Origin of the sequence: Pandoraea cepalis, from assembly GCF_902459625.1 — a bacterium.
In the GTDB taxonomy this organism is placed as follows: domain Bacteria; phylum Pseudomonadota; class Gammaproteobacteria; order Burkholderiales; family Burkholderiaceae; genus Pandoraea; species Pandoraea cepalis.
Genome location: NZ_CABPRY010000003.1, coordinates 633716 through 724415 on the forward strand (window position 1 = coordinate 633716; position 90700 = coordinate 724415).

The 90700-nt window shown below is 64.0% G+C and carries 66 protein-coding genes and 3 pseudogenes (1 of these 69 only partly in view); 25 read left to right on the forward strand and 44 right to left on the reverse strand.

Annotated elements, in window-relative coordinates:
• Both PCE31107_RS10840 and PCE31107_RS10845 read right to left on the reverse strand, forming a co-directional pair.
• Positions 1 to 2421: the 5' portion of a transglycosylase domain-containing protein gene (locus PCE31107_RS10840; protein WP_150608344.1), read on the reverse strand. Its footprint begins 663 nt before the window's first position; 2421 of the gene's 3084 nt are visible here — the first part of the coding sequence; the start codon lies at positions 2419 to 2421; the stop codon falls past the left edge of the window.
• Between the two features lie 153 nt (positions 2422 to 2574).
• Positions 2575 to 4074 carry a DUF2252 domain-containing protein gene (locus tag PCE31107_RS10845; protein WP_174966623.1) on the reverse strand — a complete coding sequence of 500 codons (1500 nt, stop codon included), beginning with the start codon at positions 4072 to 4074 and terminating at the stop codon, positions 2575 to 2577.
• Between the two features lie 519 nt (positions 4075 to 4593).
• Between PCE31107_RS10845 and PCE31107_RS10850 the strand changes: the two genes are divergently transcribed.
• Positions 4594 to 6714 (forward strand): putative bifunctional diguanylate cyclase/phosphodiesterase, encoded by a 2121-nt coding sequence (locus PCE31107_RS10850; RefSeq protein ID WP_130025887.1) that lies wholly within the window; start codon positions 4594 to 4596, stop codon positions 6712 to 6714.
• 67 nt (positions 6715 to 6781) lie between these two features.
• On the opposite strand, the gene PCE31107_RS10855 is transcribed toward PCE31107_RS10850, so the two are convergent.
• Positions 6782 to 7186 (reverse strand): cupin domain-containing protein, encoded by a 405-nt coding sequence (locus PCE31107_RS10855; RefSeq protein WP_150608346.1) that lies wholly within the window; start codon positions 7184 to 7186, stop codon positions 6782 to 6784.
• 38 nt (positions 7187 to 7224) lie between these two features.
• Complete coding sequence (locus PCE31107_RS10860; RefSeq protein WP_150608348.1) at positions 7225 to 7977, reverse strand: SDR family oxidoreductase; 753 nt, start codon at positions 7975 to 7977, stop codon at positions 7225 to 7227.
• A gap of 187 nt (positions 7978 to 8164) precedes the next feature.
• Between PCE31107_RS10860 and pdxR the strand changes: the two genes are divergently transcribed.
• Positions 8165 to 9706 (forward strand): MocR-like pyridoxine biosynthesis transcription factor PdxR, encoded by a 1542-nt coding sequence (pdxR, locus tag PCE31107_RS10865; RefSeq protein WP_150608350.1) that lies wholly within the window; start codon positions 8165 to 8167, stop codon positions 9704 to 9706.
• A gap of 61 nt (positions 9707 to 9767) precedes the next feature.
• On the opposite strand, the gene PCE31107_RS10870 is transcribed toward pdxR, so the two are convergent.
• On the reverse strand, positions 9768 to 10793 hold the full coding sequence (locus PCE31107_RS10870) for a DNA-binding protein (RefSeq protein WP_150608352.1): 1026 nt from the start codon (positions 10791 to 10793) through the stop codon (positions 9768 to 9770).
• Positions 10794 to 10970: 177 nt separating this feature from the next.
• On the opposite strand from PCE31107_RS10870, the gene PCE31107_RS10875 reads away from it, so the two are divergent.
• Both PCE31107_RS10875 and PCE31107_RS10880 read left to right on the forward strand, forming a co-directional pair.
• Positions 10971 to 12092 (forward strand): site-specific integrase, encoded by a 1122-nt coding sequence (locus tag PCE31107_RS10875; protein WP_150608501.1) that lies wholly within the window; start codon positions 10971 to 10973, stop codon positions 12090 to 12092.
• Positions 12093 to 12260: 168 nt separating this feature from the next.
• Positions 12261 to 13394, forward strand: a complete 1134-nt coding sequence (locus PCE31107_RS10880) for an NAD(P)H-dependent flavin oxidoreductase (protein ID WP_150608354.1) — start codon at positions 12261 to 12263, stop codon at positions 13392 to 13394.
• 20 nt (positions 13395 to 13414) lie between these two features.
• Here PCE31107_RS10880 and PCE31107_RS10885 read toward each other — a convergent pair whose 3' ends face one another.
• The 8 genes from PCE31107_RS10885 to PCE31107_RS10920 all read right to left on the reverse strand — a co-directional run bounded on the left by PCE31107_RS10885 (position 13415) and on the right by PCE31107_RS10920 (position 28235).
• Positions 13415 to 14137: an ABC transporter ATP-binding protein gene (locus PCE31107_RS10885; RefSeq protein ID WP_130025881.1), complete on the reverse strand. Its 723-nt coding sequence runs from the start codon at positions 14135 to 14137 to the stop codon at positions 13415 to 13417.
• Between the two features lie 73 nt (positions 14138 to 14210).
• Positions 14211 to 16091 carry a branched-chain amino acid ABC transporter ATP-binding protein/permease gene (locus tag PCE31107_RS10890; protein ID WP_150608503.1) on the reverse strand — a complete coding sequence of 627 codons (1881 nt, stop codon included), beginning with the start codon at positions 16089 to 16091 and terminating at the stop codon, positions 14211 to 14213.
• Positions 16092 to 16201: 110 nt separating this feature from the next.
• Positions 16202 to 17080 carry a branched-chain amino acid ABC transporter permease gene (locus PCE31107_RS10895; RefSeq protein WP_017234336.1) on the reverse strand — a complete coding sequence of 293 codons (879 nt, stop codon included), beginning with the start codon at positions 17078 to 17080 and terminating at the stop codon, positions 16202 to 16204.
• 228 nt (positions 17081 to 17308) lie between these two features.
• On the reverse strand, positions 17309 to 18523 hold the full coding sequence (locus tag PCE31107_RS10900) for an ABC transporter substrate-binding protein (protein WP_017234335.1): 1215 nt from the start codon (positions 18521 to 18523) through the stop codon (positions 17309 to 17311).
• Positions 18524 to 18914: 391 nt separating this feature from the next.
• Positions 18915 to 22508, reverse strand: coding sequence for a DNA translocase FtsK (locus tag PCE31107_RS10905; protein WP_150608357.1), 3594 nt, complete (start codon positions 22506 to 22508; stop codon positions 18915 to 18917).
• 119 nt (positions 22509 to 22627) lie between these two features.
• Positions 22628 to 23635, reverse strand: coding sequence for a hypothetical protein (locus tag PCE31107_RS10910; RefSeq protein WP_150608359.1), 1008 nt, complete (start codon positions 23633 to 23635; stop codon positions 22628 to 22630).
• Positions 23636 to 24126: 491 nt separating this feature from the next.
• Positions 24127 to 27144: a putative bifunctional diguanylate cyclase/phosphodiesterase gene (locus PCE31107_RS10915; protein WP_150608361.1), complete on the reverse strand. Its 3018-nt coding sequence runs from the start codon at positions 27142 to 27144 to the stop codon at positions 24127 to 24129.
• Between the two features lie 218 nt (positions 27145 to 27362).
• On the reverse strand, positions 27363 to 28235 hold the full coding sequence (locus PCE31107_RS10920; protein ID WP_150608363.1) for an N-acyl amino acid synthase FeeM domain-containing protein: 873 nt from the start codon (positions 28233 to 28235) through the stop codon (positions 27363 to 27365).
• Positions 28236 to 28598: 363 nt separating this feature from the next.
• On the opposite strand from PCE31107_RS10920, the gene PCE31107_RS10925 reads away from it, so the two are divergent.
• Together PCE31107_RS10925 and PCE31107_RS10930 are read left to right on the forward strand one after the other, a co-directional pair.
• On the forward strand, positions 28599 to 29087 hold the full coding sequence (locus PCE31107_RS10925) for a MarR family winged helix-turn-helix transcriptional regulator (RefSeq protein WP_130025876.1): 489 nt from the start codon (positions 28599 to 28601) through the stop codon (positions 29085 to 29087).
• A gap of 82 nt (positions 29088 to 29169) precedes the next feature.
• Positions 29170 to 30723: an MDR family MFS transporter gene (locus PCE31107_RS10930; protein ID WP_150608365.1), complete on the forward strand. Its 1554-nt coding sequence runs from the start codon at positions 29170 to 29172 to the stop codon at positions 30721 to 30723.
• Positions 30724 to 30730: 7 nt separating this feature from the next.
• On the opposite strand, the gene PCE31107_RS10935 is transcribed toward PCE31107_RS10930, so the two are convergent.
• The 8 genes from PCE31107_RS10935 to PCE31107_RS10970 all read right to left on the reverse strand — a co-directional run bounded on the left by PCE31107_RS10935 (position 30731) and on the right by PCE31107_RS10970 (position 39974).
• The gene (locus PCE31107_RS10935) at positions 30731 to 31537 is read right to left on the reverse strand and encodes an IclR family transcriptional regulator (protein ID WP_246181803.1); all 807 of its coding nucleotides are present in this window, start codon (positions 31535 to 31537) and stop codon (positions 30731 to 30733) included.
• A gap of 168 nt (positions 31538 to 31705) precedes the next feature.
• Complete coding sequence (locus PCE31107_RS10940; protein ID WP_150608367.1) at positions 31706 to 33340, reverse strand: AMP-binding protein; 1635 nt, start codon at positions 33338 to 33340, stop codon at positions 31706 to 31708.
• A gap of 17 nt (positions 33341 to 33357) precedes the next feature.
• The gene (locus PCE31107_RS10945) at positions 33358 to 35109 is read right to left on the reverse strand and encodes an ABC transporter permease subunit (RefSeq protein WP_150563864.1); all 1752 of its coding nucleotides are present in this window, start codon (positions 35107 to 35109) and stop codon (positions 33358 to 33360) included.
• Positions 35110 to 35155: 46 nt separating this feature from the next.
• Positions 35156 to 36229, reverse strand: a complete 1074-nt coding sequence (locus PCE31107_RS10950) for an ABC transporter ATP-binding protein (protein ID WP_150608369.1) — start codon at positions 36227 to 36229, stop codon at positions 35156 to 35158.
• A 34-nt stretch (positions 36230 to 36263) separates the two neighbouring features.
• Complete coding sequence (locus PCE31107_RS10955; protein ID WP_017234326.1) at positions 36264 to 37346, reverse strand: ABC transporter substrate-binding protein; 1083 nt, start codon at positions 37344 to 37346, stop codon at positions 36264 to 36266.
• A 118-nt stretch (positions 37347 to 37464) separates the two neighbouring features.
• Positions 37465 to 38265: an enoyl-CoA hydratase/isomerase family protein gene (locus PCE31107_RS10960; protein ID WP_130025871.1), complete on the reverse strand. Its 801-nt coding sequence runs from the start codon at positions 38263 to 38265 to the stop codon at positions 37465 to 37467.
• 275 nt (positions 38266 to 38540) lie between these two features.
• Complete coding sequence (locus PCE31107_RS10965) at positions 38541 to 38966, reverse strand: F0F1 ATP synthase subunit epsilon (RefSeq protein WP_130025870.1); 426 nt, start codon at positions 38964 to 38966, stop codon at positions 38541 to 38543.
• Between the two features lie 495 nt (positions 38967 to 39461).
• A complete protein-coding gene (locus tag PCE31107_RS10970; protein WP_150608371.1) occupies positions 39462 to 39974 on the reverse strand; it encodes a hypothetical protein in 513 nt (170 codons plus the stop codon).
• 387 nt (positions 39975 to 40361) lie between these two features.
• Here PCE31107_RS10970 and gor point away from each other — a divergent pair, with 387 nt between their 5' ends.
• Complete coding sequence (gor, locus tag PCE31107_RS10975) at positions 40362 to 41723, forward strand: glutathione-disulfide reductase (RefSeq protein WP_130025868.1); 1362 nt, start codon at positions 40362 to 40364, stop codon at positions 41721 to 41723.
• 62 nt (positions 41724 to 41785) lie between these two features.
• On the opposite strand, the gene PCE31107_RS10980 is transcribed toward gor, so the two are convergent.
• From PCE31107_RS10980 to PCE31107_RS11025, 11 genes and pseudogenes are all read right to left on the reverse strand, one after another.
• On the reverse strand, positions 41786 to 43180 hold the full coding sequence (locus PCE31107_RS10980; protein WP_246181792.1) for a sodium-dependent transporter: 1395 nt from the start codon (positions 43178 to 43180) through the stop codon (positions 41786 to 41788).
• Between the two features lie 261 nt (positions 43181 to 43441).
• Positions 43442 to 44203: a phytanoyl-CoA dioxygenase family protein gene (locus PCE31107_RS10985; protein WP_150608373.1), complete on the reverse strand. Its 762-nt coding sequence runs from the start codon at positions 44201 to 44203 to the stop codon at positions 43442 to 43444.
• Positions 44204 to 44307: 104 nt separating this feature from the next.
• Positions 44308 to 44676 carry a hypothetical protein gene (locus PCE31107_RS10990; protein WP_130025866.1) on the reverse strand — a complete coding sequence of 123 codons (369 nt, stop codon included), beginning with the start codon at positions 44674 to 44676 and terminating at the stop codon, positions 44308 to 44310.
• A gap of 93 nt (positions 44677 to 44769) precedes the next feature.
• A complete protein-coding gene (locus tag PCE31107_RS10995) occupies positions 44770 to 44973 on the reverse strand; it encodes a hypothetical protein (RefSeq protein ID WP_150608375.1) in 204 nt (67 codons plus the stop codon).
• A gap of 86 nt (positions 44974 to 45059) precedes the next feature.
• The gene (locus PCE31107_RS11000) at positions 45060 to 45293 is read right to left on the reverse strand and encodes a formate dehydrogenase subunit delta (RefSeq protein ID WP_017234317.1); all 234 of its coding nucleotides are present in this window, start codon (positions 45291 to 45293) and stop codon (positions 45060 to 45062) included.
• A gap of 27 nt (positions 45294 to 45320) precedes the next feature.
• Positions 45321 to 46280 (reverse strand): formate dehydrogenase accessory sulfurtransferase FdhD, encoded by a 960-nt coding sequence (fdhD, locus tag PCE31107_RS11005; RefSeq protein WP_150608377.1) that lies wholly within the window; start codon positions 46278 to 46280, stop codon positions 45321 to 45323.
• A 33-nt stretch (positions 46281 to 46313) separates the two neighbouring features.
• The gene (fdhF, locus tag PCE31107_RS11010) at positions 46314 to 49199 is read right to left on the reverse strand and encodes a formate dehydrogenase subunit alpha (RefSeq protein WP_150608379.1); all 2886 of its coding nucleotides are present in this window, start codon (positions 49197 to 49199) and stop codon (positions 46314 to 46316) included.
• A 30-nt stretch (positions 49200 to 49229) separates the two neighbouring features.
• Positions 49230 to 50540, reverse strand: a pseudogene (locus PCE31107_RS11015) (complex I 51 kDa subunit family protein); the annotation flags it as partial.
• A 68-nt stretch (positions 50541 to 50608) separates the two neighbouring features.
• A pseudogene (locus tag PCE31107_RS23925) lies at positions 50609 to 50870 on the reverse strand (formate dehydrogenase); the annotation flags it as partial.
• On the reverse strand, positions 50863 to 51336 hold the full coding sequence (locus tag PCE31107_RS11020; RefSeq protein WP_150608383.1) for an NAD(P)H-dependent oxidoreductase subunit E: 474 nt from the start codon (positions 51334 to 51336) through the stop codon (positions 50863 to 50865). The pseudogene PCE31107_RS23925 and the gene PCE31107_RS11020, both read right to left, overlap by 8 nt.
• A 265-nt stretch (positions 51337 to 51601) precedes the next feature.
• Positions 51602 to 52675, reverse strand: a complete 1074-nt coding sequence (locus tag PCE31107_RS11025; protein WP_130025860.1) for a substrate-binding domain-containing protein — start codon at positions 52673 to 52675, stop codon at positions 51602 to 51604.
• A 235-nt stretch (positions 52676 to 52910) separates the two neighbouring features.
• Between PCE31107_RS11025 and PCE31107_RS11030 the strand changes: the two genes are divergently transcribed.
• From PCE31107_RS11030 to PCE31107_RS11050, 5 genes are all read left to right on the forward strand, one after another.
• Positions 52911 to 55223, forward strand: a complete 2313-nt coding sequence (locus PCE31107_RS11030; RefSeq protein WP_150608385.1) for an FdhF/YdeP family oxidoreductase — start codon at positions 52911 to 52913, stop codon at positions 55221 to 55223.
• 350 nt (positions 55224 to 55573) lie between these two features.
• On the forward strand, positions 55574 to 55852 hold the full coding sequence (locus tag PCE31107_RS11035; RefSeq protein ID WP_150608387.1) for a hypothetical protein: 279 nt from the start codon (positions 55574 to 55576) through the stop codon (positions 55850 to 55852).
• Positions 55842 to 56096 (forward strand): hypothetical protein, encoded by a 255-nt coding sequence (locus tag PCE31107_RS11040; protein ID WP_150608389.1) that lies wholly within the window; start codon positions 55842 to 55844, stop codon positions 56094 to 56096. The genes PCE31107_RS11035 and PCE31107_RS11040 overlap by 11 nt, the downstream gene beginning before the upstream one ends.
• Before the next feature lie 10 nt (positions 56097 to 56106).
• Positions 56107 to 57693: a PepSY-associated TM helix domain-containing protein gene (locus tag PCE31107_RS11045; protein WP_150608391.1), complete on the forward strand. Its 1587-nt coding sequence runs from the start codon at positions 56107 to 56109 to the stop codon at positions 57691 to 57693.
• Between the two features lie 514 nt (positions 57694 to 58207).
• Positions 58208 to 59788, forward strand: a complete 1581-nt coding sequence (locus PCE31107_RS11050; RefSeq protein WP_130025856.1) for an isocitrate lyase — start codon at positions 58208 to 58210, stop codon at positions 59786 to 59788.
• Between the two features lie 88 nt (positions 59789 to 59876).
• Here the strand turns inward: PCE31107_RS11050 and PCE31107_RS11055 are convergent, their stop codons facing one another.
• Positions 59877 to 60647 (reverse strand): ferredoxin--NADP reductase, encoded by a 771-nt coding sequence (locus PCE31107_RS11055; protein WP_026132014.1) that lies wholly within the window; start codon positions 60645 to 60647, stop codon positions 59877 to 59879.
• Between the two features lie 737 nt (positions 60648 to 61384).
• Between PCE31107_RS11055 and PCE31107_RS11060 the strand changes: the two genes are divergently transcribed.
• Positions 61385 to 61663, forward strand: coding sequence for an HU family DNA-binding protein (locus PCE31107_RS11060; protein WP_017234305.1), 279 nt, complete (start codon positions 61385 to 61387; stop codon positions 61661 to 61663).
• 370 nt (positions 61664 to 62033) lie between these two features.
• Positions 62034 to 63068, forward strand: coding sequence for a CHAD domain-containing protein (locus tag PCE31107_RS11065; RefSeq protein ID WP_150608392.1), 1035 nt, complete (start codon positions 62034 to 62036; stop codon positions 63066 to 63068).
• Positions 63069 to 63072: 4 nt separating this feature from the next.
• On the opposite strand, the gene PCE31107_RS11070 is transcribed toward PCE31107_RS11065, so the two are convergent.
• Positions 63073 to 65493, reverse strand: a complete 2421-nt coding sequence (locus PCE31107_RS11070) for a heavy metal translocating P-type ATPase (RefSeq protein ID WP_150608394.1) — start codon at positions 65491 to 65493, stop codon at positions 63073 to 63075.
• Positions 65494 to 65561: 68 nt separating this feature from the next.
• Between PCE31107_RS11070 and PCE31107_RS11075 the strand changes: the two genes are divergently transcribed.
• From PCE31107_RS11075 to PCE31107_RS11090, 4 genes and pseudogenes are all read left to right on the forward strand, one after another.
• A complete protein-coding gene (locus PCE31107_RS11075; RefSeq protein ID WP_150608396.1) occupies positions 65562 to 66032 on the forward strand; it encodes a Cd(II)/Pb(II)-responsive transcriptional regulator in 471 nt (156 codons plus the stop codon).
• Between the two features lie 372 nt (positions 66033 to 66404).
• Positions 66405 to 67640, forward strand: a pseudogene (locus PCE31107_RS11080) (NAD(P)/FAD-dependent oxidoreductase); the annotation flags it as partial.
• A 316-nt stretch (positions 67641 to 67956) separates the two neighbouring features.
• On the forward strand, positions 67957 to 69291 hold the full coding sequence (locus tag PCE31107_RS11085; RefSeq protein WP_150608400.1) for a putative bifunctional diguanylate cyclase/phosphodiesterase: 1335 nt from the start codon (positions 67957 to 67959) through the stop codon (positions 69289 to 69291).
• Between the two features lie 149 nt (positions 69292 to 69440).
• Positions 69441 to 70748 carry a phospholipase A gene (locus tag PCE31107_RS11090; protein WP_150608402.1) on the forward strand — a complete coding sequence of 436 codons (1308 nt, stop codon included), beginning with the start codon at positions 69441 to 69443 and terminating at the stop codon, positions 70746 to 70748.
• 81 nt (positions 70749 to 70829) lie between these two features.
• Here PCE31107_RS11090 and PCE31107_RS11095 read toward each other — a convergent pair whose 3' ends face one another.
• Positions 70830 to 71252 (reverse strand): EamA family transporter, encoded by a 423-nt coding sequence (locus tag PCE31107_RS11095; RefSeq protein ID WP_130025850.1) that lies wholly within the window; start codon positions 71250 to 71252, stop codon positions 70830 to 70832.
• Positions 71253 to 71414: 162 nt separating this feature from the next.
• Between PCE31107_RS11095 and PCE31107_RS11100 the strand changes: the two genes are divergently transcribed.
• A complete protein-coding gene (locus PCE31107_RS11100) occupies positions 71415 to 71630 on the forward strand; it encodes a DUF1289 domain-containing protein (RefSeq protein WP_130025849.1) in 216 nt (71 codons plus the stop codon).
• Here PCE31107_RS11100 and PCE31107_RS11105 read toward each other — a convergent pair.
• Entirely contained in the window at positions 71611 to 73044 is a 1434-nt protein-coding gene (locus tag PCE31107_RS11105; protein ID WP_150608404.1) for an aldehyde dehydrogenase family protein, read from the reverse strand. The genes PCE31107_RS11100 and PCE31107_RS11105 overlap by 20 nt on opposite strands.
• Positions 73045 to 73381: 337 nt before the next feature.
• Between PCE31107_RS11105 and PCE31107_RS11110 the strand changes: the two genes are divergently transcribed.
• Positions 73382 to 74581, forward strand: a complete 1200-nt coding sequence (locus tag PCE31107_RS11110) for an NnrS family protein (protein ID WP_150608406.1) — start codon at positions 73382 to 73384, stop codon at positions 74579 to 74581.
• A 97-nt stretch (positions 74582 to 74678) separates the two neighbouring features.
• On the opposite strand, the gene PCE31107_RS11115 is transcribed toward PCE31107_RS11110, so the two are convergent.
• On the reverse strand, positions 74679 to 76274 hold the full coding sequence (locus PCE31107_RS11115; protein ID WP_150608408.1) for an ABC-F family ATPase: 1596 nt from the start codon (positions 76272 to 76274) through the stop codon (positions 74679 to 74681).
• Positions 76275 to 76682: 408 nt separating this feature from the next.
• On the opposite strand from PCE31107_RS11115, the gene PCE31107_RS11120 reads away from it, so the two are divergent.
• Both PCE31107_RS11120 and PCE31107_RS11125 read left to right on the forward strand, forming a co-directional pair.
• Positions 76683 to 77210: a cupin domain-containing protein gene (locus tag PCE31107_RS11120; protein WP_174966624.1), complete on the forward strand. Its 528-nt coding sequence runs from the start codon at positions 76683 to 76685 to the stop codon at positions 77208 to 77210.
• Positions 77211 to 77358: 148 nt separating this feature from the next.
• Positions 77359 to 78297, forward strand: coding sequence for a LysR substrate-binding domain-containing protein (locus tag PCE31107_RS11125; protein ID WP_130025846.1), 939 nt, complete (start codon positions 77359 to 77361; stop codon positions 78295 to 78297).
• 219 nt (positions 78298 to 78516) lie between these two features.
• Here PCE31107_RS11125 and PCE31107_RS11130 read toward each other — a convergent pair whose 3' ends face one another.
• Together PCE31107_RS11130 and PCE31107_RS11135 are read right to left on the reverse strand one after the other, a co-directional pair.
• Complete coding sequence (locus PCE31107_RS11130) at positions 78517 to 79875, reverse strand: 8-oxoguanine deaminase (RefSeq protein ID WP_150608410.1); 1359 nt, start codon at positions 79873 to 79875, stop codon at positions 78517 to 78519.
• Positions 79875 to 81236, reverse strand: coding sequence for a nucleobase:cation symporter-2 family protein (locus PCE31107_RS11135; protein ID WP_281352575.1), 1362 nt, complete (start codon positions 81234 to 81236; stop codon positions 79875 to 79877). The genes PCE31107_RS11130 and PCE31107_RS11135 overlap by 1 nt, the downstream gene beginning before the upstream one ends.
• Before the next feature lie 442 nt (positions 81237 to 81678).
• Here PCE31107_RS11135 and uraH point away from each other — a divergent pair, with 442 nt between their 5' ends.
• The 3 genes from uraH (at position 81679) to PCE31107_RS11150 (ending at position 85217) form a co-directional block, all read left to right on the forward strand.
• Positions 81679 to 82029, forward strand: coding sequence for a hydroxyisourate hydrolase (gene uraH / locus PCE31107_RS11140; protein ID WP_017234290.1), 351 nt, complete (start codon positions 81679 to 81681; stop codon positions 82027 to 82029).
• A gap of 42 nt (positions 82030 to 82071) precedes the next feature.
• Positions 82072 to 83277, forward strand: coding sequence for a urate hydroxylase PuuD (locus PCE31107_RS11145; RefSeq protein WP_130025843.1), 1206 nt, complete (start codon positions 82072 to 82074; stop codon positions 83275 to 83277).
• 560 nt (positions 83278 to 83837) lie between these two features.
• Entirely contained in the window at positions 83838 to 85217 is a 1380-nt protein-coding gene (locus PCE31107_RS11150) for an MATE family efflux transporter (protein ID WP_150608414.1), read from the forward strand.
• Positions 85218 to 85299: 82 nt separating this feature from the next.
• On the opposite strand, the gene PCE31107_RS11155 is transcribed toward PCE31107_RS11150, so the two are convergent.
• From PCE31107_RS11155 to PCE31107_RS11175, 5 genes are all read right to left on the reverse strand, one after another.
• Positions 85300 to 86145: a proteasome-type protease gene (locus tag PCE31107_RS11155; protein ID WP_130025841.1), complete on the reverse strand. Its 846-nt coding sequence runs from the start codon at positions 86143 to 86145 to the stop codon at positions 85300 to 85302.
• Positions 86146 to 86194: 49 nt separating this feature from the next.
• Positions 86195 to 87001 (reverse strand): transglutaminase family protein, encoded by an 807-nt coding sequence (locus PCE31107_RS11160; protein WP_150608417.1) that lies wholly within the window; start codon positions 86999 to 87001, stop codon positions 86195 to 86197.
• Positions 87002 to 87005: 4 nt separating this feature from the next.
• Positions 87006 to 88004 (reverse strand): alpha-E domain-containing protein, encoded by a 999-nt coding sequence (locus tag PCE31107_RS11165; protein ID WP_130025839.1) that lies wholly within the window; start codon positions 88002 to 88004, stop codon positions 87006 to 87008.
• A 45-nt stretch (positions 88005 to 88049) separates the two neighbouring features.
• Positions 88050 to 89474 carry a circularly permuted type 2 ATP-grasp protein gene (locus PCE31107_RS11170; protein WP_174966625.1) on the reverse strand — a complete coding sequence of 475 codons (1425 nt, stop codon included), beginning with the start codon at positions 89472 to 89474 and terminating at the stop codon, positions 88050 to 88052.
• A 577-nt stretch (positions 89475 to 90051) separates the two neighbouring features.
• Complete coding sequence (locus tag PCE31107_RS11175; protein WP_150564802.1) at positions 90052 to 90585, reverse strand: ureidoglycolate lyase; 534 nt, start codon at positions 90583 to 90585, stop codon at positions 90052 to 90054.
• Positions 90586 to 90700 lie beyond the last annotated feature (115 nt).

Consider the following 90700-nt stretch of genomic DNA (forward strand, 5'->3'; position numbering starts at 1 on the left):
GGTAGCATGGAAGCGCGTCTTGAAGAGCCACGAATACGATTCGAGACGCACGTCCCGGCTCGCGTCTCGCAATTCGCTCTCAGTGGCATTCGGATGGGCGCGAAGGTAAGCGAGAAGCCAGAGCTCGATCGGATGAACACGCGCGAGATAGGCCCGGTCGTTGAGGTCGAACTTGTCGGGGCCATACTTCGCGTATAGCCCCGCCATGACGTCAGCGCTCATCATGGCCGCGGGCGTACCCTTGAGCGCCGCGCGCATCTGGCCCTCGAACCAGGCCAGCGAGGCCTCGGGCGCCACACTGCGCAGGGCCGCCGCGAGCCTCACCGGCGACCTGGGCATCCCCGCGACAAGTTTCCCCACCGCCTGGTCGGCCGCAAGCCCCGCATACCTTTTGTTGAAGCGGTCGAGGAAGGTCAGGCTCTCTTCGTCGGCAAAGCGTGTCAGATACTGCCGCCGCAGCGCCGGATCCGTGAGCCAGTGCGCCGACGGCCCCGCCTGCCTGACCATCTCGTAGTGGACAATGTCGCGCATCAGCCTCACGAACACGAGGTTGACCGAGCGCTGGAACGCTTCGTGCACGCTCAGGATGCGGCCATTGTCGGCGGGCTCGAAGTTCGAGAACGCCTGTTCGCCGCTGCCGGTGTGGAAGACTTCCCCGGGATTGGCCGAGTACTTGCGTTCGACGGCGGCGTCCAGCATCGCCGGCAATGAGTGGTCGGTCGTATGCGCAAGATAGTTGAGCGCCCACGATGTCAGGGCGTCGAGCGCGTCGGGCTTCACGCCCGCAAGTTCGGGTGGTGTGAGCGAGGCATAGTGCGCGTGGAGATCGGAGACGATCTGCAGATACAGGACGAGGGTGCGAAGCTTCGCGGTCGAGCCGAGATTGAGGCGCGCCCCCTGGTTGATATCGAACGGCTCGTTCACGGTGTCGGTTAGCACGCGCAGCACATTCTCACCGCGGCGGCGCTCATAGAGCGAGAAGCTGAAGGCGATCTTCGCAGGATCGTCGCCGGGGCGAAGCATCTCGAAGCCATAGAGGCCGGCCTGCTGCGCGCCAGCCACCGTTTGCGCACGCGCAAGCTGCTTGCTGACGGCTTGCTCGAGCGCATCGACGAGCGTCGAGTTGGCAGTGAGGTCGAGGTGATCGAGCGCGTAGGTATTTTTGAGGCCGAGTGTCTCGAGCAAATGCGCGCGCAATACCGAAATCGCCTTACGTTTGGCAAACGGAATTGCCGGCGCGGTAGCCAGACCGTGCCTTACCTGCAGGGGCTGACCGAGCGCGGCGTCGCGCAGCCGCGCCGAGATGACGTGGTTGTCGGCAAGCAGCCGCAGGTAACTGTTCGTCAGCGTCTCGAGCGCTGCATTGTTCCGCGTAAGGAAATACGACGGTGCGCGTTGCGCGATCAAGAGTGAGAGCACCTGCTTGAATGCGAGCGCTTCGTTGGTGAGTCCGCCGGTGACAGGCGCCCCGGTTTGACCTCGAGCGTCCGTGTCGAGCGCTGCGAGCAGATGGTTCGCCTCGTCGAAGTCGCGGCCGTACCAGGCCACGAGCCCATCGCCAATGCCTTCGATCTCGCCGATGCCTGGCTGCGCACCCAGCGGCTCCGTATTCAGGTACGCGACGATGAGCCCGCGGCGTGCCCGGAGCGTCCGCTCACCGCCGAGATAGGCGCGCAACGCCGCCGAGACCATCTGCCGGAGCTTCTCGGACGGGTTGACGGTACGCCCCCCCGGCGAGTGACGATACTTCTCGATCTGGGTTGCGAGTGTGCTGCCGCCGGGCATTGCATGGTGATGGAGCACATGTTTGAGTACCAGATCAATGACGGCGAGCGAGAAGCGCTTCCAGTTGATCGCGGGATTGAGGTACGGTTCAGCGGCATCGAGCAGTGATCGGTCTTCGATGAAGGTCAGCGCATCGGCAACAACCGGTGGTACAGCGTCGAAATTGGCGTAGGTGCGCAACGGGTAGCGCGCCCTGTAAAGCGGCGCGCCGCTCGCGTCGAAGAGCTGAAGGCCGGCTTGAGCCTTTTCCTCGTAGGGAACGAAGAGTCCCTGGTCTGCGATGCGGGCCATCATGGCTGAGTCGCGCGCCTGTGCCGTGACGACGAAGCCACGTGCGGTGAGGCGAGCGGCAAACTCGGGTATTCGCTCGTAGCCCATGCGCAGATCGTAGGGACCGCCGTGGGAAGGGAAGCGGATGGTGTCGCTCGGGCCTTGCGCAACCCTGAAGGAAACCTGGCGGTCAAGTGCCGCAAAGTACTTCGCCTGGAGGCGCGAAGTCTGCATCTCGCGTGCCACGAAATAGACCCCGATGGCGCACAGTGACGCGGCCGCAAGCAAGAGAAGCCATTTCAGACGTATGCCAAACGGCTTTGTCGCTACTGCGCGCAACGTCGAATTGGCGGGCGGGCGGTTCATGTCAGTTCCGGAGGACGCCCGCATGCAAGCATGCGTGGCGGTGGACGTCCAGCGTACCTAGTATCGCGCTTGTGAATTCGCGCTTGTCAATAGTAGTTTAGTCACGCCCGATCGCCGATGCATTGGGGGAAGCCTGCATCGCCCCTGTTCGGCTCACGCAATGAAATCGGCGGCCATGTCGGCATCGGTGCGTGCCTCGAGCTGACCGTCACGACATGCCTTTCGGAACACCTCGTAGTCGCGTTCGACCTGGTCGGCGTAATCTGTCGCGTAACGGACCAACGCTTGCCCGAGCCGGTTGCCTTTGCCCACATACCCAACCAGCTCGGCCGCACAACCGCCCGCTTTGGCATGCGCGCGCGCCAGGACCCATCCGCAAAGCCCGGCGTACTCGCGAAAGCCGTCGGCGCGGAACAGCTCGAATTGCGCCGACACCTTCATATCGCGCAGTTGACGTCCATACACGCTGCGCCCAAACGGGCCGCTGCCCCAGCCCAGAAAGGCGTCGGAGGCCGCTTGCATAAGTCGCTGCCCCTCCACGACGCGACGCCCGTCGTGCTTCGACGAAGCGCTTTTGAAGAAGCGCGAGACGACTGACTTCGACGCCTCCTTGAACTGCAGGAAGAGCGGTTGCTCGTGCGTGTCCATCATCAGCAACACCAGACACCGGGTGCCGACGCTACCGACACCCACGACCTTGAACGCCAGATCCTCCTGCGTGTAGCTCGACAACATGAGCGCACGATCGGGCGAGAGCGAGTTCAGATAGCTCTTGTAAACGGGGGCGAACAGCGTGCGCCAATCGCCCGCGCCGAGCCAGTCATCTTCCGTGCCGAACAGCGTTGTGGCGCCGTGCACATGGAAAATGCTCGGTGGTGCGTCACGAATCTGCCAATGATCGCCCACCTGTTGGGCGAACTTGGGGAGCACGTTTTCGTGCGTGCGTCCGGTGGCGCGCGCAATGCCGCGTTTCACACCCTCTCGCACGCGGTCGCTTTGAGCGAGGTCGAGCATGCGCTCGAACGTCACCTGCTCATGCCATAACGCAATCGTCGGCATGTGGGCGTATTCGTTCAGGCGCCGCGCGTACGTCTGTACCGCCGTGCGCACCATCTCGACGCCCAGCGTATCGCCGAAGCCGAATTGGCGGGCAGCCAGTACCAGGCTGGCGCACAAGCGCTTTAGATCCCACTCCCAAGGCCCAAGCGCTGTCTCGTCGAAATCGTTCAGATCGAAGATCAGGGTGCGCTCCGGTGTGGCAAAGCCGCCGAAGTTGGCCAGATGGCAATCGCCGCAGATCTGGAGCGTGAGACCGGTGTGTGGGGTACCCGCCAGATCGTGGGCCTGGACAATGGCGCTGCCCCGATAGAAAGCGAAGGGTGAAGCGAGCATGCGTCCATAGCGCAGCGGCACGAGCGCATCGACGCGTCCCTCGCTGCTGGTGCGCAGCAATTCCACAACGTCTCGGTCGACGTTGCCGACATGAGCGTGGCTACCACGCGGTGTCGTGTCGCGCAGCTTGCGCCCGGCAGCGATGCGGGCTTCGAACGGCACGACGGGAACGGTGGGCGATGTTGCGACCGGAAACGCAGCGGAGGATGCGGCGGGGCTGGCCGTGGCCGAGCGCGAGGCAGACGACAATTTAGCGGGCATGACCGGCTCCCTGTTCGTGCAATGCCGCAGCCATTCCGCACACGCCACCGGCACGGGTGAGCGCGCCGCATGACGGCACGTTTCACGGCGCCAGCGGGGCATTTAACTATCAAAATTGACGCAGTGCGAGGAAATCCCGCGGAAATCAGGCAAAATTGAGGGCTGCCGTAATCTACCGCCCGCTGGCATCCGACGTCATACGCGTGTCATGTCCGAGACTTCGCGATTCCGACGGTTGGTCGCCCAAGAGGGACGCGGGTGACGCAGGTGATGCGCGCGACGCCGCGTGCCGGGTCGTCCACCCACGACACGGCTCAAGGCGGGCATGGACGGATTATTCCCCATGATATCGGCAGTGTCGAGGGTCGGCACGACGCGCCCGAACATCGGTGAAGTCCCCGCTCACGCGCCACCCGACCGAATCGGCCGAGCGCTGTCGGAAAGATTCCTACGTGCCCCTCAACTATCGGCCGTCCTTGCCGATAACCAGTTAAGCAGGACTTTTCGGTCGGTTCTCATATGTCCAGTTCGTACAGTGGTTGGCTCGTCGCACTATCGCTCGCGGTTGCCGTGCTCGCGTCGTATACCGCACTCGACCTTTCGGGTCGCATCTATCTCCTGACGCACCGCGGCATGCGTCACGCGTGGCTCGCCGTGGGCGCGGCCGCGATGGGCATCGGTATCTGGTCGATGCACTTCATCGGCATGCTCGCGCTGTCGCTCGCGCCGATCGGGTCGCCGCTGGGTTCGCACGCCAACCTCGCGCTCGGATACGACCCCGTCATTACCGCGGCCTCGCTCGGCATTGCCGTCGTTATCTCGTGGGCGGCGCTCTGGCTGGTCGCCCGCGAACACTTCACCAAGCGACGGCTGGTCACCGCGGGTGTCACGCTCGGTCTCGGGATCGCGGCCATGCACTACACCGGCATGGCCGCCATGAAGATGAATCCGAGCATCGAGTACGATCCGGGACGCTTTGCCGCCTCGATCCTGATCGCGATGGCGGCGGCCACGGCGGCACTGTGGATTGCGCGCACGTTGCGCGACGGAAGTCTGCGTTACGTCATGGCCAAACGCATCGGCGCCGCTGGGGTCATGGGACTGGCGATCACGGCCATGCACTACACCGGCATGTCGGCGGCCAACTTTGTGCCGGGCGCCATCTGTGGCGCGGCGGGCGGGGTGAGCTCCCCGTGGCTGGTGACGACCGTCAGCCTGTTCACCTTCCTGATGCTCGTCACCACCCTGCTCGTCTCGCGCCTGGACGCCCGCACGAGTTTCCTGGCCAACTCCGTTCTGCAGCTGAACTCGCAGATCGCCAGAATGGCGACCTACGATGCGCTGACCGATCTGCCCAATCGTCGCGCCCTGCACGACTCCGCTGCGCGCATGCTCGTGAACTCACGTCGCGACGAGCGCCGTTTCGCGGTGCTGTTCATGGATCTGGACGGCTTCAAGACCATCAACGACTCGCTCGGCCACAACGTGGGCGACGACGTATTGCGCGCGTTCGCCAAACGGCTTCGCAAAAACGTCAATGGCGACGACGTGGTCGCCCGACTCGGCGGCGACGAGTTCGTGGTACTGCTGGGCTCCCTGTCGTCACCGGCGGTCGCGGGGCGCGTGGCGCAACGCCTGCTCGACGATATGCGAGACGGACTTCGCGTGGGCAATCAATCGCTGCACGTCATGCCCAGCATCGGCATCGCCGTGTTTCCCGACGATGGCGATACCATCGACATCCTGCTCAAGCACGCCGACACCGCCATGTACGAAGCCAAGCGCGCCGGGCGCGGCATCTTCCGCTACTTCGAGCCGCGCATGAATGCCGCCGCGCAACGCACGTGGGAGATCCAGCAGGCGCTGCACGACGCGGAACACGAGCAGTATTTTTCGCTTCACTTCCAGCCGAAGTACAGGGGTGACACCGAGGCGCTCGCGGGTGCCGAGGCATTGCTGCGGTTGTCGCATCCCACCTTCGGCGAACTGCAACCGGCCGACTTCATCCCCGTCGCCGAGCGCACCGGCCAGATCGTGCCGATCGGCTATTGGGTCGTGCGGGCGACGTGCCAGCAGATCAAGGAATGGGACGCCGCGGGCCTGCCGCCCGTCAAGGTCGCGATCAACCTCTCGCCGCGCCAGATGGCCCAGTCGCAACTCGTGGAAAACATCGTGGAGATCGTGCGCGAGGCGGGCATCGCCGCCGATCGGCTCATGTTCGAAATCACCGAGACGGTGGCCATGTTCGATGCCCAGCACACGATCGACGTGATCCGCGCCTTCCACGAGCAGGGTTTTGAAGTGGCCATCGACGATTTCGGCACGGGCTACTCGAGTCTGGCGTACTTGCAGCGCTTTCGCGTCAAGCAATTGAAGATGGACCGCTTCTTCACGAGCGGGCTGGACACCTGCGGCCGCGAGGGCAGCGCCGTGGTCTCCGCCATCATTGCACTGGCGCACTCGCTCGATATGGATGTGGTGGCCGAAGGCGTCGAGACGCCGTCGCAGCGCGAGGCGCTCAAGACCCTCGATTGCGACGAGCTGCAAGGCTTCCTGCTCGGCAAACCCGTCACGGGCGACGCCTTCGCCCGGATCTTATCGGCGCTGCCGGGCGCCCCCGGTGCTGCGGCGATGGCCTGAGCAGCGGCCATCCACGCTCGCCCGGTCGGGGACGCCGGAGTTGCCGGCACCGGCTGGAACGGCGGTGTTACTTCACCGGGGTCAGGATCGGCGCGCCCTGCTTCTTGATCAGGAACACGACAAACTTGGCAGGGCGCGTGGTACTCGCATTGCGCCCTACCGTATGAATGTCGTTGGGGCCTTCGTGGAACGTATCCCCCGCCTTCAGCGTCACCGTTTTGCCCCCCTTGACGCCCATGACAATGCTTCCCTCGAGCACATACACAAACGCTTGCGCGTCGTGACGGTGCACGGGGTCGACTGCGCCCGGCGGATACTCCACAACGATCATCTGGGCTTCCTTGCCCGGGTATTCCGGCAACGGCGTCGAACTCAGCGGCACCACATGCGCCTCGGGCGCGGCCGCGACCGGCCCCGCAATCGTCAGGCACAGGCCCATCAGCGCCGCGCCGAAAAAAACCATCCGTTTCATCACTTCACTCCATAAGGGAACATGGCCGGCCCGAACTGTCAGCCTTGGCTCGTTTGGGCGAGCCATTGATCGAGGCTGATACGGCCGATCCGCGCGTCGCCGAGCGGGACAAGCGACAGTTCCTCGACGACGCCACCGTAATACCGAGCATTGCGGTCCGTCACCACGGGGCGGGCATCGCCCTTCGCGCTCAGATAGCGCGAAATGATCTGCGCGAGAGATGCACGGTCCGGACCAGCAATATCCATCGTCGCGTTCAGCGGCGCCGCAAGCGCGACTTGCGAGAGGATCTCGACGATGTCATCCACGGCGATCGGCTGGAACAGTCCGTCGCCGACGCGCACGTTGCCACCGTCCGTACTGAAATCCGCGATGCCGCCGATGAACTCCATGAACTGCGTGGCGCGCACAATCGTGTATGGCACGCCAGAGGCTTCGATCGCAGCCTCCTGCGCGACCTTGGCCGTGAAATACGCGTTCTCCGGCATGCGGTCAGTACCGACGATTGACAACGCGACATGATGGCGCACCCCCGCGGCCACCTCAGCCTTGCCGAGATTGCGCGCCGAGGTGCGGAAGAAGTCGAGCACCGCTTGCGGTTCCCATGACGGTGCGTTCGTGACATCCACCACGACATCCGCGCCGACGAGCGCGGCATCCAGACCTTCGCCGGTCACGGAATTGACGCCGGTGCGCGGGGACGCGGCGAGCACCTGATGGCCTGCCTGGCTGAGCAGGGTGACGAGACGTGAGCCGATCAGGCCCGAACCACCGATTACCACGATTTTCATGGCAGATTCTCCAAAGGGGTAACTGAACGCGCGAGACGCGTACTGAGCGTGGCATCGCGTGGAAGTGTCCTCGCCATGGCATTGCTTGAGGGCAGTATGTAACAATCATGTCGTAACAATAAGGGCCAAAAATCGTCGATATGACTAGTCCAAATCAACTTGGCCCGCCCTCATCCACGAGACACTCATGCCCGCACGAACGCCCGCCCTGGACATCCAGATAGATCGCCAGCGACCGCAGCCGATCTATCTGCAGATTTGTGAGCGTTTCAGGACGGCGATTGCCGCGGGGCATCTGCGTCCTGGAGATCGCGTGCCGGCACTTCGCAGCCTCTGCGCGCAGTTGAACACCGCTCGCGGCACCGTCGAACTGGCCTATACGATCCTTGTCGACGAGGGTTATCTGCAGATGCGCGGCGCGGCCGGCACGTTTGTTTCCCCGTCGCTGCCGCCGTCGATCATGCATTCGACTTACGGAACAGATCGCCAGACACCGCAAGGTGTGCCGCACACTGAAAGAGCGAACGTAGAAGGCGCCGACCCAGCGAAATCCTCAACCGCGTCACCGAGTCGACCGGCACTGCCCCACGTGGCCATCACTGTCGCCATGAGCGGCGAGCCACGACCGTTGCAGGCCGGGCAACCGGCGCTCGACGCGTTTCCCCGCAAGATATGGAGTCGACTGGTTTCGCTTCGTGTGCGCAGCGGCGATCGCGCGATGCTCTCCTGCCCGGATCCGATGGGCTACCGGCCGCTTCGAGAACGCATTGCCACCTATCTTGGTCTGTCTCGCGGTGTCACCTGTGTGCCCGAGCAAGTGTTCATAACCGGCGGCTACCGCGCGACGCTTGAACTCGTGTTGCGCAGTCTCGCGAAACCGAACGATCGCGTGTGGTTCGAAGAGCCCGGCTATCTGCTCGCGCGCGATTTTCTGTCCGAGTCCGGCATGCAGTTCGTCCCCGTGCCGGTCGACGATGAGGGGATCGACGTAGAGCGCGGCATACAACTGGACCCGGAAGCGCGCTTCGCCCTGGTCACGCCATCGCACCAGAGCCCGCTGGGTCACACCTTGTCGCTCGCAAGACGCCTGGCACTGCTGAATTGGGCCGAGAAAGCGTCTCGCTGGATCATCGAGGACGATTACGACAGCGAGTTCCGATATTCGGGCAGGCCATTGCCGGCGCTGAAGAGCCTCGATCGGCACGATCGCGTGATCTATTGCGGCACGCTCAGCAAGCTGATGTTCCCCGGCCTGCGGCTCGCTTACGCGGTCGTGCCGGAGCGTGCTGTGGAGCGCGTCGCGCGGGTGGCGTGCAGCATGAACACCGGTTCTCCAGCGCTATTGCAGGCGGCCGTGGCGGATTTCATGGCACAAGGCCATTTTGCGCGACATGTGAAGCGAATGCGCACGTTGTACGGACAGCGCCGCGTGTTGATCACGCAAGCGCTGGCACAGGCGTTCGGCGAGCGGCTGAGCCTCGATTTGCCACTCGGCGGTGTCCAGTTCGCGGTGAGATTCCCGGAAGGCCCGCACGGCCCGGTCGACGACGTTGCCGTTGCCGCCCGGGCCCGCGAGGCGGGACTTGCCGTGTTGCCCCTCTCGAGCTGGTATGCGAACGGGCATACACCGCGCACGCCGCGTGGCCTCGTACTTGGCTTCGCGAACGTCGCCGATGCCGAGGAAGCCGCCCGTCTCGCGCAAACGTTGCGCGCATGCCTGGACGACTGACTTGCTGAGCGACGGTTCGCCACAATGCCGACAAATCTCAGACACGCCCGCTACCCATGTGTCATGGTCGGCGTACGCGACGCAACACTGACGTTGTCGGCACGCCCGCATGGCTCACGCGACGCTTTCTTCCCGATAAGTTGCCGCGCCCGGACGATAACGTCATCGGCGCGGCCAGCATCGACTGATACGTTGCCGCCAATGCCTCCTGCGCGCTGACCTGCTCGCGCAGCCTCGCCACGACCGCATCCTGCAGTGCCTTCGCGGCCCGCATCGCGTGCTGCGCCTCGGTCATCGCCGCAAGCCCGGTTTCGGCATCCTGCAGCTGACGCTGCACGTGCTTGCGCTCTTGCTGAAGCGACTTGATCGACTCGCGCGCGGCGTCCAGTTCGAGCATCAAGCGGCGTTCGTTCGCTTCGGCACGCTCGCCAAGCCGGGTGCGCTCGACATCCCAATGAGACCGCTGTGCCGCGTGCTCCTCCTGAAGCGCGTGCATACGCTCGCGCGCCACCGACAGCGCCTGCCGCGATGCCACCGCATCGGCTTGCGCCTCGATCAGCAGCGCCTCGGCGCGCCGCGCCTGCGCCTGCGCTTCCTCCCTCGCCTGGCGAGCATCCGCAGCCGCCGTCTCAGCAGCGGCAATGCGCTCGTGGAGCACGGCCCGCGCCTGTTCCAGCGCCTCGCGATCCGCTGCCAGCTCGGCTTCGCGGGCGTCCAACACCGCGCGCCGCGCCGCTTCGTCTTCCGCCAGGGCAGCACGCCCCTCGTTCAACGCCAGCGCCCACAGATCGAGCGCGGCACGCGCGACCGATTCCGGCATCGTCACGCCATCCGGCAACCCGGGCGCGGCGGCCGTTGCGCCCTGCAAGCGCGCGCCAAGTCCGGCAAACCACGCATCCAGATAGGGACTCACGGTATTGGGCGAGCCACGGCCCAACTGCTGACGAATGCGTTCAATGGTCGGACGCTGCCCCGCCATCAGCAACGCATCGGCCGCCATCCAGACGTCGTGTTCCGAAATGCCTCGCCCACCTTGCCGGGGCAGCGGCGTGGCCATGGGAGATGTCATGGTTTGGGACGTCGTCATCGTGGAACGCTCCTGAAAATCGAAGGCATTGCTAAATAACCTATGATAATGGAAGATTATCGTGGGTTATTTGCCATATGAATTATATTAAATACATATTACATATGAAATCATATGTCCGGTGAAAAAATTACAGCGTCGAACCTATCGCCCGCCGAATCGGTGCCCAGCACAGTGATGGGAGGTGCGTCGGCCCTCGGCCTGCCCCCGCCGCGAAATCCAGCAACGCTCCATGACGACGCGCTCAACGCGGCACAATCGCTCGCCCGGGAAGGCGACTCGCAGAACACGCGTCAGAGCTATCAATCGGCCATGCGCTACTGGATGGGCTGGTATCGCCTGAGGTACGGGCAGGCGCTCGTCGCACCGCTGCCGGTCGCCGTGATCGTGCAGTTCGTGGTCGACCATGCGCTGCATCAAGGCAAGCAAGGTCTCAGGACCGAGATGCCCGACGCACTCGATGCCGCACTCGTCGCTCAAGGCCTCAAGGCCCGTGTGGGGCCACCGGCGCTCGCCACACTGTTCCACCGGTTGAGCGTCATCGCCAAGCTGCACACGTCGCACCACCTGCCGAACCCGTGCGCGGAACCGGCGGTGCGCGAACTGCTTGCCAAGACACGTCGTGCCTACGCAAAGCGTGGCGTTCGCACGGCAAAGAAAGAAGCACTCACGCGCGAGCCCTTGCGTGCGCTTCTGGCAACCTGCGACGACACCCTGCGCGGCAAGCGCGATCGCGCGCTATTGCTGTTCGCATGGGCGAGCGGCGGCCGCAGGCGCTCGGAAGTCGTACGGGCGACATGCGAGAACGTGCGGCGCAGCGGACCAGACCATTACGTCTACACGCTCGCTTGGTCGAAGACGAATCAACAGGGCGCAGACCTCCCTGAGAACGAAAAGCCGGTCACGGGTGCGGCGGCCGTGGCGCTCACGGATTGGCTGACGGCGGCGGACATCACGGAAGGGGCGATCTTTCGGCGCGTTCGACGCGGCGGACACGTGGGCGAACCGCTCTCCGAGGCCGCCGTGCGCGACATCGTGCGCGAGCGATGCGCACTCGCCGGTCTTGCGGGCGACTTCTCCGCCCACTCGCTGCGCGCCGGCTTCGTCACCGAGGCTGCGCTTCAGCAGGTGCCGCTGGCCGAAACCATGTCGATGACGGGACATACGAGCGTGGCGACCGTCATCGGCTATTTCAGGCGGGCCGATATGCAGCGCTCGCGCGCCGCCGATCTGATGGGCGCCGAGGAGACGCGCAAAACCCACGAAGGCCCCGACGAGCGTGCGGGCCCCGAAGCGTGACCCCGAAATGACGAACCAATGCCCCCCCCGCCGCTGCCGCGAGTGGTCGACATAAAGATACATTTTAGTGATATCTTTTGTCGCACCGGGCGTATGCCATAGTGAATCGACCCCCTGCTGCGACGGGTCCGGTTTCCCCCTACCGAACACTCAAAGGTGCAGATCGTCATGTCAAGCTCCACTACCTCGCAATCCCGCCATCGCGCACTCATCGAACGACTCGGCCTGTCGACGCCGATTGTTCAGGCCCCGATGGCTGGCACGTCCACGCCCGCCCTCGCGGCGGCCGTCTCCAACGCGGGCGGGCTCGGCTCGATCGGTGTTGCCGCGATGAATGCCGACGCCGCGCGCAAGGCCATTCACGATACGCGCGCGCTGACCCGCAAGCCGTTCAACGTCAACGTGTTCTGCCACGCGCCCGCCAAGCTCGACGCGTCGCGCGACGCCGCCTGGCTGGCCTATCTCGCCCCGGAGTTCGCGCGTTTCGACGCCGCGCCGCCGACCACGCTCGGCGAGATCTACAAGACCTTTGCGGCCGACGACGCCATGTTCGCCATGCTTCTGGAAGAACGACCGGCCGTAGTCAGCTTCCATTTCGGACTGCCGTCGCAGGAGAGAATCGATGCACTGCACGCTGCGGGCATCGTGCTGTTCGCCTCGGCGACGAACCTGGCGGAAGCCAAGGCGATCGAGGCCGCGGGCGTCGACGTTATCGTGGCACAAGGGTACGAGGCAGGCGGTCACCGTGGCCGCTTCGAAGATCTTGGCGATCGCGTCCCAACCGATGACGAACAACTGGGCACGCTGGCGCTGGTGCGGCTGATCGTTACGCACACGTCGGTGCCGGTGATTGCCGCGGGCGGCATCATGGACGGCGCGGGCATCGCAGCGGTGCTCGCGCTGGGTGCGCAGGCCGCTCAACTCGGGACCGCCTTTGTCGCATGCCCCGAATCGTCGGCCGATGCGGCCTACCGCGAACGGTTGACCGGCGGCGCTGCGCCGCGAACCGCATTGATTCGCGCAATTTCCGGGCGTCCGGCCCGCGGCTTCGTGAACCGCCTCTATGCGCTGGAGCAAGCAGCCGACCGCCCCGACCTGCCTGCCTATCCGGTGACGTATGACGCAGGCAAGGCGATCAACGCCGCCGCCAAGGCCAAGGGCAACAGCGATTACGCGGCCCAGTGGGCCGGTCAGGCGGCGCCGCTGGCTCGCGCCATGCCCGCCGCCGACCTCGTGGCCACGCTAAGGACCGAACTGCGCGAGACGTTCAACACGCTACGCGAGCTTTCCGCCACCTACTGAGCGAGGTACGCCGGCAAAGGTCAGTGACTGCCGCCGAGGTAGGCGGCGCGCACCTTGTCGTCGTTGCGCAGGTTTTCCGCCGGGCCGTGCACGGAAATCTGGCCGTTCTCCAGCACGTAGCCATAGTCGGCCACGGCCAACGCGGCCGCGGCGAACTGCTCCACGAGCAGCATCGTCACGCCCTCCGACTTCAGGTTGCTGATAATGCGGAAGACCTCGTCGACCAGGATCGGCGCCAGCCCCATCGACGGCTCGTCGAGCAATATGATGTCGGGGCGCAGCATCACCGCGCGGGCCATGGCGAGCATTTGCTGCTCGCCGCCCGACAGCGTGCCGGATAACTGATTGCGCCGCTCTTTCAGACGCGGGAACAGATCCATCGCGCGCTCCAGATCGGCCGCCACATCGCCGCGCGGGCGGCTCCCCGTCAGGCGCGGGAAGGCGCCCAGGCGCAGGTTGTCCATCACCGACATGGTCGAGAACACGCGTCGGCCTTCGGGGGAGTGCGCCAGGCCAAGCTTGGCGATGCGATGCGAGTCGAGTCCATCGATACGCTTGTCGCCGAGCGTGATTTCGCCCGCCATCGGCTTGATCATGCCGGACACGGCACGCATGGTCGTCGTCTTGCCCGCGCCGTTCGATCCGATGAGTGTGACGACCTGGCCGCTCGGCACATCGATGTCGATGCCGTGCAGCACCTGCACCTTGCCGTAGCCGGCTTGCAGATTACGAATGGAAAGCATAGTGGTTCCGTTTGTCCGTCGTGGCTGCGGCGCAGGGCATCGTCCCCGCCGTGCGCCGCATGCGCGAATGTCGTCAGTGCGCCGTCGATGCGCCGCCCAGATACGCTTCGATCACCTTCGGATCGGCCTGGATCTGCGCTGGCAGGCCCTCGGCGATTTTCTGTCCGAAGTCGAGCACGGAGACCGTCTGGCACGTGCTCATCACCACGTCCATGTGGTGCTCGATCAGGATGACCGTAATGCCGTGGTCGCGAATCTTGCGAATGATCGTGAGCAATTCACGAATGTCGGGGGCCGTCAGACCGGCGGCCGGCTCGTCAAGCAACAGCAGACGCGGATCGAGTGCCAGTGCGCGCGCGATTTCGAGCAGACGCTGCTTGCCGTATGGCAGGTTGCGCGCCTCCTCGTCAGCGAGCGACGCCAGCCCCACGAAGTCGAGCAGTCGCATCGCCCGCGCCCGTGCCGCCCCTTCCTCACGCTTGTAACGCGGCAGACGCAGCGATACATCGATCAGCGTCGCGCCGAACGTGTGATGTAAGCCAACGAGCACGTTTTCCAGTGCCGTCATTTCGCCGAACAACTGCACGTTCTGGAACGTACGGGCCACGCCCGAGAGCGCAATATCCGACGACGAACGCCCCGCGATCGACTGACCCGCGAACTCGATGCTGCCCGCCGTCGGCACGTAGATGCCCGTGAGCACGTTCATCATCGTGCTCTTGCCCGAGCCGTTCGGGCCGATCAACCCGTGAATCGTGCCGCGCTTCACACTCAGATCCACTTGATTGAGCGCTTTCAGACCGTCGAACTGCATGAGCAGCTGGCGCACGTTGAGCAGTTCCTCGGGACCGCCCGCCGCCGCTGTCAGGACCGGGTCGCGCTCGCCGTCGACCGACTCGTCGATTTGCGTGGCCGAGACGGTCAACGTGCGACGGCGATGCAGAATGCGCGAGCGCACGAAGCCGATGATGCCGTCCGGCAGGTAGTACACGACAAACAGAATCATCAGCCCGAAGATCGTCAGGCGCCAATCGGTGATGCTGTCGCGCCACCAGGTGACACCGGCCAAGGCCGCCGTCCCCACGATCGGCACCGCCGCCTTGGCGAGCGAGGTGCGCCCGCGGGCGATGGCGGTCACCGCCACGACGGCGGTCACCGCGGCGATGGCTGTCGCGACGATCCGGAAGGTGCCGATGTCGTCGAGCAATTGCGGCAACAAGACGACGATCGCCGCGCCTAGCAACGCGCCGCTGCGCGTCTTGCGCCCGCCCATGATGACGGCGAGCAGGAACAGGATCGTCAGCTCGAAGTTATACGTGTTCGGCGAGATGTACTGCTCCGAGTAGGCGTACAGACTGCCCGCCAGACCGGCGAAACCGGCGCTGATCACGAACGCATACACCTTGTAGCGATACACCGACACGCCCATGCAGTCCGACGCCACTGGTGAATCCCGCAACGCCTCGAAGGCGCGCCCGAGATGCGACTTGAGAATCCGGTGCGCCACAAGCATGCTCGCCAGCAGCAACGCGGCCACCAGCCAGTAGTACTCGGTCTCATCGATCGGATGCCCCCCAACGAGTGGCTTCGTGAGCGTGATGCCCATTGGCCCGTCGGTCAGGAAATCCATCTCGTTGATGAGAATCTGGATGATGGTGCCGAACGCGAGCGTCACCATCGCCAGATACGGGCCGATCACCCGCAGCGCGGGCAAGGCGAGCACGGCGCCGAACGCGGCCGTAATCAGGATGGCGCCCGGAAGCGCCAGCCAGAGCGTGAGTCCGAGCTTGGTGAAGAACACCCCCGCCACGTAGGCGCCGATGCCGAACAGGCCCGCATGGCCCAGCGACACCTGCCCGGTGTAACCCACGACGATGTCCAGCCCGAACAGCAGGATCGCGTAGATCATGATCGTCTCGATCATGTGGATGTAATAAGGATTGCCGATGGCCATCGGAAAACCGAACAGCGCAACGATGCCCACGATGGCAGCCAGCTTCGTGGTCACGCGCAGGCCGCCGAGATCGCGGGCCCCGCGTGCGGTGGAGGTCTGAGCGGTCATGGTTACACCTTCTTGATGGCGGTCTTGCCGAACAGGCCCGCCGGCTTCACGGCCAGCACGAGCAGCAGCAGTACGAGACCCGGCACGTCTTTGTAGCCGGTCGAAATGTAGAATGCGGTCGTCGTCTCGGCGATGCCGAGAATCACGCCACCCACGAGCATGCCCATCCCGCTCGAGAGCCCACCGATGATCGCCACGGCGAACGCCTTGAGCCCGAGCACCGCCCCCATCGTGGCGCCGGTGAGCGTCAGCGGGGCGACGAGCACGCCCGCGAAAGCGGCCGCCATGGACGACAGCGCATATGAGAAGGTGATGACCAGACTGGTGTTGATGCCCATGAGTCCGGCGGCGTCGCGGTCGTTGGACGTGGCCACCACCGCCTTGCCATAAATCGAGCGACGGTTGAAGAACTCGACGGCGGCCATCATGAGCAGCGCGCCGACCACAACGAGCAGTTCCATCGGCAACACGTTTGCGCCGAACAGGTGGATGGGCGACTCGGGCAGCGGCGAAGGAAACTTGAGATCGTCGCGTCCCCAAACGTTTTCCGCGACGTTACGAAAGATGATGCCCAACGCGATCGTCGACATGATCCAGCCGAACTCCGACTTGATCCGCAAGGCAGGCTTCACGCCGATGCGCTCGACCAGCGCCCCTTGCACGAGACCGAACAGGCAGACAATGGGGATCATCAGCCAGTAATTCAGACCCAAGGTATCGACCAGTGTCAGGCCAACCAGTGCGCCGAGCATCAGCGATTCGCCCTGGCCGAAGTTCAGCGTGCCGGACGTCGCGAACGTCAGTTGGTAACCGAAGGCGATCACGGCGTAGATCATCCCCAGCGCGATACCGCTGTAGATGAGTTGAATCAGGATGGTCATGCGGTCCTCTCTCGCGAGTGCGAGCCTACGAGCGATGCACGGGAGGTATTCGAGACGTGTGCCACGCGCCGGTCCCGAGTGCCGGTGCATGGCCCGGTTGAACAGACGGCGCGCGCGCTGCCCCCGGACACCCCGTTGCCAGGGGCCCGGATCACAAGCAACGCGCGCCGTTGTTCATCCGTCATGGCTGCAAAGCGCAACCGAAATGCCAGGGGGCGAGAGGGCGAGTTACTTCGCAGCCTTCTCGCGGACCTTGCTGCCCGCCTTCAGATCGCTGTCGTAGGCATACACGACACGGCCGCCCTTCACTTCACCCATCACCGGGATATTGGCGGTGATGGCGTCGTGATCGTCATGCGTGAACGGGTGATCGTAGGTCGTGACCACGCCGTCGACCGGCGCCTTCAGGTCTTCGAGCGCGGCGCGCACCTTCGGGCCGTCCGTGCTGCCGGCCTGCTTGATGGCTGCGGCCAGCAGGTAGACCGAGTCGTAGCCCTGCGCTGCCGACACCGCCGAGTCGATGCGGTTGTTCTTCGGCTTGAACATGGCCAGATACGCGTCGATGAAGGCTTTGCGCTTGGGCGTGTTGGGTTCCTGAATGAACGTTTGCGGCATACGGGCACCTTCGCCGTTCGCGCCCGAGTTGTCGATGTAGTTCGACATCGCGAGCGTCCAGCTACCGACCAGCGGCAGCTTCCAGCCGAGCTTGGCCATGCCGTTGGCGATCTGCGCCAGTTCCGGGCCAATACCGTACGTGAGGATGACGTCAGCGCCGGCCTGCTTGGCCTTGAGCAACTGAGCCGTCATATCGACGTCCTTGATGTTGAACTTCTCTTCAGCCACCGGCTTGATGCCCTTGGCGGCGAGCGCCTTTTCCAGATCCTCGCGTCCGAGCTGGCCGTAGTTGGTCGAGTCTGCGAGAATCGCCGGCTTCTTGAAGCCACGGCGCGTGATCGCCTCTTCCACGATCATCGGCGCCTGGATGCTGTCCTTGGCCGAGTTGCGGAAGACGTAGTTATCGGCGTACTGAGGCGGTTTGAATTGCTGGGTGATGATCGTACCCGTCGCCACGTTGTTGAACACCGGAATCTTGGCGTCTTGATAGAAACGCTGCGAGGCGAGCGCCACGCCGGTATTGATGAAGCCGACGGTCGCGACCACCTTTTCCTTGTTGATCAGTTCCTGCGCGACCTGCACGCCGCGCTCGTTCTTCGCTTCTTCGTCGCGCTCGACCAGCACGATCTGGCGGCCCAGCACGCCACCCGACTTGTTGATTTCCGACGCAGCGAGACGCACGCCGTCGCGCATGGAAACACCCATCGACGACGAGCCGCCGGTGAACGGGCCGGATACGCCAATCTTGATCGGATCGGCCGCCACAGCCATCGAGGCGGACAGGGCAAATGCCACGGCGCCAGCCATGACCTTGAATCGGAATTGCATAAGGGTCTCCTTCGGTGCGATGCGTTTCGATATGACGCTTTTCTGCTGCGATTTCCTGATGTCGCAGGCCCTGCCGTAGAATGCGCGACTCGCGAGTCGACTTCCCCCCGCCGCATCCCCCCGATGTCGTAATTCGTGTCAGGGCGATACCGTACCGCGCGCGTTGAACGACCAAGCTAGCGCGCCGATTATGTGTTCGCTGAGTTTTGCCCGCAAAGGCGGGAATACCCCTACGCTAGCGCGGGTATACGCGCTGCTATCGCCAATTGGCGCGGGTTTCCAAGGGGTTTGATGGCACGCGCCACGGGCGGCGCGTGTCCAGATATCGGCACGGAGTGCCAAAGAGTTCGACTCGGAGGGCGGGTCGTAAGGCAGGTGTAAGGGATGGCGATTAATCGCCCGGCGCAATCACTTCGCGCGCGCCGTTTCGCCCCATCGGACTGACGAGTCCAGCGGTTTCCATCTGCTCGATGAGACGGGCGGCGCGGTTGTAGCCGATGCGCAATTGCCGCTGCACCGCGGAGATCGAGGCGCGACGGGAATTCAGCACGAATGCCGCCGCGTCGTCGTAGAGCGGATCGGCCTCGGCATCGCCCGACGACTCGCCGAACAGATCGGCCGAAGCGGCCTCGCTCGGATCGCCTGCGAGGATCGCTTCGTCGTAGTCCGGCTCGCCATACTGCTGCCAGTGCTGGACGACGCGATGCACCTCGTCGTCGGCAACGAACGCGCCATGCACGCGCTGCGGATACCCCGTGCCCGGCGGCAGGAACAGCATGTCGCCCTGCCCCAGCAACGATTCCGCGCCCATCTGGTCGAGAATCGTGCGCGAATCGATCTTCGACGACACCTGAAAGGCCACCCGCGTCGGAATATTCGCCTTGATGAGGCCGGTAATGACGTCAACCGAAGGTCGCTGCGTCGCGAGAATCAGGTGAATGCCGGCCGCGCGCGCTTTCTGCGCCAGCCGAGCGATCAGTTCTTCGATCTTCTTGCCCGCCACCATCATGAGATCCGCCAACTCGTCGATGACCACGACGATGAATGGCAGACGATCCAGCGGCTCCGGTGCGTCCGGGGTGAGCGAGAACGGGTTGCGCACCTTCTCGCCCGCCGCGCGCGCGGCATCGATCTTCTCGTTGTATCCGGCCAGATTGCGCACGCCGAGCGCGGACATCAGCCGGTAACGCTTTTCCATCTCGCCCACGCACCAGTTCAGGGCATGCGCCGCCTGTTTCATGTCGGTCACGACCGGGGCAAGCAAGTGCGGAATGCCGCCGTAGACGGATAGCTCCAGCATCTTCGGATCGATCATGATGAGGCGCACGTCGTCCGGGGTTGCCTTGTAGAGCAACGACAGGATCATCGCGTTGACGGCCACCGACTTACCCGAGCCGGTCGTGCCCGCCACCAACAGGTGCGGTGCACGCGCCAGATCGGCCACGACGGGCTCCCCCGTGATGTCCTTGCCCATGGCGAGCGCAAGGTGCGAGCGATGGGTGTCGAACACGGGAGCGGTCAGGATTTCAGACAGGCGAATCATTTGCCGCTGCGCGTTGGGCAGTTCCAGCCCCATGCAGGTCTTGCCGGGAATCGTCTCGACCACGCGGATCGACGTCACGCCCAGCGCTCGCGCCAGATCCCGCACGAGTCCGACAACCTGCGCGCCGCGCACCCCCACCGCCGGCTCGACTTCGAAACGCGTGATGACCGGGCCGGCCGACGCGCCCACCACCGTGACCGGCACCTTGAATTCGGCCAGACGCTGCTCGATCAACTGGCTCACGGCCGCGAGCGCTTCGTCCGAAACTATATTGGCGACATCCAGCGACGTTACAGGCGAGAGCAGATCGAGCGGCGGCAAGTCGTAATCGATGACGACGCGTGGCGGCGCAAGTTCGTAGGGGGTGTTCCCCGAGAAGCTGGCCGCGCGCGACCCAGCCGTCGTCGCCATGCCGAACGGCGATGACGCGGCGAACGCCGGAATGGCAGGCACGGCGGCCGCGGGCGACGGCATCGTTGGCGTCAATGACGAGGTGGCTTCGTCGTGCGTCAACGGTGCGTAGGTGGGATGGCCTGGATGGCCGGGATGGGGAGACGCTTCGGCGCGCGCCCAGCTGCCGTCGGCACGCAAGACATAATGCGGCTTCGACGCGGACGCTTCGGCCTCCAGCGCGTCGGGTACGCCTACGGATGCAGCGTCCTCTGCCGAGTAGCCCGGTTCGTCGCGCGTGGCGTTGTGTGGCACATCGGAAGGTACATCGATCGGTACGTCGTTAGGTACATCGAAAGCCTCGACGCTGGCCAACACATCCGCAAAGACGAACGGACGATGTGGCGGCGAGAACGCATGGGCAGAAGGCGAAACGGGTGCGAACGGCGCTGCAGCGATCATGTCGACGCCCCCGGCGGCCGGTGGCGATGGGTCGGTCGCGGCCGACTGCGGCATGGCTTGCGCCATGGCGACAGGTTCGACGGCGTTCGTCGCGTCCGTGCTCAAGCGTTCCTCGTCCATCACGACGCTTTCCCGGCGATCGACGGTGGTCGCCGGATACACCGATGCCAACGCGGGCGCACCAGCGGCCTGCGCCGTGTCGGATGCTGTCCATTGACGTAAGTCGCGAAGCAACGCTTGTGCCTCGTCGCGCAGCACGGCCAAGGCCTGCACGCGCGCCTGTTCGGCGGCACGCGCGGCCGCTTGTTGGGCCAGCACATCAGAGGTGGGCGCGGGCGGCAAGGCTTCGAAGGCGGGTGCGTCAACGTCCTTCGCCGACAAATCGACGGGCGAAAATGCGGAGATGGCGGCGCAAAGCGGTGAGGCAGCATCGGTCGCGGACCAGGACGCGGCCCCCTGCATTGCAGGCGCCGCCGGGCGAGGCGCGACAGCGCCCGACGCCGCAACGTTGGCCGACGTGTCGGAGATCGCCGGCGTCCCGGCATCCGCCGGAGACGACGCGACAGGCGGCGCCCCCCGTGGCGGCATTTCTTCAAGCCCGAGCTGCGGCTTGCGGAACGGGCTATGCACGATCGTGCCGCGCAGATGGGCGGGCGCGACGCCCACGGGGCGGCGATATCCCGTCGCCCCCGGAATTGGCGTCGAATTCAGTGGATCGGCGGACGTAGGCGGCTTCGCGGGCATGGCTGCCTTGGTTGCCGTGAGCGGCGCAGCAACACTAGAGGGAGCGGTCGACACAACGGATGTCGCGGTTCTGACCGACGCCGCAGACACGGGAGCCCCGCTCGCCCTCGCGGTCGCTGCGGCGGCGACGGTGGCAGCAACGGCGGTCCCTGCACGTCCCACCGAGGCACCCTTGCCTGTCGGACGAAGTCGCGCGCCATTCGCAAACGACGGCTCGGTGCGCGGCGCACCCCGTACCCTCAACGGCGGCGGTCGCATGGCGTCGAGCCGCGCGCGCTCCTCGTCGGACAACTTCCAGCGCGGCTGTGCCGCCAGACCACGGCGGCGCGGCAACGGGTCTTCCCTCAGGCTGCCGACATCGTGATGCCCTTGTCCGAGCGTGGGCGTAAATCGCTCACCACGCTCACTCGAGTCGAACGACATGTGCGAGAGACCCCGCGCCGGCTCGCGGGCGGTCCCATCGAAACGCGATTCGTAGGCGGGCGACTCGGTATCGTCGTCGGACGATTTGCCGCGCGCGAACATGCCCCACCAAGTGGTGCCGAAGACCAACGGAAGGGAAAAGAGCAGGACGAAGCTCGCCACGCCCATCGCGAGCGTACCGCCCAACGCGACGTGCAAGCCGTGAGACAGGGATTGGCCGACGCTGCCACCCGCGGTGTTGCCTTCCCCGCCCGTCAGCGCGGCGAGCGTGGCACTCGATCCGATCGCGAGCGGTATACCGAGCAGCATGCGCAGCGTGCCGGGGCCGAAGATTCGTATCTCACCGCCAAGCAGACCCCGCACGCCAGGCCAGCACAACGCCAGCAACCAAAACGTCGACAGTCCGAACCAGCCAAACCCCATAATCGCTCGTGCTTCAGGAAAACCCGGAGTGCGATTGTAGCAGGTAGACCACCGTGCGGAGGCCCTCTCGGCAAGGACTTTCGCGCATCGGCTGGCGTGGGCGCCGCGCGTGTCAGACGTTACGGCCGACCGTGCGTGCCGGTCGAGCGCCAAGTCGGCATGCTGCCGAGACCGGCGCTCTCGCCGCTGGCGTCCGGCACGACCAGACTCAGGTTCCGGCGACGCAGCGCGCGCCAGTCGACTTTGGCGAAGATGTCGTCCCCCAGCGCGCTCGCGTGCGACAGGTTCTCGACGCGCACACCGCGTGCGCGCAAGACCGCCGCCGCGTGGCGGAACGACGGTTCGATCAGGCTGGAGAACTCCACATCCAACCGCGTCGGCGCACGCGTTTGCAGGGTCTCGTAGAACCGTGGCGTCTGCGCGGCGTCGCGCAAGTCGACCCCATGCAGATACAATTCGGTGAAGCCCAGCCACGTCGCCACCTGGAGTGCAAAATACGCCACGGTGCCACCGTGGAAGAAGCCCTGGTCGAGATCGAAGCTGTACCCGAGACGGCCCTGCTCGCCCTGGAACGCCGCGCTTGCCGCGACCTGCGGATTTGCACGCAGGGCTTCGGGGGTCCTGGCCGCCTCCATCCCGCGCTTGAAAATATCGTCGACAAGATAGAAGCGGCACCCGAACGCCGACGCCGGGAATGTGTCCAGCAGACGGGCGAGCACGACGGGCGTGACAAACAACACCAGATCGCGCGCCACGACGCGGCGCGCCAGGTCCGGACGCTGACGCACGAAACCGGCGTCGAGAATGCAGTAAAAATTGAATTTGACCGGCGCGTGGTCGGTCAGCGCGATGGCCCCATTCACGCCCATGACGTGATGCATCGGCAGCGCTGCGTAATCGATATCGGCAACCGACGGTCCGCTGGCGATGATGTGGCACGGCAAGCGGCGCAGGCGCTGCAATTCGGCGCGCCGAACGAGTGGTACCCGGCGCGAGCGCCACGTAAAGCGCTCGATGGCTCCCATGGCGTCGCGCTCGATGCGCGCGTGCGGCCAGAGGCGTTCGTTGTGCCGCCACTTCGCCGTATGGCTGTAGCGGTAGACGAGTTTGAGAAACGTCGAAATCATTGTCGTTGTTTTGGCTAGGTCCTACGGTTGCGCCGCGCGCATCTCGTGAATGTGCGCGGTCCTAACCCCGTTGCATATCGCGTGCCTGTCATGTGCCGAACGCCGATGCGCCGCATTGCAGTCCGCGTCATGCCCCACCCACGGATACGGTTCACCGGCGCATGGAGGATGCGCTCCACCACGTCGATGCGTTGATTCTGCCACCCGGTCTTTACCGGGGACAAGATTTATTCCAATTGGAATTCTTACTTCGGGTTACGTTTTGATGACGCCCCGAAAAAAATGACTTGACGCGGAAACGCCCGATTCATGAGGGTTTCCGGCATATTGGGCACTGCGGATCGAGTGCCGCGCGGGATTCGCGCGGGCAATACAGTATTGCGAAAAATACAGATAATTCGCACGACAAATCGGCAACTGATGCGACTTTTGTCGGCCAACGGACGCACCTCGCCGACGGGTTGTCGAAGCGTCGCGTAGGGAGAATCGAATCAGTGCAATGCCGAGTTGCTGCGATGACGCGGGTAGTACGCATCCCCCAACTCGAGCAGCAATGACGCCAGTTGCGGATCGCGAACGAAACTGACGGCCGAGTCGGCAGCCAGGATAGCCTCGGGCGTTTGCGGGCGCGCAATCAGAAAGCCTTGCACGTAGTCGACCCCCAGCTCCGACAAGGCTTCGAGCGTTGCGGTGTCTTCCACCCACTCCGCCACACTGCGAATCCCGAGATTCTTCGCCAGCGCCACAATCGCTTCGACAATCGCCAGATTGGCCGGATGCGCCGCCATGCTTTTCACGAACGCGCCGTCGATCTTGATGGCGTCGACCGCCAGATCCTTCAGGTATGAGAAAGAACTGAAGCCCGCACCGAAGTCGTCGAGCGCGATGCGCCCGCCCAGTTGGTGAATCCGATCGACAAAGCGACGCGTATTGTCGAGATCGTGCAGTGCCACGGTTTCCGTGATCTCGATGCACAGCAACCCGACGGCACGCTCATGGGCCGCCAGCGTGGTGAAGATGTCCCGAATGAAATGTTCGTCGTTGAGCGACGCCCCCGACAGATTGACGCACACAAACCGTGTTTTTGCGAGACGGTCGCGGTTCAGGTCGATCCAGGCGAGCGTATTCGTCAGTACCCATTTATCGATCATGCCGATGCTGCCGTTCTCCTCGGCCGCGCTGATGACACGCGAGGCCGGTACGATATTGCCGTCGGAATCGCGCATGCGCAGCAGCACCTCGAAGTTGAGCGACTCGCCGGGCGACGCCATCTCCATGATCGGCTGCATCTCGAGAAACAGGGTGTTGGGCGTGAGTCCCGCGTCGAGCGCATCGATCAACCGCAATTCGGCAAGGCGCTCACGAAATGCCGCCGCCCCGCGCTCGTAGACCACCAACTCTCGGCGGCTCTTCTTGGCTTCGCGACAGGCGCGGTCGGCCGACGAAATCGCGTCAGGCACCCGCATATCGGTCGTCAGCTCGATGACCCCGGCCGACGCGCGCACCTGAAACGCGCGCTCCCCGATCTGATAAGGCTCGCCGCAAATCGCGTCGACCAGACGGCGCGCCACGGCGGCCGCCTCCTTGATCGTCGCATCGCGAAACACCACGATGAACTCGTCGCCGCCCGTGCGCCCCACGCTCTGATCCGTCGACAGGCGTGCTCGCATCCGATCGCATGCCTGGCGCAGCACCTCATCGCCCGCCGCATGACCGAAGAGATCGTTGACTAGCTTGAACCGATCCAGATCCAGATAGGCCAATGCCGCCGGCCGGGCGTCGGATAAGGTACGGATCGCCTCGGCCAGCGCCTTTTCGATGCCGCGCCGGTTCGAGACGCCGGTGAGCGGGTCGTTCTCCGCCAGATAGCGCAATTGCTCCATCGTGCGAGCCCGTTCGGTGATGTCCTGCAACGAGCCTTCGATTCGTCCTGCAGAGAAAATAGCCTTGACGAGATAGCGGCTGGTGCGGCCGTCGTCGCGGGGCAGGGAGAGAATTTCGAGTTCCGATTCCTCGCTGTGCTGCGCGACGTCGAGCAGCATGCGCCAGGTGCTCTGGCCGAAGAACTGGTCCCAGCGGAACGTTCGCCCTTCGGTATTGGGAATGCCCAGCATGGTGTGCAACGCCGCGTTGCCACGAACGAAAATACCCTGATCGTCGAGGGTGAACAGACCGACAGGCGTCACATCGTAGGCGTTGCGCAGTTCGGTCTGGGCTTCGAGCTTGCCCTGGTGCTCGGCCCGCATCTGCTCGGCAATGGCCAGCGCCGCCATGAGGCTCGAGAACAGCGCCGCGGTCACGCTGTTGAACGCCGTCGCCAACGCGCGCGCATTGAACGCGGCGGCGATCACTTCGGAAAACGTGGCAAACAGGACGATGGACAGCGACGCGCTGTACCACATCGCGACCCGCGAGCGCGTCAGCACGAGAATGCGGGTCAGCAGCATCAGGACGATGGCGATGCCCAGGGCGGCCACCACCCACAGCACGGGGATGAAATGCGCATACGGCAATGCGATGGCCGCGCAGCAGAGCACCACGCCGGCCCATTGCAGCACCATCACCATCCACCGCCAGCCGATGCGGCGCAACTCCCGCTTGAAGAGCTGCGTGAACAGTGAATACGTCAGCACGTAGTAGATGGCGAATGTCGCCTTGCGCACCAGGGCGTCAAGGTCGGTCGGAATGGCGCGTTCCAGCCATTGCGTGTCGGCCCCGAGCGAGTTCGCCGCGAGCCGCAAGTTGCCGATCAGCCACGCCGCGAACAGGACGTAGAGCCATTCCTTGTTGATGATGGCGGTGACGAGCACGAATGCCGAAAGCGTCAACAGCCCGCCTTCGAGCAAGCCGTTGCTGCGATGGAACTCCCTTTCGGAGACATTCAGTTCGGACGCCGGCCAGGCTACCAGCGTGAGATGCGCCGGCCCGGAGAATGTGCCCTCGCAGAGGAGCGTCACCGGCGCGACGAGTTGCCCGAGATCGATCGCAAAGCCCGCTTTCGACATTCGGATCGCCCCGCGCACGGCGCTGCGGTCCGCGCGTCCGATGGCCGGGGCGTCGGGGTTGCGCCAGCAGATCAGCGTTTGCGCATGGCGCGAGGGAAATTCGATGACCGTATGTTGGGCGGCGCCCACGGGCGGCACGGTGACCCGGAACCACACCGGCGCCTCCGACAGATGCGTGCTGAACTGCCGAACGGCGGGCGCGCGTTCAAGGACGCCCTGCACCATCGGCGGGCCGAACGTCGCGGGTACATCGCCTTTCGCCTGAAAGGTCAACGATGTTTCACCCCGCACGGCGTACTGGCTCTCCTGGAACATCAGCACCAGGCCCGAGAGCAGCATGATGGCAGCGGGCACGGCGTACAGCGAAATCGTGCGAAAAAGCTCGTCGAGCCGCGCGCTCACGCGCCAACGGCGCCGCGAACCGGAAAGTTCCGCCAACTCGTCGGCGAAATCGATCGAATTGCGGCTGTAATCGTCACGCTCGTTGCCGAGTTCCCCCGCCATAGAAACCTTAAGCCCTTATCTTGTTGGTCGCCCCCGCGATCTTCGCCGGGCAAGGCGTACCCCTCGGCACGCCCTGCCGGCCGGGCCGGTCCTGGCCCGTGCGACCCCGATGCAGGCCGACACGGGCAGGTCTCTTTTGCCCGTCTTGCGCGTTATCGCCATCGCCGAAAAAACCGAATGCGGCAGGCGACGGGATAACGTTAGTTCGAATAACGGCATTACACCGACAAGCTGAAGCCTGATGCATCGCATCGTACCGCGTCGCCAGCAAAAGATAAATCCCGCAAATGCGCGCCAACACTGGCTTCGCCCGATGACGCCCGGACAACGTCCTGCATTCCCGGCACCCCCAGCCGCAGGTCGGGATGATGGGTGAGGCACATATAGGCGAACAAAGGATGCTCCGCCGCCTGCCAACGCGTGCGTGCCTGCGCCACGTCCAGCGCCAGCACGCGGTGTCCGATGCCGCCGACGTGTGCCATCGGGATCAGGGCTTGCGACGGGAACACGTCGATAAACATCAGGGCTTCATACTGCCGATGCAGCGGCGGACGCGCCGTAATCACCATCCAGTCGACAGCGGACAGCAGGCAATACTGATAGAAGGCCTTGAACAGCGCCGTCTTGACGACACGTCCGGCCGGCCCGGCCACCACGCCCAGACGCGTCGCCTCGGCCAACGCGGCGCTGTCCAGCCACTGGGGCAACGGCGCCGAGTCCTCGAGATGCAACGGCTGGTAACGGTTGGTCTGGATACGCATCGTGCCAAGGACCGCGCCGTCGAGCCGAGCGCGCGCCACGAGCACGATGGCCCCCGGCTCGCGGTCGCTGGGCTCCGGCTCGCTCAACGTGGCGGCCAGATCGGGAAGGTGGCGGCCGTAGGCGGCCTGACGCATGGCGGCGGCGTCGCGCAACGCTGCGTCGTCGCTCGCGATGGTGACGATGAAGGGCAGACGCTCTTCTCGCATCGCATCGAGATCGGCCGCCGGGGCGCGCACCGCAGCCGGCAACGACGTGGGACGGCGCTGGCCGGACGACAGGTCGGCCGGGGTGATGGACAGGACATCCGAGGCTTGGGCGAGGTCAAACATGATTGATACTCCTTAAGGTCAATAGAGGATGAGTGCCATGCACGGGCGTGCTCGCCGATACATCGCACATATCCTTTCTTGATCCGCCAAGGCGAAGTGTCAAGTGCTTATTTTTCTTGGCTTTTTCAGATTTTCACGGGCGGCGCAACAGCGTCTGTCCGGGGATCGTGCCCACCGCCCGCGAACCCGCGTCACACCGGGCGAAACCGGCCGACCGCATTTCGGCGCCTTCTGCCGTCCGGTATGGGTGTCACCTATTTGCGACAGTTGCAGTCCGAAGAAAGAGTCTGGCAAAATGATAAACCTGTTTACTAATTGATCTTGCCGGGACGCCCCGAAGGCGACCCCGGCGCACCTTCCGATATGCCGAAAATCGATTGGTCTTCCCGTTTCGGCACGCTGGTACATGACGTCGCGCGCGTTCATTCGCGCTTGTTCGACCGGCGTGCCCGCGGCAACTTCGACCTCACGCGTGCGCAATGCCGCGTGCTGGTCATGTTGCATCGCTATGGGGTCCAGACACAGGCCGAATTGGCCGAACGCATGGAGTTGACGCCAATGGCGCTGGTGAGACTGCTGGACCGGCTCAGGGACAAGGGGCTCGTGCGGCGCGAACGGGATCCGAACGACAAACGCGCGCAGCTGCTCTATCTGACGGAGGCCTCGGAGGCCAAGATCGACATGATCGTCGCATTCGCCAATGCGACCGAACGCGAAGCGCTGGCCGACCTCACGCCGGCTGAACGGACCGAACTGTCGCGCTTGCTGGGCAAGGTGCTGACGAATCTGACGCGCGCCGAAGCCGAATGCCCGTCACCGGGGCGTCGCGGCGAGGAGACAGCACCGGAGTGACCCGCCGGCGCGAGAGACAACGCGTGCGACGGATCGATGCGTCGTACCGCCATCACGATAACCATCACGATCCAGCAAAGGAATGACCGTGCCATCCCCCCAAACAGCTGACGATCCGGGCAAGCATCGCGCGCTCGTCAGCCTGTCCGTCATGCTCGCGACGGTGTTGCAGACACTCGACAGCACCATCGCCAACGTGGCACTCCCCCACATGCAGGGCAGTCTTTCCGCCTCGCAGGACTCCATCACCTGGGTATTGACGTCCTATATCGTGGCGGCCGCCATCGCCACGCCGCTTACCGGCACGCTCTGTGCGCGCTTCGGGCGCCGGCGCGTGTTCCTGTGGTCCGTCGCCGGCTTCACGATCGCCTCGGCCTTGTGCGGCATGGCGCATTCGCTCACGGAAATCGTGGCCGCACGGCTGTTCCAGGGGATTTGCGGCGCGGCGCTCGTGCCGCTGTCGCAGGCGACCATGCTCGACATCAACCCGCCGCACAAGCACGGTTCGGCGATGGCGGTGTTCGGCATGGGCGTGATGGTCGGGCCGATTCTCGGCCCGTCGCTCGGCGGCTGGCTTACCGACAGCTACAACTGGCGCTGGGTGTTCTACATCAACCTGCCCATTGGGTTGATCGCGTTTCTCGGCATTGCCGCCTATCTGAAAGAGCCACCGGAGCAGAAGGCCGGGAAGTTCGATGCGCTGGGCTTCGTCACGCTCAGTCTGGCCATCGGCCTGCTGCAATTGCTGCTAGACCGTGGGGAACAGCAGGATTGGCTGAACGCCACAGAGATCTGGCTGGAAATGCTCGGCGCCATCATCTGCTTTGCGTACTTCGTCGTCCATACATGGACGGCCGGCGAGCATTCGTTCTTCGACCGCGCGTTGCTGCGCGACCGGAACTTCAACACGGGTGTCGTCTACATCTTCGTCGTCGGCATCATTCTTTACGCCACGCGCGCCCTGCTCCCGCCGATGCTGCAAAGTCTGTTCGGCTACCCCGCGATTCTCACCGGGCTGGTGACGGCGCCCTCCGGCGCGGGGACCATGGCCGCCATGCTGATCGTCGGACGCCTGGTCGGCAAGGTCGACGTTCGCTACCTGCTGGGTTTCGGTTTCGCACTGACCGCCTATTCGCTGTATCTGATGGCCGGTTACTCGCTCACGCTGCAGCCGTCGGACATCGTCTGGCCGGGGGTCATTCAGGGCTTCGGTCTCGGCTTCGTCTTCGTGCCCCTCACCACGGTCACGTTTGCCACGCTCGCCGGCACGCTGCGCGCGGACGGCGCCGCCATCTACAGCCTGTCGCGCAACATCGGCAGCAGTATCGGTATCTCGGTCGTGCAGACGCTGCTCACCCAGAACACCCAGCTCAACCATGCGGTGCTCTCGGAGCGCATTACGCCGTTTGCACAAGGCGTGGAGGCTTACGTGCAGACGTACGGTGCCGCGGCGATGGCCGCCCTGAATGCGGAGGTCACGCGACAGGCGGCGATGATCGCTTACCTGGACGACTTCCGGCTCATGATGGCGCTCACGATCGCCGTCATGCCGCTGCTGCTCTTCATTCGGCTGAAAAAGCGCGCCCCCGGCGAGATCGACAAGCACGACGAGATCGTGCACGTGGCGGCCGACTGACGCGGCGTCAGCTCTCCTGGCGCCGCCGGGCCGACAACGCGCCGGCCGTCTGGATCACGAGGTCGGCGAAGCGCCGTTCGTCGCGTTCGGCGTTCCACCGCACGCGCGGCACGGCAATGTTGATCGCCCCAATGGCCCGGCCGTCCTGGTTCACCACGGCCGCCGCCGTCGAAATGTCGCCCATGAAGAATTCGTCTTCCGTGTGCGCATATCCCTGCTTGCGAATGCGCGCGAGCCGTTCCTTGATCTTGCGCGGCTGCGCCACGGTCGCCGGCGTGAACTGCACGAGATTCGTGCGCGCGAGAATGTCGTCGACCTCGGCATCGTCGAGCGTCGCCAGCAACGCCAGCCCGGGTGCCGTGCAATAGGCCGGCAGACGCGAGCCAACGATGACATTCGCATTGAACACGCTGCGGCTCACAATACGCAGCACGAACACAATGTCCGTGTCGAGCCGCACCGTCAGGTTCGTCGCCTCCTCGGTTTCCGCAGCGAGTTGCTGAAGATACGGAGCGGCGCGGCTCACCAGTTCGTTCGAGACGAGGTAGTGATAGGTGAAGTCCAGCAGCTTCGGCGAGAGTTCGTACTTCTTGCTCTGCGCGTCCTTGAGCAGATAGCCCAACGCCGAGAGCGTAAAGGTGAAGCGCTGCGCCGCGCTGATGTCCAGCCCCGTGGCCGAGGCGATTTCCGAAAGCGACAGATGGCGCTTCGACCCGTCGAACGCCGTCAGCACCTTCATCGCCTTCTCCACGGACTGCACGTAAAGCGTGGATTCGGTCGATGGGGCGGGAGCAGCAGCTATCTCGCTGGCGATTGCCGCTTTGGCGCGGGTGCGGGGTGTCTTGGTGGTGGCCACGATATCGAGGAAATGGGGCAGGCAGGGACGAATTATCTCATAAAAATAACAGTCTATCTTATACCGATAACACAAGAATCACCGTCATCATCGCCGCGCAGGTGACGACCGCCCTGCCCTCACGGGTTACGTTGCCACCGTCACCTCCCACGCCTGCGAGGTATCGCGCGAGAGAAGATGCTTACGAATGCGCTCCGAAGGCGTCGTTTCGAAACCTTCGGTGGCGCGATAGTAACGCGGCCGCTGGTAGCTGGCGAGTTTGTCGGCGGCCCATTGCGCGAGTACCGTCCAGTCGAGTGCCTGGCCGTCGCGGAACTGGACGTAAAGCATCACATCCTGCTCTCCGATGTCGCTCGCCACGCCGATGGCGGCACAGGCCACCACCGCCGGATGTCGCGCAAACACACGCTCGATTTCCCAGGCCGACACGTTCTCGCCGCGCACCCGCATGCTGTCCGTGCGCCGGCCGATGAAGACCAGGCTGCCGTCGGGGCCACGTCGCGCACTGTCGCCCGTGAAAAGCTTGCCGTCGCGCAACGCCTTCGACGTGGCTTCCGGATTGTCGAGATAGCCCGGCAGGAAGACGCCTTCCACGTCGCTCGACAGCACGATCTCACCGGGTTCGCCGTCGGGCACGGGCTGTCCCGCGTCGTCGAGCAACGCCAGCGTCAGCCACGGCAGGGCGTGACCGATGGCACCCGGCACATCCGCGTCGTTGAGGGTGGCGAAGCTTGAACACTCCGTCATCCCGTAGCATTCGCGCAACTCGCATTGCAGCCGCTCTCGTGTGGCTTGCCAGGTGCTCGCCGACACGCCCGCGCCCCACGCCACGCGCAACGAGTTCTGCGCCGGCTGGGCCTCGCGCGGCAGTTGCATGAGGATGTCGAGGATGCCGCCGAGATAGTGCAGATGCGTGGCCTGCGCAGCGGTGCATTGCTGCCAGAAGCGGCTGGCCGAGAATCGCTCCACCACGTGCATCTCGACATCGGCGAGAAAGGGCAGCAGCAGCATCTGGGCACCGCCGATATGGCACAGCGGCTCCCACAGAAACAGCCGGTCGCCGTCGTGTGCGTCGGCCACGCGCAGCGCCGCCTCACTGGCGACGCGCATCATGCGGTGCGTGAACAGCACCCCCTTGGGCGCGCCGGTGGTGCCCGACGTGTAGATGATGCACAGCACCGACGCGGGCGTGAGCTCCGCCGCCGCCGGCGCGCTACCCATGTACGCGGCGGCCTGGGTCATGACGTCCGCGAGCCAGTGACGCACGACGCGCGTCCCGTGGTGCCCCGGCTGCTGTGCCGCGAGGGTGGCACCGGCGTCGAGCACGTCGGCGAAGGCCGGTTCGGCAATGAGCAGCGTCGGCTTGGCGTGGCCGAGCAGGTATTCGATACCGTCGCCCTTCAGGCGCGTGTTGACGGGCACCCACACCAGACCGGAAAGCATGAGCGCGTAGATCAACGCCACCTGCGCCGCACTGTTGCCCAGCATCACTGCCACGCGGTCGCCCGGCACGAGGCCTTGCGCGGCAAGCCAGCCCTGCATGGCACCCACGCGCGCGGCCATCTGGGCCCGGTCGATGGCTTCACCCTCGAACACGACGACCGGCTTGGCCGACGTGCCGTGGAGCCCGGCCAAGAGCAGCGGTACGACATCGAGCCGGTCGCCCTCGGCCCGCTGGGGAAAGTACTTCGTATAAGGATGCACGGAAGAAAGCGTCTGCGCATTCACCGGCGCGACTCGGGCAACGTTGGACATAGACATACGGAGTTCCGCAGATATCAATAGCGCTTGCGTTTAAAGATCGACGACAGCCAGACGATGAACACCATCAGAAACACCAGCGAGGTCGCCACGGCAGCCAGCGTCGGCGTGACGGCCAACTGGATGTCGTCCCACATCTGCTTGGGTAGCGTGGTGTTGATGCCGCCGGACACGAAGATGGCGATGGTCAGGTCGTCGAACGACACGATGAAGGCAAACAGGAATGCCGACCCCAGGCTCGCCGCGAGCAACGGCAGCAGCACGGTGCGCACCCGGGTAAAGGCCGATGCACCGAGCATCTTGGCGGCATCGTCGAGCCGCCAGTCGAAGCGCTTGAAGCTCGCCGAAAGCGTGACCACGACATAGGGAATCGCAAGCACCGTGTGGCCGATGACGAGACCGGCATTGGTGCCTGCGAGCCCCCAGCGCGCAAACAAATACAGCAAGCCGACGGCGACCACGATGCGCGGCACGATCAACGGCGCGATGAACATGGCGAACAGCGGCTTGCGCCACCGCGAGGGCAGCCGCACGAGCGCCAGGCTGGCGCCGAAACCGAGGATGAGGGCGAGCGTCGCCGTGGCGAAGCCCACGCCGAGCGAGCGCAGCAACGCCGCCTGCCACACGCTCGACTCGATGAACGCCACAAACCATTTCACTGTGAAGAGTTGCGGGGGAAACGCCACGAACGACTGCTTGGTAAACGCCAGCGGCACCACGAACGCAATCGGCAACACCAGGGCAAACACGACCGCCCCCGTGTACGCCTTGAGACCGAAGCCGCCCCCCGCCCGCGGACGTCCGCCCGAGAGCGACACCTTGCCCGCGAGCCGCCCAATGGCGATGAGCATGGGCAACATGCGCCCACCGGTCCCCGCTCGGCGTTCCGGCGCTTCGCCGGCGAGCGACGACAGCCCTACGACGCGGTCGTAGACGAAGAACACGACAATCGAGCACAGCAACAGCACGCTCGAGAGCGCGCCGGCAAAGCGCAGGTCGAACAGATCGAGTACCGACGAGATGACGAGCTGCGCCACCATCGATTCACGCGGTGAGCCGAGCAGTGCGGGCACGATGAAAAAGCCCAGGCTCGTGATGAAGACCAGCAACCCGGCCGCCGCCGCGCCCGCCCCGGACAGCGGCAGGAAAACGGTGAAGAAGCCCGTCGCGCGGTCGGCCCCGAGCGTTTGCGCCGCTTGCACCAGTTGCATGTTGATGCCGCGCATGATCGGCAACATCGTCATGACGGCGAGGGGCAGCATCGCGTGCACCATGCCAATCAGCACACCGGTGAGCGACGGCGCAAGCGTGCCCGCGCTATCGATCAGCCCGAGATGCGTGGCCACGACCGTGAGCAGACCGGTCTTCGAGAGCAGCAACATCCACGCATACGTCTTGACGAGATAACTGGTCCAGAACGGCAGTACGATCCACAGCAGCCAGCGCTCACGCGAGCGTGCCGACAGCCGCGCGAGCAGATACGCCACCGGATAACCGAGCAGGACCGAAAGCCCGGCGGTAAGAAACGCAATCCAGAACGTCGAAGCCAGCACTTTGATGTACACGGCCGAGTGCGTCATGCGGGCAAACTGGGCGACGGACAGCACACCGTCGGCATCGTAGAGGCCGCCCTGCAGAATCTCGACGACCGGCACGATGAAGAACACCACGAGGAACAGCAACGCGGGCAAGGCCGGCAACCACCGGGCCACCTGTCGCGGCCAGGCAATACGAGGCCCCGCCTGAGGTAGGCGTTGAACAAGCCACATGACAAAAACTCCTGAAGCGGATGACGAGGGCGTTGACGAAATGTGCTCAGCGCGTGAGCAGCGTCGCACGGCCGTGATCCCACGCCAGACCGACGTGCTCACCGACACGCGGCGTCAGGTCGCGCGGGCAGCGCACGGTGAAGTCGGCCCCTTGCGCCCCATCGTTCCCCTGCCCCAGCGAGACAATGGCGCGCGTATCCGAGCCCACGAAAACGACCTGGCGAATCGTGCCGGCGAGCGCCCCCTCTTCGGGCGACGTCAGACGCGCGGCCTCCGGACGCACCAGCAGACTGGCCTCTCCCGCCGCGGGCAAGTCGGGACTCGGGCCGATCGGTACCCAACGCTCGCCCACACGTAGCGCAACACGGCCATCGTCCATGCGCTCGACCACGCCGTCGAGCAAATTGGAATGGCCGAGGAAATCCGCCGCGAAGCGCGTTGCCGGGCGGTCGTACAACTGTGTCGGCGTACCGATCTGCTCGATGCGCGCCTGATTCATCAGGCAAATACGGTCGGACAGCGTGAGCGCCTCATCCTGATCGTGCGTGACGTAGATGAACGTCGCGCCCAACTCCTGGTGCAGACGCCGGATTTCCAGTTGCATGTGCTCACGCAATTTCTTGTCGAGCGCGCCGAGCGGTTCGTCGAGCAAGATGATCGAGGGACGGAACGCGAAGCAACGGGCAAGCGCAATGCGCTGCTGCTGCCCACCCGACAACTCCGACGGCAGTCGCTGCGCGAACGCTTGCATCTTGACCATCGCGAGCGCGGCGTCGACGGCCGGCGCCAATTCGGCGCGCGGCAGCTTGCGCATGCGCAAGCCGTACGCCACGTTGTCCCAGACCGTCATGTGCGGAAAGAGCGCGTAGCTCTGGAACACCATCCCGATGCCGCGCTTGCCGGGGGCTTCGTGGGTGGCGTCGCGCCCGTCGATGAGCAGTTGCCCGGCGCTCGGCTCGACCAGCCCCGAAATCATCTGCAACAGCGTGGTCTTGCCCGAGCCGGACGGCCCGAGCAAGGTCAGAAATTCTCCCGCCGCGACCCGCAGGTCGGTCGGCAGGAGCGCGGGGGTCTCGCGATATGTCTTGGCAAGACCGATGGTTTCCAGTTTGGTACTCATAGTCGTCTCTTCCTGCTTCGCGGTACCTGACGGCTTACGACAACAGCCATGCGTTGAAACGCTCGGTGGCCTTCGTGCGGTTCTCGGCCCACCACTGCGGGCTTGGCAAACGCATGCCCTTCAAATTGGCCGGGGCCGTGGGCATCAACGGGGCGCGATCCTTCGGGATCGCATCGAACGCCTTAAGGTTCGTCGGACCGTACGCAAGGTCCTGGGTAATCAACGCCTGGCGTGCCGGGTCGCCGCAGAACCGAACGAACTGCCGTGCAAACTCGGCACGTGGCGTACCCTTCGGAATGCCCCACCCTTCAATGGAATACAGTCCCTGGTTCCAGACAATCTTCACCGGCGCCTTGTTGTCGATGGCGGCCTGCGCGCGACCGTTCCACGTCGACATCATGTCGACGTCGCCGTTCTGGATCGCTTGCATGGCCTGCGCGCCGGACGTCCACCAAAGATCGATGTGCGGCTTGATCTTGTCGAGCGACTTGAAGGCGCGGTCGAGATCGAGCGGGTAGAGCTTGTCGATCGACACGCCGTCGGCCATGAGCGCCTGCTCGAGCGTGTCGAGCGGGCTGCGGCGCAGCGAGCGGCGTCCCGGAAAGCGCTTCACGTCCCAGAAGTCCGCCCACGTCTGCGGCGCGTCTTTCGGGAATTTGTCGGTGCGGTAGGCCAGTACGGTCGAATACACGTCGACCCCCAGCCAGTCGGGCGTCACCGCCTCGGGCATGATGCCGGGGAAGTCGGCGACCTTCATGCCGATGGGCTCGAGAAAGCCCTTCGACTCCAGATACGGAATGTCGGCTGAGAGCGTGAGCGTCGTCACATCCCACACGAAGTTCTTCGTCTGCACCATCGCGGCGAACTGCGCCACCGGCTGCGAATCGCGCGCCACGCTCACCACCTTGATGCCAGTGGCTTTCTCGAACGGATCGTAGAACGCGCGGCGGTACGCCGTCGTGTACGGGCCGCCCGGATCGGAGACGATCAGTTGGCGTGCCTGGGCATACGCCGTGCGCGATGCGGCCAACGGCAAAGCGCCTGCCAGCGCGGCGGTGCCGGCCATCTGCAGCAGGCGGCGACGGGACGGGTTTTGCGGGTCGTGCGAATGTGACATTAGAAACTCCGCTAACGTGTGGACAGACGCGGTGCGCATGCCCTGTCATGGTTGCCGCCCGGCAATGCTGAGCACAATGCCGAGCGGCGCGACGTGATTGAACAGTGGACGGAAGCGCTCAGGCCTTCGCTGTCTCGGCCTTGGCCGCGCGCTTGGCAAAGAACGCCGCCATCATGCGTGCCGGCTCGCCCGATTCATACGACTCACGTTGAATGCGCATACCGGCGGCGATGGCGTCCTGGAACGTCCCTTCGGTCATCTCGCGAAAGCGCTGCTTGTCCAGGCGCATGGCCACCGGCGGCTTTTCGGCCAGCTCGGAGGCGATCTCCAGGGCCTTCTCGAACACCTTCTCCTCCGGTACAAGGTGATGAATCAAGCCGAGGCGGTGGCACTCGTCAGCTTCCATCAGACGGCCGGTGAGCGTGAGTTCGATGGTGCGCGACAGGCCGAGCATGTGATTCATGATCCACGGGCCGGTCGTGCTGGCGATCCCGGCGTTGATCTCCGGCTGCCCCATGCGCACGCCTGGATGGCCGACGCGAATGTCGCCAAGCAGCGACACCTGGAAGGCCGAACCCGCTGCCGTACCGTTCAGCGCCATGACAAGCGGTTTCTTCAGGCTGCGAATCACGTCGTAATAGTGCTCCCAGCCCTTGATCCATTCGATGGCGGTGTCACCGTCGAAATGCTTTGCCTCGGCCAGATCCTGCCCCGCGGAGAAGGCGCGCCCCGCCCCGGTCATGATTACGGCGGCCACGCTGTCGTCGGCATTGAACCGCTCGAGCGCATCGATGATCAGTTCGCGCATGGCGATGGTCCAGGCGTTGAGCGCCTGCGGGCGGTTCAACGTGATCACCGCGACACGGCCGACCTGCGTGAAAAGAACTTCCTGCTCCGATTGCTTTGCTGTCTCGCTCATTTGAACTCCAAGGGCACGCCACGCGTGGCATCACGCGGGCATTGAGATGACGATCATGCGACGAACGCATTTCTCACTAAACAGTTATCTCAGTGCAATAACTGTTATCTGAGAGAAATATAGTTATTTAAAAAAGATGGCGCAAGTCGAATCGCTTCGGGGTTTACCTCAGGGGGTTGCACCTCAGGAGCGCGGGGCGAAAAAAAACGGGCAGCCCGTGAGGACTGCCCGTCTTGCTGGCGTTGGCGTTGGCGCCGATGCGCCTTGTCACTGGCTCAGCGAGCCCCCTTTTGCTTGCGAATGCGCCGGATGGCCTGCAATTGCGCTACGGCTTCCGTCAGCTCCGCTTGCGCCTTGGCGTAATCGATATTGCTCGCATGGGTTTCGAGCACCGCCTTGGCCTCCTCGCGCGCGCGCTCGGCGCGGGCTTCATCGAGACTCTCGGCGCGGATCGCGGTGTCGGCCAGAATCGTCACCCGATTCGGCTGAATCTCGACGAAGCCGCCCGCAATGTAAAGAAACGTATCGGTGCCGTCACTCGCCTCGATCCTCACCGTGCCGGGACGCACGCCCGTGAGCAGCGGCGTGTGCCCGGGGAGCACGCCCAATTCGCCCGCTGTGCCGGGCACCGCGACGAAGCGGGCCTCGCCCGAAAATATCGCCCGCTCGGTGCTCACCACGTCGACCTTGAGTAATGCCATGCCTTTCACTTCTCCCTGCGATGCCGCGGACATCGCCTAAATCGATTCGCTTTTCACGTTGCGTTGCGTGCGCGTCGCGCCAAGATATCGGTCGCCACGCATGGGTATCGCTTTCCTCTGGGGATGACGTTGTACAGACACATCAGGTGGGCTCATAAGGGGACTGGGGGACGGAATGGCATGCCCGCCATCGGCATGTGCGGAGGGAATGCCACACGTTAGCTGCGGATTCATGCTAACCGCATTGCGCTTGGCGAGGCAAGCTCGAGCGCAAGGCGCGCCAATGTGCCCGAAAGGCTGGGGGTGCGGGGCCGGCGCGGGTGCAATGCGCAGCGTGCGACGCGCGACCCGGCGCGCACAATGCATCGGATACCGATCAACTCAGCGGGGAATGCGGCATGCGCATTGCCCGCATCGCACCGGGTATGTATGGGTGACCCGCGACGCGGCCGGTCGGCCGCGATGGGGCAGATGGGGCACACGCACCCGATGGGGTTAGAAATGCAGGCCGAAGTATTCAGGTGCGCCGGCGAAGAGTTGTGTACTCGATGCAGGATTGGACAGCGCACGATGCCAGACGGTTTGATACAGGCCCGTCAGCCCGGCGTGAGGTCCGGTGACCATGCCGTCGTCGGATCGCGTCACCCCGGCATTCCCCAGCATCCCGCCTAGTGTGCCGCCGCTCACGACAATCGGATCCGACGCCCAGACGCCTGCATCCGTGAACACATCGTGCCACGGGGCCGGCGCGACACCGACGAGTGCCGGCGGCGGGGCGCCCGGCGGTGCGAATTCGGGCGCTCGGGCCGCACGCTTCATGCGTGCGGCCCGCGACAGCCGGACGCCATGCCGGGTGTGTGCGGCCGTGGTCTTCTTGCTTGTCGATGCCCCCGCATGTCGCAGGGTGCCCGACGGATTCGCGGCATGTGCCGATGCCGGTATCCAGAAGCAACACAGCCACGCCAGCGCTAGCATGGCGCCCATGAGGCGAAAGCGCGACTTCATCATGACATCCTCGTCCACATCGTCTTCTGTCTGCGGTCAATCCCGCCTGTCCCGAGCGATTCACAGCAACTTTCGGACCACGAGCCACAACCCATTGATTCTTGGACACTTCCATTTCCGTGACATGCGCGTTGCCGCGGCGATACCCACGAATTGTTTCATTTCAGAAACATCGAATGGCTACGCGTGACACGTCCGCGTGCGATCGGCGCCGGCGATGCGGCAATCGCCGACTCGGGCCTCGGATGGCTCTGAAATCGTGGTGGCCCGCCGACGTCCCGAGCCGGTCTCTGGCACAATCGCTCATCGCCAGAAGCCGAGGTCGTCGACACACTGCGCGCACTTGCGCTGCCACGGTTCGACGCGCGGCACGACCAACAGGAGTCAGCAATGTCCCAGTTCGATGTGGATCTTTTCGTGATCGGTGCCGGTTCGGGCGGCGTGCGCGCAGCACGCGTCGCGGCGCAATACGGCGCCCGTGTGAAAGTCGCGGAGGAGTTTCGCGTCGGCGGCACCTGCGTCATTCGCGGTTGTGTGCCGAAGAAGTTGCTCGTCTATGCGAGCCGTTTCGCCGATGAGTTCGAAGATGCCGCTGGTTTCGGCTGGCAAGTACCCTCCCCCACGTTCGACTGGAAAACGCTCATTGCCCGCAAGGACAGCGAAATCGCGCGGCTCGAAGGCATCTATCGAGCCAACCTCGAACGTGCGGGCGCCGAACTCGTCGAGGCGCGGGCCGTGGTCGAAGGTCCGCACACGGTCGTGCTGCCCGCCACGGGCGAGCGCATCACGGCGCGACACATCCTGATCGCCACCGGGGGAAAACCGGCGGACCAGCCGCACTTCATTGGCCGCGAACATGCGATTTCGTCGAACGAAGTGTTCCACCTTGAATCCCTGCCCGAGCGCATCACGATCATCGGCGGCGGCTACATCGCGCTGGAGTTCGCGGGCGTGTTTGCCGGACTCGGCTCGAAGGTCACACTCGTGCATCGCGGCCCGCATTTGCTGCGCGGCTTCGACGACGACGTTCGCACCGCGCTCGAAGCCGCGTACCGCGACCGCGGTATCGAAATCCTGCTCGAGCGCACGGTGGCACGCGTCGACAAAGCGCCGAGCCAATTGCGCGTGACGATGTCCGACGGCAGCACGCACGACACCAATGTGCTGCTCAGCGCGGCCGGACGCGTGCCTTACACGCAAGGTCTCGGCCTGGCCGCGAGCGGTGTGGCGCTCAATGAAAAGGGCGCGGTGATCGTCGATGAGTTCTCGCGCACCAACGTGCCGTCGATCTTTGCCGTGGGCGACGTCACCGACCGCGTCAACCTCACGCCGATGGCGATTCGCGAAGGACAGGCGTTCGCCGACACGGTGTTCGGGGAACGCACGACACGCGTCGATCACAAGCGCATTCCGACGGCAGTGTTCAGCACGCCCGAAATCGGTGTGGTGGGTCTCACCGAGAGCGAAGCGCGCGCCGATTATGCACAGCTTCAGGTGTACAAAGCGTCGTTCCGACCCCTCAAGGCAACGCTATCCGGCCGTCAGGAAAGGGTGCTGATGAAACTGCTCGTTGACGGCGCCACCGACAAGATCGTCGGCGCCCACATGGTAGGCGATCACGCCGGCGAACAGGTGCAGTTGCTCGGCGTGGCCCTGACAATGGGCGCCACGAAGGCCGACTTCGACCGCACGCTGGCGGTACATCCGACCGCCGCCGAGGAATGGGTGACCATGCGAACGCCGGTTGCGTGATTCGCCGGCGCATCGCGTAGGTTGTCCAGGTCGCGGAAGCGCGCGACGGCCCGCCGTGCGTATCAGAGGCTCTGGTACCACACGCCAAAGATGGCAATCGGCGTGAGCACGAGCAATAGCGCTCGCCAAACAGGCACGAACCATTGCGCTCGCGTGCCATCGAGTACGGTGCGCGCCGTTGGCCAAATCCGTACGCCGACGAAGCATGCCACGCACAGCCCGCCCGCGGGCATCAGCAGATTGACAGTCGCGTAGTCCATCAGCTCGAAAATCGTACGGTCGAAAACACGTATGTCCGACCACACACCGAACGACAACGCGGCGGGGGCACCGAAGGCGAACGTGGCCACCAGCACCGCCGTCACGGCCGGTCCACGGCGCCATTGATATTCGTCGATAAGAAATGCGACGACCGGCTCGAACAGCGAAACGGCGGACGTGAGCGCTGCAAACAGGAGCAGCAGGAAGAATGCGATCGCCACGAGATGGCCGAATGGCATCTGCGCGAAAATTGCGGGCATCGTGATGAAGGTCAGACCAGGCCCAGCGTTGGGTGCCACGCCGAACGCGAACACCGCCGGCAGAATCATCAGCCCGGCGAGGCAGCAGGCCAGCGTCGCAAGCGTCGCCACCCAAACGGCCGAGCCGGCCAGGCGTGCGTCTTTGGGCAGATAGGAGCCGTAGACCACGATCATGCCCGCGCCGAGCGACAACGAGAAGAACGCCAAACCCAGCGCTTCGAGCAGCGTGGCACCGGATATGACTGAAAAGTCCGGCGTCAGGAACCAGGCAACACCGGCCATCGCGCCCGGCAGGGTGAGGGCGCGCGCAATGACCAGCAGCATCAGCAGGAACAACGCGGGCATGAGCCACTTGCCTGCCCGTTCGATGCCCTTTTGCACGCCCGCGGCAACGATGACGGTTGTCAACCCAAGAAAGGCCCCCATGCTGGTCAGCGACGCGACCGGATCCGCGATGAACGCCGAGAACTCGCCCACCAGACGCTCGGTGTCATTGGCCAGCACCGTGCCGGTCATCGCCCGGACGAGATACGCCACCGTCCAGCCACCCACGACGACGTAAAACGACAGAATCGCGAACGCGTTGAATGTCGCAATGCGTCCGACCCAGGCCCAGCGGCGCCCGCCCAATTCACGCAGCGCCGTCGTGATCGATTTGCCCGTCAACCGGCCGATCGCCATTTCGGCAAGCAGCAGCGCGACACCAAGCGTCAGCACGCAGCCCAGATAGACCGCAAGGAACGCGCCACCGCCGTGCTTGCCCACCACGTAGGGGAATTTCCATACCGCGCCAAGTCCCACGGCAGAACCGGCCGCCGCGAGAATAAAGCCCAGCCGCGATCCCCAGGTGGCGCGGCCGGCGACGGCGAGCGCGTCGGGGGTCGCGCACGCCGAGGCGACGGGCGGTGCTACGGGCGTATCAGGCAAATGGGACACGGGTATTCTCCGGAAACGGCCGTGCACGCCGCGTCGACCGGGGTCGACAGCAGCGCATCACGACACTTGTATGGAATGGCGTCAGGCAGATTACCGGCGTGGCACGGCATCGACATCGGGACGATGCGGCTCAGAAGTGCCAGCGCACAACACCATCAGGGTGGCCGGAGAGTCTACGCGGGAAAAGGTGCCGACCGAATTAGGAAAGCGCCCAAAGTGATTGGCGACGCCGGAGAACGGGCGTTCCCGGCGCAAGACACGTCAGTGGCCCAGTGCGACTTCGCCAGCCGACGCGGAGCGTGTGCCCGGCGTTGGCGGATTACTCTCGCCGCGATACGCAAACACGACGGAGAATTTCGTGGTATCGCCCTCGTTGCGTCCGGCCGCGTGGAACAGGCCGCTGTGAAACAACACGACATCGCCCTGCGCCAGGGCCACCTGCCGACCACGTGCGACGAGCGGCTGATTGTCGGGCTCGTCGGGACGCAGGAAGTCGAGCGAATCGAGCTGGTGCGGCTGGAGTTGTTCGCGATGCGACCCGGGGATGAAGCGTAGCGCACCGTTCTCACGCGTCTCCGGCCCCAACGCCAGCCACACGGAGATCAGCGAATTCTTCGGGAATGACCAATACCGGATATCGCGATGCCAACCGGTCGCCGTGCCGAAATGGGGATGTTTGGTCATCACGCAATTGTGATGCGCCAACGTGAGCACCACATCCTCGCCGAAGATTTGCGCGAGCGACTCGACCAGATCCGGACGCGTTGCCCAGCGACGCAGCGCATCGCCGCGATCGTAGGCCTTGAGCAGACGACGAACGGTCTGACCACCCTGCGCGTCACGCGATACCGGTGCCCCCGCGTAGCCCACATCCGCTTCGAACTCGAGCGGCAACGTGGCCGACGCCAGTTGCGCTCGTGCGTCGGCCAGCATCGCCTCGCAGTCGGCCTGCGCCACATAGCGCGGGAGAATCAGATAACCGTCGTTATGGAAGGTTTCGAGTTGCGATGCGGTAAGCGCCATGATGGTCGGCGAAGCGGGCAAGTAACTGGACGTTGAGGGAAATTCGGTGGCTTAACGAAGTCGATCGGGAGAGCTGGCTCGGCATGCTGTCCGAGACGGCGGACTCAGGCGGCGCGTTTGCGTCGTCGCGGCGGTAGTTCGGCGGCGGGCTTGCGCTCAAGGGCGAGTTCAGGCTGCGGCACGTCGGTGCCGGGCAGCGATGCTTGCGGATTTCCGGCGGGGCGCGGCGTATCGACTACGGTGCGAAGTCGATCGAGTTCGCGCGTGAGCTTCGCCAACTGGTACTCGAGCTGACAATTTCGGCGGTACAACGTGCGCATCTTCTGGCTAAGCGCCTGCGTCTGCGTCCAATACTCCGGATACATGACGAAACGCCCGTCGGGGCGCTCGACGACACCCAGTCCGCTCTGCCCCATCACATCGATGGTTTCCAGCGCGTAGCGTCGAACTTTTTTTACCGTACCTGCCGCCATTGAATTCCTACAGTCCCAGCCTGAGAGAGTCAGGCGCGGAATTTTGCCACGAATTCGCCCCGGCCGGGCGGCAAACCACCACCGGGCCGAGATTTATTTTCGGCCGCCAGCCCCGCCCGCGGGACCTGCCGAGTCACCCAATGTCGACTTGGGCGCACGTTTTGGCTTGTCGATTTCGATGGAAACGGGGTCACTTGCCGGAAACGTCTCCTCAAGGGCTTCGTCGAGGTCGCGTTCCACGACGTCCTCCGGCTCAGACTTCTGTTGGACCGGCTTGCGCGTCTGGGTATCGCTCATCAAGTCCTCCGCGGGTAAAGCCGCGCCGAAGCGCGACGGCAGTCCCCACTATACTGCGAGCCACGTATCTTCGCCTGGAACCGGCCTCACCCAGCCGGCGTCAGCCGCTCACGATGGCGGACGAGCGCTTCACGCACCAGCACGTGCATCTCGGCGGAAACCGGCGTGTCGGCCAGTGCGAGGATCTCGGCGCGCATGCGTGGATCCCAGAACTTGTGCAGGTGCGCGGCGACTTCATCCAGCGCTTCGTCGCGATCAGGTAACGATTCAAAGAAGTCCGCGATGCGATTGGCCATGCGCACGAGGTTATTACCGTCCATCAGGAAGCTCCTGCTCGTTGGTTGGCGTCAGGCGCTGGCGTCGAGCGCCGCCCCGCCGGTGTAGATCACGCACTGCTCCCCGCGCACGAAGCCGACCAGCGTGACGCCCGCCGCCGCAGCCGTTTGCACCGCGAGGGCCGTCGCCGCCGAAACGGCCGCGACCATCGGAATGCCGACCTGCGCGGCCTTTTGCACGATTTCGACGCTCGCACGACTCGTCATGAGCACGAAGCCACGATCGAACGGCTGTTCGCTGCGCGCGAGTGCGCCGATCAGCTTATCGAGCGCGTTGTGCCGGCCGACGTCTTCGCGCAAGCAAAGTATCTCGCCCTCCCGCGAGCACCAGGCCGCGCCGTGCACGGCGCCCGTCACACCGTTCAACGGCTGATGACGCGCCAGCCCGGCATACGCGGCGGCCAGCGCCGCGTGCGACACACGCAGCGGCGCACCGGCGGCCGGCAACGGCCGCAGCACCTGATCGAGACTTTCCGTGCCGCACAGTCCGCAGCCAGTACGCCCCGTGAGGTTGCGGCGCCGTTCCTTGAGTCCGGCAAACGCGCGCGACGAGACGTCGAGATGCACCGTCACGCCCTGTGTCGTTGCCGTCACGTCAATGCCGTAGCACTCGCGCCGGTCGTTCAGAATGCCCTCGGACAACGCGAAGCCCAAGGCAAAGTCTTCGACGTCTGCAGGCGTGGCGAGCATCACCACGTGGGAGATGCCATTGAACTCCAGCGCCACAGGCACTTCTTCGGCCAGTTCGTCGCTCGCCGACTGCCACGCCCCATGACGGAAGCGCCGCACGGCAAAGGTCGCACTTGGCGCGAGACTGTCCGGGTCGAGCACGGCGGGCGCCGCGTCGCACACCGGCGCGACACGCCCGCCAACCGTCCCGTCGATCAGGTCGGCATCGCCCGGCCCCTCGTCCTGCGGTTCGCCTGCGGGCTGCCGGCCGTCCCGGTCACCTAATGGGTTGAACATCGTCAAACGCCGACTCCACGTCAATTTACCGAACGCGCCCTACTTCGCCGGTACCGGCTCGGAGGGCATATGGGCCGCATCGAGCAGCGCGAGCTGCGTGCGGTTGAATGTCGAATATTCCGACTGCCATGCGGAGGGCTGTACCACCGGCAGCACTTGCACGGCCGTCACCTTGTACTCGGGACAGTTGGTCGCCCAGTCCGAGTTGTCGGTCGTGATGACGTTTGCGCCCGACTCCGGGAAATGGAAGGTCGTGTACACCACGCCCGGCTGCATGCGCTCGCTGATGACGGCACGCAGCACTGTTTCGCCCGCGCGGCTGCGGATGCCGACCCAATCGTTATCCTTGATGCCGCGATCCTCCGCATCGACCGGGTGAATTTCGAGCCGGTCTTCATCGTGCCAGGCCACGTTGTGCGTGCGACGTGTCTGCGCGCCGACATTGTATTGCGAGAGAATGCGTCCCGTGGTGAGCAGCAGCGGGTAGCGCGGCGTAACCTTCTCGTCCGTCGGCACATAGCGGGTGATGATGAAGCGTCCCTTGCCGCGCACGAACTCATGCACGTGCATGATCGGTGTGCCGTCGGGCGCCTCGTCGTTACACGGCCATTGCAGACTGCCGGCTTCATCGAGACGCGCGTAGCTCACGCCGCTGAACGTCGGGGTCAAGCGGGCGATCTCGTCCATGATCTGCGACGGATGCGTATAAGGCATGTCGTACCCCAGTCGCTTCGCCAGCGCGATCGTCACCTCCCAGTCCGCCATGCCGGGCAGCGGCGCCATCACCCGACGCACGCGTGAGATGCGCCGCTCCGCATTCGTGAATGTGCCGTCCTTTTCGAGGAAGGTCGTGCCCGGCAGCAGCACGTGCGCGTACTTGGCCGTTTCGTTCAGGAAGATATCCTGCACGACGAGGCACTCCATCGCCTCCATCGCCGCCGCCACGTGCTGCGTGTTCGGGTCGGACTGCACGATGTCCTCGCCCTGGCAGTAAAGCCCTTTGAAGCTGCCCTGCACCGCCGCGTCGAACATGTTCGGAATCCGCAGCCCCGGCTCGGCGTGCAGCGTGACGCCCCAAGCGGCCTCGAACGACTCGCGAACCAACGTATCGGAGACGTGGCGATAACCGGGCAGTTCATGGGGGAACGACCCCATGTCGCACGACCCTTGAACATTGTTCTGGCCGCGCAACGGGTTCACGCCAACGCCTTCGCGCCCGACGTTGCCCGTGGCCATCGCCAGATTGGCAATGCCCATGACCGCGGTCGACCCCTGAACATGCTCGGTCACCCCCAGTCCGTAATAGATTGCCGCGTTGCCGCCCGTGGCGTACAAACGCGCCGCGCCGCGGATCTGCTCGGCGTCCACGCCGGTGACGACCGACACGGCTTCGGGAGAATTCTCCGGCAGCGCCACGAAGTCGCGCCATTGCGCGAAGGCCCGGTCTTCACAGCGCTCGGCGATGAAGTCCTCGGCCAGCAGCCCTTCGGTGACGATCACATGCGCGAGGGCATTGACCATTGCCACGTTCGTTCCGGGGCGCAGCGGCAAGTGGAATGCGGCCTTCACGTGCGGCCCGTCGACGATGTCGATGCGCCGCGGATCGATCACGATCAGGTTCGCCCCCTCGCGCACACGGCGCTTGAGTCGCGAGGCAAATACCGGATGCCCATCGGTCGGATTGGCGCCCATCACGAGAATCACGTCCGAGTGCTCGATCGACTTGAACGTCTGCGTGCCCGCCGACTCGCCAAGCGTCTGCTTGAGCCCGTAACCGGTCGGTGAATGGCACACGCGCGCACAGGTGTCGACGTTGTTGTTACCGAACGCGGCACGCACCAGCTTCTGCACGAGATACGTCTCTTCGTTCGTGCAACGCGACGACGTGATGCCGCCAATGGCATCGCGCCCGTATGCCGCCTGAATGCGCCGGAACGCCGACGCCGCGTAGTCCAGCGCCTCGTCCCATGACACCTCGCGCCACGGATCGGTAATCTTGCTGCGGATCATCGGCTTGGTGATGCGCTCCTTGTGCGTGGCGTACCCCCACGCAAAGCGCCCCTTCACGCAGGCGTGGCCCTCATTCGCCCCGCCATCCTTGTAGGGGGTCATGCGAACCACGTCCCCGCCCTTCATTTCCGCCTTGAACGCGCAGCCCACGCCGCAGTACGCGCACGTGGTCACCACCGCGTGCTCAGGCTGCCCCATCTCGATAACGCTTTTTTCCTGCAGCGTTGCCGTCGGGCAGGCCGACACGCATGCGCCGCACGACACGCACTCCGAATCCATGAACGGCTGATCCTGCCCGGCCGAGACCCGCGCCTCGAAGCCGCGGCCGGAAATCGTCAGCGCAAACGTGCCCTGCGTCTCCTCGCACGCCCGCACACAACGGTTGCAGACGATGCATTTCGACGGGTCATACGTGAAATACGGATTCGACTCGTCCTTCGCGCTGTGAATATGGTTCTCGCCCTCAAACCCGTAGCGCACCTCGCGCAGCCCCGTGACGCCCGCCATGTCCTGCAATTCGCAATCGCCGTTGGCCGCGCAGGTCAGGCAGTCGAGCGGATGATCAGAGATGTAAAGCTCCATCACGTTGCGACGCAGATCCTGCAGCGCCGGCGACTGCGTGAGTACCTTCATGCCCGGCTCGACGGGTGTCGTACACGAAGCGGGATATCCGCGCCGCCCCTCGATCTCGACCAGACACAAGCGGCAAGACCCGAACGGTTCGAGCGAATCCGTCGCACAAAGCTTGGGGATGTTGACGTCGCGACCCGCCGCCGCCCGCATGATCGACGTGCCGGCCGGCACGGTCACGCGCTCGCCGTCGATTTCGAGGGTAATGCCGACATCGCTCTCGCGCAGCGGCGTGCCCATGTCCAGGTCGTGGCCCGGGGTAACTGAGGTGCTCGGATGCATCATGTCTTCTCCTCCCTGCCTGATGCGTGCGCGTCAGGCGGCTTCGGCGCGCCCGGCGCCATCGGGCAGACCGAAGTCTGCCGGGAAATGTTCGAGCGCCGAGCGCACCGGGAACGGCGTCATGCCGCCCATCGCGCAAAGCGACCCTGCCACCATCGTGTCGCACAGATCACGCAGCAGTTTTATTTGACGCACGGAGGTGTCTCCGCGTCGGATCTGGTCGATCACCTCGACTCCGCGCGTCGCGCCAATGCGGCACGGCGTGCATTTGCCGCACGATTCGTGCGCACAGAACTGCATCGCGTAGCTCGCCAACGCCGCGAGGTCGGCCGTGTCGTCGTGAACGACCACCCCGCCGTGACCGACGACCGCGCCGAGCGAGGCATACGCCTCGTAATCCATCGGCACGTCCCACTGCGCGCTTGGCAGATACGCTCCGAGCGGCCCCCCGACCTGAACGGCCTTGGCAGGGCGCCCGCTGGCCGTGCCGCCGCCGAACTCGTCGAGCAGTGTGCGCAGCGTCACGCCGAACGCCAGCTCCACCAGTCCGCCGCGACGCACGTTGCCCGCGAGTTGCACCGCCAGTGTGCCTTGCGAGCGGCCCATGCCGAACTCGCGATAGGCCTCAGCGCCATGCGCGAAGATGAACGGCACGCTCGCGAGGGTCACGACGTTGTTGACGAGTGTCGGCTGCCCGAAGAGTCCGGCCACCGCTGGAATCGGCGGTTTCGCGCGAACCACGCCGCGCTTGCCTTCCAGGCTTTCGAGCAACGCCGTTTCCTCGCCACAGATATAAGCGCCCGCCGCCTTGGCGACGCGCAACTCGCAAGCGCGTCCCGAACCCAGCACGTCCGGGCCGAGCCAGCCTTCCCGGCGCGCGACGGCAATCGCCGACTCGAGTGCCGCAATGGCGTGCGGATACTCACTGCGCACGTAGATGATGCCCTCGCTCGCCCCCACGCATAGCGCTGCGATGGCCATCCCTTCGATGAGCACGAACGGATCGCTCTCCATGATGAGCCGATCGGCAAATGTGCCCGAGTCGCCTTCGTCGGCATTGCAGACGACGTATTTGGTTGCCGCCTGGGCGCGGCTGACGGTTTGCCACTTGATGCCCGCCGGAAACGCCGCGCCGCCGCGTCCGCGCAGGCCCGAGTCGAGTACGGTCTGGCACCCCGCCGCGGCGTCGAGCGCCAGGCATGCGCGCAGTCCGACCAGGCCACCGTGCGCTTCATAGTCCGCCGGGCTGAGCGGGTCGGTCACGCCAATGCGCGCGAACGTCAGGCGCTGTTGCCGCGCCAGATACGGAATCGCATCGACCCGTCCGACGCAGGCAGGCATGGGGGCGCCCCAACTCCCGTCGGGATTGTCAGCGGGAACCTCGCGCTCGGCGTCCTGAACGGCACATGAGGGCCAGCCGCTGTCGAACAAGGCGGCGACCTGAGCGGCCTGCACGTTGCTGTACCCGATGCGCCCGGCGGGGGTCTGCACTTCGACGAGCGGTTCAAGCCAAAACAGCCCACGAGAGCCATTGCGCACGATATCGACGGCAATGCCTCGCTGGGTGGCTTGCGTTGCCACGGCGGCGGCGACCCGGTCCGCGCCCAAGGCGAGCGCAGCGGAATCGCGCGGGATATACACGCGGTACGGACCGCGCTTCGAAGACTCAGACATGGTCACCTGCCTTGCGCGCCGGCAGCAGCGCATCGAAGCGCGCCGGACTCACGCGCGCGTGCAGTTCGCCGTTGATCATCACGGCCGGGGACAACGCACATTGCCCGAGGCAATACACCGATTCGACGCCGACCCCGCGACACGGCGCGCCGTCCACGGGTGCGCCGGTACTCGCCTCGATATGGGCTACGAGCGCTTCGCCACCCCGACTGCGACATGCCTCCGCGCGGCAGACCTGCACCACGATCGGGGGCGGCGGCGCGCTGCGGAAGTGGTGATAGAAGGTAATCACGCCATGTACTTCGGCGCGAGAAAGATTCAGCGCGGCGGCGATCGCCGGCACATGGGCGGGGTCGACGTAACCGTCGCTGTCCTGCAGGGCATGCAACAGCGGCAACAACTCGTGCGCACGGCCGGCGTGGCGAACCAGCAGCGGCGCGAGCGTCGCGTGAGGGGTGGACACCATCTCGTATGTCTCCTGGGGCGAAACGGCGTCTCATATGTTCTTTGTTGCATATGATGGCGGCGCGTTTCTGGGGGCTCGACAGTTATGACATTAGTCCAAACGTCCCCTCCCAACAAGCCTCGTGGAAACACCGATAGCTTGGGTTGCTCGTTTTTCCCACGCTCGCTGCACAGCAGCATGCCATCGCCGCATAAACCGCGCCGGCTGGCCGTTCGACACAGCTGATGTTCGTGCGCAACATATGCATATCATTGCATATTACATCTCAACCCAAAGAGGGAAACGCCTCAGACAGCGGGGCGATGCGACCGGTCGCCGCCTCGCTGTAGCCGGGGATGGCATGCACCGCCTGCCGATACGCGTCGCTTTGCAGAATTTCCAGCAGCGCCCGCAAATGCGCGGACTCGCTGCCGGTCTCGGGAAACATCAGGCAATAGCGCTCCGTCAGGATTGGCAGGAAATCGAGCCCGAACTGGCTTGCCGCTGCCTCGATGGCGAGTCCCGCGTCGGCGCGTCCACTGGCGATGTACGCCGCCACGGCGGCGTGCGTGAACTCGATGTTCTCCGCCCCCGCAACGGCAGCCGGATCGATCCCCTCACGCGCGAGCAGCAGATCGAAGATGATTCGGGTGCCGGATCCGCGCTCCCGGTTCGCGAAGCGCGCCCCTGTGCGCGGCAGGTCGGCCAGCGTATGAATGCCGAGCGGATTGCCGCGTGCAACGAGCAACCCGAGACGGCGCGAAGCGACGTCGGCCACCCGATACGACTTGCCCTTGAGCAAGGGCCCATAGTGATCGAGCACCGGCTCTGCAAGCGCGCCGATCGGCACGTGAAAACTCGCGACCTCGCACTCGTGCTTCGCGAGCGCGGCAATCGCTTCGATGCTGCCGCGATAGCTCACTTCGATGGGCAGGCCCGCGCGTCCTGCGAAATCGACCAGCGCCGCGATCGCCAGCCCATGACTGGCAAACAGTCGAAGTTGGTCGCTGTCCTGCAACAGCAGGTCATCAAGCTCGGTCTGCAACTCCGACGCCATCGTCTCCAGCAGGGGACCGAGCCGAGCCTGCAGGCGCTTTTGCCCCCACAGCAGCCGCTGAGCAAGCGGCGTGAGCACCGCGCCACGGCCGCGCGCCATCGTCAGCAAGGGCGCCCCCATGAGCGCCTCGACTTCCTTCACGTGGCCCCACGCGCCTCGATACGATTGCCCAAGCGCTTGGCTGGCCGCCTGCAGGTTGCCGTGCGCCTGCACCTCGGCGAGTAGCGACAGCACCTTGTCGAGCGGAAGATCGTTGCCGTCGTGGTGAAACCGGAGCTGCGGGGCGATCGATATCTGCTTCATTGACTCACTTTATATGCTATTAATTGCATAAATCAATTTATGCAATATCCTGATAAGATGCCTGAAAACGTCCATTTCACAAGGATTTTCGGATCGACGTTGGCATAGAAATACCGCTACAACCTCGTTAGATTATGCATCATTTTGCCTATTTAACGTTAACCGTTTGTCTATGGCCGAAGCATTCCCCAGATGCCGACGCGCCGCGCCACCTCTTCTCCTCAGAAAACGCACCATGTCCGCCTCGAAAATCGCCCCTTACGATCGCCCCGCCGGCGGCTGGGGAGCCCTCAAGAACGTTGCCATTCAACTCGTCACCCAAGGCATTCCGCTCAAAGGCGCCCGCACGCTGCTCAGCGCAAACCAACCCAGCGGCTTCGACTGCCCGGGCTGCGCGTGGCCGGATCGCGAACACGCCTCGACGTTCGAATTCTGCGAAAACGGGGCCAAGGCGGTCGCCGCCGAAGCCACCAAGCGCCGCGTCACCCCTGACTTTTTTGCCGAGCACAGGGTGACCGACTTGCTCGCGCTGGACGATTACACGCTCGAAGGCTACGGCCGTCTCACGCATCCCATGCGCTACGACGCCGCCACCGATCGCTATGCACCGATCGCCTGGGCCGACGCTTTCGCCTTGATCGGCGAGCACTTGCGCGCCCTACCCGACCCCGATCAGGCGGCGTTCTATACGTCCGGTCGCACCAGCAACGAAGCCGCGTTCCTTTATCAACTCTTCGTACGCCAGTACGGCACAAACAATTTTCCCGACTGCTCGAACATGTGTCACGAGCCGACGAGCGTTGGCCTGCCGCCCACGATCGGCATCGGCAAGGGCACCGTCACCCTCGACGACTTCGAACAGGCCGATACGCTGCTGCTGTTCGGCCAGAACCCGGGCACCAATCATCCGCGCATGCTCGGTGAGTTGCGCGAGGCAGCCCGGCGCGGCGCGACCATTGTGTCGGTCAATCTGCTGCACGAACGCGGATTGGAGCGCTTTGCCGACCCGCAAAGTCCGGCCGAGATGCTGAGCCTCGGCGGCACCGCGATCAGCAGCCACTACATCACGCCGGCGTGCGGCGGCGACTTCGCATTCGTGAAGGGCGTCATCAAGCACGTGCTGGAGCGCGACGCCCTCGCGCGCGCCAATGGCGAACCCGCGCTGCTCGACGATGCCTTCATCGCGGAACACACTCACGGTTTCGACGATTTCGCCGCCGACGTACGCAGCGAACGCTGGGACGATCTCGAGCGCGCGTCCGGCGTCTCGCAAGCCCAGATGTGCCAGATTGCCGACGTCTATCTGCGCGGCGAGCGCGTCATTGCGACCTGGGGCATGGGCATTACGCAGCACAAGCACGCCGTGGCGACCATTCAGATGATCGTCAACCTAATGCTCCTGCGCGGCAACATCGGACGCCCGGGGGCGGGTCTGTGTCCCGTGCGCGGCCACAGCAACGTCCAGGGCGACCGCACCGTCGGCATCAATGAAAAGCCGTCGGCCGCCTTCCTTGACCGGCTTGGCGAAGCGTTCGCGTTCGCGCCGCCGCGACGCGACGGGTTGAGCGTCGTCGATACGATCTCAGCCATGCGCGACGGACGCGTCAAGGTCTTCATCGGCATGGGCGGCAATTTCGCGATGGCCACACCCGACACGCCGCGCACCTGGGAGGGGCTTCGCCAGTGCGACCTGACGGTGCACGTGGCGACCAAGCTCAATCGCAGCCATCTCGTGCACGGGCGCGACGCACTGATCCTGCCGTGCCTGGGCCGCACCGAAATCGACATGCAGCAAGGCGCGGCGCAGGGCGTCACGGTGGAAGACTCGATGAGCATGGTGCACCTGTCGTATGGCATCAACGCCCCGGCGTCCGAGCATCTGCGCTCCGAACCGGCCATTGTCGCGGGCATCGCGCAGGCAACGATGGGCCGCGCGCTCGGCGGTGTCGAGGATTGGCACTGGTACGTGGAGGACTACGATCGCATTCGCGACGCCATGGCCGCCACCTTTGATGACTTCGCGGACTTCAATCGTCGCGTGCGCCATCCGGGGGGCTTCCGGCTGCCGGTGCCGCCGTCAACACGTCAGTGGCTGACCGCCAACGCGCGCGCCAACTTCACGACACACCCGCTGCCGCACCAGATGCCGATCGACGTGGCACGCCGCCAGGCGGGTGAGCGCGGTGACGATGTGCTGCAACTCGCCACGATTCGCTCCCACGATCAATACAACACCACCATCTACGGCCTGAACGACCGATATCGTGGGGTGTTCGGACAGCGCCGCGTTGTCTTCGCCAACCCGGAAGATCTGGATGCGCGAGGCTTTCGTGCAGGCGAGCACGTTGACCTCGTGGGTGTCTGGCACGATGGCATTGCGCGTCGCGCCGATGATTTCCTGCTCGTTGCCTACGACATTCCGCGTGGCTGCATCGCGGCATACTACCCCGAGACCAACGGACTGGTGCCACTCGACGCCATCGCTGAGGGTGCGGGAACGCCAACCTCCAAGTCGATCCCGGTGTTGCTGGAGCGCCGACCGGCCTGATGAGGCGAGGCGGCCCGACGCCTGCCGCCTGACGCCTGCCGCCTGCCGCCTGCCGCCTGACGCCTGACGCCTGACGCCTGACGCCTGATGCCTGATGCCTGATGCCTGATGCCTGATGCCTGATGCCTGACCTGTGCTCAGGCGCAGCACCCCATTATCAGGCGCGCTATTTCGGGATTTTGAAGATTCATGTTATAAATGCGAATCGTTGTTGTTTACATTCGCATCATCACCGGAAAAATGTGTGGCCGCTGCGTTTGTCCGGAACGGTTTTCGATCGGCCTCGACCGACGCGGCGCCAAAGGGTGGCGTCGTCGCTTGCAGGCCACATTTTCATGTGATTCCCGAGCATGTTGATTGGATTGGCTATTGCCTTGGCATGGCTGGCAGGCGGCGCCTGCTATCTCACCTCTGAGCACCAGCGTGTGCGCGCACGACGTTTGGCTGCACAGCCCGCCCGGTCGCTATCACTGGTCGCCGCCATTGCCAGCCTGGGTTGCTGGTGGCTCGCGGCCGGCGCTTCGGCCGGCATCGCGGCGGCATTCATGTCGCTGTGTTTCGGCCAGCTCTTCTGGCCGTATGCGGTGGGCGGCTGGCGCGCTCTGCGCGGAGACGCCCATGTGGAGTAGAACCTTCGCGGGCCTGGTGCTCGGCGGCTTCGCGGCGATGGCGCTGTGCGGCGCTATCGCCCACCTGACGCCGGCCGGTTGGCAAACGGCGGTGATTCCCGTCATCGCGCTCTTCCCGCTCCTGTGGCTTGGCCTGTGTGCCGTAGCCTACGCGAGCCGCACCGCCAAACACGCGTGGGTTGGCCTTGGCGCCACCACCGTCGTCGCCGGGGTTGCGCTGCTGTTGGCGCACGCCGTCGGGTAAGGATTGTTCAATGCGCGCCCAAACCCTTCGTCAATATCTGAGTGTCCATACATGGGCCGGCATCGTCGCCGGTTTCGCGCTGTTCATTGCCATGCTCGGCGGCGCCCTGACCATCTTCCATCATGAGATCGAACGCTGGGAGCAGCCCGCCACGCGTCATGCACCGCTCTCGCTCGCGCAAACGGAACAGCTCGCCGAGCGGGTTCGCATGCAATTCCCGGCCGCGCGCGAGCAGATGGGCGTGGTGTTGCCCAATCACTCGCCGACGCCCTTTGCCTACTGGCAGGAACCGAACGGCGAGTGGCAACAGGCACGCTTGCACGCTGACGCCGAAGGTACCGCGCCGTCGCTCGTGATCGGCGATGCGCGCCCGGGCCTGTCGGGCACGATCAATGCGCTGCACTACTCGCTGTCGATTCCGACCTACGGCCTGTATCTGATGGGCGTGGTGTCGCTGTTCTACGGCATGGCGTTGATCTCGGGCGTGATCGTGCATCTGCCGCGCGTCACGCGAGACCTCTTTGCGTTGCGCCCGGGACGCAACGTCAAGCGCTTCTGGCAGGACGCGCATAACGCCATCGGCGTGCTGAGTCTGCCGTTTCATATTGTCTTCGCGCTGACAGGGGCGCTGCTGTGCCTCCTCCTGCCGCTGATGATGGCGTTCAACGTCGTGACGTTCGATAACAAGCTGCTATCGCAAATTCCGCAGATAACGGGGGCGGTGCCGGCAACGATCGCACCGGTCGACGGCAAGCCGCTTGGTCTCACGGCCCTGCTCGCCCGCGCCGAGCACGCGGCGCCCGACATGGAAGCGACCGCCGTGGCGTGGACCCGCTACGGCAAGCCGGACGCGGTGGCCGAAGTCTACGGCGAGGCCAGCGACTCGCTGGGTGTGTTCTCGGCCGTGGCCGTGCGCCTGAACGACGGGGCGATCGTCGGTCAGCACAGCCCCGGCGTACGGGATGCCAACCACGCAATGCTCAGCATGATCTACGGCGCCCACTTCGGTACCTTCGCGGGCGATGCCATGCGCTGGGTGTACTTCGTCCTGGGCCTGATGGGTGCGGTGCTCGTCTACAGCGGCAACCTGCTCTGGCTCGAATCGCGTCGCAAGCGCAGCGCAGCCGTACAACCCGCCCATCTGCGAGGGATGGCCAAGGCCACCGCCGGCGTGTTTCTCGGCACATGCCTGGGGATTGCCGCGGCGTTCGTCGGTGCAATCGTCGCCCCCGACATGACGGCGCTCTCGATCTTCATCGCCACGCTCACCGCCTCGATGCTTTTCGCCGCGCTCGCGGCGCCGGCGGTAGCAGCCACGGGACTACTCGCGGCGACGGCGCTCGTCTGCCTCATTATCCCGGCCGCCGACGCCGCGCTCACGCCGGACAATCTCGTGCGCTCGATGGCTGCGGGCGATTGGGTGCTGGCCGGCGTTGACCTCGTCGCTATCGTCTGCGCGGGCGGCTTTGCACTGTTCGCGTGCGCGACCTGGAAACGCGCCCGCAGCGGCGACCCCTGCAGCGTGTGGGCACGACCCGCGCCGCATTCCGCTGTCCCGACCTCAGAAGCCAGCGCTGACCTGAGCGCAAAGCCCTAGCAGCGAGTCGCACGCAAGGTCACGCCGACGCGCGCCTGACCGCTGGCCTCTCGATCCGAGGCACTCCCGCCTGCCAAGATAAGATCAGGCCGCCAGCGGGGCCGGCTAGCGGCTTGCGTAGCACGCTTGTCCCCACATTGGATCGCGCCATTCATCGCGCGCCGAAACGTCGCCTCGTCTCAACAGACGTCCACACAATCCTTCCGCCAGCGCTCGTTGCTCGCGCCATCGGCGCGTGTCCCGTCTCCAGCCAACGAAAGCGCATTTCACATTGCGGAATTCTCTTGGAATTTCGCTCACCTCATTTTTCCGCCACCCGAAAACGTGTTTCGAATTGCGAAATACCGTGCTTATATCATTGAAAAATAAGCATAAATTAACTCTTATGTCTTATATAAGACCTGGCAAAACCGCGCCAAACAGCGGTACCATTTCGTCATGCAGTTCGCTTCGACATACGGGGGCGACACGCTGAACCCTTTATTCAAACGCGCTTTGCTCTCAGGAGAGGCACATGACCCAATATCAAGACGACATCACCGCTGTGGCTGGTTTGAAGCAGAAACAAGGCAGCGCCTGGGATGCCATCAATCCCGAATATGCCGCACGCATGCGTGCCCAGAACCGATTCAAAACGGGTCTGGACATTGCCAAGTACACGGCCAAGATCATGCGCGCCGACATGGCCGCCTACGATGCGGACCCGTCCAAGTACACCCAGTCGCTGGGTTGCTGGCACGGCTTCATCGGCCAGCAGAAGATGATCTCCATCAAGAAGCACTTCAACACCACCGACCGCAGCTACCTTTATCTGTCGGGTTGGATGGTTGCGGCACTGCGCTCGGAGTTCGGACCGCTGCCGGACCAGTCGATGCACGAAAAAACCTCCGTCACCGCGTTGATCCGCGAGCTGTACACGTTCCTGCGCCAAGCGGACGCCCGAGAACTCGGCGGCCTGTTCCGCCAACTGGACGCGGCCGAAGGGGCTGCCAAGGCCGCCATCCAGGAAAAAATCGACAACCACGTCACCCACGTCGTGCCAATCATCGCAGACATCGACGCGGGTTTCGGTAACGCGGAAGCCACCTACCTGCTGGCCAAGCAGTTCATCGAAGCCGGCGCATGCTGCATTCAGATCGAGAATCAGGTGTCCGACGAGAAGCAATGCGGTCACCAGGATGGCAAAGTCACCGTGCCGCACGAAGACTTCCTCGCCAAGATTCGCGCGATTCGCTACGCCTTCCTGGAACTGGGCGTGGACGACGGCATTATCGTGTCCCGTACCGACTCGCTGGGCGCCGGCCTGACCAAGCAGATCGCCGTGACCCACACGCCGGGCGACTTGGGCGACCAATATAATTCCTTCCTCGATTGCGACGAAATTTCCGCAGATGCCCTCGGCAATGGCGACGTCGTCATCAAGCGCGATGGCAAGCTGCTGCGTCCCAAGCGCCTGCCCAGCAACCTGTTCCAGTTCCGCGCTGGCACGGGCGAAGCACGCTGCGTGCTGGATTCCATCACCGCACTGCAAAACGGCGCCGACCTGCTGTGGATCGAAACCGAAAAGCCGCATATCGCCCAGATCGCCGGCATGGTCAGCGAGATTCGCAAAGTGATCCCGAACGCCAAGCTGGTGTACAACAACAGCCCGTCGTTCAACTGGACCTTGAACTTCCGCCAGCAGACGTATGACGCGATGAAGGCGGCCGGCAAGGATGTCTCAGCCTACGAGCGCGGCCAGCTGATGAGCGAGGAATACGATGACACCGAACTGGCCGCCGTCGCCGACGAAAAAATTCGCACGTTCCAGGCCGATGCGGCGCGCGAAGCCGGTGTCTTCCACCACCTGATTACACTGCCGACGTACCACACCGCCGCACTCTCGACCGACAACCTGGCCAAGGAATACTTCGGCGATCAGGGCATGCTCGGCTATGTGGCTGGCGTGCAGCGCAAGGAAATTCGCCAGGGCATCGCCTGCGTGAAGCACCAGAACATGTCCGGCTCGGACATCGGCGACGACCACAAGGAGTATTTCAGTGGCGCGGCGGCCCTCAAGGCTGCGGGGAAAGACAACACCATGAACCAGTTCTAACCGGTTCCGACGACAAAAAACCGCTCGATCGAGCGGTTTTTTTTATCCCACGACAGCAAGCGCTGCCGTAGGCATGCGTGTCGACGGATTAGCCGACGAACGCACGCTCGACAAGGTAGTGCCCCGGAGCGTGGTTATGGCCTTCCACGAAGCCACGCTTCTCCAGCAGCTCGCGGGTGTCCTTGAGCATGGCCGGGCTGCCGCACAACATGATGCGGTCGTTTTCCGGCGAAAATTCCGGCAAACCGATGTCGGCGAACATCTTGCCCGATTCAACCAGCTCCGTGATACGGCCCTGGTTTTCGAACTCTTCGCGCGTTACCGTCGGATAGTAGATCAGCTTGTCGCGCACGTATTCACCCAGATACTCGTGCGCCGGCAAATGCTGCGTAATGAGATCGCGATACGCCAATTCGCTGGTGAAGCGGCAGCCGTGAACCAGGATGATGTGCTCGTAGCGATCGTAGACTTCCGGGTCGCGGATGATACTCATGAACGGCGCGAGGCCCGTGCCCGTCGAAAGCAGGTACAGATGCTTGCCCGGCAACAGGTTGTCGTCGATGAGCGTGCCGGTCGGCTTGCGGCCAACGATGACCTTGTCGCCCGGCTTCAAGTGCTGCAGGCGCGAGGTCAGCGGACCGTCCTGCACCTTGATGCTCAGGAACTCAAGCTCTTCCTCGTAATTCGCGCTCGCCATGCTGTAGGCGCGCAGCAGCGGTTTGCCTTCCACTTCCAGCCCGATCATCGTGAACTGGCCATTGACGTAACGGAACGAAGCGTCGCGAGTGGTCTTGAAGCTGAACAACGTATCAGTCCAGTGGTGGACTTCCAGCACGGTCTGTTGATTCTGAGTACTCATATTGGCTTGACGTATGACGACGGGCGGCGGCGCGGCACGTCGACGGAACTAATGCCCGAATCGCCTGACATGCGAATGCGCGAGCCGTCCTTGATGGCCCCGATGCCCGGACCCCAGGCGCGTCAGGGAGACGCACTCCCGGTTTTGGGCGGGAAAACCTCATTATTTTACCTCAAACGGGAATTGCTTTCATTTGTCCCCATCGGGCCGCAGGGGTTTTGGCGGAATCTTGCGCCAGCGCAGCGCGTCGACTCGACCGAACACTCGCGAAGTCCTTCGTATTCCGACCGATGTGACGCATCGAGCTGATCGCGGGGCAAGTTGACGCCAACCAAAAGTCGCGCCAGTACGCAAGCCCCCATCGGCTAGGGAAACCCCCAAAGCCCGCCCAGCAAGGGATTGCGCCGGCGCATGACCGGAGATGCCCGTAGTTACCGGGTTTTTGTCATCACGAACGAGAAAGTACGCGGCATCGCACAACAAAATCGCCGCAAACCGTTGTCAGGACTGGCCCACAGCCCGCCGATGGCTCTATAATGCGGCTGCCCGGCCAGTGTCGGCGCCCTCTCGAGGCGTGACGGGATGGATCTTAGGATCGCGTTTGCGTGACGTGTCGCGATGGCGACTTTCTGGCATGTGCCGCGTGCCTTATGGCGCGGATACAACACCGACACTCGCCAAATGGCGAAAGTGTTAGAGTTGTCGCCGGTATTCACCACCTCTCAAGGGAAACACACATGAACAAACAGGAACTGATCGACGCCGTCGCTGGTGTTACGGGTGCTAGCAAGGCTCAAACCGGCGAAACCCTCGACACTCTGCTCGAGACCATCAAGAAGGCCGTCGCCAAGGGTGACGCGGTCCAGTTGATCGGCTTCGGCTCGTTCGGTTCGGGCAAGCGCGCCGCACGTACCGGCCGCAACCCGAAGACCGGCGAAGCGATCAAGATCCCGGCCGCCAAGACCGTGAAGTTCACGGCTGGCAAGGCGTTCAAGGACGCTGTGAACAAGAAGTAAAACCAGTTGCGCGCAGGCCGGCCTTCGGGCCGGCCTATCTTTTTTGCTCGCATGGCCGCCCCGCGGTGTGCAGCAATGGATATGCGTCACGTCATCCTCTCGCGAGGTCCACGACTGATGTGACGCTGCGTGCCTCGCGGGTGTCCTGCACACCGCAGCTCGGGCACCGGGCGCCCGCGACGAGACGCTCCCAGCGTCGTCTCCTGCCCCACGCCGGCAGAGACTCTCATGTTGTCTTCCCCAGCCGTCAACACCCGTCGTTCTGACACGCATTGCCGATGGCTTTTTGCGAATCGCCGTACCTCGCGCAGCCCCCGCGCCACCCTGTCGTATCGGTCTTCCTTGGCGCTTGGCCCCGGGCAACTATGCTATGTTGCGTGACATGACACGCGTGACGACAGCGGCCATCGCCGCCGCCATCGAGGGACCGCCCGTTGCCGGCCAGCGCCCCACTCAGACGCGCACGGCGCTTGGCGCCGGGCGCATGCGGCGCATGTCCGCCGCACGCCTGCTCGTCACCCTCGCCGCGCAGATCCTGCAACCATGGCCGTCGTTACCGACGGCGGGCGAGAACAGCGACGCCGCGTCCATTGACGCCGAGGTCGTGCACGAGTTGCGAATTGCGATACGTCGTCTGCGTGCGCTGATCGATGTCTTTTCGCCGTGGCTCAAACCTCGTTGGCACCATCGGTTGAACGGGGAATTGCGCTGGCTGGGGCAATCGATGGGCCCTACGCGAGATACCGATGTGTTAGCGACAACGACATTACCCGCGTTGCGCGCCGACTTTCCCGACATCGACTGGCCTGCGGTGGAAAGGCATGTGGAACACCTGCGCCGCGACGCCCGCGCACAAGTTGCCGCGGCATTGACCGGCGAGCGCCAACAGGCATTGCATGGGTTGCTGTTCAGCGCATTCGGGATGCGCGAGGACGGTCGATGCAAGATTCGCTCGGCCAAGGCATTGCGTCGCCCCTCTCGTACGCCAGGCAAGCGGTCGCGCGCGCTGTCGAAGCATGCCCGCAACATGCTGCGCGCCCAATATATCGCGCTGTTTCCGGATTGTCGCCAGTTGGCCATGCTCGACACCGAGCAGTTGCACGCGTTGCGCGTGAAGATCAAGAAGGCCCGTTACAGCGCCGAACTGCTGGCACCCTGGCTGCGCAAATCGGTCTGCTCGCCCTACGAGAGCACGCTGCATGCCGCACAGACGCTCCTTGGGCAACTCAACGATGCCGTCGTCGCGCAGCGAATGTGCGAAGCCATGCCGTTGCGCGACGAACAGCGCAGTGCCATGATCCGACGCCTCGATACGATCATCGTCAACACCACAAGCCGCGCGGCGCACGTGCTGGGTCAGTTGCCGGATGCGCACACGCTGGAGCGCGGCATGCGCGCCCGCTAAGCGCTCACGCCACCTTCGTGCGCAGCAGGCGCATGCCGTTTGCAATCACCAGCAGACTGGCCCCCACATCGGCGAACACCGCCATCCACAGCGACGCCAGCCCGACCACCGCCAGCGCGAAGAACACGGCCTTGATGGCGAGCGCCACGGCAATATTCTGCTTGAGCACCGTTGCGGCATGCCTCGACAGCGCCAGGAAGGCCGGCAGCTTGTGGAGGTCATCATCCATCAGCGTAACGTCGGCCGTCTCCAGCGCGCTGTCGGTGCCGGCCACCCCCATCGCGAAACCGACGTCCGCGGCTGCGAGCGCAGGGGCGTCGTTAATGCCGTCGCCGACCATGCCCACGTACCCGTACGTCTCTCGCAAGGCCGACACCGCCTGCCATTTGTCTTCCGGCAGCATTTCGGCACGCACGTCGCTCACGCCCGCCTGCCGACCGATCACTTCCGCGGTCGCACGATTGTCCCCGGTCAGCATCACCGTGTGAACGCCCATGCCGGCCAGACGCGCGATGGCGTCACGGCTTTCCGCGCGCAGCGTGTCGGCGACCGCCAATACGGCGATCGCCTGCGTTTCACTGGCCAGCACGATGGCCGTGCGGGCTTGCGCCTCGAGACGTGCCAACGTCGCCTCCACGTGCGCATTGCACACGCCGAGCGATTCGATCAGACGATGGTTGCCGAGGTAGTAAAGGGTTTGACCGACACGCCCCTTCACGCCCATCCCCGCGAGTGCTTCGACCTCCGTGACCGACGGTAATGCGCCGAGGCCCGCTCGCGCATGACCGTCGACCACGGCGCGCGCAACGGGATGGGTGGTCTGCGCGTCGAGCGCGGCGGCGAGCGTGAGTGCCTCGTCGTGTGACGTTTCGCCCAACGGCACCACGTCGGTCAGGCGCGGCTCGCCACGCGTCAGCGTGCCCGTCTTGTCAAGCGCAACCACGCGGATCAGACGGCCGGTTTCCAGAAATGCGCCGCCCTTGATCAGGATCCCGGCACGGGCGGCCGCCGTCAGGCCGCTTACGACCGTGACCGGCGTCGAAATCACGAGCGCACACGGACAGGCGATGACCAGCATCACCAGCGCCTTGTAGATCCAGGGCGACCACGCCAGACCGAAGGCCAGCGGCGGCATGAGCGCGACAAGCAACGCACACAGCACGACAACCGGCGTGTAGATCCGCGAGAACTTGTCGACGAAACGCTGCGTCGGTGAGCGTTGTTGTTGTGCGGTCTCCACAATACGCACGATGCGGGCAAGTGTCGTATCGCCCGGCGCAACGCGCGTGCGATACACGATCAAACCGCTTTCGTTGATGCTGCCCGCGTAGACCTCGTCGCCCACCGTCTTATCGGCGGGTACGCTCTCCCCGGTGATCGACGCCTGATTGAGCGCCGAACTGCCCTGCTCGATCACGCCGTCGATGGCAATGCGCTCCCCTGGCCGCGCACGCACGCGCGTGCCCACCGCAAGGGACGCCGAGGGCACGTCCAACCAGTTACCGTCCGGCTGTTCGACCGACGCCTGATCGGGCGCCAGGCGCATCAGCGCTTCGACGGCGCGGCGGGCCCGCGTGAGCGATGCGGCTTCGAGCTTTTCCGATAAGGCGAACAGCACGATCACCATCGCCGCTTCCGGCCATTGACCGATGCACATCGCGCCAATCACGGCCAGCGACATCAGGAAATGAATGTTCAGCGTGAGGTGACGCAGCGCGATCCAGCCCTTCTTGAGCGTTGGTAGTCCGCACGCGAGAATGGCGGCCACGACCACGGCGCCGACCCAAGGACTGTGCTCAGGCACGCCGGACCAGACCGCGATCTCGCTTGCCGCAGCCAGCAAGACGCCCGCCACCAGACGAGCAATGTCTGCCTTGCGGCTCGCGGGGGGCGGCGGCGCATCGGTGTCGCCGGCGCCCAACGGCACCGGCGTCATACCTAGCTTGCGCAACGTGTCTGCGACCGCCTCCCCATGCCGGGCAACGTCGGTCGACGACGCGTTGCCGTCAAAAACGATCGTTAATTCTCGCTTGAGCAGATTGAAGTACAGCGCATCGACGCCGGGCCGATGCTCAAGCTGATCGCGGATGAGACGCTCTTCCGTCGGGCAATCCATCTGATCGATTCGGAAACGGGCCTGCGGCGCCCCCGTCGACGGCATCGGCTCGTCGGGTGCAAAACGCGCAGCGCCTGCGCAACACAACGAGTCGTCGTGCGCATGCGCGGGACTTGAGGCGCACGTGGCGGCATGATCGTGCGCATGACCGTGGTCGTGCGAGTGGCCTTGAGCGTGCGCGTGTTCGCTATCGTTGGCGTGCGAAGGGTCGTGCCGATGCCCGTGATCGTGACGATGACCGGGGTCATGCGTGGGGCGATCTGTCGCCGTCGAGCCGGCCAGACGGGCCGAATCCGAGGGGTGGGACATGGGAACTCCTGATTGACTGATTCGTGTTACCCTCCATTCAAAACCCTGTAGTCACTACGGAGTCAAGCATGAAAATCGGAGAGCTGGCCCGCGCGGCGGGCACCGATGTCGAAACGATCCGCTATTACGAGCGGGCAGGCCTGCTTGCGGCCCCGCCGCGCACGGACGCCGGGTATCGCGCCTACGGCGACGACCATCTGAAAGCACTGCGTTTCATCCGCCACTGCCGCTCGCTCGACATGCCGCTCGCCGATGCGAAACGTCTCGGCGAACTCGCCCACGACACGAACGTGACGTGCGAAGACGCGAACCAGTTGATCGAAGCCCACCTGACTCGCGTGCATGCCCGCATTCACGAGTTGCAGGCGCTCGAACAACAGTTGCTGCACCTTCAGGCGCAATGCCATAGCCGCCACGAAACCAGCGATTGCGGCATCTTGCGTGCCCTCATGCAAGGCGCGCATGGCGAAGCCTGCGCGTGCCACAGCGAAATCGACCCGATCGAAGTCGCCTGCGACCACAATCACTCGCCCATGTGAACGTCGCGAGCGTCGCTGTCCTGCGGCGCCCCTCTGCCGCTCCGCGAGGGTATCGGCGCCCCCTTGCCACGACAAAGCGTGCACGACTTGACAATACCCCACGCATGCTCGCCGCTCGCTCGCGAATCTCGGCTCGGTTTGCCCTGAACGTGGCGACGATTGTGAAGAATGGCGGCGTTTCCCCTGAAAACAAGGGCAAACCGACACAGTTTCTATATACAATGTCCCGCACACGAATACGCAGGTAGGAACCTATTCGTGTGAGCCGTCAGCGCGCGGCGTTCAGGATGCCCATCGATATGTCGGCATCCGTTTCAATTTTGCTTATTTGTCGGAGACCTTATGTCCAGCGATGTATCCGCTACGCCCACCCCCGCGACGGAAAGCACCGCCGACATCGTGATCATGGGTGCCGGGGCGGCGGGGATTTCCGTGGCGGCCAGTCTGCGACGCCGCCGTCCATCGCTCTCGATCACGATCGTGGACCCCGCCGACACGCATTACTACCAGCCGGCGTGGACGCTCGTCGGTGCCGGCGAGTTCGACGCGGCGCGCACAGCGCGTCCGATGTCGAGCGTCATTCCCAACGGCGTGACGTGGATTCAGGCGGCCGTAACCGCTTTCGCGCCGGACCACCAGCAAATCCTGCTCTCGGACGGTCGTCGCCTCGGCTATCGCTACCTCGTCGTGGCGCCGGGCCTGCAACTGAACTGGGAGGCCATCGACGGCCTGACCGACACGCTCGGACGTAACGGTGTCACGTCCAACTATCGCTTCGATCTCGCGCCCTACACGTGGTCGCTGGTGCGCGACTTCAAGGGTGGCAATGCGCTCTTCACGCAACCGCCGATGCCGATCAAGTGCGCGGGGGCGCCGCAAAAGGCCATGTATCTGTCGGCAGACACGTGGCGTCAGAACGGTGTGCACAACAAGACCAAGATTGAATTCCATCTCGTGGCTCCGGCCCTTTTTGGCGTGAAGGATTACATCCCCGCGCTCATGGAATACGTCAAGCGCTACGAGATTTCGCTCAATCATCTCTCGCACCTGCGGGCGGTCGATGGCGAACGTCGCGTGGCCCGCTTCGAGATTTTCGACGCCGACGGTCAATCGCAATTCGTCGACAAGCCCTTCGACTTGCTGCACGTTGTCCCGCCGCAAAGTGCACCGGATGTGCTGCGCGCAAGCCCGTTGGCCGACGCGGCCGGCTGGTGCGAAGTCGATCCGGCCACACTGCGCCACGCGCGCTTTGCCAATATTTTCGGCGCGGGCGATGCCATCTCCGCACCCAACGCCAAGACGGCGGCCGCCGCACGCAAGCAGGCGGTTGTCGTTGCCGAGAACCTGCTCGCCGCCATGGACGGCCGCCCACTGCCCATGCACTACGACGGCTATGGCGCTTGCCCGCTCACGGTCGAACACGGCAAGATCGTGCTCGCGGAATTTGGCTATGGCGGCAAGCTCCTGCCCACGTTCCCCCTCGACGGCACGAAAGCGAACCGTATCGCGTGGGTGCTGAAAAAGTACGTGCTGCCAAAGATTTATTGGGATGTCATGCTTCGCGGTCGCGAGTGGCTGGCGCAACCCAGTCGTCCCGGCCATAGGTAAAACCCGAACTCAATTTTCAAAGACGGGTGCCGTTAATGGACATAGGACCCGGTTTCCCGACCGGGCACGAGCTTCTTGTCGGGCCACGCCTAGTGCGCGGTCTGCCCGAGCGCGAGGAACGCGGTGCCATGGCCGGCAAGCCTTATCCGCCTCCTCGCACGACGGCCGACACATTTTCGCGTCTTATGCAGAACATGATTCAAGGGCTTTCTGGCGGCACGACCTGTTCGACGCGCGAGCTTCCTCTGCCGGGTGGCGCTGCCCGCGGCGATGACAAACGTTCAACCTTACAGGCGACGTCCGCCTGCTTGCCGAGATGAACGATACCAACGCGTTGCGACGGCAAGTCGTGCTCGCCGACCTACTGCTGGATCGCCAGCGGCTCCTGCGCGCCCTTAGCCTGGAGTTGCGCACGCCAAACCCGCCGGGCTGCCATTGTGCGCTGGTCGTGCTGCACGTGGGCCGTGGTCAGCGCATGGCAACCCGCCAACCGGCCATTTCGGACGCCGATCTGCTCGCGACCGTTGCGTTTCGCGTCGGTTCGCGCATTCGTCGCCGCGACATCATCGGTCGCGTGTCCGATCAGCAGATCGCCATCTTGCTGCGCGATCTCGGCAGCCGCGACGCGGCAATACAGATCACCCGCCGCTTCATTCGCGCCGGCGAATCGCCGGTGCCCTGCGGTGACGGCCTGCTCTACCCGATCATCTCGGCGGGGATCACCCATCTGCCCCAGGTGCCCGTGTGGCCCGCCACTCTGCTTGAGCACACGTCGGATGTCGCCGACCAGGCGATTCGCGAGAGCGCCTCGCGGTTTCTCGTGACCGAAGCCCCGGCGGCGCCCACAGACAGTGTCAATCCGCCGGACGAAGCCGGCAACGAACATCACTGGCGCAACGCCATCGAACGCGCGCTGTCGGGGTCGGAATTCCGGCTGCACTACCAGCCACAGATCGACATGCGCACGCACCGGCTGACCGGACTCGAGGCGCTCATCCGCTGGCAGCGCGACGACGAACTGATCATGCCGGGCGAATTTATCCCGGCCGCCGAGCGTTGCGACGTGATCGGCCCGATCGGCGACTGGACACTGCACGAAGCCTGCCGTCAGCTCGATCAATGGCATACGAACGGCCACGAGTATCCGCGTGTGGCGGTGAACCTGTCAGCGCAACAAATGCGCGTGCACACCCTGGACACGATCCGCTACGCCCTCAAGCACCATCGAGTCCCGCCGGACAAGCTCGAAATCGAGATCACCGAGTCGTCGCTGATCTCACACCTCGACGAGGCTGCAACGCTGATGAACGAACTCGTGGCGATGGGCGTGCGCCTGTCGCTCGATGATTTCGGCACCGGCTACTCAAGCTTTGTGCGCCTGAAGCGCTGGCCGTTCGGCACCGTCAAGATCGACTACCAGTTCGTGGCCGGCGTGCTGCTGGGCGGCTACGACACCGAGTTGATTCGTGCCATCATCGCCATTGCCCGCAAGCTCGAAATCGAGACTGTGGCGGAAGGCGTCGAAACGAGTGCCCAGCGCGATGCGCTCGCGTCGATGGGCTGCCATGCGTGGCAGGGGTATCATTGCACGCGGCCCCTTCCGCCGGGCCCCATCGAGACGTTCATCCGCGACTGGCACGGGCGGCTGTAAGCGCGCCCGCCGCCTTCAACCGGCCCACCCCGGGTCGGTGCGCGGTGCAATCGTCGCCGTCCACCGAAAGCCCGCCCCGGCTACGCCCGGGGCGAGTCGACCCAGACATCGGGCTCACCGGCCCGGGGTCGCCAACCCAGACAGGTCCGATGCCCAAGACGAATCCCGATGCATTCGCCCCATCACCGTTTCGCGCCATTTCTCTCGTTGCCGCTACCCTCTGCCTGACCCTGAGCACCGCGGCACGTGCCGACCTATCGCTCTTGCAACCACCGCGCGCCCTCTCGGGCGGTGCGCCGTTGCAACTGACATTGCTGGCCACGCACGACGGCCAGGGGCACAAGACGCTTACGTTGCCGAACAAGATCGTCGTGCGTATCTCGAACGACGACTTTAAACCCACGCTGATCTCCCTCAAGCGCGCGGCGCTCGCGCCCGCGCACGTGACACTCTCGAGCGGCCAGTTCCGGCGCATCACATACGCCGCCGACCTGCCGAAAGAGCTACGCGGCTCGGTGCGCGTCGAGCCGGTCGATTGGGATGCCTCGACCACCACGATCGTGCTCGATCGTGCCGCACCGACCCTGCCCATGGTCGCCGCCACCCCGGTCGCTCGCGGCGGCGGTGCCGCGCCGGGTACCGCAGTCGGTGCGTCCGCGTCAGCCGCTGCGCTCACCGAGGCCGCCTCCGACGCACTCGCCAGCACCGCTCCCGACGCGATTGCACCGACTAGCGACGCCGAGTTTGCGCGCATCTCCTCGAATGAGCCGATGTACATCGCATTCGGAAAGAACGGCGACGCCAACGCACGCTTCCAGCTCAGCTTCAAGTTCCATATCCTCAAGCCGGAAAATCCCGCCTCGAAGGCCTTCCTCGACAACCTGTACTTCGGCTATACGCAGCTATCGGTCTGGGATCTGGAGGCCGAGTCGGCCCCGTTTCGCGACTCCAACTATCGGCCAAGCCTCTTCTACTACGTCCCCGACACCGGCGTGCGCGCGAGTTGGTTCTCGTCTCTGGGCGTCGCGGCAGGATTCGAGCACGAGTCCAACGGCAAGGCGGGCGAGGATTCTCGCAGCATCAACACACTGTTCGTCAAACCGATCTTCAAGTTCGGCAATCCCGCCGAGTACCACTGGACGGTGGCGCCGAAGCTTTATGCGTATCTCGAGAAGAAAGACAACCCCGACATCCAGGACTACCGCGGCTACCTGGATCTGCTCGTGTTGTGGGGCAAACCGAATGGGTGGCAGATCGGCGCGACCTTGCGCAAGGGCATGAAACGCAACTATGGCAGCGTGGACCTGCAGGTGACCTATCCGCTGGGCAAGCTGATACCGGGCACCGGCGGCTACCTGTGGCTCGGTTACTTCACCGGTTATGGCGAGGATATGCTCGACTACAACCGCCACTCTCGGTCGCAGGTGCGGATCGGGTATAGCGTATTCCGCTGGTAGCCAAGCGAACGTCCGGCTGGGGCGGATCGTCACCGGAGGGCCGCCCGGTGCCCCGCGTCGACATCATTCCCCAGCCAAAGCTCAGAACACGAGCACGAGGGCGCCCGCGACGATCAGCGCCCCGCCAAGGGCTTCCTTGAGCGAGAACGGTTCACCGAGCACGCTCCAGCCGATGATCATCGCCATCGCCACGCTGAGCTTATCGAGCGGCGCAACGCCCGACACGGGTCCCAACTGCAGCGCACGGAAGTAGCAAAGCCACGACAAACCGGTCGCCACGCCGGAGAGCACCAGAAACAACCATGTGTTTGCGCTCAGGCTCGCCGGGCGCTGCCACTCGCCGCGCATGCCCACGATCGCCAACGTCACGGCGAAGATGATGACCGTGCGTATCAGCGTGGCCATGTTCGAGTTGACCTGCGCCACCCCGAGCTTTCCGAAAACCGCCGTCAGCGCGGCGAAGAACGCCGAGCCCAGCGCAAACAGTTGCCAGCTACGCAACATAAATCATCCTTATGGCTATCCCTTTGGGCCGGCCCCCACCTGAACTCACCGGCATGTCCGCCGCCAAACCCCGCGGTGGGGGATTCAACGGCAATCCGGCCATCAATGCGATAATGGCGCCTGTTTTGAACGCCCATCCCGCCTTTGGCCGACACGCCCCCTATGTCCGAACTGCATGACCGCCCCGACAGCCCCTGCATTGGCGTTTGCTCGACGCTCTTCGACGACGTCTGCAAGGGTTGCGGGCGCACCGCCGACGAAGTGTCGAACTGGGTATTCTTGAACGACGCCGAGAAGGCCGCCGTGTGGGCGCGCATCACCCGCGAGGGCAAGGCGATGCGCTTTTGCGAGAGCCGGTCTACGACTTCGCCGCCTTGAACTGAAGCGACTTGTACTCGAGGAACTCCTCGAAGCCGTACACGCCGTTCTCACGTCCGTGCCCGGACTGTTTGAATCCGCCGAACGGCGCCTTCACGTTGAACTCCCCGCCATTGATATCCACCTGCCCCGTGCGGATCTGACGCGCCACCCGCACCGCGCGCGCCTCGTCGCCCGACCACACGCCGCCGCCCAGCCCGTAGATCGAGTCGTTGGCGATACGCACGGCATCGGCCTCGTCCTGATACGTGATGATCGAGAGCACCGGACCGAAAATCTCCTCCTGCGCGACCGTCGCGTCAGGTGCCACGCGGCCCAGCACCGTCGGCTGCACGAAGAACCCCGCCTCGAACCCGGCCGGCACAGCATCCCCGCCCGCGATCAACTCCGCGCCTTCCGCCAGACCTTTGCGGATATAGGTCTGAACTCGCTCGCGCTGTGCGGCGGACGCCAACGGTCCGAGACGCGTCGTTTCCTCGCGCGGATCCCCCAGCGTGAAGCGCGCGACAGCCTCCTTCGCCAATGCCTTGACTTCCTCATAAAGTGACGCAGGCACGAGCATGCGCGTGTGCGCCGAACACGTCTGGCCGGAATTCAGATAGCAGGCGTTGAGCGTGCCTTTGACCGCGGCGGCGAGATCCGCATCGTCGAGCACGACCGATGCCGATTTCCCGCCGAGTTCCAGTGCGACCCGTTTGACCGTCTGCGACGCGACTTCGGACACGCGCTTACCTGCCCGCGTCGATCCCGTAAAGGACACCATGTCGACGTTCGGATGCCGCACCAACGCCTCGCCGACCACGGGCCCGAGCCCGGTCACGAGATTGAACACTCCGGGCGGCAGCCCCGCTTCGGCGATGACCTCGGCCAGGATAAACGCGTTGAAAGGCGCCACTTCCGACGGCTTGAGCACCACCGTGCAACCGGCCGCCAGCGCTGGCGCCACCTTCAGCGTGATTTGATTCAGCGGGTAATTCCACGGCGTGATGGCCGCTACCACGCCGACCGGCTCGCGCACCACCAGCGAATTGCCGACACGCGCTTCAAATTCGAACGTCTCGGCCAATTCGGCGTATTGATTCCAGTGATAGACAGGTCCGCCCACTTGAATAGCGCGAGCGAGCTTGATCGGCATGCCGGTCTCGCCGGTGATGACTTGTGCGAGCGCGTCCGTGCGCGCCTTCAGGCCCGCAGCAATCCTGCGCAGGTAGACGGCGCGCTCGGCAGGCGGCGTGGCCGCCCAGCGATCGCGCGCATTCAGCGCGGCGGCAACGGCCGCCTGCACGTCGTCCGTTGCGCCCTCTGGAATGCGGCCCATGAGCGTCCCGTCAGCCGAGTGAAAGACGTCCAGCGTCGCGCGCCCGACCGGCGTCACCCACCGGCCGTCGATGAAAAATTTGTCGTACGTGATCATGCGATGTCTCCTGCGGGGAGGTTCCCGACGAGCGATCATTGTAGACCGCGCGCCCACGCATCTCGCACGCTTGCGACGAAATCAGTCGACTCCGACACGCAGCTTCCGAGATTCCTAAGCTGCGGTCAGATGACGCAAGCACCGATTGCCCGCACAGGACCGACGCGCCTACGGCATCGGGTGTCCAAAAAGGCAAGCATTCTCGACGGAGTATTTCGCCCGCCCCGTTCGCCAAATATCGCTATCGTCACGCCGCCTCCCCATAAGGACATTTCTCCCCGATCGCCCAATGATGCGATAAGATGCATTTGTAATGCATCTTATCGCGGAGGTCACGATGTCAATCGGCCAACCCACCACGAAACCGTCGTCGCAATCGGCCCCCGGGCTGCCCCTGCTTCGGCTTGGCTTTCGCCCGTTTTACCTGGGCGGCGCAGGCTTTGCGGTATTGGCCGTTGCGCTATGGCTGGCCGCGCTTCACGGCTATCCCGTCGCCGGTCGGGCCGCGCCCGTGAACGGCCTCGTCTGGCACGTTCACGAGATGATATTTGGCGGCTTGGCCGCCATCGTCGTGGGATTCTTGCTCACCGCGGTTCGCGCGTGGACCTCGCTCGATACGCCCCGGGGTGCACCGCTTATGTGGCTGTGGGGCTTGTGGGCAGCGGGACGGGTACTGGTTTATTACGGGCCCGAATGGCTCGCCGCGGGCATCGATTCCCTTTTTCTTCCCGTGGTTGCCATCGTGCTGATGCGCGTGCTGATCAAGGCGAACAATCGTCGCAACATGTTTCTCCCCGTCGCCCTCGGCGCTTTCGGAGCGTTGAACGCCCTCTTCCACTGGTGGGCGTGGCAAGGACGCGTTGATCTCTCGTTACAGGCCGCTAACGCCGCCATCGGACTGGTCGTCATGTTCGTCACGGTGATCGCGGGGCGCGTAGTCCCGATGTTCACCTCGAACGCGGTGCCGGGCTATTGCGCGAAGCGCTGGAAGTGGATTGAAACGCTGGCCGCCCCGAGCGTCGTCATCACGCTTCTCGCAGATGCATTCCTGGCGCTGCCCGCCCTGACGATCGTGTGCGCCGCACTCACGGCGTTGATTCACGGTATCCGGCTGGCAGGATGGCGTTCCTGGCGTGCCGGGCCTCGACCGATACTGGCGATCCTGCATGTGGCCTATGCGTGGATTCCGATCGGCTTTGCGCTGCTGGCGCTCGCGGCCGCGGGAACGATTGCACACTCCCTTGCAATCCACGCCTTGACGGTCGGCGCGATCGGGTGCGCCATCATGGGCATGATCACTCGCACGGCACTGGGACATACCGGCCGCGCGCTGATCGCCGGGCGCTTCGAGATGGCCTGTTACGGATTGATCATTGCCGCGGCACTCTTGCGCGTCTTCGGCCCCTGGTTGGCGAGTGGTGCCACAAGCGCCTGGATTGACGCAGCGGGCGTGTGCTGGCTGGCGGCATTTGCCGTCTATCTGATGCGCTATGCGCCCTATCTGGTGACGGCGCGGGTTGACGGAAAGGACGGTTAAACCGTCAGACCGCTCGGCGAACGGGAACGCCACAGCACCAATGAAAAAACCCGCCGAAGCGGGTTCTTTCGTTTGAACGACGGAGACCGAGCGCGACTCAGACTTCCACGCCCTGGCTCGCCAGATACTCGTCGTACGTGCCTTGGTAATCGATGAGCGTACCGTCGTTCTTCACTTCGATGACACGCGTTGCCAGGCCCGACACGAATTCACGGTCATGCGAGACGAAGACCAGCGTGCCCGGATACTTGTCGAGCGCGATCTGCAGCGACTCGATCGACTCCATGTCCATGTGGTTGGTGGGCTCGTCCATCATCAGCACATTGTGACGGCCCAGCATCAGCTTGCCCCAGATCATGCGGCCCTTCTCGCCCCCGGAGAGCACACGCACCGATTTGCGCACGTCGTCGCCACCGAAGAGCAGACGGCCGAGCGAGCCACGAATCACCTGATCGTCGTCGCCCTCCTTGCCCCACTGCGTCATCCAGTCGGTGAGCGTCAGGTCTTGCGGAAACGCTTCCGACGTGTCTTGCGGCATGTAACCGATGTTCGCGTTCTCCGCCCACTTCACATTGCCGGCGTCGACCGGCAACGCCGCCATCAAGCTGCGAAGCAGCGTGGTCTTGCCGGCGCCGTTCTCGCCGATGATCGCCACCCGTTCGCCAGCGCGCACGGCGCCCGAGACGTTCTTGAAGATCTGACGATCGTACGACTTCGAAATGCCCTCGAATTCGAACGCAAGGTTGTGCAACTTCTTCTCGAATTCGAAACGGATGAACGGATTCTGACGCGACGACGGCTTGAGGTCTTCAACCTTGATCTTGTCGATCTGCTTGAGGCGGCTCGTCGCCTGACGTGCCTTCGACTTGTTCGCCGAGAAACGGCGCACGAAGTCCTGCAGATCGGTAATACGTTCCTTGGCCTTGGTGTTCGCTGCCATCTGACGCTCGCGGGCCTGCGCCGACGCAAGCATGTAGTCGTCGTAGTTGCCCGGGTAGATCTTCAGCGTGCCATAGTCCATATCCGCCATGTGCGTACACACGGCATTCAGGAAGTGGCGATCGTGCGAGATGATGATCATGGTGGAGTTGCGCTCGTTGAGCACGTCTTCCAGCCAGCGGATCGTGTTGATGTCCAGGTTGTTGGTCGGTTCGTCGAGCAGCAGCACGTCCGGATTCGAGAACAGCGCCTGCGCGAGCAGCACCCGCAGCTTCCAGCCCGGCGCGACGTTGCTCATCGGCCCCTGATGCTGGTCCGTCGGAATGCCCACGCCGAGCAGCAATTCGCCGGCACGCGCTTCGGCCGTGTAACCGTCGTACTCGGCGAACTTCGCCTCGAGCTCGGCCGCGTGCATGTAGTCGTCGTCCGTCGCCTCCGGATTGGCGTAGATGGCGTCGCGCTCGCTCATGGCCGCCCACATCTCGGTGTGCCCCATCATCACGACATCGAGCACGCGCATGTCTTCATACGCGAACTGGTCCTGCTTGAGCTTGCCCAGGCGAACGTTCGGCTCGAGCATGACGTTGCCCCCGCTCGGCTCCAGATCGCCGCCAAGGATCTTCATGAAAGTCGATTTGCCGCAACCGTTGGCGCCGATCAGGCCGTAGCGGTTGCCCCCGCCGAACTTGACGGAGATGTTCTCGAAGAGCGGCTTCGCGCCGAATTGCATCGTGATATTGGCAGTAGACAGCACAGGTGGTATCCGGGAGATGAGGTGCGGCGGCACGAAATTGCGCCACGAAACCTGACATTTTAACACCGATGCATGTCATGCGCCCCGGGCCGCCCCCAGCGGTTGTGAAGCATCCGAAATGTGGCGTACGCAGGGGCCGACACGGCATCGACTGTCTTACGCTGCCCGAAGCCACGTCAATCGGTGCGTACGGCGGTGCGCATGTCCGCGCCTGTGCCTGCGCGTATGAATGCGCTTAAGTCTGCGCAGGTTGGGCATTAGCGGCCCGCAACGCGCCGACCGACGCGGCCAAACACGCCGGAGCGCCCGGCTTTTTTCCTTTTTCTGCCCTTTCCTCGATCTTTCCTCGTGCTTTTTTGGGCTCGCTCCGGCGATTCCATCACCCTCATCCACACTCTCATTCCAGCCATGACCGCTATCCGCTTGTCGATGACCGCCTCACGCGCCATGCACGCCCGCTACCGCGCGCTCCTTGCCCTGCTGAGCGCCGCCCCGCTGTTGACGGCCTCGGCGCCGGCCGGTGCCGAGGCCCGCCCCTCCGGCGTGAGCACCGAAATCCTCGTCAAATCCTCGTCCTCATGGGACCAGACCGGCTACACGGCCTACCCGAGCGGCGTTCCTGAACCCACGCTCGTGCGCATCTCCATTGCCCCGAACACCCGGCTGGACTGGCACCTCCACCCCATGCCCGCCATTGGCTACGTCACGTCGGGCCAGTTGAGCGTCGAGCGCGCCGATAACGGCACACAACGTTCGTTTACCGCCGGGCAGACAATCATGGAACTGGTCGATGTGCCCCATCGGGGACGGACGGGCGATGCCGGCGCAGAACTGCTGGTGTTTTACGCGGGCTCGGCACAGCAGCCGTTGTCGGTCGCCACCCCCGGCGCGGGCAAACTCGCGTGGGATCCGACAGTGCAGCCAGCCCGCGATTAACATTGTTGCAGCGCCTGTCGCCTCGCGAACGACAGGCGCTACGGTCGCCGGTAGGGGCTTTCCGCTATAGAAGCGTGTGCGACTTGTGCTTCATAATGATTTCCTTATGCAATTCACAGTCCGACATATTCGGATTGTTATATTCCTTATGAGCCAGAACCGCGAACCGATTGACACTTATTTGCTGCGCGTCCTTCATACCTTGTTGATCGAGCGCAGCGTGACGCGCGCGGCCGTCAAGCTGAACCAGTCGCAGCCGGCGATCAGCGCGGCGCTGCGGCGGTTGCGCGACATCACCGGCGATCCGCTGCTGGTGCGCGGCAAATCGGGCATGGTGCCCACGGAGTACGGTCAATCGCTGCTGGAGCCAACACAGAACGCTTTGCGCGAGATTGAGCGCATCACGGTTCAGCAATCGAATTTCGATCCGGCGACGACGGTTCGCACGTTCCGCATCGGCTCGCCCGACTATCTGAATACGCTATTCGTACCGACAGTCGTCGAACGCTTTCGCCAGCAGGCGCCCAACGCTCATCTCGAACTGCATTCGCTGGGGCCCGCCTTCGACTATGAGCACGCCCTCGAAGATGGCAAGGTCGACATCGTGATCGGCAACTGGCCCGAGCCGCCGGAGCAGCTTCACCTCTCGAACTTGTTCGTCGATCAGATCGTCTGCCTGGTGCGCAATACGCACCCCTACGCCAAACGCGGCCTCACGCTCGACCAGTATCTCGCCAGCCCGCATCTCGCGCCCACGCCCTATTCCGTTGCGCAACGCGGCGCCATCGATATGCACCTGGCGCGCGAGCGCCTGAAGCGTAATGTGGTCGTGACGATTCCGTATTTCAATCTGGCGCCTTACGTTCTGCTCAAATCCGATCTGATCTTCACCACGACGCGCCTGTTTGCCGACTATTACGCGGAGTTCCTGCCGCTCACCGTGCTCGAAGCGCCCATCGACTTCCCGCCGATGCAGTATTACCAGTTGTGGCACGAACGCACACACTATTCGGATGAGGTGCGCTGGCTACGCAGCGTCATTTCCGACGCCACGCGGACTTTGCTTGAGATGCGCCCCCAGACCTAAGCCGTCGCCGCCGTCGTCACCTGCAGTTACCTGCGCTTGACTGCGCCATCGATTCGCCTAGGGATTCCCGCGCGGTTTTTACCGGCGGAGCGGCCCCCACCGCTCCGCCGAACCGCACGGCAGCATGCCCGGCGTACAGGCACACCACCCCCGACGTCCCGCCGGCCTGTTGCCGTGCCCAGCCGCACACCATGTAGGGGCGGCCGGCGCGACAGGGCCTTATCGGGATGCCTCGGCCAGTTGCTGCGCCAGCGCGTTGTGACGCGTGACGAGCGATGGCAGGTCGAGCGTCGCCAGACGCCCTTCGCGCACCACCACCCGCCCGTTCACCACGCTGTAGGCAGCGTGTCCCGGATTACAGAAGACCAGCGCCGCGACCGGATCGTGCAGGCCACCCGCCATGCCGATGCCACGTGTGTCGAACGCCACGAAGTCCGCCGCCATGCCGGGCGCGAGCACGCCGATGTCGTCTCGCCCCAGCACGCGCGCGCCCCCCACCGTGGCGATCTCCAGGGCCTCGCGCGCGGTCATCGCGCTCGGGCCGAAGCCCACGCGTTGTAGCAGCAATGCCTGGCGCGCCTCGCCGATCATGTTGGCCGCATCGTTCGACGCCGATCCGTCCACCCCCAGCCCAACGGGCACGCCCGCGTCGCGCATGCGTCGAATCGGGGCGATGCCCGATGCGAGCCGCATGTTCGAACACGGGCAATGCGCCACGCCGGTGCCAGTCTTGGCGAACAGCGCGATGCCCGAGTCGTCGAGTTGCACGCAGTGGGCATGCCAGACATCGTGGCCGACCCAGCCCAGATCCTGCGCGTATTCGGCCGGCGTCATGCCGAACATCTCGCGGCTGTAGGCAATATCGTTGACGTTCTCCGCCAGATGGGTATGCATCGATACGCCGTAGTGACGCGCCATCGTCGCCGACTCGCGCATCAGGTCACGGCTCACGGAAAACGGCGAGCATGGCGCCACGACCACGCGCAGCATCGCGTAGCGACCTGCGTCGTGATACGTTTCGATGAGGCGTTGCGTGTCGGTGAGAATGTCGTCTTCGCGCTCCACGACACGATCGGGCGGCAGCCCGCCCTGACTCTGCCCGACGCTCATGCTGCCACGGCTGGCATGAAAGCGCATGCCGATCTCGGCGGCCGCCTCGATGCTGTGGTCGAGCTTGCAGCCGTTCGGGTAGATGTACAGGTGGTCGCTCGACGTGGTGCAGCCCGAGAGCAGCAACTCGGCCATCGCCGTCTGGGTCGAAACGCGGATCATCTCCGGCGTGAGGTTCGCCCACACCGGATACAGGTTCGTCAGCCAGTTGAACAGTTCGCCGTCCTGCGCCGCCGGAATGGCGCGCGTGAGGCTCTGGTACATGTGGTGATGCGTGTTGACCAGGCCGGGGATGGCGACGTGCCCGGTCAGATCGAGCACTTCGTCGGCCGTGTCCGGCAGCGTATCGCGGGTGCCGACGGCCACGATCCGATTGTCCTCGATGTACAGGCCGCCTCGGGCAATTTCGCGGCGGCCCGCATCCATGGTGACCAGCACGTCGGCATTCGTGACGAGCAGCGTTTTCATCAATGCGCCTCCAGTCCCATCGCTGACCCGTTCTGCTCGCCGTGGCCATTGGCGGCCGGCGCTTTGAAGCCATTGAAGTAGGCGTTCAGAATCACCGCCGAGAGCGTGGCCAGCAGAATCCCGCTGTGGAGCAACGGCGCGAGTTGTTCCGGCATCTTCGAGAAGAACTTGTTCGACGCCACCGGAATCATCGCCATGCCGATGCTGATGGCGACAATGTACAGGTTATAGCGGTTGTGCGAGTAGTCGACCTTGGACAGAATTTTGATGCCCGTGGCGAGCACCATGCCAAACATGACCACGCCGGCGCCACCCAGCACGAATTGCGGAATCGAGGCCACAACCACCGACATCTTCGGAATGAAGCCGAACACGAGCAGGATGACGCCCGCCGCCACGCACACCCAGCGACTTTTCACCCCCGTCACGCCCACGAGGCCGATATTCTGCGAAAAGGAGGTATGCGGGAACGTATTGAACAGGCCGCCGATCACGGTGGCCAAGCCGTCGACACGCAGACCGGCCACCAGCGCCTTCTCGTCGACCGGCTTGCCCACGATCTCGCCAAGCGCCAGGAACATGCCCGTCGATTCGATGAACGTGATCAGCATCACGATGGTGAGCGTCACAATCGCCCACGGATCGAACACCGGCATGCCGAAATGGAACGGCAGCACGACGTCGAACCACTTCACCTGATCGAGGCCGTCGAAATTGACTTTGTGAAGCATCAACGCAATGGCGAAGCCGAACAGAATACCGAGCAGCACGGCAATGTTCGAGAAGAAGCCCTTCACGAAGCGCGTGATCAACAAGATGAAGACGAGTACCGCGAAGGACACTCCCAGGTAGACCGGGTCGCCGTAATCGGGATTGCCCACCCCGCCCGCCGCCCAATTGATCCCCACGCCGATGATGGTCAGGCCGATCGACGTGATGACAATGCCCGTGACAATGGGCGGAAAGAAGCGCAGCAGCTTGCCAACGGCCGGCGCGAGCAGCGTACCGATGATACCGGCGGCGATGGTCGCCCCGAAAATGCCGGGCAACCCGAGCGATGGATTGGTGCCGATCGCGAGCATTGGACCGACCGCCGCGAACGTGACGGCCATGACGACCGGCATGCGAATGCCGAAACGACCCACGCCCACGCTCTGGATCAGCGTGGCAATGCCGCAGCACATCAGGTCGGCGGAAATGAGAAAAGCGATCTGGTCCTTGGGCAAGCCAAGGGCGCCGCCGATGATGAGCGGCACGGCGACCGCCCCCGCATACATCACGAGCACGTGCTGCAGGCCCAGCATGAACAGTTTTCCGATCGGCAGTCGCTCGTCGACCGGATCCACGGTGTTGGTTGTCACACTCATTGCGTCTCCGTCCCAAGGGGGGCTGTTTGATTGCTATTTTTGGGTGACTCAATGGTGCAGGTCGACGCCTTTTGCGACAAGACCGTCGGAGGCTATAGTGTTTTTTTCATGGAACGTATGCCTGAATGCTTATCTTGCCGCTCGGGTTTTCCCGAGGCAGGTACGTCGCCATTGGGCTTTCCGGGCGATGCGCATCCGGTCGCGGACACACATCATATGAATGGCGTTATACAGCGGATAAACGAAACAAATAGTGCTCCCAAAAATCCCCATCGCAGGGCGCGCGGGGTACGCTGAGCACGTCGGCATAACGCAGGAATGCCTGTCACGTATTTGTCCGGCGTGGCGTGGTATGTGCGCGTTTTTATCTTTGGTATTGCGCCCGTTGCCAGGCCGCCATCTCCCTACAATGCACCCATCCATTACAGGAGACATCATGGGACGACTGACTACCCACGTACTTGATACATCGCACGGCAAGCCAGGCGCGGGCATCCGTGTCGAGCTATGGCGTGTGGACGGCGAGCGCCGCTCGCTGCGCGACGTGCAGACGAATCACGACGGCCGTTGCGACAAGCCGCTGCTCGAAGGCGAGGAATTCGTCGCGGGCGAATATGAACTCGTGTTTCATGCAGGTGACTACTTCGCCGCCCAGGGCGTGGACGTCCCGTCGCCGCGCTTCGTGGATCGCGTTGTGCTGCGTTTCGGCGTGGCCGAGCCTTCCCAGCATTACCACGTGCCCCTTCTGGTGTCGCCGTGGAGCTTTTCCACGTATCGCGGTAGTTGATAAGCGTGAGCGTGAACGTCAGGCAGTTGAGGAGAACATAAGATGGAAGCGTTTATTACCGACTGGGTCAATCTGTTGTTGCGCTGGCTGCATGTGATAGCGGCCATTGCCTGGATTGGCGAGTCGTTCTATTTCGTGATGCTGGACAATGGTCTGAAGCCGCCGAAGGCTGCCGACGACAAGCAAAAGGGCGTGTTCGGCGAGATGTGGTCGGTGCATGGGGGCGGTTTCTACCACGCGCAAAAGTACCTGAACTCGCCTCCGCAGATGCCGGAAGACCTGCACTGGTCGAAGTGGAAGTCGTATACGACGTGGCTCTCGGGCTTTGGCCTGTTCTGTGCGCTGTATCTGCTGCAGCCGCAGACGTATCTCATCGACAAGACCGTGATGGATCTGCAGCCGGGTCAGGCGGTGGGTCTTGCGGTGGCGTTTCTGATTGGCGGCTGGTTTGTCTACGATTTCCTGTGCCGCCTGCTGGGCAAGAACGAACGGGTGCTGGGCATTGCGGTTGCGCTGTTCGTGGTCGCCGCGACGTATGCCACGACGCATATTTTTGCCGGGCGCGCGGCCTTCCTGATTGTCGGCGCCATGATGGCGACGTCGATGTCGGCAAACGTGTTCTTCTGGATCATCCCGGGACAGCGCAAGAGCGTCGATGCGCTCTCGAAGGGCGAGGTGCCGAACCCGATCTGGGGCAAGCTGGGCAAGCAGCGCTCGGTTCACAACACGTATTTCACATTGCCGGTTGTGTTCATCATGATCAGCAACCACTACGCGTTCACCTATAGCAATCCGCACAATTGGGTGATTCTTTCGATCATCATGGCCGCGGGCGCGATGATTCGTCAGTTCTTCGTGCTGCGTCACGCGGGGAAGAATCTGTACGTGCTGCCGGTCGCTGGCGCGGCCCTGCTCGCCGGGGTTGCCGTGTTCGCCGCACCGCGCCCCGCCCCGACGCCCGCCGCAGGCGCGCATGGCGAAGCGGTGGCGTCGAGCGTGAAGCTCTCGGAAATCCAGCCGATCCTGACGCAACGCTGCGCGACGTGTCACTCGGCCAAGCCAACGATGATGGGCAGCGCACCGGCAGGGGTGATGTTCGATACGCCGGCCGAGATTTCGCAAAACGCCCAGCGGATCTATCAGCAGGCGGTGGCGCTCAAGGCGATGCCCTTGGGCAACGTGACCCAGATGACCGACGACGAACGCCAGAAGATTGCCGCGTGGTTCAACGGCGGCGCGCAGCAGTAACCTTCACGAACGTCTTTCTTGCTGGACCCATGTTGGGGCGCTTCGGCGCCCCTTTTTTTTACGTCATCGCGTTGCGTTGCGCTGATGCACGGCACGGCGTTGTAAGCGGTGAAAGAGACGTGGACGTTTTCGACTGTTCCCCCGACAAAACAATCACTTGGGAACTTCGGTACGGGTACGCGGGTCTGTAGTACGCGTCCGGCAGTCCGGGCGTGACGTATTTGCGAAGGCGGCATCCGCTCAACCTTCCCATCACGTCAAACTACGGGTGCGATGCCGACAGCGGCAGGCGCATCACGAATCAGACATCATGAATTTCCTGCTTTTCTCCGCTTCCCGGCAAGGCGTTGTCTGGGTGCATCTGCACCAGGCAATGTTTCCGCCGTCCGATCTGACTGCCTGACGACGTCTGCGCGCCACCGCTGCGCGTGATGTTGTGGGCGGGACGGGTGCGCCATCGCTTGCGCGTGCCCGGTCGATCTCCCATCTCGAAGTATCGATGTGCAAGCCACGGTGAGCTGCGTCCCGACACGACGCGGCGATGTGTCATCGGGGGGACCATGTCTCATTCCACGCTCCATCAATCCACGCAGGGCACAAGGACGCCGCTGCTCAAACAATTTACGTCGCTCGCGATTCCCACCATTCTTTCCGGCTGGGTATACACGGTCTACACGTTGATCGACGGAATCTTCATCGGTCGATATGTCGGCGAACAGGCGTTGGCAGCGCTCAATCTCGTCGTCCCGTTGCTGTATGTCCCGTATGCGTTCAGTGTCATGATCGGTGTGGGCGGCGCCACGCTCATCGCCCGCTTGTTGGGAGAGGGACGCGACGCACAGGCGCGTCGCGCATTCTCGCAGGTGCTCTGGGAGATGCTCGCCTTCAGTATCGCGATGAGCGCCGGGGTGCTGTACTTCCGTCACGAAATCGCCGCTGCGCTCGGCGCACACGGCGAAATTACACAACACGTGGTGGGCTTTCTGTCGGGCTGGGGCTGGTTCGTGCTTTTCGCGAACGGTCTTTACGCGATGGAGCTGTTCCTGCGCGTGGAAGGCGCGCCGGCGGCGCGATTCGGACTGTACGCGATGTTTCTTGGCGCGCTCGCCAATGTGGCGCTGGACTATTGGTTCATCGTGGTGAAGGAGATGGGCATGTACGGGGCGTCGCTCGCCACCGGCTTGTCGATGATGGTCTCCAGCAGCGTGATGCTCGCGTATCACTTCGTGCTGGCCAAGAAGGTCGTGCCTGCACGGCGGGCTTTCGCAGACACCGAAGTCCATATCTGGCGTGTGATGTACAACGGTGCCTCGGAGTTTCTGGGGGCGATCGCCCCGGCGGTGACCGTGTTCGCGTTCAATCGCGTCATTCTGTGGAACTTTGGCGAGCCCGGGTTGGCCGCCTACGCCATTCTGGAATACATGACGCTCGGTGCCACGGTGACGATGGTCGCGCTCGTGCAGAGCATGCAGCCGATGATCAGCTTCTACCGTGGCTCGCGCGATCTGAACGCATTGCGCGAGTCGTTCCGGCTCGGCGTCATGGCGGTGACGGGGTTCTCGGTGCTGGTGGCTGTCGCCATGGCTACACTCGCTCGCCCGCTGACATTCCTGTTCTTGCCGGCAGGCGTTCAGGCATGGTCGATTCTCGAGCACGCGGTGCTTTGGTATGCGCTGGCGTTTCTGCCGGCAGCCGGCAATTTGATCGTGGCGGGCTTTCTGACGGCCGTGGAGTCACCGGGACCGTCGGCGGCCATTGCCATGCTGCGAAGCTGGGTGTTGCTGCTGGGCATTCTTTGGCTGCTCAATGTTGGGTTCGGTGGCGCGGCGATCTGGTACACGCTGTTGATCACTGAAGTGCTGACGCTTGCCATCAGCGTCTGGCTATATTGGCGCAGTGACCGGGGCGACGCGCTGTTGGCGCGCGCAGCGTCTCGCTGAGGCCCTGGCCCCTGGCTACCGTACCCAGCAGAGCGGCGTGACTTCGCGGTCACGCCGTTTTTTATGGTCATGCCGCGACGGCTCAGCTCGGCATCTTTAGCGAGAACGATTGCGCGAGCGACTGCACGCTGGACGCGTCGTCCGCGCCCGGCGCGCCTTCGGGAGGCGCGGCGCGTGGCGGCAGCGATGCCGGCACGCTAACTTCGCTGGCAGCCCACTGCGGTTCGGGCAGTTCGTCGAACACTTGGCGCAGGCGCGCCCCCCACGATTCGTGGATCATCTTGTAGTAGACGTTTTCGTCGTCGAGCGACGCGAACCGCGTCACGCGCAGGCTGTTTTCTTCATACACGAGAAGATCGAGCGGCAGCCCCACGGAGACGTTGGAGCGAAGCGTGGAATCCATGGAAATCAGCGCGCACTTGGCGCCGTCGTCGAGCGAGGTCGCGGGCGTGACGAGCCGATCGATGATGGGCTTGCCGTATTTGGACTCGCCGATCTGGAAGTATGGGTTGACCGACGACGCTTCGATAAAGTTACCGGCGGAGTACAGTTGATAAAGGCGGCTCGGCGCACCGGCGATTTGGCCGCCGAGCAGAAAGCTGCAATTGAAGTCGACACCGAAGGCTTCGAGCGCCTTGGCATCGCGTGTGTGGACGTCTCGAATTGCCTGGCCGACAACGCGCGCGACGTCGGTCATGCTTTTGGCGTTCCATAGCGTTTCGGTGTCGCGCGCTTCGACCAGTTGTTGGCGCACGGCCTGGGTGAGCGCGAGGTTACCCGCCGAGAGCAGTACGAGCACGCGCTCGTCCGCACGCTCGAACACGAGCATCTTGCGAAAGGTGCTTACGTGATCGACGCCCGCATTGGTTCGGGTATCGGAGAGAAAGACGAGCCCGGCATCGAGCTTCATGGCCACGCAATACGTCATGTCGTTCCTGTCTTGCCGTGCCCGGCACGCTGCCCGGGCACGCGGAAAGCTATTGTTGTTGGACGCGCGGCACGGTATCGACTTTGACCGATACGTGCAGCGCTTCTGTCGCACCGCCGCTGCGCATGCCTCTGACGGGCGCGGCAGACTCATAGTCGCGTCCGACGGCCAATCGGCAATAGTTGCCGCTGGCGAAACAGGCGTGCGTGACGTCGACGCTGACCCATCCCTCCCCATCGACCCATACGTCGACCCATGCGTGGCTGGCCGCATGCGGTACGTCGCCGGGATCAAGATATCCGCTGACGTATCGCGCGGGCACGCCTCGCGCTCGGCATACGGCGAGCATCAGGTGGGCGTGATCCTGACAGACACCTCGCCCAAGCGCCAGTGCCTGAGCCGCGGTGCTGGTCACGGCGGTGATGCCGGATGCGTAGTCGACATGTTCGCAGATGGTGGCGGCGAGCGCCAACAGGTCGCCCGGCGAGCCGAGACCGGCGACGGCGGCAAGTGCGTCGATGGCGTCGCTGCGCGCGGTGAGCGGCGTCGGGCTCGCGAAGGATAACACCGGGACGGCGTGGGCCGTCTCGCCGAGCCGTCCATCGATGAGCGGTGTGGTGTCGATCTCGCCTTCGGCCATGAGGCGGATTTCGCTGTGCGGCTGATGAAGCACCAGGGTATGCATGTCGTTCCCGAACGCGTCGCGCGCGGGCGTGAGTTTGCCGGGCGCGCTCAGCCGCCAGTGCGCGATACGCTGGACTTCGGACGCCGCAGGCGTGAGCCGAAGCTGCTGGATGGTGTAACGCACCGGCGTGTCGTAGCGGTAGGTGGTCTCGTGGCGGATGGTCAGGCGCATGGCATCAGGCGGCGAGCGGGATCAGGAAGGTCTGGCTGATCTTGTTGCCGAGCACGGAGACGCGCTCAAGGAACGCGGTCAGGACGGGATGTAGGCCTTGTTGGTGGATCTGCTGGATGTCGGTGTATTTGAGTTCGGCTTGCAATTTTCCCGCGTAGCGTTCTACATCCCCGGACTGGGCATTGGACAGGGTGGCGAGGTTTTCGCATACGCCGCTGAGCGAGGCAAGCAAGGAGCGTGGCATGTGCGCGTTGAGCATGAGCAGTTCGACGACGCGCTCTGGGGTAATCACGTCTCGGTACACTTTGCGGTAGATCTCGAAGCCGGACACGCTGCGCAGCACGGCGGACCAGTAGTAGAAGTCGGTGGGATGGGAGGCGTCGGGGCCCGCCCGGTCGGTGCGCACGGCTTCGTGGAAGCGGACGTCGAGAATTCGCGCGGTGTTGTCGGCGCGTTCGAGGAATAGGCCCAGCCGAGTAAAGTAGAAGGCATCATCCTGGAACAAGGTGCCGAAGCTGACGCCGCGCGAGAGGTGCGAGCGCACTTTGACCCATTCGAAAAGTTGGGCCGGGTCGCGCTCGAGCAGGTCGAGCATGCGCGGAAAATCGAGCCAGGTGCTGTTGACGGTTTCCCATAGTTCGGTGGTAAGCGTACCCCGCACGGCGCGCGCGTTTTCGCGTGCCGCCTCGAGACAACAAGCGATGCTCGACGGGTTATCGCGGTCACGTACGACGAAGTCGAGGACATTGGCACGCGTGGCACGCCCATGTTTGCGATTGAACGCGGGTTCGAGTTCGGAGATGCGCAAGGTGGCGCGCCAGCCAGCCTCGTCGTTGAAGGTGCCGGCGTGCGCACGGGCGCCGTCGGCATCGTCGTCGTCATCGATGGCATCTTGCGGGAGCAGCAGGTTCTGCAAGTTGACGTCGAGCAGGCGTGCGGTGTTTTCGGCCCGCTCCATGTAGCGAGCCATCCAGAACAGGTGATCGGCGGTACGGCTGAGCATGATGGCTTCCCGATAGGATTTTTTGTCGTTTCCGGCGAACGTGGCTTATTTTTCGAGCACCCAGGTGTCTTTTGTCCCCCCGCCCTGGGAGGAATTGACGACGAGTGAGCCTTCGGTAAGCGCAACGCGGGTGAGTCCGCCCGGCACCATGGTGACGCCCTTGCCGGAGGAGAGCACGAAGGGACGCAGATCGATGTGTCGCGGTGCAATGCCGGCCTCGACGAAGGTGGGGCATGCGGACAGTGCGAGCGTAGGTTGGGCGATGTAGCCGTCGGGTTTGGCGATGAGCCGTTGCCGGAATGCCTCGATTTCGGCTCGGGTGGCCGCAGGGCCCACGAGCATGCCGTAGCCTCCGGCACCATGCACTTCTTTGACGACGAGTTCGCCAAGGTTGTCGAGGGTGTAGGCGAGATCGTCCGCTCGACGACATTGGTAGGTCGGAACGTTGTTGAGAATGGGCTTCTCACCCAGGTAAAACTCGATCATGTCCGGCACGAACGGGTAGATGGATTTGTCGTCGGCAACGCCGGCGCCGATGGCATTGGCCAAGGTGACTCGCCCCGCCCGGTAGACGCTGAGCAAACCAGGCACGCCCAAGGTGGAGTCGGCGCGGAAGGCCAACGGATCGAGAAAGTCGTCGTCGATTCTGCGATAGATGACGTCGACGCGCTTCGCACCATTGGTGGTTCGCATGTAGACGAGGTTGTCCTCGACGAACAGGTCTTGCCCCTCGACCAACTCGATACCCATCTGTTGCGCCAGAAAGGCATGCTCGAAGTACGCGGAGTTGTAGATGCCCGGGGTCATGACGACGACGGTGGGATCGTCGACCCCCACCGGCGCCACGGCGCGCAGACTGTCGAGCAAAAGGTCCGGATAATGCTCGACCGGCGCAATCCGGTTTCTCGCGAACAGTTCAGGGAATAACCGCATCATCATTTTGCGGTTTTCCAGCATGTACGACACGCCGGACGGCACTCGGAGATTGTCCTCCAGCACGTAGAAAACCCCGTCGTCGCCCGCGCCCGCACGCACCACATCCACACCCGCGATATGTGCATAGATGTCGCCCGGCACGTTCACCCCCTGCATCTCGGGACGATACTGCGCGTTCTGTAATACCTGCTCCGCCGGAATGACCCCGGCACGCAAGATGTCCTGCTCATGGTAGACGTCATGAACGAACCGGTTCAACGCGTCCACGCGCTGGCGCAAACCCGCCTGCAAGGTCTGCCATTCGTGAGCAGGAACAATTCTTGGGATCAAATCAAATGGGATCAAGCGCTCTGTGCCCGCCTCGTTGCCATAAACGGCAAATGTGATCCCCACACGCCGGAACGCCAAGTCGGCCTCAGCCCGCTTGTGGTGCAAGACATCCTCGGACTGGCATTTGAGCCAATCGTCAAACCGCCGGTAATGCGCACGCGTCGCACCCGTGATGCTCGCCATCTCGTTGTAGCTCTCGACCATTTGCTTCTCCGCAAATTGCTGTGCCGAGATCGTGCAATATTCATGCCCGTGCCGCTTTTTTACCCTTTCGCACGAATTCCGTGCAACACACCCATCATTTCGCACCACGCTGGTGATTTGAACTCAACACCACTCCCCTAGACGGACCGGAGCCTCAACACCGCTCCCCTAGACGGACCGGGGCCCCTTTCCGCCTCTCAAACATAAACCCAACTCGCTGCAGAAAGGGGCCCCGGTCCGTCCCCCCTCCACGCCCCCAGTCCCTCCACCGACACCGCCCGCTTCCCTCGCCTCCCCCCACACCGCCCCAGTCCCGTCGACACCGCCCGTCTCCATCGCCATCGCGACGCCGCACCCGCCCCGCGCGTGCTCCGCATCTGCCGCAGGACGGCCGCGCCGTCGCCCACACCTCTCCAGTCCCTCTTCTCCTCCTACCTCCTTCTAGCGCCTCCTGGCGCCTCCTGGCGCCTCCTCTCGCTCTCGCCCCTCCCTCGCTTTTTCATCCCCCCATATGCAAAACGCCGGGCTCTCCCCGGCGTCTTCGCTGTCCCGCACCTGTCTTTCGCTACCGCTCTGCTTATGCAGCCTTTCTTGCTGAACGCACCGCCTCCAACGCCGCTCGCGTCAACACATACGTGCCCGGCAAATCCTGCTCGTCACAGTTGTGACCCTCTCCTCCCCGATCCACCACCACGAAGTCGCTCACCTCATCCAACGCCAACAACGGGTGATGCCACACGCCACGCGCATAGTTCACCCCCTGCCACCCCTCCGAAACAAACGCCCTCATCTGACTCACATCCAATTCGCCCGCCGGCGCTACCACCACCAAGTACGGCGTCGTCTTCAACGGAATGAACGCCTGACTCCCCAACGGATGCCGCTCCAACATCTTCACTTCATACGGCAACTGCCTCGGCTGGCCACGAAACACATTGACTAAGGTGCGGCCGCCCTCCGGCCCCAAATCTACCGTCGCCAAATCGTGAAACCGCTCCGTCGTCCCGCCATTGATCCCGAAATGCTTCGCCCCCGACAACTCGATCACATCGCCAAACGGCGCAAACGCCTCTCGCGTCAATCGCTCGATCTTCAACGCCGCTCCCGCCATGTCACTCTCCTTTTTTTTCCCTTTTTCATTTCTCCCCCTCTCGCACGCCCTGCCGGGCGCGAGAGGGATTCATTCACGCTTACGCTTTCTTTTCGCTCAACCGGCCCCACAACCG

Bases quoted from the DNA above. Each gene is read 5' to 3' on its own strand.
- PCE31107_RS11170 (WP_174966625.1), bottom strand. From the start codon at position 89,474: ATGGTCGAGAGCTACAACGAGATGGCGAGCATCACGGGTGCGACGCGT.
- uraH (WP_017234290.1), top strand. From the start codon at position 81,679: ATGGGACGACTGACTACCCACGTACTTGATACATCGCACGGCAAGCCA.
- PCE31107_RS11030 (WP_150608385.1), top strand. From the start codon at position 52,911: ATGTCCGCCTCGAAAATCGCCCCTTACGATCGCCCCGCCGGCGGCTGG.
- PCE31107_RS11100 (WP_130025849.1), top strand. From the start codon at position 71,415: ATGTCCGAACTGCATGACCGCCCCGACAGCCCCTGCATTGGCGTTTGC.
- PCE31107_RS11145 (WP_130025843.1), top strand. From the start codon at position 82,072: ATGGAAGCGTTTATTACCGACTGGGTCAATCTGTTGTTGCGCTGGCTG.
- PCE31107_RS11130 (WP_150608410.1), bottom strand. From the start codon at position 79,875: ATGAAAACGCTGCTCGTCACGAATGCCGACGTGCTGGTCACCATGGAT.
- PCE31107_RS10990 (WP_130025866.1), bottom strand. From the start codon at position 44,676: ATGGCGGCAGGTACGGTAAAAAAAGTTCGACGCTACGCGCTGGAAACC.
- PCE31107_RS11060 (WP_017234305.1), top strand. From the start codon at position 61,385: ATGAACAAACAGGAACTGATCGACGCCGTCGCTGGTGTTACGGGTGCT.
- PCE31107_RS11000 (WP_017234317.1), bottom strand. From the start codon at position 45,293: ATGGACGGTAATAACCTCGTGCGCATGGCCAATCGCATCGCGGACTTC.
- PCE31107_RS10970 (WP_150608371.1), bottom strand. From the start codon at position 39,974: ATGATGAAGTCGCGCTTTCGCCTCATGGGCGCCATGCTAGCGCTGGCG.
- PCE31107_RS10850 (WP_130025887.1), top strand. From the start codon at position 4,594: ATGTCCAGTTCGTACAGTGGTTGGCTCGTCGCACTATCGCTCGCGGTT.
- PCE31107_RS11035 (WP_150608387.1), top strand. From the start codon at position 55,574: ATGTTGATTGGATTGGCTATTGCCTTGGCATGGCTGGCAGGCGGCGCC.
- PCE31107_RS10895 (WP_017234336.1), bottom strand. From the start codon at position 17,080: ATGACCATCCTGATTCAACTCATCTACAGCGGTATCGCGCTGGGGATG.
- PCE31107_RS11110 (WP_150608406.1), top strand. From the start codon at position 73,382: ATGTCAATCGGCCAACCCACCACGAAACCGTCGTCGCAATCGGCCCCC.
- PCE31107_RS11055 (WP_026132014.1), bottom strand. From the start codon at position 60,647: ATGAGTACTCAGAATCAACAGACCGTGCTGGAAGTCCACCACTGGACT.
- PCE31107_RS10880 (WP_150608354.1), top strand. From the start codon at position 12,261: ATGTCAAGCTCCACTACCTCGCAATCCCGCCATCGCGCACTCATCGAA.
- PCE31107_RS10945 (WP_150563864.1), bottom strand. From the start codon at position 35,109: ATGTGGCTTGTTCAACGCCTACCTCAGGCGGGGCCTCGTATTGCCTGG.
- PCE31107_RS10920 (WP_150608363.1), bottom strand. From the start codon at position 28,235: ATGTTTGACCTCGCCCAAGCCTCGGATGTCCTGTCCATCACCCCGGCC.
- PCE31107_RS10900 (WP_017234335.1), bottom strand. From the start codon at position 18,523: ATGCAATTCCGATTCAAGGTCATGGCTGGCGCCGTGGCATTTGCCCTG.
- PCE31107_RS10950 (WP_150608369.1), bottom strand. From the start codon at position 36,229: ATGAGTACCAAACTGGAAACCATCGGTCTTGCCAAGACATATCGCGAG.
- PCE31107_RS10960 (WP_130025871.1), bottom strand. From the start codon at position 38,265: ATGAGCGAGACAGCAAAGCAATCGGAGCAGGAAGTTCTTTTCACGCAG.
- PCE31107_RS11020 (WP_150608383.1), bottom strand. From the start codon at position 51,336: ATGGTGTCCACCCCTCACGCGACGCTCGCGCCGCTGCTGGTTCGCCAC.
- PCE31107_RS10845 (WP_174966623.1), bottom strand. From the start codon at position 4,074: ATGCCCGCTAAATTGTCGTCTGCCTCGCGCTCGGCCACGGCCAGCCCC.
- PCE31107_RS11065 (WP_150608392.1), top strand. From the start codon at position 62,034: ATGTTGCGTGACATGACACGCGTGACGACAGCGGCCATCGCCGCCGCC.
- PCE31107_RS11075 (WP_150608396.1), top strand. From the start codon at position 65,562: ATGAAAATCGGAGAGCTGGCCCGCGCGGCGGGCACCGATGTCGAAACG.
- PCE31107_RS10965 (WP_130025870.1), bottom strand. From the start codon at position 38,966: ATGGCATTACTCAAGGTCGACGTGGTGAGCACCGAGCGGGCGATATTT.
- PCE31107_RS11120 (WP_174966624.1), top strand. From the start codon at position 76,683: ATGACCGCTATCCGCTTGTCGATGACCGCCTCACGCGCCATGCACGCC.
- PCE31107_RS10985 (WP_150608373.1), bottom strand. From the start codon at position 44,203: ATGGCGCTTACCGCATCGCAACTCGAAACCTTCCATAACGACGGTTAT.
- PCE31107_RS11160 (WP_150608417.1), bottom strand. From the start codon at position 87,001: ATGCGCCTGACCATCCGCCACGAGACCACCTACCGCTACGACACGCCG.
- PCE31107_RS11070 (WP_150608394.1), bottom strand. From the start codon at position 65,493: ATGTCCCACCCCTCGGATTCGGCCCGTCTGGCCGGCTCGACGGCGACA.
- fdhF (WP_150608379.1), bottom strand. From the start codon at position 49,199: ATGATGCATCCGAGCACCTCAGTTACCCCGGGCCACGACCTGGACATG.
- PCE31107_RS10870 (WP_150608352.1), bottom strand. From the start codon at position 10,793: ATGACGACGTCCCAAACCATGACATCTCCCATGGCCACGCCGCTGCCC.
- PCE31107_RS10905 (WP_150608357.1), bottom strand. From the start codon at position 22,508: ATGGGGTTTGGCTGGTTCGGACTGTCGACGTTTTGGTTGCTGGCGTTG.
- PCE31107_RS10885 (WP_130025881.1), bottom strand. From the start codon at position 14,137: ATGCTTTCCATTCGTAATCTGCAAGCCGGCTACGGCAAGGTGCAGGTG.
- PCE31107_RS11105 (WP_150608404.1), bottom strand. From the start codon at position 73,044: ATGATCACGTACGACAAATTTTTCATCGACGGCCGGTGGGTGACGCCG.
- PCE31107_RS10930 (WP_150608365.1), top strand. From the start codon at position 29,170: ATGACCGTGCCATCCCCCCAAACAGCTGACGATCCGGGCAAGCATCGC.
- PCE31107_RS11025 (WP_130025860.1), bottom strand. From the start codon at position 52,675: ATGAAGCAGATATCGATCGCCCCGCAGCTCCGGTTTCACCACGACGGC.
- PCE31107_RS11165 (WP_130025839.1), bottom strand. From the start codon at position 88,004: ATGCTCAGCCGTACCGCCGATCACCTGTTCTGGATGGCTCGCTACATG.
- PCE31107_RS10925 (WP_130025876.1), top strand. From the start codon at position 28,599: ATGCCGAAAATCGATTGGTCTTCCCGTTTCGGCACGCTGGTACATGAC.
- PCE31107_RS10915 (WP_150608361.1), bottom strand. From the start codon at position 27,144: ATGGCGGGGGAACTCGGCAACGAGCGTGACGATTACAGCCGCAATTCG.
- PCE31107_RS11095 (WP_130025850.1), bottom strand. From the start codon at position 71,252: ATGTTGCGTAGCTGGCAACTGTTTGCGCTGGGCTCGGCGTTCTTCGCC.
- gor (WP_130025868.1), top strand. From the start codon at position 40,362: ATGTCCCAGTTCGATGTGGATCTTTTCGTGATCGGTGCCGGTTCGGGC.
- PCE31107_RS11050 (WP_130025856.1), top strand. From the start codon at position 58,208: ATGACCCAATATCAAGACGACATCACCGCTGTGGCTGGTTTGAAGCAG.
- PCE31107_RS10860 (WP_150608348.1), bottom strand. From the start codon at position 7,977: ATGAAAATCGTGGTAATCGGTGGTTCGGGCCTGATCGGCTCACGTCTC.
- PCE31107_RS11125 (WP_130025846.1), top strand. From the start codon at position 77,359: ATGAGCCAGAACCGCGAACCGATTGACACTTATTTGCTGCGCGTCCTT.
- PCE31107_RS11150 (WP_150608414.1), top strand. From the start codon at position 83,838: ATGTCTCATTCCACGCTCCATCAATCCACGCAGGGCACAAGGACGCCG.
- PCE31107_RS10910 (WP_150608359.1), bottom strand. From the start codon at position 23,635: ATGATTTCGACGTTTCTCAAACTCGTCTACCGCTACAGCCATACGGCG.
- PCE31107_RS10890 (WP_150608503.1), bottom strand. From the start codon at position 16,091: ATGGCCATCGGCAATCCTTATTACATCCACATGATCGAGACGATCATG.
- pdxR (WP_150608350.1), top strand. From the start codon at position 8,165: ATGCCCGCACGAACGCCCGCCCTGGACATCCAGATAGATCGCCAGCGA.
- PCE31107_RS11040 (WP_150608389.1), top strand. From the start codon at position 55,842: ATGTGGAGTAGAACCTTCGCGGGCCTGGTGCTCGGCGGCTTCGCGGCG.
- PCE31107_RS10875 (WP_150608501.1), top strand. From the start codon at position 10,971: ATGGGAGGTGCGTCGGCCCTCGGCCTGCCCCCGCCGCGAAATCCAGCA.
- PCE31107_RS10940 (WP_150608367.1), bottom strand. From the start codon at position 33,340: ATGTCTATGTCCAACGTTGCCCGAGTCGCGCCGGTGAATGCGCAGACG.
- PCE31107_RS11085 (WP_150608400.1), top strand. From the start codon at position 67,957: ATGAACGATACCAACGCGTTGCGACGGCAAGTCGTGCTCGCCGACCTA.
- PCE31107_RS10995 (WP_150608375.1), bottom strand. From the start codon at position 44,973: ATGAGCGATACCCAGACGCGCAAGCCGGTCCAACAGAAGTCTGAGCCG.
- PCE31107_RS10855 (WP_150608346.1), bottom strand. From the start codon at position 7,186: ATGAAACGGATGGTTTTTTTCGGCGCGGCGCTGATGGGCCTGTGCCTG.
- PCE31107_RS11090 (WP_150608402.1), top strand. From the start codon at position 69,441: ATGCCCAAGACGAATCCCGATGCATTCGCCCCATCACCGTTTCGCGCC.
- PCE31107_RS11045 (WP_150608391.1), top strand. From the start codon at position 56,107: ATGCGCGCCCAAACCCTTCGTCAATATCTGAGTGTCCATACATGGGCC.
- PCE31107_RS11175 (WP_150564802.1), bottom strand. From the start codon at position 90,585: ATGGCGGGAGCGGCGTTGAAGATCGAGCGATTGACGCGAGAGGCGTTT.
- PCE31107_RS10955 (WP_017234326.1), bottom strand. From the start codon at position 37,346: ATGTCACATTCGCACGACCCGCAAAACCCGTCCCGTCGCCGCCTGCTG.
- PCE31107_RS11155 (WP_130025841.1), bottom strand. From the start codon at position 86,145: ATGACGTATTGCGTGGCCATGAAGCTCGATGCCGGGCTCGTCTTTCTC.